The organism is Sulfurimonas hongkongensis (assembly GCF_000445475.1).
Lineage (GTDB): Bacteria > Campylobacterota > Campylobacteria > Campylobacterales > Sulfurimonadaceae > Sulfurimonas > Sulfurimonas hongkongensis.
In genome coordinates this window covers 172,372-275,431 of the sequence record NZ_AUPZ01000007.1, presented here as the reverse complement: position 1 = coordinate 275,431, position 103,060 = coordinate 172,372, and the positions used below count along the sequence as shown (strand labels likewise).

The following is a 103,060-nucleotide window of genomic DNA, read 5'->3' as shown; positions in this document are numbered from 1 at the left end:
GGGAATTATAGGAGGATGTTGCTTAATAGTTTCTTAAAATATAGGGAAGTTTTTTATTTGTTTTTGCTCTGTAGTTTTTTGCTTAACTCTAGTGATACTGGTTCACTAAAATTTGGTACCTCATCATAAGAAAAAACTGCATAATACTTGTCAATATTGATATCTCTAAAATTATCATAAGTATTATTGTCTATTCTCTCATAGAGTTTCTATCCATATATATGGCGAGCATGGAACCTTATAAGGTTTTTTTGTTTTTTAATATAGTTAATAACAAGAAAAAGTCTTTGTATCCATAAAAGTAACATCTTGATTTTTAAGAGTGTTTTTTGCTCAGCACTATAAGTTTAACCTTTTTCTCAACTCATGTTTTTCTCCATTAATTTCATATTATTTTAACGATTTTAGAAATTAACTTAACTGAATTTATGTCTTAATATTAAGGCCATTATAATCAACGCCAGTTTTATTTTTTGTAAAAGAGTTTATGTTTACTATTTTGCGTAGTGACCTAAATAGCTCATTGTACTACTAGTTTTTATGCTAAAGTAGAATGATTGTACTATATGTTTGCGTATAAAAAGAGTTGTAATATTTATAAGAAGATTTAAAAAGTGTGGGGACTTAGAAGATTATTTTCTTCTAAGTTCTTTAATGCGAGCTTTTTTACCAGCAAGATCACGAAGATAAAATAGTTTCGCACGACGGACACGACCGCGACGAATAACTGTTATCTCATTGATAGAGTCAGTATATAGTGGAAAGATTCTCTCTATACCAACACCGTTAGCTCCTATTTTACGGACTGTTACAGTTTGACCTGTTCCTTGTCCTCTTTTTGCAATACAGACGCCCTCGTAGTTTTGTATACGAGATTTATCACCCTCTTTAATCGTTACTGCCAAACGAACAGTATCACCAGCACGAAAGTCAGGAATATTTTTCTCTGCTACTTGTGCTTTTTCAAAGTTTTCTATGTACTTATTTCTCATAAGCTAATTCCTTAATTTTATTTCATAAAATGAAGGAAACCTTCATTTATTTAAAACGATGATAGAAATAATTCCATCATCTAAGCACTAGTGCGACTGCGTTCTGTGCTTTAAAAGCTGCTCTGGTCTAAAGAATTTGGTCTTGCATTCAGACAGGGCTAATTTTAGTGAGCGAATTTTACTGTGATTTCCCTTTAAATATTCTGATGAGACGAAAAAACCCCTAAAATTTTGTGGTTTAGAAAAAGATGGTGCTTCTAAAAGAGGAGTCTCAAAACTCTCAATATCTAAAGACTCACAATTGCCGAGTACTCCATCAACATTTCTACTTATCGCATCACACATCACAAGAGAGGCAAGCTCTCCACCTGTTAAGATATAGTCTCCTATGGAGAAGACTTCATCTGCAAATTCTTCTATAACTCTCTCATCAATCCCCTCATATCTTCCACTCACAAAGGCTATATGGGATTTTTTAGAGAGCCTTTTAGCATCATTTTGTACAAAAGGTTTAGCTACAGGAGTTAAAAAAACTATATGAACATTTTCATCCTGTTCTTTCAAATCTGATAGTGCATCAAAGAGTGGTTGAGGGTTCATAACCATTCCAGCCCCACCGCCAGCTGCACTGTCATCTACTTTATTGTGCTTGTTATCACTAAACTCTCTAGGATTTAGGTAGTTTATGTTAATGATGTTTTTTTCTATCGCTCGCTTTAGTATTGAGTCACTAAAGTAACCTTCTACTATGTTTTTAAAAAGCGTTACAAAAGTAAAGTTCATCTATGATGCTTCTAAAATATCCACCGCACCATCTACGACAATGATCTTTTTATCAATATCTGTACTTATAACAAATGGCTTGTGAAATGGAATCAAAAAACTCTTTACATGTCCAGCATCTAAAAGCTCCTTAGATGTTTTTACAAAGAGATAATTGCTTATTGTAATCCTCTGAACTTCATCGACAAGACCTAATAGTTTGCCATTCTCATAAACCCCACAACCCTCTAAATCGAACCAAAAATATTCTCCATCTTCTAAGCGGCAGTTTTTTCTTGTCTCTTCTCTAGTAGTATAGAGTTTTATATTTGTAAATTTCTTTGCATCCTCAACACTATTTACACCAGCTATTTTTATAAGCCCTTTTTCATGGTTTACTTCACTTAGAGTAAGAGAAGAGTTTTTATTTGTTAAAAAGGTAGTGTTTTTTTGAAATTGCTCAGGGAAGTCTGAGTGGTCATGAAACTTCATCTCGCCTTTTATACCGACAGTTTTGCCGATTGTAGCGATATGAAGTCTAGGTTCTTTAAACTGGTTCGACATTGATTTTATAGCTAACGCCATCTTTTGCTTTGCAGCCAGAGATGACTGTTTTTATAGCACCAATCATCTTACCTTCTTTGCCAATAAGTTTACCTACATCAGCTTGGTTGGCATAAAGAACTATCTCAGTTATTTCATCGCCTTGTTTTGTTTGTACTTTTATATCTTCTGGATAGGTAGCTATAAGTTTTGCAAACTCTGCGACAAAATCACAAATCATAATTAACGACCAGTTATCTTTTTAACACGGTCACTCATTTGAGCACCGACACTAATCCAATAGTCAAGTCTTTCATTGTCAACAACTAAAGTCTTTTCATCATTCATTGGGTTATAGTGTCCGATTAACTCGATCCAACCACCATCTCTTCTTTTGCGACTATCTGTTACCGCTATACGATAAAATGGTTGTTTTTTTCTTCCCATACGAGTAAGTCTAATTACTGTCATATTTTGTTCCTTATGTTATGTTTTAATTTTTTTGGAGGTTTTTGCAGAATAAAATATACAAAGAAGTAGTTTTATTGTGCCTCTTACCGCCGTTATTTGGCGTCTTATATCTTAAAATATTTTCAAGATACCTTCTAATCACAGAGGGATTATTTCAGAAGTTATTACGATGGCGAAATTATAGCGAGTCATAACTTAAATGTAAAGCTTTATCTAGGTAATCCTGCCATACCGCCAGGACCACCGCCCATCTGACCCATCATAGCTTGGAGATCTTTCATTCCGTTTTTACCAGAAAACTTCTTTGCCATTTTTCCAGCATTTTTAAACTGTTTTATCATACGGTTAATCTCTACTATCTCTAAACCACAACCTTTTGCGATTCTTCCCTTACGAGAGTTATTAAGCAAATCTGGATTTTCTCTCTCTTTTGGTGTCATAGATGAAACCATTGATTTAATATTTTTGAGTTCGCTTGAATTTTCCATGTCAAAGTCTTTTAGAGCTTTTGACATATTGCCCATACCTGGAATCATTCCCATAAGGGACTTCATGCTACCCATTTTCTTCATACTCTCCATCTGTTCTAAAAAGTCATTGAAGTTAAACTTGCCTTTTTGTATCTTCTTTGTAAGTTTTTTAGCCTGCTTTTCATCAATAGCACCAGCAGTTTTCTCAGCTAAGCCCTCGATATCTCCAAAACCCATCAGACGGTTTATAACACGTTCTGGCAAAAAGACTTCCAAGTCTTGCATCTTCTCACCACTTCCGATAAAACGAAGTGGAACCTTAACCTGAGATGAGAGTCCTAAAGCTACACCACCTTTTGAATCTCCATCATATTTTGAGAGTATGACACCATCGATACCGATTTTTTCTTTAAAGGTAGTTGCAGTCTTAACTGCATCTTGACCTGTCATTGAGTCTGCTACATAGAAAATTTCGCTTGGGTTTGCAGCGTCTTTTACACATTTAAGCTCATCCATCAGTTCTTCATCGATAGCTAAACGACCAGCTGTATCAATAAGAACTACATCATAGATGCCACTTTTTGCTTTTTTAAGTGCCCCACTTACAACTTCTACAGGATTTTTAGTAGTCTCATCTTCATACAACTCTACATCTATTTGAGTTGTGATTTGACGAAGTTGTTCAACAGCTGCAAGTCTTTGCAGGTCGGCTGCAACTATAAGAACTTTTTTTTGTTTTGATTTTAAGTAGTGAGCTAACTTACCAGTAGTAGTTGTTTTTCCTGAACCTTGAAGTCCTGTCATAAGTATTACAGTTGGTGGATTTGGTGCAAAAACAAAACCTTTGTTCCCGCCTACTTCTAAAAGTTTGTGTAGAGTAGTTCTTAGAGCTTCAAGAAATTGATCTTTTCCTATCTCGCCCTTTCTTGTTTCTATGCCAACTTCATCTATAAGTTGCTTTACAACTTTATGGTTTACATCTGCTTTTAAAAGTGATTTTTTTAGCTCAACTAAAGCTTTTGAGAGAGCTTTTTCATCATCAAATGTGCGTATCTTTTTTATCGCTGTAGTAAAAGAGTTAGTTAGTGTATCAAACATAAAATGCCTCATTGTTCTTTATATAATTTTGGCGATTATAGCGAATTAGGACTTTTGGTTTATTTAAGGATATCTCTAAATACCCTTAACTTTTCCTGCACCAGAGATTAGTTCCAATTTCTTACTACGAGTAAGTTGTTTTATAGCGTATTCTCTTTGCATCGCATGGACTTTATCATCACAACTCTCAAAGTAAACTAATTCTACTGGTCTTTTTGCTCTTGTATATTTTGCACCAAGACTTGAAGTGTTATGCTCTTTAAGCCTTCTTTTTAAATCTGTTGTAACTCCAGTGTAGAGCGTGCTATCTGAGCATTTCAAAATGTAGACCTTCCAAGAGAGATTTTTCCCAGTCATATCAGTCTTATTCAAAATCTATAAAAACCTTAGGCTCAGGGGCAATAAACTCCAGCCCTAAAAGTCTAACTTTATAAGCGTGAAGCATCACTCTTTTTGCTCGTCTTCCGCCGTACTGTTCATCTCCGATGATTGAGTGGTCGATATAGCGAAGATGCGTTCTTATCTGATGTGTTCTTCCATGATGGATAACACAGTTTATCTTTGTTTTATTTGCACTAACTAAGTCTGGAGTTATCTCCGTTCTTGCGGGTTTTCCTTTAGATGAGACATTTGAGTAGGCTTTATTATTTTTTTTCTGTGTCAAAATTGGTTTATCAACCTCAATAGGTTCGCTAATAATACCCTCAACCCATGCAATATACTCTTTATAAACATTGTCTTTTTTAAACTCTTTTATTGCTTTTTGTCTAAACTCTTCGTTTTTTACAAGCATCAAAACGCCACTTGTCTCGCGGTCAAGTCTGTGAAGCAAAACCGCTGGCCTAAACTGCCTCTCTATCTCATCTGAGTTTACAAATGCAGGTTTATCTATAACAATAATATCATCGTTTTCAAAAATAGGTTTAGCTTTTTCAACCTTTTGAACCCTAAAAATTGTTTTTTTATCTAACTCTCCACGAGCTATTACAACTTTACTATTTCCCACATAAACTAAACCACGGTCAATCATAGATTTCGCTTGAGAATTTGAGATACCCTCTTGCATTGCCAATATTTTATACGCTTTTTCTTTAGCCAAAATTTTATTCCTTAATTTATTTCATAAATGAAGGAGACCCTTCACTCTATTTTGTCACGGTATCGGAAGTAATCCCGCTACCTACGCTAATACCCCAAGGGTACTTAGTCGGGCGCGCTTGGTTTCCTTCGGCGGGAAGCCCTCGGCACTTGTGCCTCTTTAAATAGTTTCTTAAACATCTTGGAACCGCGAACTTGTTCGGGGCTTTAGGCTTAAAAGACACACCAGCCTCAAGCAAGTTTAGGCTTCCAAAAAAACCACTAACTAACAACCTATACTTCTAAAATTTTCTTTACTACAGGTTCTAAGTCTATTTTCTCTTCTACCATTGATGGTGGTAGATCTTTTGCTGCCATTAGTGCTTTGTGAATCTCATCACTCTCAACATACTGAACATGATGTACATACTTATAAAGCTCTTTTTGGTCATGAAAATGTTTACCTGTTATAATTTTACATCCAAAAAAAGCAGGTTCAAGCGGGTTGTGTCCACCTATATCTTCTCTAAAAGCACCGCCAACTATAGCTATGTCTGAGATATTGTAGATATTGTTTAACTCTCCCATTGCATCCATTAAGACAATCTCGGCATCAAAGTTTTTAGTCTCTGAAAACTGAGATAGAGTAAAAGAATTCTCTTTTGCGTATCTCTTTAACAGTTCATAAACACTAAGAAATCTCTCAGGATGTCTAGGAACTACTATAAGCTTTGCATCTACTTGTTTTTTATACTCAAGAAATGACTTTAAAACCGACTCTTCTTCGCCCGCATGAGTACTAGCTGCAACTATGGTCTCTTGAAGTGGTTTTTCATACTCTTTAGTTTTACTAATCTTGCCAGCTAGTTTTATGTTTCCAATCACCTCTATATTTTTAGCTCCTAGTGCTAAAAAACGGTTTTTATCAACTTCACTTTGTGCATATATAATCTCAACATTTGATAAAAGTCTTTTATAAAACCATGCAAATTGAAGATATTTTTTCACGCTCTTATCTGAGATGCGAGCATTTAACATCACAACTCTAGTTCCACTTCTTCTAGCTGCCACAAAAAGCATATACCAAAATTCAGCTTCTAGCACCACCAAAAGTTTTTGCTTTTTTATCCAAAATGGTAAAAACATCTCATAGGGTAAGAATCTTACCTCAGCCTTATATTTTTTTGCCTCATTTTGACCCGTTTGTGTGATAGTTGTTATCTTTATATCTTGTGCTTTGACAAGCTCTAAGATAGGTTTTAGTGCCTTTGCTTCACCTAGTGAACAGACATGAAACCAAATGCCATCTTCTTTTTCAAATCTTTTGTTATTAAAGAGAAAAAATCGTGCTGGAATTGACTTTTTGTATTTTCGCTTAAAAGAGAGATAGACTAAGAGTGGCAATGCTATGAGATATAGCACCACGCTTAGAACATAATAAAGAAGAGAAAAAGGGTTCAAGCCCTACTCGTTAGTTGATTCTTCTATGTGTAAGATTCGACCACAGTGAGGACAAGTAATAATCTCCTCAGCTTTGATAACATCAGCTAAAATCTTATCACTAAGTAGCATATTACAACCCATACAAGCGTTATCTTCTACTTTTACAACTGTAGAATTTTTAGCCCAACGACGGATTTTTTGATAAAATGCTAAACCTTTTTGGTTTGTGCTAGAGAGAAGTTTCTCTTTTTGAACAAACACCTCTTGTCTCTCTTTGTTGATTACTTTTAGTTTTTCATCAACCTCAGCTTTTACAGACTCTAAGTTTGAATCTATCTCTGCTAAAGATGCCTTTGCAGCTTCAACTTGCTCTTTTTTTGAACTGATAATTCTCTCAAGTCTTTCAATCTCTTCATTAGCAAATGATATTTGTTCTTTTGCTATCTCTTCTTCTAGTTGAAGAGATTTCATCTCTCTCTCAGTCTTTACTTCAGAACTTTTTTTAGTGTTTTCTTGAAGTTTAGCAGAGAGCTCTTTTAAGTGAAGTTCGTTTTTTTGTCTTTTTAACTCTTCTGCTTTTATTTCATTGCTTAAATTTTCAATATCGGTATCAATACTCTGTTTTTTTGCAAGTGCAGCTTCATATTTAGAGTTAGCCTCTTCTATCTGAGGTTCAAAAGCATCAATCTCTTTATCTATAAAAGATAGGTCTATTAGTTGTTTAAGATGCTGGTTCATTGGTCTCCTTTTGGATTAAATATATGTGAACGGGTTCTTAGATGATGAAATTATAGCTTCTAAACCTAAAATTTTCAAATGCTCGTGTAAAATTTGTGCAAAAAAGCGCTCGCTCTCAAAATGTCCTATGTCAATAAGCGAGAGGTTTATACTCATAGCCTCCATAGCATCGTGATATTTTACATCTCCAGTTAAAAAACAGTCAGCGTCTATGGACTTTAAAAGTGAGCATCCTGAACCTGTTGTAAGAGCTACTCTTTTTACCCTTTGTGAACTTTTTACACATTTTGCATGTGGAAGTCCAAAAGCAAGAGCTACTTTTTTTGCAAAACCATCAAAATCTTCATCAACATCAAGATAGGCGACAAAACCATCCTTTTGCGCTATTTCGTAACCTAAAATCTGGGTTGCTACATACTCATTTAGATGTGTTTGGTCAAAGTTTGTATGCATCGCGATATTTGAGATATTTTTTTGTATCATTTTTTGGATGAGATTTGCAGGATATTTACTAAACTCTAACTGCTTTAGTCCACCAAAGATAAGAGGATGATGAGTTATAAGAAGTGTGCCCTCTTGCATTGTGTCTATCAAGTCCTCATCAACATCAATACTTAGCATTATTGTTTTAACCTCTTGATTAAAATCTCCTAAAAGAAGCCCTGAGTTATCCCAAGGCTCTTGAAGTTCAAAAGGCGATAAGTTATCTAAAAAATCATATATTTGCGATATTTTCATCTAAAGCTTCTCCAATTCTTCTCTTGCCTCTGTAAAGTCTCCATCAAGCTCTAGTGCCTTTTTATACATCCCTTTTGCCTCATCAATATGTTTCATATCTACCAAGAGATTTCCAAAATTATAGTAAGTGATAGGGTTTGCATCATCAAGTGCTAGAGATGCTTCAAGATGCAGTTTGGCAGAGGCATATTCACCTCTTGCTCTGTATACAGATGCCATAGAATTGTGGATAAATTCATTGTTTTTATCTACCTCAAGAGCTTCTTTGTAGTAGTTTAGTGCCTCTTCATTATCATCTATTTGTTGAGAAATATAGCCGAGCTTAAAAAGAGTATCTGAGTTGTTTGGCTCTTTTGCATTGGCTTCTATAAGCAAAGCTAATGCTTTTTGATAATCTTTTTGCTCATAAGCTTCATCTGCTTTTTCTATCAAAGCCTCTGGGTCAAATGGTGAGAATGTTTTAGCAGTTTTTTGCTCGCCTTGGTTTGTGTTGCTTATGTTATCTCTCTTTTCTTCTGGCTCTTGAAGCGTTTGAACATGTTGAAATATTTTAAATGCGAAAAAGCCAGAAGCTAGTAACATTAAGAGTTGTAGTGTTGTCATAAGTATATTTTACCTTTTAAAATAGATTTTTGTTTAGTAGTTCTATAAGCTGTAGCGGGTCAACTTGCTCTGATGCCACTCTAGCACTAAAATGAAGATGTGGACCTGTCACTCTTCCACTCTTTCCTGATAAACCAATAGTCTCGCCTCTCTTTACTTCTTGACCTCTTTTCACATCAAATTTACTCATATGAAAATAACAAGTATAGATGCCATGTCCATGGTCGATGATAACGCTTCCTCCTGAGTAAAACCTATCCTTAACTAAAGCTACTACTCCATCATTACTAGCTACAATCGGAGTTCCAACACTTGCTCTATAGTCAGTTCCACTATGATAACCTTTTAAGGTATCATTATAGATTCTAGCCTTTCCAAACTCGCTAGTTATTTTACTTTGCATTGGGGCTATAAACTCAGAGGTGATGTAGCTTTTTGGGGTTGAAGTATTGTAAACTTTCATAGCCTCTACATACTCTTTTTCTGCTCTTTTTTTATCTTTTTGGCTTAATGTGACTTTTGATTGTTGTACTTTTAATGTCTCTTTTTTGTAAAACCCATCTTTTACTTCTAAGGCTACTGTCTTGCTCATCTCTTTTGCATCTTGCTTATAAAGTAGTTTAATAGTTTTTTTAGATGGCTTTTCATAGTAGCTGATGGGAATAAGGGCGTAATATTTTTTTGCATCTAATGGATGTTCATAAACTTTGTACTCTTTTTTATCTAATATAAGTTTTTCATACAAAATTCCATCTTTTTTTTCAAACTCTAAAAGTGCTGTTTTTCCATTTGCAACACTTTTTTGGGACATCTCTATATGTAAAGAGAAAAGCGTAGAAGCAAAGAGTATAAAAAATATCAGATATCTCATTTATACTCCTTAATGGCTCTTTGCACATCTCTTTTCATATCTTTTTGCTTTAAATCTTCTCTTTTGTCATGAAGCTGTTTACCTTTTGCAATGGCAATTTGAATCTTTACTATATTCCTTGCATTGAAGTAAAGCTGTAGAGGAACTATCGTATAGCCATCTCTCTCTACTGCTTTTCTCATCTTTTCTATCTCTTTTTTATGTAAAAGTAGTTTTCTATTTCCTCTCTCTTCATGAGTATAGTAGTGATGGGTAGTCTCTAGTCTTCCTATATGAGCGTTAAAGAGGTAAGCTTCACCCTTTACAAAACGAATAAAACTATCTTTTAGATTTACTCTATTTGCACGAATGCCTTTTACTTCACTTCCACTAAGAACCAAACCTGCTTCAAATTTCTCTTCTAAAAAGTAATCAAAATAGGCTTTTTTATTTTTTGCTATGGTTTCGCCCATAATTAACTTTCCTTATTCAAATTATTTTAATAACATCTTATCATTTCTTCTTAAAGCTTTAGATTAGGCTTTTTTCTTTTACCCTAAAAAAACTACTTCCACTCCCACTAAAATACCATCCTGCTCTATAATGCTCTTTTAACTCTTTATACTCTTGCATCGCTGGTTTAAAAAGGTCATTTGCCTCATCTATGCTCATACTCTCTAAGATTTCTAATGAACTTTTATTTTTTAGCTCATAAGTCTCAAATCCGTCTAGGGGTGAGTAAAAGTTTTCTCTGTAACTCTTGTAAACTATTGGGGTGCTAATCTCTACTTTTGGAGTATATATCTCAAACTCTAAGATATCTTCTTTAAACTCTTGCACAATTTCGCCAACACCGCTAACATTTGCACTATCATATCCATAAACAAAAAAAGCTACATCAGCACCAACATTAGCACCTATCTTTGCTAGTTCGTTATTGCTAAGTCCAAGATGCAACACTTCATTACACATCTTAAGATAAGTTGCAGCATCACTACTTCCACCGCCAAGTCCTGCAAAAGCTGGAATATTTTTCTCTACTTTTATAGCATAAGTTTGCATTAGTTTTTCTAGTGACTCTGAAGACGTTGCATCCAGTAGAGCTTTATAGGCTTTATATATGGTGTTTTGCTCTATAGTACAAGAAAAATCGCCTATTATTTCAAAAGTATCTTTAGTCTTAGGAGCAAATGAGAGTTCATCATAAAGAGTACCAACTCTCATAAAACGAGAGATAATCTCGTGATAGCTCTCTCTTTTTCCTGTTATTTTTAAAAAAATATTTACTTTTGCATATGCTTTGTAAATCTTCATCTTTTTACTTTTTTAAAATCTTACTAAGAGTGTCTAAGTCAGTTATGTTTTGCTCTTTTGAAGCTGCTATATTTGAGTCTTTTATATCTTCTATAAGTTCATTTCTGATGATATCTACATCTCGTGGAGCGTCAATACCAAGTTTTACCACACCCTTATCTATGGATATAATTTTTATACTTATATTGTCACCAATAATGATTGACTCATCGAGTTTTCTAGCTAATACTAACATGTGTATATCCTGCCTAGTTCATATTTAACACTTTTGTCTGCTACATTTATAACAGATATATTATCGCCATTGTCAAGCCAATAGTATCCATCATTTTGCATCTGTAAATCTTCTAAAGCAAGAACTCTTCCATATTTGAGATTATCACTATCTCCTAGGTAGAAATTTTGAGCAATATTGAGTGATTTTTTAATATCAAGAGGCTTTTCATCTTCATAAACAAACTGTCCCTCATTTAGTCTCTCTAGGGCACTAAGGCTTCCATCAGACACGCCTAATCTCTGGGCTATAATACGTCCAAGTGAGCGGATATACGTGCCCTCTGAGACTGTAGCTTCAAAAGTCACAAAGGGGTGACAATAACTTATAAGCTTTATTTCATAGATACTAGAGTTGATTTTATTAAGACTAAATTCTCTGCCAGCTCTAGCTAGGTCATAAGCTCTCTGCCCATTTATGCGTTTAGCGCTAAAAATAGGTGGCTCATACTCTAAGTCGCCTCTTAATGACTCCACAACTTCTTTAACTCTTGCCTCATCAATCTCATCTATCATGTCAACACTCTCTATCATTTCAGTGTCTAATGAAAGAGACGCAGCACCTAACCAAAGAGTAGCACGATAACTCTTTGGAGTTTTGTTTAAAAACCGAAAGAGTTTAGTATGTGAACCAAAACCGACAAGCAAAACACCTTTTGCAAAAGGGTCAAGTGTTCCTGCAAAACCTGCTTTTTTATTTTTGTATTTTCGTTTTAATTTTGAAAGAAAAAAGTTTGAGCTAGTCCCTGCAGGTTTGTAAGCTACAAAGAGTCTATTCATAGTCTCTCTACAAAAGATGCAAGTATGTCTCTTTTTGTACCTGCAAAATTTATATTTAACTTAAACTCTCGCCCACTTTTTGCCACACCAGCTACTCTGCCCGTTCCAAAGACTTTATGACGAACCAAGTCGCCCTTTTTAAAAACTGTATTTTTCTCTAGCTTTAGTGAACCCTCACAAAGTCCAGATTCATTGAAGAATCTACTCTTTTGTAAGTCACTTCTTCTTCCTTTGTAAAATCTACTTAGTGCATGGGAGAGTGTAAGGGTCTCTTTTGCTCTTGTAAAAGAGACATAACCTAAACGTCTCTCTTCTTCTAAGTCGCTTCCATCGCCCACAAGAGGCAAAAAGCCCTCTTCAAGCCCTATGATAAAGATATGGTCAAACTCTAAACCTTTTGAAGCGTGAATACTCATCATATAGATGCTCTCGCCCTCAACTTGATCTTGTTCACTTTGAAGAGTTAGCTCATTTAAAAACTCATCCAAACCTGATTCTGGAGACTTTTTAACAAAATCACGAAAGAGTCCATAAAACTCGTCCATATTTAAGACTCTCTCAGCCTCATCAACCATCCCTGTATAGATGTTTTTTAACTTAAATGTCTCTTCTAAAATATCTATAAACTCATAAGTTGAGTCTGTAGCGACTCTTGAGACTTCTTCGAGATTTTTTATAAACTCTTTTAGGGTTTTGGAATTTTTCTTTTTTACAAGTGCTTCAAGTTCTTCTATTGAGGCTGTTTTTATGTACTCATAGATGGATGAAGATGCCCTGTGAGCTGCAAGCTCTATCTTTTCTACACTAGCTTTTCCTAAGCCTCTCTTTGGTTTATTTACAACCCTTTTAAAAGAAAAATCATCATGAAAGTTTGTAATAATTCTGATGTAACTTATAAGGTCTTTTATCTCAGCTCTATCATAAAATCTCAATCCTCCAACGAGTTTGTAAGCTATTCTCGCACGGTTGAGTCCCTCTTCTATGGAGCGGCTTAAAACATTTACGCGGTAAAGTATCGCTATATCATTTGGCCTGACACCTGAGTCTAGAAGGTTTTTTATCTTCGCAGCTATCTTTCTTGCCTCTTCATTTTCATCATAAGAGTTAAGTATTGTCACATCCTCGCCACTGCCTCTTGTTGCTATAAGTTTTTTGCCAAGTCTTGAGCGGTTATGCTCTATAAGTGCATTAGCAACTTTGAGTATGGGCTCTTTTGAGCGGTAATTGTTTTCAAGTTTAAAGACAGAAGTACCAAGAAAATCCTCATGAAACTCCATAATATTTCGTATATTTGCACCACGCCAACCATAGATACTTTGATCATCATCTCCAACTACGCAGATATTGTTGTGAGCCGTACAAAGTTTTTGCAGCAGTTTTAATTGTAGCTCATTTGTATCTTGATACTCATCTATCATAATATAGCTATACTTTTGCGATGTAGTTTTCGCTAGATCTGGGTTTTCATCTAAAAGTCTATACGTTAAAGCTATAAGATCATCAAAATCAACTAAGTTATTCTCTTTTAGATAGGACTCATACTCTTCATAAACTTTTGCGATTTGTTGATAGTTGAAAAATTCAGCTTGTTTATAAGCATCATCTGGGGTAAGAAGTGAGTTTTTATACCTTGAAATCTCACTTGCTATTAGTGGAGTTGGTATCTCTGAGTTTATCTTTTTGATGATTCTTTTTTTATCATCTGTATCTATAACTACAAAGTTGTTTTGCCTATTTAACAGATGTATATGAAACTTTAAAAAGAGCAATCCAAACTTATGAAATGTGCAAAGAAGTGGAGGATATGATGCAGCATCGCCTATCATACTCAAAGCTCTCTCTCTCATCTCTTTTGCTGCTTTGTTTGTAAAGGTAAGCGTTAGAGTGTTTGATGCTGGGATGCCCAAGACCTGTATAAGATAAGCAAGGCGAGAAACTATAGTCGTGGTTTTGCCACTTCCTGCTCCTGCGAGTATTAGCACAGGACCCTCAGATTGTTTTACTGCTTGACTCTGAGAATCATTAAGTTTTTCAAATATTTTTTCCATCTGTTTTTGCTCTAATTTATTGTTAATTTAGTTTATTATAACTAAATACTCATAAATTATACAAAACTATTGCAATAATTATAATATTGAGTTATAATTTCAACTATTCATTAAACTTATAGGAATTATTATGTTAAAAGATTTTGCCAAGTTACAGACCTTTTTAATGGTCATAAAAGAGAAGAGTTTCTCTAAGGCATCAGCTAAATTAGGTATATCTCAACCAGCGGTTACTCAACAGATTAAGTTTATAGAAGACTATCTTGATACTAAAATTGTTGAGCGAAAAAAGAATGGCATCTTACTCACTAAAGAGGGTGAAGATCTATATAGGATTGCAACAAAACTTGACAAGGCCATTGTAAATGGTGAAAAAGAGCTTCTTAAGATTATAAATAAAGAGTTCACATTTATCATGGGTAGCTCAAATGCCATAGGCAACTATGTACTTCCAAACTATCTAGGCGAAATCAAAAAACGAATAGATAACGAAGTCTATATGCATGTAGACTTATCATCAAACATTATAGATCAACTTGAAGAGAAAAAGATAGACTTAGCCCTTATAGAATCACCTGTTTTTAGAGATGGCATAATATATAGAGAGTGGGTCCAAGATGAACTTGTTCTTTTTTCAAACCAACCTATCAAAAAACAAGTAAGTTCAGAGGAACTATTTGACTTTGACTGGATTTGTAGAAATGAAGACTCGCACACTAGAAGACTCACTTCTGAGGTTTTTGAAGAGCTGGGCGTTCAGTGTGCAAACTTCAATGTTTTAGCAGTACTTGCCTCTCCTACTTCTATAAAAGAGTCTATCTTAAACGCAGATAAAAATGCATCAAGACCACTTGTTTCCATAATGTCTCGCCATGTCATACAGTCTGAGCTAGATTCAGGAAGGCTTTTTGAAGCTAGGCTTAAAAATTACAAGATAGAGAGAAATTTCTATATAGCTTACTTAAAAGAGAGAAAGCACGATGCTTTTGTAGATAATGTTGTAAACTATCTTTTATCTTTAAACAAAATATAACTACTTTTTCACGAACCTAGAATTTTCTGGGTTTGAGAGAAATGTTGCCATCGAGTCCTCAACTCCTTTTTTATCCACTACTTTTTTAGGTTTTTGTTCTATTTTTTGATTTGACAGATTTATCATCACTGGAGTCTCATCTACTATGATTTGCATAATACTATAGAGTGGTACGCTCACAATGCTTCCAAAATTTTCAGCTCCAAAACCAGCTTCAAATGTCAAGTAATCATCTTTTATATGTGCAGTCTCAAATGTATATCCTGCTAAAAAAAAGAGCGTGAGTGGGCGAAACTCTGAGATTATATCTTGTGGGAGGGCTGGAGAAAACTCAACATCTTCTATCTTACACAGTATTCCAAAATTTTGCTCTTCTTTAAAGAAGTGGATGATGACTTCTTGTGTGTGTTTTTGCATCAGTTGTGCAAACTCTTTGTTGTTTGTAAGACTCTCTAACAAATAGTATCCTTTAAATTATCTAGCGTAATTATATCAAAATCTATCATAGCATTCATAAGTGCTAAACCTGAGTACAAACTTAGCTCATCTACTCTTATATTTTTTAGTATTATTTTTCCCTCATCAAGAAGTCTCTCTCTTGTAGTCCCGCAAAGAAGTGGTGTCTTAGGAGTATACCAAAGTCCATCTCTCAAAAAAGCAACATTTGCGATAGTTGTATCAGTTATAAACGAATTTTTTACTATCAAAACATCATCACATAATCCTCTTTGCGTAAAAAGCTTATCAAGATGCTCTCTTTGGCTTGACTTATAAGCATATGTAATCTCATCATCATAAACAAGTTTTAGACTCTTTATCTCTCTCTTTTTATATTTAAAGAACTCCACACCTAGCTCATTTTCGTCATAAACTATTCTACATCTATAAAGCCCTGAGCTAGGTGGTTTTATATACTCTTTTAAATTTTTAAACTCTTTTGCATCTAGTAAAGACAAAACACTCTCATATCGTTTTTGATGATAATCTAAATGTAAAATATTTCCATCAGCAACTCTGATGGTCTCAAAAAAAGTTTTTTTCATATCTTCACTTATGGTTAGTTTGAAATCTTATTAACTTAAAAATTATAAAATTATATCAAAAACAAAAGAGGCGAAAGATGGCTGATTATTTTAGTGATGGCAAAAAGCTCATAGGCATTGAGTATGACGATATTCCAACTATCAACGACACCATAGATGGCATGAGAGTTCTCTCTAGCGACAAAAGAGCAGAAGATGAAAACGCTATGTTTTTGCTAGAGCCAAACGGAAACATATCTTGCTTTGTTTTTGATGAAATCTTCATAGTTGGAAGAGTAAGCGGTTTTGAAAATCTCGTAGATGCTATAGAGGCATGGAAAAATCAAGAGATATAGAGCTAAGAGAGTATGTGTCTTAGCTGCATTGCGTACCATAAGACAATAAGGTTTAAAAAGAAAATCATCATAGAACTTGCGCGTGAGACTATCTTTTGGATTATAGAACGTTCGTTTTTATGCGTCTTTAGTGCAATCCTCATGTGCACAATCGTAAAAATTGTAATCGCACCAACATAAAAGAGTTTATTGCTCATCATATAACCAAGTTTTGACTCATCAACATCAAGCGTTAAAACTTCTATAAGATTAAAATTAAAAAAGAGGAATGTTCCTGTACTAAGTAAAACTACAAGCCAAAAAGTCTCAAAATATCCATATAGCGGTCCTAGATGCTCATATGTTTGCACTTGTGCCTCTTTTTCTTTTAGCAAGATACCTAAAGCAAAAAGTAGAAGTGCCCCACCTATCCATGCAGTTGCTGCTAATATATGTATATAAAGTACTACATCTACCACACTTTTTTCCTCTTAAATATTTTTATTTTTTAATTATAGTGTAATATATGATGAAAAAAGAGGTCAAAACACAAGCCCCGTTACTTCTCTTATCTTCTCTATCATTGGAAGTGCTACAGCTCTAGCTTTTGAAGCTCCTCTATCTAATATCTCTTTTACCTCATCTTGATGAGCTTCAAAATAAGCTCTTTGCTCTCTAAAGTCTCTAAAATACTCCCATATAACTTCATGCAAGTAGAGTTTAAAATGACCATGTCCCTCGCCACCTCTTTTATATCTCTCTTGAAGAGCCACTAACTCATCACCTTGTAAAAAGAGTTTTGCCATATTATAAACATTACAGCCCTCAAACTCTTTTGGTTCTTCTAGTGCTACATTCTCGGTCACTATCTTTTTTATGGTCTTCATCTGCTCTTTTTCTTGCCCAAAAATATTTACAACATTGTTATAACTCTTTGACATCTTTTGTCCATCAATGCCTGGGACTGTTTGTATCTCCTCTTGAATGCGAAACTCTGGTATGGTAAAGATATCTCCATAAGCGTTGTTAAATTTTATAGCTATATCTCTTGCTATCTCAACATGTTGGATCTGGTCCTTTCCAACCGGAACAACATCTGCCCCAAAGATTAAGATATCAGCAGCCATTAAAACAGGATAAGAAAAAAGAGAGTGATTTGCAGCTATGCCTTTTGCAGTTTTATCTTTATAACTATGTGCGCGCTCTAGTAGTCCCATAGGAGTAAAAGATGATAAAATCCAGTAAAGCTCTAGTACCTCTTTTACATCAGACTGTATCCAAAATGTTGATTTGTTTGGGTCAATGCCAAGAGCTAAAAAGTCAGTTGCACATTGCATAGTAAGTTTTGCCAGCCTATCTCCATCTCTAACACTAGTCATTGCATGATAGTTTGCTATAAAAGCAAAAGTTTCACTTGACGCTTGTGCATCTACCATCTGCTTTATGGAACCAAAATAGTTACCTATATGCAAATCTCCTGAGGGTTGAATTCCTGTAAATACTCTCATCTTCTAAAATCCTAAATTTTTTACATTATTATAGCAGTCTCAGCTTTATTTGGCTATTATTTTCACATATATAAGGTTGCCAATGGCTACAAAATAAAGGATATATGATGAATGTACAGATTCGTTCAAAAGATGTGAAACTAAATGAAAATAACAAAGCTCTTATTGAGTCAGCGATTGAGGGATTTTCTAAATATTCACTTGATATTACAAGTACAAATGTTATGGTTAAAACTGAAAAAAAAGGAATTTCTGTAGAGTTTGATATCCGCATAGCTCATAATGAACCAGTTATTATAAACCAGCGAGATGAGGATTTAGAGACAGCTATAGACTTGGCATCTGAGAGGGCTTCAAAAGCACTTCGCCGTCTCCACACGAAGATAGTAGATCACAGTAAAATGTCTATAAAAGACTTAGAACCACTAGATTCATAAACAGTAAAAGTGTTGAAGTATTTACTTTTACTTTTTTTAACTTTAAGTCTTGGTGCGGATAATAACTACTCCCTTAGAATAGCGCATGGTAAAGTTACAGATAGCGACTTTGGGCAGGCATTGTGTTTAGATATACAATCTTTTGAACACGATTTAAGAGTCACTTCTTTAGATGTTGGGTATCTTTTAAAAAAAGATGCTTTTGATCTGCCACTTGATTTTTATCTAAAGGGTGGTCTGGCTTATTTTGATGAGGCTTCCACGCAGAGTGATGTTTATGAGGGAACTATCTATATAAAAGTTTACTACAACATCGACTTTTGGCAAAACAGAGTTAGACTCGGTTTTGGAGATGGCATATCATACACAAGCTCTCTTCTTTACTTTGAAAAAGTAGAAGCAATAGAAAAAAATGATTACAATTCAAAATTTTTAAACTATATAGACTTTAGTGTGGATTTTGATATTGGAAAACTTTTTAGATATGAGGCACTAAGAGAGACCTATCTAGGTTTTGCCATAAAGCACCGCTCAGGTATTTTTGGTCTTATCAACAGTGTTAAACACGGTGGCTCAAACTACTATGTTTTAAGCTTAGAAAAAAACTTTTAAATCTAGCTCTAATTTCGTGCTTTACTACACTTTTTTTACATTCTTAGACTCTTTGTCTACCACAGTGAAAACACTGATGGAAAAAGTCTTTCATATGGCTTATGCCAAAGGCACTATTTTTCTCCTTTTTTCTTCGCTTTAAAAAGTAGTGGTGTTCCACTGAAGTTAAAAGCCTCTCTAAGTTTGTTTGTTAAGTATCTTCTATACGTAAAGTGGAGTCCACTTGGTTTGTTCATGATGATGGCAATCTTTGGTGGTCTTGTCTCATACTGAGTCGCATAGTAGATGCGGATAACCTGACCGCTTACGCTTGGCAAGGTATGGCGTCTTAGAGCTTTTTCTATAACTTCGTTTATCTTTGATGTTGGTATTCTTTGAGAGTAGTTTTCATTTATCTCTAAAATCATATCGTGAAGCTTATCTACCCTCTGGTGTGACTTTGCAGAGAGTGTGATAATGGGTGCGTAAGCTAAAAACTTAAATCTGTCTCTTACTTCTCTTATGATTTTATCATGCTCATCTCTTTTTGAAATATCCCACTTGTTTAAAACTATGATAGATGCAAGTCTATTGCTATCAACAAGTCCTGCAATTTTTTCATCTAAATCTAAAAAAGGTTCGCTTGCATCTAAGACTATAAGAGCCATATTTGCATTTTCTAGCATCTCAGTAGTTCTCATCAAAGCGTACTTCTCAATACCTAAAATCTTACCTCTTCTTCTAAGACCTGCAGTATCTACAAAAGTGAGTTGCTTGCCCTTGTAGTCTATAGTCTCATCAATTGGATCTATTGTAGTTCCAGCTACACTGCTTACAACTGAGCGCTCTTCACCTAAAAGTGCATTTAGCAGTGAGCTTTTTCCAACATTTGTTCGCCCAATAATGGCTATCTTGATATGATCTTCGTCATCCTCATCATGCTCTTTTATAAGGTCATTGTTTGCAAAAACAGAATCATCTTCTACCTCTTCTTCATCCCAGTAGATGTAGTCATCATCATCTTGATCAGAAAATGAGTGCTGTGAGAAAAACTCTTCATCATCAATGGCTTCCTCTTTAACAATCCTTACATCGTCCTCTGCATCTTCTTCTTTTACGATATCGCTATCAGGAACACAAGAAGCTATCCACTCTAAAAGCTCTACTGTTCCTCTATTGTGTGAAACTGAGATGCCAAAGATAGCATCGGTTCCAAACTCATAAAAGTCCCAAAGATTATCTTTCATCTTGTCATTGTCTATCTTATTTACAACTAGGGCTACATCTTTTCCTAAGTTTTGAAGTTCATAAAAGAGTTTTTTATCCTCTTCTTCTGGGATACTCTTTCCATCTACTACATAGAGAATGATATCAGCCATATAAGCTGCTTTTAGTGACATCTCTTTTATCTTGTCAAAAAGTTCGCATCCTTTGTCAAGTCCGCCTGTATCTAAAAGTTCTACTTGTTTGTTTATGATGATGGCATTTCTTCTTTTTATATCTCTGGTAGTTCCAGCAAGGTCAGAGGTAATAGCATCTCTTTTTTTTACTAAGCGATTAAAAAGTGAGCTTTTTCCAACATTTGGACGACCGATAATTGCGATTTTTTTCATGAGTTTTGTGCCTTATGGGTGAAGGAAGATAAATTTATGAAATTATATCCAAAATACGGTTTTTTCGTCATCCTGAACAAACAAACTGTCATCCTGAACAAACAAACTGTCATCCTGAACTTGATTCAGGATCTCTTTGAGACCTCTTTTGACAATCTAAACGAGATGCCACATCAAATGTAAAATGACGATGATGTTTGTTCAGGACCTCAAGAGCTAAAAAATTTTCATTAGTTAGTTGGAAACTCTTTTTCTAAACCCTCAAGAGCATTTTTAGCTTGAAATTGTTGCCACAAAGCTTCATCATTTTTAAAGCTAGTCTTAACTGCTTTTTTTACTTCATTATTTACTGCAGCTTCACCAACTGTTACTAACATATATATAGCACCTGATGGAGCAATCCACATGCCAGCTTGCTTCGAGCCTTGCAGATCAACTTTTGCAACTTGTTTTGATACAGCAGTGTTTACTTGGTCAACCACCTCGGCACTTCCCACACCTGTAGCACGAGTAAACGTCTCTACTTTGTCTTTAACCTGAACTTGTATCTGTTGAGCTAAGTCTGAACGACCATTTGCAAGAGCAACTCTTCTCATATGACCCATACCAGCTGCACTCTTCTCTGAGATACCAACACCAGCGTAAGCACCCTCAACTACAGGAACACATGCCCATGCTGGAGCTAGAGTATTTTCTATTATGCAACCCTCGTCTTCAAGAACCTTTGGCGAAGCACCACATCCTGTGATAGTTGCAGTGACTAAACCTGCTAGTACGATTGACGATAAAGTTTTGATCATACGATCTCCTTTTTAAAATATGAAAATATTATACTACTATTAATCTTAAACAATATTTATCAATTTTTATGTTTATTTTGTATAATGTTGACATGAAATACTACTCTTATGATAGCTTTAAAACAGATACAAACAGACTTCTCTTAGAGATAAAAGAGTTTGAGCCAGAGGCCTTAGTTGGGATTGCAAGGGGTGGTCTCACTCTCTCTCACGCCGTAGTAGAAGGTCTTAATGTTCGAAATATACAAACGCTAAGCACCCAGCTTTATGACAAAACACAAAAAAGAGAAGCACTTTGTATAAAAGGCTTTTGTGAATTTGAAAATATACAAAGGGTTTTAGTTATAGATGATATAGCAGATAGTGGAGATACACTCAAAGCCATTATAAAGATGCTTCGCACAAAGCATCCAAAAGTAGAGTTTAAAACAGCTACACTTTTTTACAAAAAAACCTCAGTTTACAAGCCTGACTTTTGGATAAATGAAGCGGATGATTGGATAGACTTTTTTTGGGAGAGAGACTTCAAGTCCAATTGAGCTCAAGAGAGAGCAGTCTGGGCTGTAAACTTTAATGTCCACTATGCTCTTTAGTAAAGTCTGTCTCATAGATATAAGCAGATATATCTCTTAGAGCATCTAGCTCATAACTAAGATTTGGCATAAGTTCATACTTTTGTATAGCATCAAGCATGATAGAAGTCTCCTCTTTTGGCTCTTTTACCCATGTTGACATATACTCTACAAAATCTTCTTTTTTAGAAAATGCACTAAGATATTTCTCTCTTATTTCTATTATCGAAGGTGCAGATATCGCCTTGGTTTCATGATGGCAAGTCACGCAGTTGCCATGAAATAAGAGCGAGCCATAGTCATTTGCATATAAACTTAGGCAAAAAACAGGAGCTAATAAGATTTTTTTGATGCTCTATCCTTTTAAGACTTTGCTTTTTTTATCATCTCATAAGCTTGGTTTATCTCTTGAGTTTTTGCAGTTGCTTCTTGCATATACTTCTCACTCTTTCCTTGAGACTTAATGATATCAGGATGATACTCACGAACAAGCTTTCTATATGCTTTTTTAATAGTAATCATATCATCGCTATCTTTTACGCCGAGTAATTTATAAGCATCAGAAATATTTACCTTTGGTTGGATGTTTTTCATCATCTTCTCAAACTGATCATATATAGCGTGATAAGCATCAGGATTAAATTCAAAGGCACTTGCAATCGTTTGAAGAACTAAGTCCTCACTAGCAGAGACTTCACCATCAACAAAGGCTAACTGAATTAAAAAACCCATAAATTGTTGCTGTTTTGACTTGTCTGTTTTGATGGCTTGACCTAATCTTTGAGCTATCTCAGAAGTGTTATGAGTTTGATCTTTTTCATCGTTAAATATCTCTTTTAAGATGCTCTTAGTCTTACTAGGTTCTGGAAAAACATTTGAGATATCATCAAACATATTGCCAACTAACTCAGCTTCAAGTGCGTCCACTCTTCCATCAGCCTTTGCAACCTTTGCAACAAGAGCTACAAAAAGCCCCAAGTCACTCTTTGCCAGGGCTTCTTTTGTGATGGAGAAATTTTTAAAAGCCTCTTGTGAATACGCAGTATATTGTGAATAACTCTTAAAAATCCAGTAGAAAAATCCGCCAATAAGTATTAGTAGTATTAAATTGCCCATAAATTTCCTTCTTTAATCTCGCAATTATACGAAATAGAAGTTAATAACTTACTTTGGCATAAAAACAGACTTGTTTGTTTTTGTAAAAAAATTTCGTTTTGTGCGTAAAATAAGTAAAGACATTGGTATAATGCGACCTATGAATAGAATTAAAAGTTTAAATAAGGGCGTAAAATATATGCTCATAGCATCCTTTAGTTTTGCTATTATGGGTGCTTTTGTAAAACTAGCATCAGAACATATGTCATCGCTTGAAGTTGTCTTTTTTAGAAATCTCTTTGGTGTAGCCCTCATCGGCTATACAGTCTATAAAAACCCCATGAAACAAATTGGCGGAAAGCCTTTTTTACTCTTTTTTCGTGGTTTTATGGGTTTTTCTGCACTTCTTGCTTACTTTTACAACATCGCAAACATTCCGCTAGGCGATGCTGTAACCTACTCTAAGACCGCACCTATCTTTACCGCCATCTTTGCTTGGGCATTTTTGAGTGAAAAACTCTCTTTGTCTGCTTGGATAGCTGTCTTTTTAGGTTTTTGTGGGATTGTACTCATCGCTCAGCCTGGTGCTATTGGCTTTACAAAGTATGACATATTAGGTATCTTTAGCGGAGTGGGAGCAGCTCTAGCATACACTTCTGTTAGAGAGCTTAGAAAGTACTACGACACAAGGGCTATAGTGCTCTCTTTTACACTAGTTGGAACTATCGGACCAATACTCCTTTTTGTTATCTCAGAGTTTATACATCTGCCATCGCTTGACTTTATGCTAGGTGAATTTGTGATGCCAAGTGGCGTAGTTTGGCTCTATGTTATCGGTCTTGGTGTTCTTGGAACTCTTTCACAATACTTTATGACAAAAGCGTATGGAGAAACAAAAGCTGGGATAGTTGGAGCTGTGAGCTACACAAATATAGTCTTTGCTATCTTTGTAGGAATGCTTCTAGGCGATGCTTTTCCATCTTTTTTAACATCAGCTGGCATCCTACTTGTTGTTATTGCTGGGATTATGGTGGCTAGAGATAAATAACTAATATGATATAATCCTCTCAAATTTTTAAACCCTGTTTTAAGGTAGATAGATGCTATTACTAAGTGGACCTTGTGTCATAGAGAGTGAAGAGAATATTTTTAAAATCGCTAAATCTTTGGAGAAATACCATAAAGATAAGGAGATAGAGTTCTTTTTTAAGGCGAGTTTTGACAAAGCCAATAGAACTTCACTAGAGAGTTTTCGTGGGCTTGGAATGGATGAGGGGCTTAGGATTTTGCAAAAGGTCAAAGAGGATTTTGGTTATAAAATAGTGACCGATGTACATGAGTCAGTTCAAGTTCCAATAGTTGCCGAAGTGGTAGATATGTTACAGATTCCTGCATTTTTGTGCAGACAGACAGATTTACTGGTAGCTTGTGCAAAAACTAATGCTAAGATAAACATCAAAAAAGGTCAATTTTTAAGTGGAGATGCGATGATATATCCGCTTCTAAAAGTCCTACAAACTAGACTCTGCAAAGATGCTAGTTATGAAAATGCTAAAAAACATGGTGTCTATCTTTGTGAGAGAGGAAACTCTTTTGGATATGGAAATATGGTGGTTGATATGCGAAACTTAGTCACCATGAGAGAGTTTGCACCAGTTATCTTTGATGCTACTCACTCAGTTCAGATGCCAACAGCAGTAGGCGGAAAAACAGGCGGAGATAGCTCCTTTGTTCCATACTTAGCAAAAGCAGCTGCGGCTGTTGGAGTTGATGGCTTTTTTATGGAGACACACTTTGACCCTAGCATCGCTCTTAGTGATGGGCCAAATATGATAAAATTAGACGAGTTAGAAAATCTAATAAAAACAATCAAGAAAATTAGAGAGATTTAAAACTTCTCGTTCCTAGCATCCTGAGATTGTGAAATAACTCGGAAGCGAGGCTAAAGCCTCGCTTCCGGAAGGCGTGACAAACTGCTCTCATTCCACACTCTCAGCAGAGGTACAACGAGGGAACTCTTTCTTGAAACCCCGAATTTATTCGGGGCTTTAGGCTGTTAAGATGCACTGTCCTCGAAACATCGTGGAGAATGCCATTGGTTAGCATTCCTAAAATTAGAAGTTCCAAAATAATAGTAAATATAAATATAAGGAAAAACAGATGAAGTTGATCGAAGGTAAATTAAAAGTAGTAAACGATAAAAAAATTGCCATAGTTAGTACAAGATGGAACCACTTTATAGTTGATAGGCTAGTTGAGGGTGCAAAAGATGCATTTGCTCGTCATGGCGGAGATGATAGCGACCTTACTCATGTATTAGTCCCAGGTGCATTTGAGCTTCCTATGATAGTTGATCAACTTTTAGCATCGGGCAAATACGATGCAGTTTGTGCTTTGGGTGCAGTTATCCGTGGAGCAACTCCGCACTTTGATTATGTCTCAGCTGAGGCTACAAAAGGCATCGCAACTATGAGTTTAAAGTACCAAAAACCAGTATCTTTTGGACTTTTAACTACTGACACAATAGAGCAAGCGATTGAACGCGCTGGAACAAAAGCAGGAAACAAAGGCTTTGAGGCTATGACTACGGTTATCGAGATGATTGACCTTTACGAGTCACTATAATGGCTACTCGTCATCACGCTAGAATGGCAGTTGTAAGTCTACTCTATGCTTACGATCTAGGAAATGGAAGCATTGCTGAGCACTCAGATGAGATACTTGAAGAAAAAAAGATTCGTAACAAACAAAGGGACTTTGCATTAGGTCTTTTTGATGGAGTTATGCAAAATCTTGGGGCTTGTGATGCGGCCATTATCAAGCACTTAAAAGATTGGGATTTTGAGAGATTAGGATCCATTGAGAGGGCTACTCTTAGACTTGCAACTTATGAGATTTTATTTGGTGAGCTTGATTCTGCTGTAGTCATCAACGAAGCTGTTGAGATTACAAAAGCATTTGGAACTGAGCAATCTCCTAAGTTTATAAATGGTGTCTTAGATGCCATCTCAAAAGATAAAGAAGTTGCATAGACTATGAAAAGACTAAGCAAAGAAGAAGCACTAGACTTAATCAAAAACGCTGACTTAAAAGAGCTCGGTATCATGGCATCAAAAAGAAAAAAAGAGTTGCATCCAAAAGGTGTGACAACTTTTGTAGTCGATAGAAATATAAACTATACAAATATTTGTTGGGTTGATTGCAAATTTTGTGCTTTTTATAGACATGAAAAAGACGGAGATGCTTATGTTTTAACATTTGATGAGATAGATGAAAAGATAGATGAACTACAAGAGATTGGTGGGACTCAAATCCTCTTTCAAGGCGGTGTACATCCAAAACTAAAGATAGAGTGGTATGAAGATTTAGTTGAACACATCCATACTAAATATCCACAAATCACTATTCATGGTTTTTCATCCATCGAGATAGATTTTATAGCAAAGGTCTCTCGCATAAGCGTTGAAGAAGTGTTACAAAGACTAAAAGACAAGGGTTTGGCATCTATTCCTGGAGCTGGAGCTGAGATACTCAGTGACAAGGTTCGTGATATCATCGCACCAAAGAAGATAGACTCAGAGGTTTGGATAGATATCCATAGAAAAGCTCACAAACTTGGTATCATGAGTACAGCTACTATGATGTATGGAACTGTTGAGAGTGATGAGGATATCATTGAGCATTTTGATATGATAAGACGACTTCAAGATGAGACGGGTGGATTCCGTGCTTTTATCATGTGGAGTTTTCAAGGACAAAACACTGAACTACTGCGACTCATTCCAGATATGGACAAACCATCTTCAAACAGATATTTAAGACTCTTAGCAGTTGCAAGACTATACTTAGATAATGTACCAAACATCCAGAGTTCTTGGGTAACTCAAGGTGCATATATCGGTCAAATGGCACTTCGATATGGAGCAAATGACTTAGGCTCAACTATGATGGAAGAAAACGTTGTAAGCAGTGCAGGAGCGGCTTACTCGATGGCAAAAGGGCAGATGGTAGATCTTATAAGAGATATAGGTGAGATTCCAGCTATAAGAAATACAGCTTATGAAACGCTAGAGAGGTTTGCTTAAGCAATATCTCGCCCTTGCTCTAAAGCTTTGGAATATTTACTGGGTTCTACCCAGAAAATAGGAGAATATAATAAAATGATAAAAAAGATTTTTTTTACTTTACTAATGATGGGACAAATAATAATGGCAGCGACAATACAATATATAGAGACACAAGACTTTAAAGTCCCAATAATTTTTGAAGAGGATAGAAGGCTTCCTTTAGTTAGCATGCAGTTTATCTTCGAAAATAGTGGAAGCATAACAGACACTAAAAAGGCAGGTCTTGCAAAGTTTAGTGCAAAAATACTTGGAGAGGGCACAAAAGAGCTTGGTTCATCTGCTTTTGCAGAGTCACTAGAGAGCAAGGCTATACATATCTCATCACATGCTGGAACTGAGACTTTTGTGATGGAGCTTGGTTGTTTAAAAGAGGAGTTTGATACTGGGCTTAAAAAGCTTCAAGCACTTTTAAGTGATCCAAACATAAGCGAAGATGCACTTAAAAAGGTCAAAACCACAACTCTAGGTTCACTAAGCTCTAAGCAAAACAACTTTGACTATGTAGCTTCAAATGAACTAAAGAGACTTTTGTTTAAAGATACTCCACTTGCAAATCCATCATCTGGAACCTTAGAGAGTGTAGAGAGCATTGAGCTTGAAGATGTAAAGAGTTTTATCAAAGAGCATCTAGTTAGCTCAAGACTTATAGTTGCAATTGGTGGCGATGTAGATATAGAAAAAGCAAAAAAAGAGATACAAAAGATAATAGCTTCAATGCCAAAGGGAGAGTTAAAAAAACTTGCTCACTATGAGGTAAATAAAAAAGTAGAAGAGAGTATCCTAAAAAGAGAGACTGAGCAGGCTTATATGTATTTTGGCTCGCCTTATAATATAGACTATGATTCTGCGGATTATTACAAAGCTAAAGTAGCTACTTTTATACTTGGGACTGGTGGTTTTGGATCACGTCTGATGGAAGAGATAAGAGTAAAGCAAGGCTTGGCTTATTCTGCTTATGCAAGACTGAGTGTTAGCAAATCAAGTAGCTATATGAGCGGTTATTTACAAACAAAACTAGATTCACTAGAAGTTGCACAAAATAGTGTTAAAGAAGTTATTGCAGAGTTTGTAAAAAATGGTGTAACAGAAGATGAGCTAGAACAGACTAAAAAGTTTTTACTAGGAAGTGAACCCCTTAGAGCTGAGACAATGAGCCAAAGACTAAACCGTACATTTATGGAGTTTTATAAAGGTCAAGAACTCGGACATTCACAAAAAGAGCTAGAGCTTATAAAAAAGCTAAAACTCAAAGATTTAAATGAGTTTATCAAAAACCACAAAGAGATTTTAAACCTGAGTTTTGCCATAGTTACCAAATGATGCTAAATTTTCATTAGCATTATATGACACTATGCAATATTTTTGCGTGAGATTTATAAAACAAGGTAGCATTAGGTACTTAAGGATATAAGATGAATCTCACAAAAGATATAGAAGTAAAGTTTAAAAAGCTCGGTGTCAACTCTTGGTGCGAACTCGCTTTAAATATTCCTCACTCTTATGAAGATTTAACACTACACTCTCAGATAGAGATAGCAAAACCACAACTTATAGATGCCACAGTTGAGTCAGTTTTTCGCTCTGCAAACTCCATCCAGATAACTTTTTTTGCACACAACTTTGGTCACACAATAGGCGGTGTTTTATTTCGTCCAAAACCATATATGCTACATCAGTTTAAAGTAGGAGAAAGAGACTACTTTTATGGAGTTATAAACTGTAATGCTGGACTTTGCAGTATGGCAATGCCAAGAAAAACTGCAAATATTGGTGCCATAACTCCAAAGTATAAATCAGCCTTAAGAAGTGATGTGATGCTTCGCCTCATTCAAAATAACCTCACATTAGAGACTCTTGTAAATGAGGGCTTAAAAGAAGCAATCGCAAAAGAAATTTTATCTTTGCACTTTCCTAAAACCCTTTTAAACCTAAAAGAGCTAGATATAAAAACTCTAGATGCACTAAAGTATTTAGAACTTTTTTGCTATATGAAGAGACTCTCTAAAAAGAGAAGATACTTTAAGCCTTTAGTGAGTGTAGAGTCTGAGTTTAAGTCGTGGGCTTCAACGCTTCCCTTTACTCTAACAAATGAGCAGACACAAACAATAGAAGATATTCAAAAAGACTTTGCAAAAGATGTAGCTTCAAAGCGAATGATAGTTGGAGATGTTGGAAGTGGTAAGACTATGGTTATCCTTGCATCTGCTTTTATGATGTTACCTCATCGCTCAATTTTGATGGCACCAACTACTATTTTGGCAAACCAACTCTATGAAGAAGCACAAAAATATCTTCCAAAGGTAAAGTCTACTTTAGTTACAAACAAATCTAAAAAACTAGATTTATCTAAGTATGATTTTATCATAGGAACCCATGCCCTACTACACAGAGAACTCCCAGATGCTGCTTTAGTTATGGTTGATGAACAACATCGTTTTGGAACTGCTCAAAGAAACTTGCTAGAGAAAGTCATAAGCGAGGGAGAGTTAAAACCTCATTTTTTACAATTTAGCGCTACCCCCATTCCTAGAACTCAAGCCATGATAGAGACAGCTCACATAGATGTAAGTCTCATCACAACTACTCCATTTACAAAAAATATCTCAAGCAGAGTTATACATAAGAGTGACTTTAAAGAGTTACTTGCCCATATAAAAGAGGAGATAAGCAAAAACAATCAAGTGCTCTTAGTCTATCCTCTAGTTGAGCAAAGTGAGGTTTTAGAGTATCAAAGTATAGAAGAAGCAAGAGGCTATTGGGAGAAAAATTTCAAAAATGTCTATGTAACCCATGGCAAAGACAAACAAAAAGAGGAAGTTTTACTAGACTTTAGAGCCAGAGGCGACATCCTTATAGCTACAACTGTTGTAGAGGTTGGCATCTCTCTTCCACGACTAAGCACTGTGGTTATTGTTGGTGCTGAGAGATTGGGGCTTTCAACTCTGCATCAGCTAAGAGGAAGAGTGAGTAGAACTGGACTTCAAGGTTATTGCTATCTCTATACGAACCAAAAGAGCTCTGATAGATTAGAGAGATTTGTAGAGACTACTAGTGGTTTTGATATTGCAAATCTTGATTTGAAGTTTAGAAAAGGTGGAGATTTGCTAAAGGGTGCAACTCAGAGTGGAAGTCAGTTTAAGTGGATTGATTTGGCAGAAGATGAAGAGATAGTTAAGTGTGTAAAAGAGGATTTAAAATAAAACTTCGGAAGCGATGCTTTTAGGAATGCTAACCAATGGCATTATCCACGATGAGCTTCGCCCTGTGTGGCTTTAAAAGCCTATCTGCGAGGTTAAAACCTCGCTTCCAAGCAGATGAAAAGGGCTTAATACAAGCCGAATTTACCGTCATTTCTTTTATATAGAACACGAGTTTTATCTTCATTGTCTAAAAATATTTCAAACATTTTACCACTGTCTTTTAGGTCGTTTAAAACATCTTCAACTTCACGAGGTTTGTAGAGGTCTAATTCTACTGGAATAATCTCATCTTCATTAGCTACTGCTTGAGCCTTTACATCTACATTCTCTGATTTCATTTCGTTAATGCCAGTCTGACGATGAGTCACCTCTTTGTCGTGGATACGACGAAGAGCTTTTTGTGCTCTTGCTATTGCGAGGTCAACAGCAGCGTAGAGATCACCATCGCTTTGTTTGATAACAACAGAGTTTTTGTGTGCAAGATTTATAACAAACTCAACTACAGAGTGTTCTTTACCCTTTTTGGTTTGGGTAGATACTACAACGTTTACAGCGATAATATCCATCTTGTACTTAGACAATGTCTCAATAGAAGTGTTTATATGAGCTTTGATAGGCTCAGTTAGTTCTAAATGTCTTCCCGTAAGAGAAATATTCATTTATAGTCCTTTAAAAATTAATTTTGGAATTATAGCATTAAAACTTTATTATACCTATAATTTTTGAATGCTTCTTCTGAAATAACGGATGGGTTCAGTTCCCTCATTGGTTGTTACTGTTATATCCATTAGTACTGAGCCGTTTTGTTCGTCTGTCTGTATGGTTGTAAAATAATCATTGTCTCCACCACAAGTAAGCCCTTTATAAACATATTTTAGAGTAACATTAATATCATATATTCCATCTAAAGTGTATGGCGCAATCGTTGTACATGAGCCATTTTGCGCAATCTCTAAAAGTGCCAACTCTGCTGCACTCTTGGAATACAAAACAGCTTGTTCATAGAGATAAATATCAGTTGTTCTTTTAGCAGTTTGTGTAGTTAAAGATAGAGAGAGAGCCATAATAGTTGAGATGATAACTATTACAATAATGGCCATCATCATAGCAAAACCAGAACGATACTGTACTTTTTTTCTATTTAAAATATAGTTTTTTCTTTGCATATAGAGTAACCTCCATCTGTAATATTACCATCTACACATACTTGTATCTTAACAACAGAGCCGATGGCTTTAAATCTAAATGTGCTTACATTTTGCATAATCAACGCTCTTTTAGTATTGGCACCAATATAACTCTCTCCTTGCCATGGCTGATAGTCATAATGCAGGGTTAAGTTACCATCAGCTGAGTGAACCACAGCATAAGCTGTCCAGGCTAGTTGATAGTACTCATATACATCAATCCCCACAAAATCGTTAGCATTTCCATTATCTCCACGAACAGGAACAAACTCATCAATACTACCAGCTCTAATGGGATGCATTACAGAATTTTGATCTGTTATAGCTCCACCCCAACCATATCCATTTATATCACTATCAGAGCCTACGAAATACAAAGCCGCATCATTAATAGTAGAATCATTATAAGAGAGTGATTCAATCTGTGCATTTAGTGCTGTTGTGTTTGTCTCTGGAGACTTCAAAAGAGTAGCTGTTGAAGCATTTAAGTCTATAATACCGCTCCATAGTGGCCATTTGTTACCACGAAAACCCTCTATATCACTCGCTACCCACTCTAAAACTCTAGCGTTATCTCCATAAGTAGAGCTTGGGAGTGCTTGAAAGTTTAGAGCATTTTCTCTGGCAATTATAGAGTCTTTAATGCGATACTGTAACCTTGAAGCGATAGTCTCTACTGCCGCAGCGCTTTGGGATTGTAGGGCATTGTTGGTTTTTGAGAGTATAAAATTATTATAAGCTTGTGCTAAAAACTCTACACCAAACTTAGCCAAAATTCCCATTATCACTATCACAAAGATGAGTTCTATCATTGTAAATGCAAAACGATTTTTCACTAAAAGGTCCTCTTATAGTAGTCTATTTCGCCGATGTTAGCACTCTGCATTCTAAGTCTAGTTACTAAGTTTCCAGCCGTATCTGTTACATTGATTTCAATAAATTTAATATTGTCTGCTTGTACGATATCTAGAGAGCTATTATAATCGTTTTTATATCCACTTGTTTGCGGATTAGGGTTAAGAAATATTGGCTTACTTATATGCTCAGCATTATTTAGATTTGGATAGGTGTTGCTTAAAGTATTTGCTGGAGAAACAACTGTAATTAAATCATCTACACATCTTCTATGCAGAGGCTGGGCTATATGTCCAGGTCTAAGCCTGTTTGTTGGACTACTGCTATTGTTTTCGCAAGTAGAGCCAATGTCGATAACTCTTGAGAGATTACTTACAGCATTATCAGCCATGGAGTTTGCATCCCAGTACCCCGCAGACGCACCCATAAGTTCAGCAGAAGCTGCAAAGATAGCTTCTTGAACCATACTATCTTCCATGCTTTTATTGTTGACTTGAATCATCATCGGCAGAGAGACGACAGATATAGAAATAATTACAATAGCAAAAATTAATTCTATTAGTGTAAAAGCTCCTCTATTTGGTTGCTTTGTTCTCTTTACCACATGCTTCTCCTATTCGTATTGGTCGCATTATGATCATTTGTAGTTGTGTCTGTTTCATGCTTACCACTCCACTCGCTACTTGCTTTGGAAAATTCTACAGGGAATTGATTCGTTGTAGCACCTGCATCATGTTCATTATGTATTAACCAGCTTGAAGCATTATTTTCCATTGTTGTTTTGTATGGATAACCTTGGTCTTCAGTATAGGTCATATCAACTGTAGTAACTGAATTTATACCTGTTTGCCCTGTAGGATTAACTCTTCCTAAAGCATTTTTTTCTACAACATTACCTATAACACCGTGATTAGTATCATGTTGTGAATTTACAAACCATCTTAGATCATTTGTGTTTCTGGAGTTTAAACCATTTGGAAGAAGTAATTTATCGCAACTTACACCATTTGCATCTGTACCAAAACAATAGGCTTCAAAGTATATTAAAGCACTACCACTATTATCTGTATATCTCTGTCTTGGTGCGTGAGTGCGGCCATATATAAATGTGGCTTTATTTGCTGCTGTATTTGTACCAGTAATATCTTTTGTGGTACCTGAAGCACTATATTGTGAGATAGCAGTTAAGTTGGTGTCTCCCCCTTCTATAACAAATGGATTTATGGTTTTATTTACTTCTCTATTAAAATTAAAAGATAGGTTTGAATCATTGCTTAAAATATTTTTGACACCATTGACAAAATCAAGATTTAGTCCTAAATCAAGTTCATTTTTATTTGGAGTCATTCCTATCACTGTAGGTAGTGTTATACTGACATTCACAGGATTTTCCCAAGAATCTTTGTCGAAATTTTGTGTTGTAGCGTTTAGTGCATTTTGCGCAGTAAGAACAACAGAATAAGGAGCTGATATATTAAGATCATCAGATATATATGTAAATGTAGAGCCACTATTATTGTGCAACTCCACTCCACTTAAAGCAAAATGACTCGGTATAAAAGTAGCATTTATATCTCCGCAAACCCAAGCACCTTGTGAATCACAACTCTCTATGGTATCTCCATTGTCTATATCATACTTTGCCCATGTTTTATCTATCATCTTAATGTTTACCCTTCCAACATCTGTAAAGTTTATACCAACGACATTATTAGCACTTCCATCTACTATGTTAAAGGAAGTGCTTGTATAGTTAAGTGACCCATTTAGCACTGCTGTTCCATCGCTTCCATCTGGCATATATAGTATTTTTTTCAAAGCTATAGAGCTACTATCCACATTTGCAACATTGTACTCACTACTTGGCATATTATTTCCATACTGAGCAGCAATAAGAGAGAAATTATAGTTTTTAGCAGAGGTTAAAAGTTCTATGTGCTCACCTGCAGGAGCACTAAGCTCAAACCTATCTGGACGGATAGCAAATCCATCTATCGAACAAGCAAATTTAGGGTCATTGGCAGTGCCATAGTTGACTCTAAATAGAGCTGATTTTGTAGCTTTTATGTAGTTAAATTGCTCTACTACATAACTCCCGTTAAATGTTATATCTTTAGTAGCAGAGATAGGCACAGCATTTTCACATTTTGCTTGCTTGCAAATTTCACTATTTCCACAAGAACCATCATAAGGATTTTCTATAAGAGAGACACTGACATTTCCTGTAAAAGGTTTCAGGGCAGTTCCATTCTCATTTAAAGATAATATTTTTACATTAAAGGGTCTATTTACTACTTGTGTGTTTAAGTATGTTTCTGGGCTAGATGGATCATTAAAAGAACCATTTCCTCCATTTTCATTTACAACGTTAAACTTTCCTAACACTCCACCTATGGCTAAAGCAGTGTCAATATCAGCACAAACACCAATATTGATGGGTGATTCGTCTCCAAAACGAACACCGAGTTGAGGGTTTTCATAAGATACTTTATATATATTATTAATATGTATATCACCCTCTTGAAGAAGTTTTACTTGAAACTCTACAAATGCTTTATTATCATTTGAAGCGGTGATATTAGGAGTGAGTTCTCCACCATTTGTTGAGTTTGCACCAGTTCCGACTCTCCATTTTGTTGTATTTGTATCAAATAAGAAATCAGCTATGTCATCTTTTATAGCATCTGTTTTATTTGAAAAGTCAAGTTCATATACATTTTTTATTTTTATGGTATTAGGAATATATTCAAAATTTTCATTATCTAACTCTACAGTAATTTCAACTTTATCTGCAGTTTCAAGATTTACATCTAATGAATCTTTCTTCATATTGGATATCCATGTATGCACGGTAATTGTATCGCCAACCTTAATATCTTCTACTATAGGATCTCCTAGCTCGTTAAAAAACTCTTGCTTATAACACACTCTAGGCTCATATAGCTCAGTTGAAAATATTGCCAAACTTGGATAGTAATGATCACCAGTTGATGAAAACTTAATCCTAGCATTATAATCACTGTTTTTTATCAAATTTAGGCCGTTTGTTCCTACGTCAAAAGTTTGAATATCGATACCTTGATTATTAGAATAGCTAGGGTTTCTAACTATATCACTTGTTATATGTGAATAAAAAGCGTTACCTTTGTTGCCTATTTGTGTATCGTTTAAGTAAAGCTTATCTCCAACAATATTTTTGTCTCCCTCCCCTGCAAAGATTGAGACTCTAGATACAATATTGCCACTTGTTGGAGTAATAAAGCCATCTATGTTTATAGCAATATCATTAAAACCTGTTTCATCTTTTATAATTCTATATCCATCAAAAACGGATATATTTTTCAAACTAATATTATCACTTTCATATATCACCACTAAAGTCCAAGCACCGTAGTTACCTAGCCCACTATCCTCTTTACCCTCATATGCTTTAACATTCGCCACTGTGACCATTCCATTTATAGCAGAGCCTTCTAAACCAACAAGTTCTGGAATATCACTATAGGTAGAATATGTATATCCATTACTTCCACTCCTTGGATATAAATCTATCTGTTTTGGAATAGAACTTATTGTCCCAGAGATGCTCGGTACAGTAATTTTCATAGGGTCTTTTAAGATAGCCACTGTCTGACTTTGATTTTTATTTAAAATATGCCCTTGGGCATATATGGCTGCCCATTTAACCTTAGCAGATGGAGGAATGCTTAACTTAGCTTGGGATGAGTTGTTAAATGTATTGTTTGTGTTATCAACATCTATAAATTTTAAATCTAAATTATGGTTTGCTGAACTCTTTGTATAGTCATAACAAGAACCATCTTTTTTAACACATAAGACAGTATTTCCTATAACTTGATAATCACCAAGAATATTCCTACTATTTGCAGGATTTCTTAAGGTGAAATTTCTTTGGCTTGTTGTAATAGTTCCATCATCAATGCTTATATTTAAGTTATATGTCATTGTTGTTGCGTATCTTCTTTCAATACGGATATGAATTGTTGTTCCAGCAGTTACTGAAAACGCAGGAGCAATTTTTGTGTTACTGTTAGTAATATCACTATAGTAATTAGAGCCTTCACAACTAGAGCCCACGATGATAGAATTGTTAGTTTTGTTAGTAGTTAGTGATATATTTACATTCCCGGAAATGCCAGCTGTAAACTTATAATAATCATATGTATCACTATTTTTTTGTACGGATCCACTTTCTGCATGAGATACAGATATAGTTTTGTTATGTAGTTCAGAGATTATTTCTTCTTTAGCACAACTATTATTTGGCTCTATATCTGCGTAAAGAAGTGTTACTAGAAAAAATAGTAAAATTGGAAAAATTTTTTTAAAAAGACCTAATAATGGACTTAAAACCTTCATAACGGACTCCTAGAATATAAATTTTACACAAAACTATTAACTAATGCATAATTTTAAATCGTTAGGATTTATTATACTATAACTTTTAAAAAATAAAGATTAACATTTTTTATGCTCTAAACTATAGGCTTAGAATCCTGAGAATTTAAGTAAAATGGGAATGATTATTTCTTTAAAAATGAGGATATTTTCTCAGCCACTCCGTATTTAGTCGATTCTCCTAAGATGATCTGTGCTACTTTTTTGTTATCTGTGTTAAAGATAAGTGGTCCTATGAAGTTTACTACTGAACTCTCTATTGGGGTTTGAATGAGGACGATATTTAAGATAAGAAGATTTGAGTTTTTGTCAATTTCAAGCTTTTCTTTAACGCCACGTGGCACTTCAAAGTCATACTCTCTAAGAACAAAAGGATCTATAAGAGTAAAAGAAATTCTCTCATCTTCGCATGAAGTCATCTTCATAAAAACATCATCAATCTTCTCTAGCTCAACCTCTTTGACATTTTCAAAACCCAAAAAAGGCACACATATATTAAATTTCATAAAAAACCCTCTGTAAAATTGTATATCATTATAGCACTTTAAGCATAAAACGTGCCAAGGTTATAAGAAAGATTAAACCTATGTTATATATCTTTTAGATAGAATATCAACTTATTTATTTATAGGATATTATTTGATGAAACTAAAACATACTTTTCTTTTTATGGCATTTGCCTCTATACTTTTTTTAGGTGGATGCTCTAAAGAGCTAGAAGAGTACAATAAACCTGCTATATATTGGTATGGAAAGATTGTAAAATACATCTCTCAAGGAGACTTAGAGAGAGCTGACAACTACTATAGTTCACTTCAAGGCGAGCATATCGGTTCGCCTCTTCTTCCTGAAGCTACAATGATTTTAGCCATAGCTCATATGCACTATGAAGAGTATCTACTTAGTGAGCATTTTTTAAATGAGTATATAAAGAGGTATGCAACTATAAATGAGAAAGAAGATGCAGAGTTTTTAAAGATAAAAGCAAAATACTTGGCTCTTCCAAATCCAAGAAGAGACCAAGCTCTCATTGAAGATGCGATAAAAGAGGCTAAAAAGTTTAAACTACGCTATCCAAACTCTATGTATTACGCCCTTGTAAATACGATGCAGACTCGTCTTTTGATGGCTGAAGCTGCTCTAAATGAGACCATTGCAGACCTATATGAGAGACTTGACAAACCAAAGGGAGCCGAGTATTATAGAGCCTTAAAACCTCAACCTTGGGTGAATTGGGATGAGATAGACAGAGCACAGGCTCCATGGTATCGTGCGTGGTTTGAGGGAGATGGAACCCAGAGTTGGTATGGTTTTATGGTCCCTGACACCAAGAGCGTTGTGTCAAGAAACTCTGTTGTTGATGATAAACAGCAAGCTACTAAAGAACCAGTAAAGCAAGAAAAATCACAAGAGAAAAAAAAGAGCCTAAGTCAATATCAAAAAGATGAACTTCAAAAGGCACAAAATTTAAGAGACAAAGGCATCATAAGTGAAGATGAGTTTGAGTCTCTAAGAGAAAAAATATTAAAACTTTAATAAAGACATAGGAAATAATATGAAACTAAGCAACTATGGAGAATTTCCAGCAGATATACCAGTTATAGCAGAAGATGAACTTTTTTTATACCCTTTTATGATATCACCACTTTTTTTAAGCGATGAAAACAACATAGATGCAGCAACCCTTGCTATGGAAGATAGCTCTTTAGTTATCGTGTGCCCTACAAAGCCCGGCGAAGAGGGTAAAAGGGACTTTAGCTCACTTTATAGTGCTGGGGTTGTTGGCTCTATTATGAGAAAAGTAGCTCTCCCTGATGGTAGAGTAAAAGTTCTGTTTCAAGGTTTAGCTCGTGCACAAATGCTCTACGAAGTACAAGCATCTCCTCTTATAGCAAAAGTAGATGTATTAGAAGCTACAAATATAAGCTCACTAAAGATAGATGCCATTCTTGAAATTGTTCGAGAAAAAGTAAGAACACTTGCAGGTGTAAGTAACTATTTTCCACCAGATCTACTTAGAACCATAGAAGAAAATCACGACCACAACAGAATAATAGATTTGATTTGCAGTACAGTTAAGCTAAAAAAAGAGCAGGCTTATAAACTCTTTGTTGAGATAGATACAGAGAAGAGGTTTTTACTCCTAATAGACTACCTTATAGAAGAGATAGAGGCAAATAAGCTCCAAAAAGAGATAAGAAGCAAAGTTCACACCCATATAGAAAAAGTAAACAAAGAGTACTTTTTAAAAGAGCAGTTAAAGCAGATTCAAAAAGAGTTAGGGACTGATACTGCAAGGGATGAAGAGATAGAAGAGTATCGCAAAAAACTTGAAGCCAAAAAGGACAAGATGAGCGAAGACTCTTATAAAGAAGTCTCAAAGCAGATAGATAGATTTTCAAGAATGCACCCTGACTCTTCTGATGCTTCTATGACTCAAACGTATTTGGACTGGACTCTTGATATTCCTTTTGGGGAGTTTGCAAAAAAAGCTCTTAAGATAAAAGATGTAGAGGACCAGCTAGATAAAGATCACTTCTCGCTTGAAAAACCAAAAAAGAGAATAATTGAATACTTTGCAGTAAAAGAACTCTTAGAACTAAGGGGAGCATCAAGCGATAGTGCAGGTGCAATTCTTTGTTTTTCTGGACCTCCTGGTGTTGGTAAAACATCTTTAGCAAACTCCATAGCTGTAGCTCTTAAGCGTCCACTTGTAAGGATTGCACTAGGCGGGCTTGAAGATGTAAATGAGCTTAGGGGCCATAGAAGAACCTATGTAGGAGCGATGCCAGGACGTATAACTCAAGGGCTTATAGATGCTAAGAAGATGAACCCTGTTGTTGTTTTAGATGAGATAGACAAAGTATCAAGATCTCAAAGAGGCGATCCAACTGCTGCACTTTTAGAGATACTAGATCCTGAACAAAACAAAGAGTTTAGAGATTACTATCTTAACTTTGATATAGATTTAAGCAAGGTTATTTTTATAGCTACTGCAAATGATTTGGCTCGCATACCAGCACCTCTAAGAGATAGAATGGAGTTTATAAGCATAAGCTCATACACTCCTCAAGAGAAGCTTGAAATTGCAACAAGATACTTAATACCACAAGAGCTTAAAAAACACGGGCTTAAAAAGAGTGAGGTAAATATCTCAAAACCAGCTCTAAAAGAGATAATACATAGCTATACAAGAGAAGCAGGAGTAAGAAACCTTCGCCGCCGTCTAGCTGACATCTCAAGAAAAGTGGCTCTAGAGATGCTACAAGACTCTAACATCAACAGAGTCTCTGTAACTGTAAAAAATCTTAAAAAGTTTTTTGACAAAAGTGTTTTTGAGATTGAAAAAACAACGAAAATCCCTGTAGTTGGTGTTGTAAATGGACTTGCTTGGACAGCAGTTGGTGGAGATATCTTAAAAATAGAGAGCATTAAGATAAAAGGCAAAGGCAACTTACAGCTAACAGGTAGCTTAGGCGAAGTTATGAAAGAGAGTGCAAGGATTGCTCTGAGTGTAGTTAAAACACTTATAGATGATAAAAAACTAAAAATAAACTTAGAAAAAATTCCTCTAACTTTTAAGGAAAAAGAGGACAAGATTGTGATAGATGCAAGTGAGATATACAAACGCTATGATCTACATATCCATGTCCCAGATGGTGCTACTCCAAAAGATGGTCCTAGTGCTGGGATAGCTTTAGTTAGCGCTATTGCATCGATACTAAGCGATCAAAAAGTTCGTTCAGAAATTGCTATGACTGGAGAGGTCTCACTTAGTGGAGATGTACTTGCTATAGGAGGACTAAAAGAGAAGCTTATCGCTGCGCACAAAGCTGCTATAACTAAAGTTCTTATCCCAGCTAAAAACTATGAAAGAGACTTAGAAGATATTCCACAAGAAGTAAGAGACTCTTTAGAGATTGTTGGAGTTAGTAGGATTGAAGAGGTTTTAAAAGAGATTTTAATTAAAGAGGAGTCTTAAGAAGACTCCTCTTTATTGGTAACATCATATTAACACGGCTGATATTTTTTTGATAAGGTCGTTATTTCGAATAGGTTTCATTAAAAAATCATTTGCTCCGCACTCTAAAGCTTCACTTTTTTTCGTCTCATCAGTTGTTAAGACAATAATTGGCAGTTGATTAAGATTATCATCTGCACGAACAACTTTTAACATCTCTATGCCACCCATAACTGGCATAATAATATCTAAGAGTATTAGGTTGATATCATCTCTTGATTTTAAAGTATCTATTGCCTCAGCACCATTTCTAACCTCAACAACCTCTTTTACACTTCCGCTTTTCATTAGCATTGATTTGAGTAGTTTGAGATTTATCAAATCATCATCTACTATCAACACTACTAAGTCTTGTTCTGGCATACACTATATCCTTAAATAAATTTTTCTAAAACAAGACGCAAGAGGTCTTTGTTTACTAAATTTTTGATCAACTCATCAACATATCTACTATCATCTGACTCATCTCTTTGTGATGGATCATTAATAAGTACTAAGTATGTTGCAAGATCTCTCTCTTTACTCAGTGCTTTTGTATCGATAGAGAGTTTTTCTAGATTTAAATCATCTAACTCTTTATCAAAAAGTATCACTCTGTAACTGTTGGCATCTGCTAATTCTTGAAGTTTACTGTAAGAGTCTACGCTCTCATATGTATAACCTAGCGAATTTAGAAGCTGAGCATATAGTTTTGCTTCAAAAGGACTTTTTTTAGCCAATAATATATCAGCCTTATATTGTGCTTTGATTTCATCGATTTGAATAAAACTTTCATCCTCTTTAACATCTTCTATAGTATTTGTATCTTGATTTTGTTCTTTATACCCAGTTACAATTTTTTCATCATGGTCTTCTTCGCTATCTTCATCTATACCTACTATTTTATCCGCTAAAAATTGGGTTAATAGATTAACTATCTCAGAGCGAACTAGAGGCTTAGTTGTATACTCATCAAGTCCAGCTTCTAAGAATCTCTCTCTATCTCCCTTTAGAGCATTTGCGGTTAGTGCTAAAATTGGTATATGAGGTTTACCAAAATCTTCTTCATAGTTTAGTATCTCAGCTGTAGCTTCAACCCCATCTAAGATTGGCATCTGTATATCCATAAAAATAATATCAAAATCTCCATCTTTTCTTTTAGAAAAAGCTTCAAGACCATTGTTTGCTAAAGTCACGCTCAATCCTAAATCCTCAAGAGTCCTTTTGATAAGTTTTTGATTTATAATGTTATCCTCTGCAACTAAAGCTTTTGCTTTAAATTTTGTAGCATCAGGATCAAACTCTTTTGGTTTTTCTTCTTTAACCTTGCTCGCACTAAAATTTTTGTTTGAGTAGTTTTCTAGTGTAGCTTTAATCTTAGAAATATTTAAAGGTTCATAGATAGTTTTAAATATATCTATATGTAGAGAGTCTATTTTTTTCATATAGTAAGATTTAGTTAAAAGCACTAGAGCCTGAGCAAGTTCAGAATAACGAGGTAACTCATCGTCCTGAGTATAAGCATAATCAACAAATACTAAGTCATAATCAGAGGATTTACTAAGAGCTAATAACTCATCAAACTTCGTAAAACTTGCATAGTTTACACCATAAAATTCTAAATACTCTTTAAGATACTTCCCTTGAGTTTTTGTTTTATGAGTATCGTCGAGCAAAAGTGCATTAATGTTTGAAAATTTTCCTCTTAAGCTAACGCTTAATGGCTCCGCTTCTTCAAAATCAATAGTAAAGAAAAAGGTTGTTCCTGAGCCAACTTCGCTATGAATGTCAAGATGACCGCCCATAAGTTCAATAAATCTACTTGAGATTGTAAGCCCTAATCCTGTACCACCATACTTACGAGTAATCGAGGTGTCAGCTTGTGAAAATGCTTCAAAAATTCTTGATTTTTGTTCACTAGTTACACCAATACCGTTATCTTGAACTTCAAATTTAACTCTTGTTACACCCTCTACATTGCTCTCTTGCTTTCTAATATTAACATTTATAAAACCTCCGCTACTAGTGAACTTAATTGCATTTGAGAGAAGGTTTATAATAACCTCTTTTAGTTTTGTTGGATCTCCATTTAAAGGTTGTTCAAGAGAAGGGTCTATAAAACAACCCAAATCTATATGTTTTTCACTTGCACGAACACCATAAACTTCAACCGCACTCTCAAACTCAACAATAGGGTCAAAAGCTATATCTTCAATTTCAAGCTTATTGCTCTCAATTTTTGATAAGTCTAGGATGTTGTTGATAATTTGCAGAAGATTTTCAGATGATTTTTCTATGATTTCTACAAACTCACTCTGCTCTTCTTCTAAGCCTGTATCTTTTAAAAGCTCTGTAAAGCCAACTATTCCGTTTAGAGGTGTACGAATCTCGTGCGACATATTAGCCAAGAACATAGACTTAGCTTCACTCGCTTCTTGCGCTGCTTCTTTATCTCTTTTTGTCTGCTCAATTATTCTCTCAAGTAGATCATACGCTTGAGCTGTACCATCTGCAGTTTGTAAGTTTATCTCCGCTGTATCTCTTTGATCACCTGTATCATCTGCGACTCTTTTAAGAACCTCTTCTAGATTTTTAATATTTCTAGTAATCTCTTCTGAGAGGAAGTAACCAAGTGTCGCTAAGATAAGTGTAATCACCCATATTGTTAGGACAATTACAAGAAGCCAAAGAGACTCTTCTTGGACCTTTAAGGCTCTCTCAACCATCTGAGTTAAAAGTAAATCTTCTGCACTTGTAATTATGTTGATTTTTTCAGAGTGCATTGTAAACCAAATACCTGAGCTTATATCATAGTTTCCTTTTTGACTATCAGATATGATGGCGGTTCTTTCTGTATTTATATCTTCAAAGAGTTCAACTGCATCTTCATTTTCAAAGAGAGCGCTTAGTTCCTTTAAGAGTTTTTTATTACGAAGTGATTTGTAGGCCATAGAGTCTGCTTTACCGATAATGGATATCCAGATATTTAAGTCTCTCTCTTTGAGTTTTTCTGAACGAGAGATGATATATGACATATACCCTCTCTCTATCCCACTATGCTCTTTTGCATTAACCATTGACATATAGACTGAATAAAGTTCATTTATATCTTTGTCTATTTGATACTCCGTGATCTGTTTTAACTCAGCGATAAGTACTTTTTGAGCCTTTGCATAAATATTTGTAAAAACATCATTAAAAGTTATTTTATTGTTATCTACAAGATTCCTTGCTGTTTGAATCTGCCCTAAAGTTCCTTGTATAGTTTTAGTGCTTTGGCAGGTAGGACAGTTATCTTCTCCATCTGAGTGTTTATGTGACTTATTTTGGATCTGGTTAAAGTAATCTTTAAATTTTTCATCTACTATTTTTCTCTGCTCGTTTAAAGATTGCAAGATATTTTGCGATGGATTTCCAAGATACATCGCAGTCATACCTCTCTCTCGTGCTATATTGCCAATTATCTCGTTTAAGTACCTATTTTCAATAATCTTATCATGAAGATTTTTTGCACTGCTATAATCTTTATATGAGTTATACAGGTAGTAACTCGTTAAGAAAAAAAGAATCGTTATAGGAAATAAACTGATTAGTTTAAGTCTGTTTTTTAAACCTAATTGCATTTAATCCTCCATACTTGATATAAGATGCAGTTTTGTCTTTATATCTGCTATATTTTGCTCTATCGTATTTTTATCTTCTGTTTTTACTATAGAGTCTAGCTCTTTATCAAAACTATCTATTCTCATAGTCTCACACATTCTTTTGAGCTTAATAGAGCTACTTTTAGATGTTTCAAAATCACTACGCTCTATAGCTTTTTGTATCTGCAGAGCGTACTCTTTTGCTTCACGAATAAAATCATCAAAAAGTTCATTAAAGTCTTGAACATCTATCCCTATCTCATTAGCAGCCTTAACTCTATCATAATAAACTTGAGTATCTTTTTGAATCTCTATTTTTTCTTGTTCTTGTTGAGTTTCTTTAGCCTCTTTAAAAATATCTTCATCCAACTCAAGACTTATAAAGTCATCGTCTGCTAATTCTGGCATCTCTATTTTTTTAGGAATATCTGAGTCTTTGATAATCTTTTCATCTTTAAAGCTTAAAATCATCTCATCTTCACTATCTTCATCAGCTTCTCTTTGCAAGTTTTCTTGTGTTGGCATCTTCTCTTTTGAGTATTTTTTCTTGTCTAGTTTATCTACCATTTCATAGAACATATTTAAATTTTGTTCGATCTCTAAGAGATCCTCAGAGCTATTTACTGTAGTTAAAACCTCAAAAGCATCTTCTATACGAAGATTTGCGGCTACTCCTTTTAATTTATGAGAGAGTATCTTTACATTATCTATATTTTGATCACTTAGTGAGTTATACAAGTCTACTTTGAAGTCATTTGCTTGAGCTATAAAGTCTTGAACAAACTCCTCTATAAGTTCTAGTGGGAGTCCAAGTTCATCACTTGCTAATTGTGGGTCGTAAACATAATCACTTCCAACTTCTAAAACTTGACCATAAAGTGGAGCTAGAGGCTTCTTTTTTATCTCTTTTGGAACTTGTCTGTTTTCATATTCTAAATCTGGCGGCTCTTCTTCATAAACATCTTTTATTGGATCTTCAAATGTATCAAAATCATCTATAGATATAGTACCATCTACCTCAAACTCATCCTGCTTTGCCTTAATATACTCTTTTTTAATCTCTTTTTGCTCTTGTTGTTCTTCTTCATCTGATGGAGCAATAGGCTTAACAGCTGGCTTTTGTTCTATACCTTTTTTTGCCAACTCTTGTTCTGTTTGACTCAAAACTCTAAGATTCACAAGATTTACAGCATATCCCATATTACTAGGATCATCTTTTAAGTAGATTCCTCTAATATCTAAGTTGCATCTAAAATTTTTACCATTTACATTGATGATGACTTTTGATTCTTGATTTGATTCTGCACATGTAACAAAATCTATCCAATGTACATGTTTAAAGTTGTGAATATAGCCAGGCGTTTTTACAAATAGGTCTGCAAAATCTTCTGCTTCTTTTATTAGCTCAGACAAGGTAGAAAAACCTAAAGTTTTGAGGTTGGACTCATCAATCCCTACAAACTCTTTTTGGTGGTTATATATTAGCATTCATATCCCTTAACTTTCAAGCATTTTTTCATAAAGTTCTTCTGCCTCTTGAATATTTTTTCTTGAAGCAACTCTTTTAGCACTCATATAGCCTTTTACTCTATTATTTTCATCATATATTGGCATTATCTCTGTTTCAGTCCAATAATAATGTCCATCTTTACGAATATTTTTTACTATCGCATTCCATGTTTGAGAGTCCCTTAAGGCTTGCCACATCTTTGTAAATATCGCTTCTGGCATATCAGGATGCCTAGTTATGGAGTGATTTTTTTCAACAAGCTCATTAAGCCCATAAGCAGAGACTTCACAAAATTTTCTGTTTGCAAAAGTTATGATACCTTCTAGGTCCATTTCACATATCATCACACTCCCCTCAGGAGTATACTCTTTATCAACTGGCACTACTCTATTCATTGACTCAGCCTTTGTTATATAAATATTATAAGCACAAATATATCATAATAGATAAAAAACTTCACTTAGAAGTAAATGTTTTTAATTATTCTTGCATCTTTTTCGTTTAAAATTAATCTTATTTCATCAAAACTTGTGCCCTTTAGAGCCTCATATGTACCAAAGTGATTTAAAAGTTTTACAACTTTTGCTTGTGATATTCCCTTTAAATTTAAGAGTTTACTCTCTTTATCAAGCTTAACTTTTGTTTTTTTGTGAAAGTTTATGGCACTTCTATGTGCTTCATCTCTTAGATTTTGTACCCATTGGAGTCTTTTATCTGAATGTTTTAGCTTAAAGACCTCATCTTTTGTATGAACAATATCAGCAGCCTTTCCTTTAGCTCTATGAGACTTTGTATCTATCTTCTCTTTTGAAATGGCTATAACATCTATAAAAACTCCAGCGCTCTCAACTATCTCTAAGGCTAGCTTTAAAAGAGTTGAGCCTCCATCTATTATCCACAAATCTGGCGGAGAGTTTTTGTAAAAACTCTCTACTCTTCTTGTTAGAGTCTCTCGCATCTGAGCATATTCATCTTTTGCCACAAGGTGGTAAGTTCTATAGCTCTTTTTATCATATGCCCCATCTTCATAAACTACCATAGCCCCAACAGTAGCGACTCCGGACATATGAGAGTTATCAAAAGCTTCTACTCTGTTTGGGAGTCTTTGCAGGTCAAACAACTCTTTTATATCAAAAAGTATCTTTTTATCATTGGTATTTTTATCTTTTTTTAGAAGCTCGTTAGCATTTAAGATAGCAAGCTCAATAAGCTGCTTTCTCTTACCCTGTTTTGGTTTTTTTATAGATGCTTTTTTTTCAAACACACGACTCAAATGCTCCTCCATCAGCTCTAAGCCCTCAAACTCAGATGCTACTAAGATGGGAGCGATGATAGGTGGTTTTTCATCTTTGTAGAAGTTTATGAGAACTCTTTGGTAGAGCTCATCTTCATCAAAACCTTCATTTAGCGCGATAAAATCATGCGTAGATGAGATAATTTTGCCATCTCTCATAAAGAGTCTTACTACAACAGCTCTTGAGTCTGAGTGCGAAATAGCGAAGATATCATAGTTCTCATTTGTAGCAAAATCTATCTCACTCCTAATCTCAGAGCGAGTAATCTTCTCTATCCTCTCACGAAGTTCTAGCGCTTCTTCAAACCTAAGATTCTCAGAGTAAAAGAGCATTCTCTCTTGCAGTTTTTTAACTAGGAGTTTTTTATTTTTTATAAGCTCATAGGCTAAATCTACCTCTTTTTTGTAAAGAGCCTCAGATACATCAAGTTCACATGGTCCTAAACACTTATCTATCTGATGGTAAAGACAGAGTTTTTTAGACTTTAGTGAACCCTTTTTTTGCACAAGCTTACACATCTCATAGATAGAGTCTAAAATATCTCTAGCTCCCACAGAGTAAGGACCAAAATAGACTATATCTCTATCTTTTATGATTTTTCTAGTTATCTCAAATCTTGGATATTTTTGCGAGGTGTCTATATATATGTAAGGATATGTTTTATCATCGCGAAGTAAGATATTGTACTTAGGGTTTAGTTGCTTAATAAGTGAGTTTTCAAGTATGAGTGCGTCATGTTCTGAATTTACTAAGATATAGTTCATGCTCTTTGTTTGCTCTATCATTTTTGTGATTCTAACAGAGAGTTTAGGATTTGCTCTTAGAGTTGGCATAAAGCTAAAGTAACTCTTTACTCTTTTTTGCAGACTCTTTGCTTTTCCTACATATAAAAGATTTCCACTCTTATCAAAATACTCGTATATACCAGCAGAATCGGGGAGTTGTTTTATCGTCTCATGAAGTGTCATTTTCTTTTATATCCGTTACAGTTATCTTAGTAGATTATTTAGCATAGGCCAAGTTAAAGGCCTTTTAATATTTACTATATTATTATCAAGTTCTTGTTTAGTTTCAAGATTTTTAGCCAAAAATTAAGGAAAATTATTGAGAAAAAACCTAAAAACTATCTTTTATTTTTTAATTATATCAAGCTTTACATTAAGTCTAAATGGTTGTGGATATAAAAAGGGTCCATACCACCTAGAAGAGACACCGCAAGGCGATGAAAATGTTGAGTTTATCATAAAAGAGCCAAGTAAATGATGCAGTATGATGTCATAATCATAGGAGCTGGGGTGGCTGGACTCTACGCTGCTTCACTACTACCAAAAGAGAAAAAAGTACTTATCATAAATAAAAGAGAGACTTTTAAATGTAACAGTTTTTATGCACAAGGTGGCATCGCCCTTGCAAAAGATAGAGATGATATCCCACTTCACATTAAAGATACACAAGAAGCTGGAGCTGGGCTTTGTGATGAGGAGGCTGTAAAGATATTAAGCCATAATTCAAGAAGTGTGATAGATGACCTTATTGCCCGTGGATTTGAGTTTGACTGTGATGAAGCTGGAAATTTACTCTATACAAAAGAAGCCGCACACTCCACAAGCAGAATTATCCACGCAGGTGGAGATGCAACAGGCAGATATGTTCACTACTTTTTACTAAAAAACAACCAACACTCTATGCTAAGTGATGCTAGAGTTGTAGATCTACTTATAAAAGATGGCGAGTGTTATGGCGTAACTGTTCTTGATAACAGACAAAGCACAAATATCTATGCAAAAGATATCATTATAGCTAGTGGCGGAGTTGGTTCACTCTTTGAATATCACACAAACGCACCATGCATTAGTGCAGATATGCAAGGTTTGTGTCTTATGAAAGACATAAAACTTGAACATATGGAGATGATGCAGTTTCATCCTACTGTTTTTGTAAATAGTGACAATGCTCAAAAACTTCTTCTCACAGAGGCTCTAAGAGGAGAAGGCGCTACTATAGAAGATGAAAATGGCAAAAGATTTCTTTACGAGTATGATGAGAGAGGTGAATTAGCATCTCGTGACATTGTAAGCAAATCCATCTATGACTACACTAAAAAAACAGGTCTCAAAACATATCTAAATCTTAAAAATTTTGACTATCACTACTTTGTACAAAGATTTCCAAATATCTATAAAAATCTAAGAGATATAGGCTTTAATGTACCAGATCAAAGAGTTCCTATATCACCAGCTTTTCACTACGCTATAGGTGGCATCAAGACTGATTTAAAAGCTAGAATCCCAAATGTTAAGAGACTTTACGCTATTGGCGAAGTGGCATCTGTTAGAGTTCATGGTGCTAATAGACTTGCATCTAACTCTCTTTTGGAGGGTCTTGTTTTTGCAAAAGAGGCGGTAAATGATATACTCTCAAACACAAAACCAAAAAAGACACTAGAGTTTGAGGTAAGCGATGAGATTATGAGCCTCAAAGAAGACAAGTCAAAAAAGAATGAATTACGCCAAATAATGTGGCAAAATGTCTCTATAGTGAGAACAAAAAGTGGCTTAAATGACGCATTAGATAGAATTAATGCTCTTTTAAAAGAAAATATTGGTAAACTTTTGAAGTTTCGATTACTTACAGCAAAAGAGATAGTCCTCTCTGCATTAGCTAGAGAAAAATCTATTGGTGTACACACAATTTCACAGGAGAAAGAATGACAAGAGTAGAAGATAGCGTTCAAGCAATCGACCTCGCCGTTGAGCCATTTGGTTGGCTATTACTAGTAATTTTTATAATAGGTTACTATTTTATAGCTGCAGAAGAAAAGTACCACATAAACAAGGCTAAGCCAGCACTATTTACAGGAACATTTATGTTTATGTTGCTTGGTGGCTATTATGCGGCAAATGGCTTAGATTTTTCAGCATTTGACGTGGAAATAGCTCATCTTATACTAGAGATAGCAGAGATTTTCTTCTTCTTATTTGTTGCTATGACATTTATTGAAGCACTCATTGAAAGAAATGTTTTTGATGCGCTAAAAGAGAGACTCTTAAGTAGTGGTTATGACTATAAAAAACTTTTTTGGATAACAGGTTTTATAGCATTTTTCTTATCCCCAGTTGCTGATAACTTAACAACGGCACTTATTCTTTCTACTGTGCTTATCACTATAGAGAAAAATAACAAAGTATTCTTAGTGCCTGGCGCTATAAATATAGTCGTAGCTGCAAATGCTGGCGGTGCTTGGTCTCCATTTGGTGATATTACAACACTTATGGCTTGGTCTGCGGGAAAAGGTGCCTTTACTGACTTTTTATTCTTGTTTCCTGCTTCTATTGTTGGTTGGCTTATTACTGCATATCTGCTGTCTCGTTTTATCCCTGAGGGCGCACCTGCTAAGATAGAAAATACAGAACCGGTTAAGATCCATCGTGGTGGTAAGGTTATCATCTTTTTAGGAATCTTTACCATTGCTTCAGCGGTTATTGGTAAACAAGTAATGCACTTGCCTCCGATGTGGGGAATGTTATTTGGTCTCTCAATCCTTAAGCTTTATGCTTATTCACTTAAAAGGTACCATAATAGCGATATACAGATATACAAATCTGTCTCAAAAGTTGAAAACGATACGCTTCTCTTTTTCTTTGGTATATTAGCAGCTGTTGGAGCGTTGCACTTTGCAGGCTTTCTTGCTCATGCTGTAAACTTATACACTATATTTAGTCCAACTGTTGTAAATATTGGTGTAGGTTTTTTATCTGCTATTGTGGACAATGTTCCTGTTATGTCAGCAGTTCTAAAAGCAAATCCAGCACTTGGATTGGATCAGTGGATGCTAGTTACTCTAACTGCTGGTGTTGGTGGTAGTATGATTAGTTTTGGTTCAGCTGCTGGTGTTGGTGTTATGGGTAAACTAAAAGGTGTTTATACTTTTGGTGCACACATGAGAATGTCTTGGACAATCGTGATAGGCTACTTTGCATCTATAGCAATTTGGTATGTCCAGTATGAAATGTTAGGGCTTTATATAAAACCTTAATCTCTTTGCCTTTGACGTTAAACTGCACCTCACTTGGGTGTAGTTTCTTTTAAACTTTTTTATAGTATCCTTTCGTAATTATTTTACACCACATTCTTTTAAAGGTCTCCCACATGACAAATGTTAGCATCATTGTTTTAGATTTTGGCTCTCAATACACACAACTTATAGCTCGTCGTTTGCGTGAAGACAAGATATATTGTGAGATTCTTCCATATCACGCAAGTATAGAAGATATCAAAGCAAAAAATCCAAAAGGTATCATCTTAAGTGGTGGTCCCTCTTCTGTTTATAGCCCAAACGCTTATGAAGTTGATAAGGCTATTTATAAACTCGGCTTACCGATCCTTGGTATCTGTTATGGTATGCAAAGAATCGCAGTCGATTTTGGCGGAAGCGTTATTCGCTCTGACCATCATGAATATGGTAAGTCTGAACTTCATATCATAGATGTAGGCGAGAACTGCTCGCCTCTTTTAAAAGATTGTGATGATAACGCTATAGTTTGGATGAGTCATAGTGACAAAGTAGATAGACTTCCTGAAGGTTTTACACCGATTGCTACATCCGCAAATTCTCCATATGCAGCTATTGCAGATGAGAGTAGAAAAATCTACGCTCTACAGTACCACCCAGAAGTTCAACACACCGAAGAAGGTTACTTGATGCTTAGAAACTTTGCAAAAAATATTTGTTTAGTTGATGAAAAGTGGAAGATGGAACACTTCTTAAAAGAGCAAATCAAACTCATAAGAGAAAAGGTAGGTACTGGTAAAGTTCTTTGTGGACTTAGCGGTGGGGTTGATAGCTCAGTGGTTGCTGCTATGCTTTATGAGGCTATTGGTGACCAACTTATTCCTGTTTTTGTTGACAACGGTCTTTTGCGAAAAGGTGAGAGAGAACAAGTTGAGCAAGTCTTTAAACTAAACTTAAAAGCACCACTAGTCACAGTAGATGCAGTAGATAACTTTTTAGGTAAACTAGCAGGCGTATCTGATCCTGAACAAAAAAGGAAAATCATTGGCCACACCTTTATAGAAGAGTTCGAACGTGAGGCTAAAAAGCACGATGGCATTAAGTTTTTAGCTCAAGGTACACTCTATCCAGATGTTATAGAGTCCATCTCAGTAAATGGTCCATCAGAGGTTATAAAGTCTCATCATAATGTTGGTGGATTACCTGATTGGATGGATTTTGAACTCATAGAGCCTCTTCGTGAACTTTTTAAGGATGAAGTGCGAAAAATCGGACTTGAACTCGGACTTCCAGAGTCTATGATAAACCGCCATCCATTTCCTGGACCGGGACTTGCCATTAGAATAATGGGAGATGTAAATGTTCCTGATCTGACTATCCTACGCGAGGCTGATGTTATTTTACTAGATGAACTAAAAGCAAGCGGATACTATGCTAAAACATGGCAAGCTTTTGCAGTACTTTTAAATGTAAAATCAGTTGGAGTAATGGGCGATAACCGTACCTATGATAACACTATCTGCGTAAGAGTTGTTGAGGCAGTTGATGGCATGACAGCAACCTTTGCTCATCTTCCACATGATCTATTAGAGAGAATAAGTAGAAGAATTATCAACGAAGTTGATGGTATAAACCGTGTTGTTTATGATATAAGCTCAAAGCCACCAGCAACAATAGAGTGGGAATAAAATTAAGAAAAATTTCAATGCACTTTGAAATGATTAAGGTTCCAGCATAGATTACCTATGCTTACACCTTAAAACATTCCAAATTACACTAAACTTTTTATAATTTAGGTTTTTAATAGTTTTAGTTATATTTTTAAGATTTAAAAACTTTAGGAGACTCTATGTCAAAACAAATTTATCTCTTTGCCACTTCAAAACATCCAGATGCTATAAGTGCTCAGTCTCTACAGGTTCGCCTCTTAAAGCCTGAGATAGATTTTAGTAGTTATGACCATCTTATTATCACATCTAAGCAGACTATAAAGGCTCTTAAGCAGTACAACAAAGAGGATTTTATAGATATTTCTGCACTTTGTGTTTCTAAAAAAACTGCAAATTCTTACAAAGATTTTGGTGGTAAGGTTTTAGATTTTGGAGATGGCTATGGAGACAATCTTGTTAAATTTATAGAAAAAAAGCCTAAAGATACAAAGTGGCTCTACCTAAGAGCACAGACGATTGCATCTGACTTTGTCGCAAGATGCAAGGCTGATGGATACTCGATAGATGAAGAGATCTTATATGTAAGTGAGTGTGCAAAAGAAGCTCTTGAAGTAGAAGTTCTTAAAAACTCAATACTTATCTTTACATCTCCATCCTCAATAGAGTGCTTTTTAAAAACTCACACTATAGATGCTAATGCTAAGATTATCGTCATAGGAACAACAACTGCAAAGGCTCTTCCAAAGGGTATAAGTTATGAAATTTCCCAAAACACTTCTATAGATAGTTGCATGGAGCTAGCACTCTCATTAAGATAATATATTTTAGTTATATCTCTTTAAGTTGTGCGATGATAAACTACTTCAAATTAATCTCAAGGATGTAAAATGAAATTCACTAAGTTACTCGTTATAGGTTCACTATTTGTGTCGTCTCTATTTGCGGCATCATACAATGTTGACAAGGCTCATACAAATATAGGGTTTAAAGTAAAGCATATGATGATCTCAAATGTTAAAGGCTCATTTAGTGATTTTAAGGGCACATTTAAGTATGATGAAAAAAATAAAAAATTAACAGCTCTTAATGGTGAAATTCAAGTTGCTTCAATAGACACAGCAAACGAGAAAAGAGACAAACACCTAAGAGAAGAAGAGATATTTGATGTTCCAAAATATCCGACTATTACATTTAAGATGACAAAGATGGATGGAGATGATGTTTATGGAGATTTTACTCTAAAAGGTGTAACAAAAAACATCAAACTAGAGTTTGAAAATGGTGGAACTATCACTGATCCATGGGGCAATGAAAGAGCTGGTTTTTCACTAGAAGGCAAAATCAAAAGAGCTGATTTTGGTCTAACTTATAACTCTGTTTTAGAAGCTGGTGGTTTTGCTATTGGTGAAGATGTTAAGTTAGAGATTGAGATAGAGGGTATAAAAGTTAAGTAAGTCCTAGGAAAAAGGATTTTATTAAATAAAATCAAGAAATCTTTTAGTATAATAAACTTCTAGTCTGAGTAGTTCGAGATATCGTAAATATGAGGGTTCTACATTTTCAACTAGTGAACAAGTAGGGTTTTTGTGTGTGGCGTCATCATTTGAGATATGTTAACTCTGTCGAGATGATACCACCGTTATAAAACACTCTCTTCACCCAAATACGGCTTTTAGAACCAAGCCAAATGCGAGACGGCTACTTCGGGCTTTTGTTAAGGTTTTCACCAAGGCAAATCCGACTATAACTTTTACAGGAAACACAATCAATGAAAATATTAATTTTAGGCTCGGGTGCGAGAGAGTACTCAATAGCTAGAGCCATTTTAAATGAAAAAGAAGATCATGAACTATTTTTTATGCCAGGAAATGGCGCTACAAACAACTTAGGTACAAATATAAATATTAAAGATTATAATGAACTAGCTGCTTTTGCACAGCAAAATAATATAGACTTAACTATTGTAGGCCCGGAAGCACCGCTTGTTGATGGGGTTGTTGATATTTTCAAATCTCTTAACTTAACTATTTTTGGTCCAACAAAACAGGCTGCAAAACTAGAGGGTTCAAAAGTATATATGAAAAACTTCCTCGCAAAGTACAACATCCCAACCGCTCGCTACATTGAGACTTCATCTCTTGAAGATGCCTTTAAATTTACAAACTCTTTAAAAACTCCAATAGTAGTAAAAGCTGATGGGCTTTGTGGTGGAAAAGGTGTAATTATTGCACAAACTCATGATGAGGCAAAGGTGGCAATTTCAGAGATGCTAAGTGGAAAAAGCTTCGGAAATGCTGGGCTGAAAGTCATAGTTGAAGAGTTTTTAGATGGTTATGAGCTTTCAATGTTTGCTGTTTGTGATGGAGATGACTTTATTCTGCTTCCAGCTGCGCAAGACCATAAAAGGCTCCAAGATGGTGATAAGGGTCCAAATACTGGGGGGATGGGAGCTTACGCTCCAACTCCTTTAGTTGATGAGGAGCTCTACCAAAAAGTAAAAGACAGAATCATCCGCCCTACTCTAGATGGAATGAAAAAAGAAAAAGCTCCTTTTGAAGGGGTTTTATTCATTGGCATCATGGTAGTAAAAGGCGAACCAATTACACTAGAGTTTAATGTTCGTTTTGGAGATCCTGAGTGTGAGATACTCATGCCACTTATGACTTCAAGTGTTAGCGATATGTTTTATAAAGCTGCAACAAATAGACTTAGTGAGATAAATGTAGAGTTTTCAAAACAATTCGCAGTTGGTGTTGTGATGGCAAGTGAGAACTACCCTTATGGAAGTTCAACTCCAGCTGAGATAATTGTTGATGATGTAAACCATGAGATAATAGAAAAATATACTCATATATCATATGCAGGTGTAAGCCTAGAAGATGGTGTGCTTTATGCAGATGGTGGAAGAGTTTTAGTCTGTATTGGCTTAGGAGACTCTATAAAAGAGGCAAGAGATAGAGCTTACATGAGATGCGGTCAAGTTCATTTTGCTGGTAAAAAGCTTAGAACCGATATAGCATATCAAGCCCTGCAAAAATAAATCTTTGCTCGTCAAATAAATTTTTACCATATAAGGAATTAGTAGTTGAATGATGAGATACAAAACAGACTTCACAATGAGGGAATAACTCTAGCGAGTAACAGAAAGAGAGCTATGGCCTTTTTTATAGATGAGATGTTGCTCTCTTTTTTGCTTATCATCTCTATCTGGGATTCTTTTGCTAATGCCGCTACTACTGAGGAGATTATTAACCTTACAAATGAGTTTGCTCTAGAATTTATGCTTATGAAGATTATCTATCAAGCTTTTTTTGTAATGCAATATGGTGCTAGTATTGGAAAATTAATTATGAAAATACGCGTAATTAACACAAAGACTATGCAAACTCCAAATGTCTTAGTTGCACTAAACCGCGGGATATTTAGAGTTATCTCTGAACTATTTTTATATCTAGGTTTTTTGTGGGGCCTTTTAAATCCAGAAAGACAGACTTGGCATGATAAAACCGCAAGCACTTTGGTTGTAGATGCTTAGAGTAGGTTTTGTTATCTTGATGATGGCATCGTTTATATTTGCTAATGATGCAGAAGATAAAGTAGAAATCTACTCTACACATATGAATTCTAAAGACAATATCATAAAAGCTACAGGTGAGGTTACAGTAGTCTATAAAGACTACTTTTTGAGTGCGGATGAGGCTGTTTATGATAAAAACACATCTGACTTAGAACTCTTTGGAAATATCCGTGCAAATCAAGCAAATGATTACAAGCTTTTAGGAGATTACGCAAAACTTAATATTGCTAAAAAAGAGAGAGTCTTTAGACCCTTTTATATGCTTGAGAATAGTTCACAAGTTTGGATTAGTGCAGATGAGGGTTGCACTTTTGATAAAGACTTTGAGATATATTCTGGGGTAATGAGCGGATGTAACCCTAATGATCCACTTTGGAAGTTACACTTCTCATCATCAACATATAACTCTGATGATATGTGGTTAAATGTTTTTAATGCTAGAATCTTTATCTATGATATACCTGTTTTTTATACTCCTTACTTTGGTTATTCTCTTGATACAAAAAGAAGGACCGGTCTTTTAGTTCCTACATTTGGTATATCTGAGGCAGAAGGATTTTATTATGAACAGCCTATCTACATTGCTGAGCAAAACTGGTGGGATTTAGAGCTTAGACCACAAGTTAGGACTTCTCGTGGTTATGGAGCCTACTCTACTTTTAGATTTGTGGACTCTGCTATATCAAAAGGAGAACTTACAACTGGATATTTTAAAGAGCAAGAAGGTTATTTTCAGAGTAATAAACTAGCAAATGATACACACTATGGATATAACTTTTTATATGATAATAGCGATTTTATAAACCAATGGTTTGACACAAAACTTAAAGGACAGTCTGGGCTATATGTTGATATAAACCATATGAACGATGTTGATTATATAAACTTATCTACAAATGATACAATTGAAAATGTAACCTCAACCCAAGTTCTCTCAAAAATCAATCTTTTTTACAACAATGACACAGACTATTTTGGTGCATATTTTAAATACTATCAAGACTTAACAAAAGTTAGTAACAAAGAGACTCTTCAAAAAATCCCAACACTACAGTATCATAGATATCTAGATACTCTCCTTGATGATCACCTTATCTATAACCTAGATATGCAGAGTAATAATATCTATAGAGAAGTTGGAAAACATGTAACTCAAACAGATATCAATGTTCCAATAACTCTACAAGCTACTTTTTTTGATGAGTATCTAAATGCTTCTTATAAAACTTTTTTATATGCCCAGCACTCAAAATTTAGTGGAAAAGAAGAGGTTAAAAGCGCTGAGTGGGAAGATGGGTACTATGCAAGAAATCATCATATATTTTCTCTCTCAACTCAACTAAGTCGTGCTTATGAAGATTTTACTCATGTTGTAGGATTTGGTTCTAGCTACAAAATAGCTGGAGGTGAAACCAAAACTGGTTTTTATAAAGACTATCAAGATTTTTGTTCTGATCCAAATAACAAAGATACTACTCAATGTGAATTTTATAACATATCAGATGTAGAAGAAGAGCTTCAACTCGACTTTTCGCAGTATATTTATGATACTACGGGGAAACAAATACTCTATCACAGGTTATCTCAAAAAGTGACTTATGAAAATGTACAAAATCGCCTAGGAGAACTAGAAAACGAGCTTGACTATCAAATCACCTCTAACATAAAATTATATAATAATTTTTTATATAATTATGATGAAAATAAGTTTTCAAAACTTTATAATGTGCTCTCCTACAACACATCTAGTTTTAACATCTCTTTATCGCATCTATATAAAGATACATTTTTACAGCAAACCTCAACTTACTCTCCTTATACAAGCTATCTCACATCAAGTGCTAGTTATACTTACAACAAGCATTATTCTTATCATGTAAGGTACAACTATGATATAGAAAGAAGCATTAAAAAGAGCGCTGAGATAGGTTTTTTATATCAAAAAAAATGTTGGAACTTTGGTCTGAAATATCTTGAGAATAACAGACCAATCTTAACAGACAATGGTTCAACTTCTATATATGATAGATATATCTATCTAACAATTGCTTTAAAACCAATGATGAGTCCAGATAGTGGACCTCTTTATGAACATAAGTTGCCAGAGTAACTAAAGGACTCTAAAATATGAAAAAGTACAAACATATACTAAAAAACAGACAAGATGCAGCGACTAGGCTTATGGATGTTATACCTATGCAAAGGCTTAAAGATGAGTCTTGGAAAATCGTGGCAATCTCTAGAGGTGGTTTAGAGTTAGCTTACTTTCTTAGAAAAAAACTCCCAAATGCACTTGATTTTCTCTTCTCAGAAGCCATCTTAGCCCCAAATAATGATGATTGTGAGATAGCAAGAGTAAGTGAGAGAGAAGAGATCGTGATAAACGAGCAGTTAGTAAAAACATTTGGCATACAGTATGACTATATCTATGGAGAGGCTCAAAGAAAGCATGAAGAGCAGATACTCAGCTATGTTTATCAGTATAGAAAAGGAAGACCTTTTGCATCTATGAAAGGTCAAGTGGTTTTACTTATCGATGAGGGAAGTGAGACGGGACTTAGGCTAATGACTGCAATAAAAACAATTTTGGCGATGAAACCAAAGGCCGTTTATATTGCAGTGCCTGTTTTACCTAGTGATACACTAGAACTATTAGAACCTTTTGCAGATGATGTATATTTTTTATATGAGATAGATGACTATGTTGAAACTGCACTCTACTATGAAGATCTAGAAAAAGTTGAAGAAGAAAAAATAGAAAAATACTTAGGAGAAAAGAATGAAATATGATGTAAACATAGAGTTACAAAACAAAACAGAGAGCTACTCATTTGGTGAAGTAGCAAGACAAGCAAATGGTTCAGCGTGGCTAAAATCGGGCGACAGTGTAATCCTTGCTACTGTAGTAATAGATGAGACAGAGATAGTAAAAGATGACTTTTTACCTCTTACGGTTCAGTATATTGAAAAAACATACGCAGCAGGTAAGATTCCAGGTGGTTTTTTCAAGCGTGAGACAAAACCAAGTGACTTTGAAACTCTAACTTCTCGCATCATTGACCGCTCACTTCGCCCTCTTTTTCCTAAAGGTTTTGGACATCCTACTCAGATAACTATTATGACTTTTAGTGCAGACTCCGATGCAGACTTACAAGCTTTGGCGTTAAAAGCAGCTTCAGCTGCACTCTATACTTCTGACATAGATATAAACACATCCATAAGTGCAATAAGGGCAGCTCGTGTTGATGGAGAGTTAGTTTTAAATCCAACTCTAAGCGAGTTGAAAAACTCAACTCTAGACTTATACTTATCTGGTACAAAAGAAGATCTTTTGATGATAGAGATGCGCTCTATTGGTACAAATGAACAGGAGATGCAAGAGAGTTTTATCATAGATCCTATGATAGACCCAACTCTTAGCACTCCCAATATCTCTATCCACAAATCAAATGCGATATCTGAAGATGAACTTATAAAAGTTTTACAACTATCACAAGAGACTCTTTTTGAGACTAATAAAAAATATGAAAATGCTTTTGAAGCATTTAAAAAACCAACAAAACCCATAGAGTGTAAAGCTCACGCCATCAACGAAGAGATGGTGTCCTATGTAAGGGACAATCACCTAAAAGACATTGCATTAGCGATGAACCAGATGGCAAAATCTGAACGTTCAACTGCACTACGAACGCTTAGAAAAAACATTATAAAAATAAAAGAAGAGTGGGCAGAAGTTCAAGAAGAGGTCTCTTTAAAAGATGCTATAGAGAGTGTGAAAAAAGAGCAAGTGAGATCACAAATACTACAAACAAAACTTCGTGCAGATGGTAGAGGTTTAAAAGAAGTTAGACCTATCTCTATCTCTACAAATATTCTTCCAAAAGCTCATGCTTCTTGTCTTTTTACAAGAGGACAGACCCAAGCCTTAGTAACTTTAACTATGGGTGGAGCTAAAGATGGACAGATGTTTGAAAGCCTAACTGATGAGGGCATACAAAATGAAAACTTTATGGTTCACTACAACTTCCCAGGCTTTAGTGTAGGTGAAGCAAGTCCTGTTATGGGAACAAAAAGAAGAGAACTCGGTCATGGAAATTTAGCAAAAAGAGCGTTAGAGCCTGTTGTTAATCTTAATGGAGAAACGATAAGACTAGTCTCAGAAATACTTGAGTCAAACGGTTCATCTTCAATGGCTACTGTTTGTGGTGGCTATATGGCGCTAAGAGCTGCCGATATAGATACAAGCGATGTTATAGCTGGTATCGCTATGGGAATGGTCTCAGAAGGTGACAACTACGCTATTCTCTCAGATATAATGGGTTTAGAAGACCACGATGGAGATATGGACTTTAAAGTAACAGGCTCAAAAGATGGTATAACAGCTATGCAGATGGATATAAAACTTGGCGGTATCTCATTAGATGTGCTAAAAGAAGCACTCTACCAAGCAAAAGAAGGAAGAAGTCATATCATAGATATCATGATAGATGCTGAGAAAAATATAGAGTTTAACGATGGAGTCCTTCCAAGCACAGACTTTTTTCACATCGACCCAAGCGTAATTGGCGATGTTATAGGACAAGCTGGTAAAGTTATCCGTGAGATTATTGAGAAGTTTGAAGTGGCTATTGACATCGATAAAAAAGATGGAAAAGTAAAGGTTACAGGTAAAAATAAAACTGGAGTTATGGGAGCAAAGGAGCATATACAAGATATTGCAAACACTCCAAAGCAAGAAAAGATCAAATATCAAGTAGGCGACAAATGCGAGGGAACTGTTAAAAAGATAGTTGATTTTGGTGCATTTATAGAGCTCAGTGATGGTACAGATGGACTACTTCATATCTCTAAAATATCTGACAAAAGAGTAGATAAAGTCTCTGATGTCTTAAGTGAGGGTGACAAAATAATGGTTGAGATTTTAGAGTTTAAAGGTAACAAAATCTCTCTAGGTCGCGTTGATAGTTTATAATCTTATCTAGTTCTTAAACTTTCTTTTAAGACTTTTTTTGTATAATCCACCATCATTTTCTAGTAGGGAAATCATAGCATTTATGTTATGGTTGCTTCATTTTACATGAGGTTACGCTATCCGAGGGAATCTGTAATAATTATATTTGGAGAAACTATGAAAAAAGTTCTATTTTTAATGTTAGCTCTTGCTACTGCTGCTCTTGCTGCTGATGGCGATGTTGCTAACCAAACTCTAAAAGCATACTCAATGATCGCTGCTGGTCTTGGTCTTGGTCTTGCCGCTCTTGGTGGAGCTATAGGTATGGGACACACTGCAGCTGCTACAATCGCGGGTACAGCTAGAAACCCTGGTTTAGGTGCTAAACTAATGACAACTATGTTTATCGCTCTAGCGATGATCGAAGCACAAGTTATCTACGCACTAGTAATTGCACTAATCGCACTTTACGCTAACCCATATTTAGGTTAATCAACCTAAATATCCCTCAGTCTAACTCTTTTACGAGTTAGACTTTTTTCTCTTTTTTATGCGATTGTGGTGGAACGGTAGACACGCAGGCTTGAGGGGCTTGTGCCGAAAGGTGTGAGGGTTCAAATCCCTCCAATCGCACCATAAACAAACTATTAACCCCTAAAATAGCCACTTTTACAACACTTTAAAAAATAAGGTAAAAACTCTCTACACCGCTTAATACAAATTTATATTAAAATTAAAATCAAATTTACCGTCATTTATATATTTTGAGTAAACTTGATGCACCATTTGAGAATTTGCATGTCCGAGAATTTGAGCTAAATTTTGAGGAGTAGTAAAACCATTTGATAGCATCATAGTTGCAAAGGTGTGTCTGGTGTTATATAATCTTCTGTATTTAATATCTAGCTCTTGAAACATTGGTATCCAATGTCTATTAGAAAATGTCTCATTATGATTATAAGGTTTTTTATATTGAGTAATTAATAAATACTCATTATCATGAGAGTTGTATAACTCTTTTAAATGAGGATATAAAATATCTAGTATAGGAACAGAGCGGACACCGCTTTGAGTTTTAGGACTACTTTCGCCATATCTACCTTTAGAGCGTTTAACTTTTATAATTTTTTTATCAAAATCTATATCTTGTTTTTTAAGTCCTACAATTTCGCCCCCTCTCATACCAGTATAAAAAGCTATGTAAAGATAAGATTTAAAGTTTTTATTTTTAGCATGAGATAAAATTAAATTAACTTCTTTTGGTGTAAAAGGTAAAATTTCTTTTTTAATTATTTTAAGTTTTCTTAAATATTTACAAGGGTTTTGTGATATTTCTTCATCATAGATTGCTTCTTCAAATATACCTCTTAAAATTGAAATATAATGCAATAATGTTTTATTTGACATGTTCCAATTAAGTAACCACATTCTAAGCTCACTTGCTTTTATAGTTGATATTTCACGATTTATAAAAAATGGAATAATTTTATTTAATACTGTACCCTCGTATCTATAATAAGTAGAGGGTTTTAGTTCTGATTTTTTTAATTTTAAATATATATCAGCGTAATGTTCAAATGTCATTTAAAACTCTTTAAAATCTTGTAATTCTCTTAAATCTAGTAACGGAGTATCTAAAAGTAAACCACGATTTATAAGTAAGTTTCTTGTGATAGCGTAGTGCATAGGCTCTACAATTTCAAAATCTAAATTTTCAAAATATGTATAAAGCTCGTAATCTTGCATATGATAAGGCGATTTAGTCTTTTTAATCATAATATCATTTAGATTTTTTAAAGGCTCTTTTTTAAGATTATCAAGTGCAAAATGATGTATGATATACTCATCATCATCTATAACAACTTCAAGAGGTTTTTTAAAAACTTCTTTATCTTTGTATATAGGCTCAAAATCAGCCTCTAAATAAGTATAATCAGTATCTATTAGTTTGTCATACCAATTAACAGGTTTTGGTGTATATATAGTTCCAAACTCGTTTTCTATTAAAACCACTTTTTTAGTAGTAGTGTCCCTATAAATTGAGATATTGTCGTTCCAATAGTTCTTTGTTAAATCTGTAAGCGTATACATGCCGTTAAGCTTCCTATACACTTCAAGAGATACAAAAGTACGTGAAGTATAAAAGCGAGATATACCGTGATACAAGTACCAAAGAGTAAGATTTGTTATTTTTTCATTATCGTCTCTTAAGTCATCTAAAGTTTTTAAGATATATTTCATAAGATAAGATACTGAACTTTTAACATTTGTTTCAATTTTACCAAGTGGTGCAGGATATAGTCTAGTTAAAGAATTAACTATGCTTTCTACTTTGTCAGCTGGAACAAATAAAGATATATGTATGTGTGGAGTTCCGTCCTTGTGAGGCTCTGTTACTCTGAAATAACATCTATCATCTTTACTGATATTTCTATAACTTCTCTCATTGAAAAGTTGTTTAAGCATTTTAGAGAGTTCTTTAGAAGCGTTACGAGGTTTAAACTTGTCTATAGTGTTAGTAAAATCTAAAGTAGGCTCTAAATATGGTATATTTTGAACTACAGTAGCGTTAATAAAGCTATATTTTAATTTAGTTTTTTTAGTAATAACTTTAATATATTTACGCCCACCAAAATTTTTATTAAAAATCATAGTTTTATCATATTTAGATTTTTGTTTCATTTCGTGCCAATGGCTCGGTAGCGTGAGAGTAAAAAAAATATTTTCTAAATCTCTCTCTTTTGCATAATCAAAGATTGACCATGCTCGATGTTGTAGCTCTGCAATGTATCTATCACTATTCATGTAACTATTGCTTACAAAGTCAGCAAAAGGTACTAGCTTATTGTCTAACTGTATGCCATTACTTTGCATAAACTCTTTATTGAAATTTAGTTTATCTAAAGCCTTTTGTGTCTGGTAAGTTGATAGTCCGTAATTTTTCATCTTTAACCTTAAATTATATTTTAGTTGTAGTATTTAACAACTTTTTTAATATTTTTGATTGTTTCATTTTATCACTCCATTGTTATAATAAAAATATTCTAATTTTTCCAATCTATTCATTTGATGATAATAGAGAGAATATTTAAGACCTAAATAAACATATTTATTAATCAAAATTGACTTAATAACTAAAAGTCCTTGTAGTTTTTTATTTTCATTCATGTTGTCACTTCCTTCTTTGTTTTTAAATCGTTGTACGATAACTTTTTATAGATAGCCAAGAGAACATAAACAATGTTGCTCTTTTGTTCGGCTAACGCCTCACAAAAGTAGCAAATTATTCATGTTCTAAAACTCCATTATTTGGTTTTAATACTTCTATAGAAATAGCAATATTTAGCAGCGTTTCACTATTAGATTTATATTTGAATATTTCGCCTAAATATGGGATGTTAGATATAAAAGGAATTGAATAATCACTAATTTCTTTTTTACTTCTTTTAAGACCACTTAAGAGTAAAACATCACCATAATTAACATTAGAGAGACTCTTAAGCTCTCGTTTATAAGTAGAGGGCACATTATCAACGGATTTGATTAAATCTTCTACAATTAACAATAAATCTAACGAAACATAATCATCGTAAATGTAAGCGACTCCACTAACTACCAAACCTACATCTTTATACTCTATTGACTCACTTTGAGTTGATGTAGTATTCTCTACAGTTGTGGAAGAAGTTTTATATGGTATGTTTTCCACAGCTTTAAAGTTAAATTTGTCATTATCCCTTGCAAGAATAAAAGGGGATTGTTTGACATCTATTAAAAAGTCACTATCTAAAAGAGATAATGCAAAATTAAAATCCTTACTTTTATATATAAGAGTAGAACTATTAACAGGGGCTATAATAGTATCTATAAGACTTTTAATAAATTCGCCTTGAGTATTGTCTCCAGTTTGAATAACATCAGAGTCTTTTTTAGAGATAGAAGAGAGTCCACGCTCTTTTAATTCGTTTTCGTTATATTCAAATATAGTTATTTTTAAAGTAACTTGATTTTTCTTTTTGTCAGTTTGTTCTAAAAGTGATTTTATAAGACTATAATCATTTTCTGTAGTAGATATCAAAAAAGTACTCGTATCTTCTAAATAAGAATATTTTACATTATAAAAATCTAAAAGTTTCTTACAGTCTTTTGATGTGTTATATTTTAAATTATATATATAATCTCTATTTTTATAAGCAACTTTTTTTGATATATAGAGATTATTATTAAATTTTTTAAGGTTATAACCTTGTTTATTTAATGTAATTTCAAAATATTTTAAAATATCTTTAGGAGATATTCTATCTGGTATGGTATAAGAAATTGAAGCGTTAATATCTTCATCTATGTAAATATTTAGATTATTGTATTGTGAAACTTCTTGTGAGAACTGCTTTAAAGTTAAATCTACAGCACTAAGATTTAAAAAAATTAGTGTTAAGATTATTAATATCTTTTTCATCTTTTGTTACTCCCTTTAGAAAATTTAAAAAATCTTTTGATATCTCAAAAAATATAACTTGAATTGTAAAACTAGGGTAATAGCTATAAATCTCTTTTATATGTTCTTTTTGAGTAGTTTTATAGTGAAATAAAACTTTTTTATAAAGTGTTAAATCTTTAGAAGTACATAAAGTATTAGAACATTTAAATTCTAATAAAACCAAATCTTTAAAATCATATAATGGCTCTTCATCAACTATATTTTTAATTATAGGTTTTGAATAGGTTTGTATAGGTTTTTGAGATTGTTGAAGTTTATCATCATCGCCACCAAATATATAATAACCTATTATAAAAAAAGCAAAAATAGCAAAGATTGAAAAAACATAAAATTTTATTAAAACATTAGAAGCTTTAACGCTATCCCCACTATGATATAAATCAAATACTTCTTGATTTTTAGCTATTTTTTCCGTATGGCTTTTTGCATTCATGCTCATACGCGAATTAATATATACATCATATTTAAAAGTATTTCTATTAAGTGATACAGTTGTAGGTTTTGCTTTATAAAAATATTCTGAAAAGCTTTTATACTTAGTAAAAATTAAAGATAAATTTTGAGTAATGAGAAAAATATCATGGTATAAATGTCTATGATAAGATAGCCACCAAATTAAAACTTTATCGTTTACATCAAAAATATTATGAGCTTCATCTATTACAAATAAAGAGCGATAAATGTTTAAATCTTTGCATTTTTCGATTAAGATATCATCTGTAACTTTATCTTTATAAAGCTTATGCAAGATAGTTAATTTTTCTTTTAAATCATCTACATCAAGAGGATAAGTGTTATTTAAATCTTTATATTTTAATTCATTTATATTTGTATAACAATTTTCATAATCTTTTTTTAAATCTGGTTTAGCATTTTTAGAGCTTGAAAAATTATTATAGATACTAACTACGGCTTTGTAAGTTTTGCCACTTCCTGGTACTCCAGTTAAAAAAGTAATCATTATGCACTACTTAACTAAAGGCTTAACAGCTTGAATAATTAAATAATAAACTCTTAAAAATTGTGCGAATACTATACGCCACAAAAGAAAAAGAACAGCACTTATAAAAATAGACTTAACAGAGTTAAAAGCTTGTATAAAACCGATACAAGACATTAGACCGAACATTTTACTAACAAAATCACCATTTGATGAAGAACTTAAGTGAGCTATAAAAGTATTTATCAAATTGTAAAATACAAAGAAAGCAGTTACAAAAGAGCCCATTAAAGCAGTAATTAAAGTTAAAAAGAAAACAATAGCCAAAGCATAAGCATATTTTCTTGCATATTTTAGTATTAATTCGACTACATAAGGAAGATTAATAGTAGGCATACTTACCTCATTTTAAAAGCGGTATAAAATACTCGTAAACTTGCGAGTAAAAATACGCTTACAAAGATATAATAAAAAATACTTTGAAAAGATGAAAAACTATCACAAAGATTTATACATATTTGTTTGTTAAAAACATAAGCACAAAAAACAGGAGAAGAACCACTATTTAAAGCAATAGGAGCTAAGCCATTATCTAAAGTTTGTTTTATATTTTGATAATCTCCTTTTATACCAATTAAAGCATTATAAAAATCTTTTAAAATCTCATCAATAGCTTTACGATTGGCTACTTGTCCCTCATCCTCACTATATTCAAAATCAGATGAAGAGTTATTATCATTATTATCAGAACCACCGCCACCAGTTTCTCCACCGTCACCAGCTCCGCCACCGTCACCAGTTTCTTCACCGTCACCAGTTTCTTCACCGTCACCAGTTTCTTCACCGTCACCAGTTTCTTCACCGTCACCAGTTTCTTCACCGTCACCAGTTTCTTCACCGTCACCAGTTTCTTCACCGTCACCAGTTTCGCCACCAGGAGGAGTTGTTGAGTTATTGTCATCAGGCATTACTGGACGCTCATCGCATGAAACTACACCATTAAAAACTTCTTCACCATCACAAAAACAAGTTTTGAAACATTCCTCAGAACCTGAAACACCAAAACCCATAATATTACACTCTAAGTTACCGCTACATTTTAGATAATCTTCAGGCTTTTCACATTTATTATTAAATGCTAGTTGACCAGTCGGACAGCTATCTACTTCCGCCCAACAAGAATCGTGACACAATGACCAAAAAATATGCTCTATATAATTAGGTGCGCCATCATCAGGAAAAATAGAGATAATATGCTCAAAATTACACTCTTCTTGTGTATATGCAATTTCTTGACTGTTTGGGATGGGTTCACATTCAGGTTCACATTTTTCTGTGTCTATATTCCACACAGTCCCAGCTTCACAAGCATCTTCAAAAGCACAATAATATTTTATTTCTTTAATATAACTAAATTGCCATCTTGAACCAGAGTAATAACATTGATTATCTATAAGAGTGTTTGTTACTATTTCATAAGACTCATAAGCGACATAAGAACCTAATCCAGGTGTATTTTCATATTGAGTACAGGAAGTTGAATTTTGCCCATACCTTATAGACTCTTTCTCTAAATTGGTAATATAATCATTACAAACAGACTCATAACGATCATTTACTAAAACAGTATTTGAACCGCTTGAAAAAGAACTTTTTTTAAAATTATAAGCAAATAAAGAAGAATAAAATAATAAAAATAATATTGATAATTTTAATTTCATCTCTTAATGCCTTAAAAGTGCTAAAGCACCGAAAAGGGGAGCTATAAGAGCAGTTAAATTTATAAAGATACTTGCGAAGTAGTTAATTAATGCAAAATCTGTTATTTCTATTAAAATCATCTGCGACCGCCTACATTAATAAATATTTGTGTTGTAAAAAACATGAAAACACCGCCAAAAATTACACCGATTAGAGCTAATAAAAAATTAAATTGTTCTAATTGCAAACCCATTTTTAATGACAAATCAGGCTCACATCTATTAGTAGATGAATTATATTTATAACTATGTATTACAGATTTTAAAATATTTTTATCCCTCGTAGACTCCCAAAGCATAGTTGAAGACGGAAGAAAATATAAGCGTTTATTTTGTATATAATAGTCTTCTATACAAATGTTATAACTATCTAATAGCATAGAAGCATTTAATAAATTTGTTATGAATAATAAACTTAATAAATGTTTCAATTTTTATCCTTAATATGTCCTCAATAGCCTATAAAAAGGCTAGTGAGATTTAGCGACTATTATCGCTTTGTTAATACCCCAAACAACCGCTAAAGAAGTTAAAACCATAGTAAAAAGGGCAGTTACAACTCCAGCGTTTATAATAGGTAAATCCATTTTTTAAGCTCTGTTTGCTAAACCAATAGCTTTAACAACACCCCATATAACCGCAGTAGCTGCGAGAATAAGAGAACCAATAGCCATAACATCAGTAGTGTTAAAAGTTACACCTGATAAATCCATTTTATCAACCTTTTTTTTTAAGCTAGAGTTCGTAATAACTCTGCTTTAAATCATATTACGACGACTTAGAGCAAAATTATTAAAGACTAAACTAACGCACTTTCGTTTGTTGTCCCTAGCGTTCGTGCCTCACTATGACGGGATTTTAAGGAAGAGAAATCAAGCTATTAAGCTCAAAATCTCTAAACTAAACTAACTTGACTTTTTAACCTTACTTCTGTCGAACTTTGAATAATCAAGAGGGTTATTTGCTAGTTCTAAAACTGGCATAGCTTTATCATAGTAATACTTTTGACCCCATTGGTTAACGCTTAGATTGTAAGGTATTGCAACATAAGAACCTTTCTTATCTTTAAAAACATCATAGTCTTCTTCATCTGCATAGATACTCTCAACACTCGGCTTTAAATAACCATCTTCTGTGATACCCTCAAACATAACTGTTAGTTCTGTACTATATTTGATTTTGTCCGTTTTGTTGTCTTTAGTCTCTACTGGCCTGACTTCTAAAAGTCTCCCTATAAAATGTGCTGTCATGTTGTCACTCCTCAGTGAATAAATTTGTCCTTAATCAACTGTCAGTATAATTAAGTGTGTAGAATATAAGAAGAGAGTTTTTTGGAAAAAATAAACCCTATATCTCTCAGTTCTTATACTCTACATACCTAACTATTCACTTCTATTTTGTTGACCCTCTAAGAAGTGACTGATAGAGGGGGACAAGCTTTGTTAACGGAGTTCTCGCCATTGCTCCGTGATATCAATCGACTTACATCAAACTTGACTAGACATTATGTGACTGCGACTTATGAGAGTTAACTCTCTTATTTAAATTTTTAATAAATCTAATCATGTTTTTTGTTTTTACACTCATAGCTAAAATTTGTATATTGGCACGATTAAGAGATTTTTTGATATTATGAGTCGTAGACTTTGCAGTTTTGCAGAGACTAGAAGTGACACTATTGATAGAAGTTTGAATATATGTTAAATATTCATTACTCCAAATTAACTCTAAACCGAAAAAGTCAGAGAAGAGAGTAGGACTTTGAATGTTGTTTGTTTTTACTTGCATTTTGTCACTCCTAATGTAATAGTTACACTTTATTTATACTTATATTGTAACAGTTACAAACTTAAACTATAATAAAATTGTGCTTATTATTGTAATAATTACATAAAATAAGAGGTCATTATGAAAGATTTACAAAATGAATAAAAATGAATTAGCAAAAACACTAGGAATATCACTAAAAACACTATACAACTGGGAAAAAGAAAAACCCGACTTAGTTAGATTGATAAATCAAGGCTTAGCATTAGACCAAAGTATAGAAGAAACAAGAAAGCATTTAGAAAGATTAGAACAAATCAAAGATAATGCAAGTAATGGAAAATTTAACTTAAAATAGAGTAATAAAATGGAAACTATTATATTAATATTTTTAACAGCTGTAATAATAAATATATTTTTAAAACCAAAAAAGAAAAAGAAATTTAATCCATATAAATACACAAATAAAAAACAAAACAATACATACAACTATAAAAACTTCCAAGACAATATAAAAAGAAAACAATATAAAAAAATACTAAGTAGAGCTGAAAAAAAAGCTAAAGGCGATATGTATGAAAAACATGTATCGCAATACTTTAAAAATTTAGGTTATATAACTTGGGAGCATGGACTTGAAAAAGGATACAAAGACCAAGGCATAGATTTATTTGTAAAGAAAGATAAAGAGTTTTTATTTATACAATGTAAAAATTGGGATAATTGGAAAATAAATGAAAATAAAGTAATAGAATATAGAGAAAAAGCAAGAAATTATATGATAAATAATCCTCAAATATCAAAGATATTATTAAACTATAAATATGAAATAAAACTAATAATGATTACACCTAAAGACTGTTATACAAGAAGTGCTAAAAAATATATAAATGAGAACAAAGAAATAATAAACTACCAAATAATACCAATATAAAAGCATTTATAGGGGTGTAGTTTTTCAAATCCCTCCAATCGCACCATATTTACACAATTCATTTAAAACCTAGCAATAGCCTGAAAAAAGAATCGATTAAGGCTTGTATCGTCATTTTCACTTGTAGGTGTTTTATCTTTTCCAAATCCATGAGCAAAAGTTGCTCCAAGTGAAAGATTCTTGTAGTTTACATTATATCCGATTCCAACAGAGCTTAAAACTCTATCATTTAATGATGTTGTTTGATCTTCATCAAACCATACCTTACCATGATCTATAAATGCAGATATATTGTGGGTAAGAGCTGTATAACTAGGAAGATGATAAAAAACTTCTAAAGATGTTAAATAGCCATTATCTCCGCTTGCTTCACTACTAGTGTAAGATCTTGCTCCTAAAGATCCGCCTATAAAAATATCTTCTACTCCATCTAAATTCTTTCCTAAAGACTTTTGAGCTTTTATGCGTGCTACTGCAGAAACATTATGTACTAAAAACTGAGTTTGAGAGATAGAAAAATTCACCTTTTCATAATGACCTTGGGATTGTAAAACACTATCGTTAGCTTTTGCATCATCACTATCTAAAGAGAGGTACCCTTTGCTTAGAGATAATGTAGTATTTAGCAAGCCCTCTTTGTTAAAAAATGATGTTTTTATAGTATCCTCTAAAGATAAACTAAATGTGTTTAGGGATTTTTCTTCATGTTGTGCTATATCATTATCTGTTATGTCATAATAAGTATAGTTAAGTGAAGCAGTTAAGTTATGTGCTCTTTGTTTAATAATAGGATATGAGATTCCTGTATTAAAACTTAATGAGTCCCCGTGTATATCTTGAGACTCAAACTCTTTTCCTACTTTATAGTATGTTTTAGAAAATGAAAAGTTTAAGGCTAAACCATCATATCCTACAGGTGTATCGTAACTCAATCTTATGTTTTTAAGGTCTGCTGTATTTGAGACAAGAGCATTTATACCCAAAACATCTCCTCTTTTATTTAAAGAGTTTACAAATCCTATTGCGTTTATTCTATATCTGCCTGTATATATACTCCCGTAATTATCTGCTATTACATAGCTGTTATATCTTGCTTCGTCTTTTAAAGTCACAGTAAAATCGCTCTTTCCAACTTCACTCCCGGGAAGTATCCGAGTGGTTGTAACGACTGCACCTTTTAGTTCATCTAGCAAAAGTAACTCTCTCTCTAAACTAGGTATTGATATCACTTGTGAACTAAGTTTATCCATATAGCCTTGTACTACAGCATCATCTACCAAAGAGCTGTTGTCTATTGAAAACTTTCCGTACAATCCCTCAATAACAACTATTTGTACTACTGCATTTGTTTTTTGTAGCTCTTGAGCCGGAATATATGCTCTTGCCACAAAATATCCATGGTCTCTATAGTATTTAGTGATTACACCTGCAGCTTCTTGAAGTTGACTTATGGTGAGTTTCTTATTTTTATATTTATCTAACAAAGAGAGTAGAATGTCACTACTATATACACTGTTTCCCTCAATAGTAAAATCTTTTACCTCTATTTTTACACCTTTATCATCTGCTATAGGTGCTTTAAACTTCTCTACCTTTATACTTGGTACAGCTTTTAAATCTCTAGGTAATTTTCTAGGTTCTACTTCTCTTAGTATCTCACCGCTTCTAGGTGGAGTTGCTGCTAAGGCTATTGTACTTGTTATAATTGTTGCTACGATTGTTTTATTTATACTCATTTTACTTTTCCTCTTCTAGCATATAAAAGTCAGAACTTAAGCCATCAGGAAGATGCAATCCACCATTAATCAACTCAATAAAGCGATTAGGAAACAAAGCTAGTCTTATATCATTTCTATCTGCTAAAGTATCTTCTTTAGATACAACTCTTAGATTATTCTCTTTTATAAATACCTCTCTTATCTCTTTATTATTATTGCCTGCTTCTCTTATTATATTATTTAAGATATTTTCATATATTGGTGCTAATGGTACGTCAGTATTAAAATCAAAATCACTCAATGCTCTTAAGTCTAAGTATCCATCATTTTGCACGTTGTTAGTATCTCTTGCCCAAACAGTGTCTAAATTCCAACCGGCTTCATAAAAGGTTTTTGTATCTTTCATTTGGGCTGTTGTTAAGCCAGTTCCGCCACCTGATGATGTTGTTTGTCCTGTTGTCTCTTTATCCCAGAAACTGTTGGAAATGTTTAAACTATACTTAAATCCTATCAAACCTCCTACATTATCAGTCCCACTAACCGCTCCTGTAGCATAAACATTAGTGATAATTGAATCATCAGTCCCTCCCAATAACCCTCCTACTTCACGAGTCCCACTAACATCTCCTCTAGCATAAGAGTCGGAGATGCTTGAATCAGTAGCGACTCCTACTAACCCTCCTACATCATCCCCTCCACTAACCGCTCCTGTAGCATAAACATTAGTGATAGTTGAATCTTGATCTCGTCCTATTAAACCTCCTATGATATAACCATCCCCACTAACTGTTCCTGTAGCATAAGCGTTAGAGATGTTTAAACCAATAGTGATCCCTATTAAGCCTCCTAGATTATGACTCCCACTAACTGCTCCTGTTGCATAAACGTTGGAGATGCCTGAAGAACTACCAGCATGTCCTATTAAACCTCCTACATAACTAGTTCCACTAACCGCTCCTGTTGCATAGGCGTCGGAAATGCTTGAATTACTAGCACGTCCAATTAAACCTCCTGCATCATAATCACCTGCACTAACTGTTCCTGTAGCATAAGACTTGGAAATAGTTGAACTTTCACTCAATCCTACTAAACCTCCGATGAAACCATGAGTTCCACTAATTCTTCCTGTAGTGTAAGCGTTGAAGATGCTTGAACCAATATCGTATCCTATTAAGCCTCCTATAGCAGCACTCCCACTAATATCAACATCAAGCAAGCCTACATTTTGAATAATTGCTTGTTTCGTATACCCAAATAAACCTATCTTCTCTCCTCTATCAATAAAAAGATTAGAGATAGTATGTCCCAAGCCATCAAAATCTCCTGTAAACTTTGTAGTGTCATCCCCTAAAGGATCCCATCCTGTTCCACCACTCCAAGTTGTTGTAGCTAAAGCGTCTATATCTGCACCCAAGACATAGTTATCAGCTAAACCTCCTTTTATTCCTTGTAAATCAGTTGTAGTAGTAGAACCCTCTGCTCCTAAAGTAGTGATGATAGTATAGTTTTTTATAGCATCTGTTCCCTTTTTAGTTGAGAAACTTCCAGTTGTTGCTAAATTGATAGGAGCTTTTACATTATATGTTCCAGTTGCTGTAGTTTGTGCATATTGGAGTTCTAGACCTGCTGTTGCGCTCGCATTGAGTGCTGCATTTATATTTATATCTTTATCTGCACGAAGAGTTAATTTATTTGCACTCCAACTAATAGAAGAATCTACATTGATATTTCCTTCATCGGTTCCTGCAGCTGCTGTTGTAACTGTAGCATCACCACTTACAAGCTGTCCTGTTAGTGTAGATGCTAGGCTTGAATCTATAGTTATATTTATTGGGTCTAGCAACCAATGTCCCGTCTGAACATTTGTATTTTCTGCTATACTAAACTCTTTGCCACTCGTTTCTATAAAACCATCTTTAGCTTCTAGCGTTCCACCTATATTTGCAGTTCCACCATGCGCAAAGAGTATTATCTTCCCATCTTTTTGCTCTATAGAATTAGCTTCTATAACTCCTGTGTTATTTACAACTCCATTTAGCACTTCATCTAAGGCTTTTGTGGTTAGGTAAACTATTCCACCATCTACTTGGATCAGTCCTTTGTTTTGTATTAAAGAATCTAGTGTCCCTTTATTTATTGTAAGTTTTACTAAAGAATTTCCATTTATATCTAGGGTTATCTTCTCTCCTGAAGCTAACTCTACATTTCCTAGTCTTGCTTGTATGACACCTTCGTTTATAACTTCTTTTGCTAAGAGAGCCGTATAGGCATTATCTGTAGTTATAGCTCCTAAGTTTAGTATAGAAGCTTTGCTCTTTCCTTCAAAGATATAGTTAGAGTTTAGGAAGTTCTCATTTGTAATATCCAGAGTTGAGGCAGTAAATCCTGCTGTGTTTATTTTAGAATTCTCTGAAAAGTATATGCCATTTTGGTTGACTAAAAATACCTGTCCGTTTGAGTTTATCTGTCCATATATTTTAGTGGGACTACTACTAAGAACTCTATTTAAGGTTGAAGAGGTAGTGTCTGGCATATTAAAGTTTACTCTTTCGTTAGTCTTTACATCAAAGCTTTGCCAGTTAATGATACCTCTATTGGAAGATTGATTTATATTGGTTGTGTTTGCTATATCTCTATCAACAACAATACCACCACTTACAACACTCTCTCCATTTGGTGCTGCAAATGAAAGAGTAACAACCCCCACTAGTGTTGAAATCACTAAAGAGATTTTTCCGCCTTTTAGTATTTTAAATCTTGATTTATAATCTTGGTTGAGTTTCATTTTGCTTCCCCCTATTGTATACACGTAGGAGTCATGTATATTCTATGAAAACACATAGCTCATGTTTAAATTATATCATAAATTCAAAGCAAGATATAAGAGCGAGAGTGATAACAAAATTAAAAAAAGTGTCTAATTAAAAATGAGTTTTTATCTATTGTTTTAACTTTAAACTCTTAGAATTTATAAAAAACTTTTTAGACCAGATTGCCTCTTTTAGCTTGAGTATGGAGTGAACTTCATCATTTACTAGACGATAATAAACTTTAACTTCAACACTCGTTGTATCTGCTTCTTTTTTTACTTTTAACACTTTTTTTCCATTTGCTGGTATGCTTATATCTTCTGACATCTCTTGGGCTAAGTGTGGGATTGTTGGTTTACCTTTTCTTCTTGTATAGTGTCTAGTTAAAGAGATAGATTTTGTATTAACTATATTACCAGGTTTCATATATTCTATATCTATTATTAACTCTCTTGAGCCAAAACCACTTGGAATATTATGTGGTTGGGGATTTTTTAGAGCTATTAAAATCTCATCCTTTTCCTGCCAAACGTCAAGTTCTAGTGCATTTATCCACAAATTTTCAGTATGAGCACCAAAAAAAGAGTGCTCTCTAACTTCCCTTTTTTTTGTATGACCATCTTGTGTTCTAAGCGTAGAGGCCACTCCTACAGTTTTTGTCCCCATATGACAATCAACACAAGCTTTATCTTGCTTTTTATACTCATCTTGCATGTTTGTAAAGACTAAACCTTTTATAGATCTATCATTTGCATGGCAAACAAAGCAGAGTTCATCTGACTTTTCGTCCATAAAATCTCTGTGCTCAGTTTCATGATAAGGCGAGGTACTATGTTCAAGTGGTCCTACCATTAGACCTGATTTTGTCCAACTAACACGATCCATACCGCGAAATGTGTCATCTCTATCGTGATGTATTTTGTCTATATTATGACAGACTACACAGTTTATTCCTTCATTTATAGCACTACTCTCTATAGCCTTGTTTACTTTTGAGTTTTTGTCTAACTCCATTAAAACCTGTATCTCATAGTCTATTCCAGTATCAGTTACTGCGATGCGTGGATTATGACAAGTTGCACATTGTACTTTTACGCTGTTTGAGCTTTTTCTACTCTTTCTAGCTACATACTCTATACTTTTAGAAAAATACTCATCTTTATCGTAGTGACTTTTAGCATGCCAAGACCCTTCCCAATCTTTTACTATCTCTAAGTGACAAGCTTTACATTTTTGTGATTTTTGATACTCTTGTGAAACTTCTACAACTTTTGCACCATATAAAGCAGACACCAGTAAAACCAACACTAAAAAAAATTTCATTATGCACCTCTTTTTCTATCTAGCCAAACCATAAGACCTTTTTGAGCATGAAGTCTATTTTGAGCTTCATTAAAAACTATTTCAGAGTGTCTCTCTAAAACACCCTCACTCACTTCTAAACCTCTATATGCTGGGAGGCAGTGTAAAAACTTAGCTTCTTGTGCAGCTAAAAGCATCAGTTTTTCATCTACTATATACCCTTTAAAAGTTTTGATCCTTTGCTCTTTTTCTTCTTCTTGCCCCATAGAAGTCCAAGTATCTGTTGTGATAACATTAGCGCCTTTTGCAGCTTCATTTGGGTCATTCATAGTCTTTATAGTTGCCCCGCTCTCTTTAGCTAAGAGCAAAACCTCTTGTAAGATAGCTTCATCTACTTCATAGCCTTTTGGAGTAGCAATGCGAAGCTCAAAACCTAACTTTGCAGCTAAAATCATCCAAGAGTGAGTCATGTTGTTGCCATCGCCAATATATGCACAAACTATGTTTTCATGTGCCTCGTACTCTACTAAGGTCATGTAGTCTGCTAAGAGCTGTACTGGATGATACGAGTCTGTCAGTCCATTTATCACAGGAACTTTTGAATAGCGTGCAAACTCTTCTATCATAGACTGCTCAAACGTTCTTATCATTACCATATCACACATGCTTGAAATCACTCTAGCTGTATCTTTGATAGGCTCGCCTCTTCCTAAGTGGATATCACGGTTTGAGAGAAAAAGTGCGTGACCACCAAGCTGAAACATCCCAGTCTCAAAACTTACCCTAGTTCTAGTTGAGCTTTTTTCAAAAATCATCGCTAGTGTCTGGTTCTCAAGCTCTTTTTTGTATATCTTTTTTTTGAGATTTCTTTTTATCTCTAAACCTATATCAACTATCTCAAGTATCTCTTCTTTTGTAAAATCTTTTAGTGTTAAAAAATGTCTCAACTTATTCCCCAGTATTTTATTGATGCCTATTTTATACTATTTCTAGCATCTTTGCAACTTCTTTAGCATGGTATGAGATGATTATATCCGCTCCAGCTCTTTTAAAGCCAATCATAGTCTCCATCACAACTCTATCATAGTCTATAAGCTCTCTCTCACCAGCCGCTTTTAGCATCGCATACTCGCCGCTTACATTGTAAACAGCCAGTGGAAGTGAAGTATTATCTCTTATCTCTCTAACTATATCTAAGTACGCAAGAGCTGGTTTTACCATCAGTATGTCAGCACCTTGCATCTCATCTGCTATGGACTCGTTTATTGCTTCTCGCCTATTTGCAGGATCCATCTGATAGCTAGAGCGGTCTCCAAAAGATGGAGTTGACTCTGCTACATCACGAAATGGACCATAGTACCCAGATGCAAACTTAGTTGAGTATGCCATGATAGGAAGATTTTCATATCCTGCAATATCAAGTGCCTCGCGCAGTGTTACTATGATGCCATCCATCATGCCTGATGGCGCTATCATATCAGCTCCAGCTTTTGCATGTATGATGGCTTGCTCTGCAGAGATCTCAAGTGTAGCGTCATTGATTACAGTCTCATTAACTTCATCGATAATGCCACAATGTCCATGGTCTGTATATTCGCAAAAACATAGATCTGTTACAACAAACATCTCTGGATGCTCTTTTTTTATAGCACGGATGGCCGTTGCAATGATACCATGCTCACAAAGTGAGTCAGAACCTATAGAATCTTTTACCTCAGGGATACCAAAGAGGATGATAGAATAAAGTCCCAGTTTCTTAAGTTCAACGCACTCTTTTAAAATCTCATCTACACTCATTTGAAACACGCCTGGCATAGAAGAGACCTCTGTCTTTATCCCCTCACCTGAGCGAACAAAAAGAGGATAGATAAAGTCATCTTTAGCGAGCGTTGTCTCTCTTACTAATGAGCGAAGTTGCCCCTTTAAACGAGTTCTACGAAATCTTTGAAACATAATAAACCTTTTTTAGCTATAATTTTGTAAAAATTTATTTTATCGTTTTAAAGTTTAAACTAGGGTACATGTATTGAATATAAAGATTTCAGAGGTCGCAAACCTACCTTCTAGGTTTGGAGACTTCAAAGTAAAAGCCTTTAAAGAGGGTCAAAAAGAGCATCTTGTTATATATAAAGATGACTTAGCAGAAGTTCCAATAGTAAGAGTTCACTCAGAGTGTTTAACGGGTGATGCTATAGGAAGCCTAAAGTGTGACTGCCGTGATCAACTAGAGTTTGCACTTAAATTAGCCCAAAGCACAAATGGTATGGTTATATATCTAAGACAAGAGGGTCGAAATATTGGTCTCTTAAACAAGATAAACGCTTATGCCCTACAAGACAAGGGTTTAAATACTATAGAGGCTAACCATCAACTGGGCTTTCGTGCGGATGAGAGGACTTATGAGATAGTAACTAGAATTCTCCATCACTTTGGCATACAAAAGATAAAACTATTAACAAACAATCCAGACAAAATAAACTCTATAAGCAACATAGAGATAGTTGAGAGAATCCCAATTATCATGGACTCAAACAAGCATAATAAAGATTATTTAAATGTTAAAAAAAGCGAGATGGGGCATTTGATTTAAAACCTATTTAAACTTATGCTAAAATCTGCTTTTAAAAGGATTTTTGTGGATTTAAAAGCTACACTCTCTCAAGAAAACATTACGCTACCAGATAACTTTTTTTACAATGTACAAAAGTACAAAGAGCATCTCTTTAAGTGGAACAAGGTTCATAACTTAACTGGTGCAAAAGATGAAAAAACTATAGATGAGTTTATCTATGATGCAGTTTTTCCTATCTCGTTTTTGCCACCTGCAAAGACTCTCCTTGACATTGGAACAGGGGCTGGTTTTCCTGGTATGATTTTGGCTTTTGCTTTACCAGAAACCGAGATAACTCTAGTTGAACCTATAGCAAAAAGAGCTAGTTTTTTACAGTTTATCAAGGCTGATTTAAAGCTTGATAATGTTAGAGTCGTTAAAAAAAGGGTTGAGCAGATGGATAGTGAAATCTTTGATATTGTGACTTCAAGAGCGGTTACAGATACTCAAGTTCTGCTAGATTTGAGCAAAAATTTTAGAGATGCAGACTCAAAACTGCTCTTTTATAAAGGCCAGAGAGTCTATGATGAAGTAGATGCAAGCCTCAAACACAGAGTCATAAAGACTAAAAATAGACACTATTTACTCATAGGAGAAGACTGATGCAATGGATTTTAGTTATTGTACTTATCGCAGTTGTGTACTTTATATTTATCAAAAAAAAGCCACAAGTAAAGCATAATAAAAAAGATACTCAAGCAAACGATATGGTGGGTTGCCAGCAGTGTGGCATATACTGCGAAGTAGATGATATGATACTTAGTAACAATAAATACTACTGCTCACAAGAGTGCCTAAAGAGGTCATAATGTTTATATTTGGTCATAGATTTATTGATAGTGTGAACTTTTATCATACACAAAATATAGATGCCATCGACAACACTCCATCAAACTCTACTATCTACCTAGACTTTAGTGAAGATAACTTAGACATTATAAAGTATTGCAGAGCAAACGAGATAAGCCTAGCAGTCGGCGTAGAGGATATAAGAGAGCTTATCTATGCTTCTTCACTTGGAGCCTCTTTTATTTTAGTACAAAAAGAGCTAGCATCTACTGCTATGCGTATTGCAAACAATTATCTCTTTGATGCAAAAATTCTTGTTCACATAGAGGATGAAGATGAGATTGAAGAGTTGGCAATTTTAGGCGTAGATGGAGTAATATTTTCAACTGCCATCATCAAAACAAACTCCTAATGCTATGGCAAAGTGTCTACTCTTTGTAGTTTTATCTATTTTCCTACTTAGCGGGTGCTCTGCGAAACAACTCTATAAAGCCCCAAAAACCTCAAAATCTCTAAATTTAACAATCGTAAAAAAAGTAATCCCAGAGTATAAACCAAGCCAAAAAAACTGGATAACCACAGCTCTATATGAAGAGTATAAGAAGTGGTATAGAACTCCTTATGAGTATGGAGGTTTTGATAGTAGTGGACTTGATTGCTCCTCACTTGTACAAAACATATACAAAGGTGCCTTTAACATTGACTTGCCACGAACTACAAAAGATCAAGCCAAAAAAGGTTATCTTGTAGGTAGAGCTTCTGTAAGGGAGGGGGATTTGGTATTTTTTAAGACTGGATTTAAAGATAGACACGCTGGAATTATTATAGAAAAAGATAAATTTATCCACACTTCAACCAAAAGAGGAGTTAGCATCTCAAGCCTAAACAATCCTTACTGGAGGGACAAATATTGGCAAACAAGAAGGATTTTACCCTAAAAATCGCCGCTCGGAACCTCGAACTTTCTCTGGCTCCCACGTGGAGCATTGGAACTAGAGCGAAGTAGCTCTAGTGAAGATTTACCTAAACTATCTCTCTTTTTATATAGCTCTTTAGAGATGTAAGTACTTCATAGCTAATAGTATCAGCCTGTTTTGCAACAACTCTAGCATCTTTAAAGATTAAAATCTCACCTGCTTGTGCTATAAATGAGCTGTTATCCATAGAGATAGTTCCAACTTGTCTCTCGCCGTTTGGAGCTATATATCTGTTAGATGCACATCTTAAAAAACCATCACCATAACCAAAGTCATAGTTTGAGACTATACTATCTTTCTCTGCTATAAATTTTCCACCATAACCTACTCTTTGGGATTTTTTAAGCTCTCTTGTTGAGATTTTTTTGGCATATAGACTTAGTACTGGTTTTAACTCGTCATTTCCTTCTAAACAGCCATAAGATGCGATGCCAACTCTTGCCATATCCTCATCAAAATTCTCACATCTAAAAAGAGATGCTGAGTTTGCAGAATGAAATCTAAGTTCACTTAGCCCAAACTCATCTGCTAAGGCTTTTGCTTCTTCTTTTACTCTTTTAAAGTTCTCATTTTGCCAAAACCACTCACTTGTTAACTCATCGGCAGCTCTGTGATGGGTAAAGACACCTTCTAAGATAAGTCCAGCTTTTTTTATTCTAACGAAGGCTTCACGAAGCTCGCTCTCTAAGACTCCATTTCTATGCATTCCACTATCTACTTTTAACTCAACCAAGGTTCTTTTTGGAAAATTACCGATGGATTCAAGGGAGTTGATGGTGTATCTTACTTTTTTACTAGCAGAGCTTGGAATTTCGCCTAGAACTAAGATATAGTCAAAAAAATCTTCTATCTTTTTTGCATCATCACAACTTCGCACAACTGCTTTTTTGATACCATACTCTTTTGACATCTCTGCCATCTCAAAGAGCCCATGTCCATAAGCGTTATCTTTTAAAACTATTGCTATTTTATCTTTGCTTTTGGTTTGCTTTGAGATAATGTCAAGATTGTTAAAAAAATTATCTCTATTTAAAATTATATAAGCCATAAGGGAATTATACACTATGAAAAGCCTAATAGCAGAGTTTAAGGAGCAAAGTTTTACACAAATAATATTTCCACATAAAAACAGCGACTGGTCACCCTACCTAGAAGAAGCCGAGGTATGTTTTATAAACATCATAAACGCCATTAGAGAGTACCAAAGTGTTCTTATAGTTTGTCACAATATACAAGAGGTTAAAAAACATTTCATAGATCACTCAAGACTCTTTTTTGTTGAGTATGAGACCAACGACACTTGGGCTAGAGACTGCTCGGCTCTAACTGTAGTTGATAACAAAGAGATTAAACTTCTAGACTTTACATTTAATGCTTGGGGTGGTAAGTTTGACTCACAAAAAGACAACCTTATGAGTAAAAGTATTTCTAAGGTTTATGATACAAAACTTGAGACTATAGACTTTGTTCTTGAGGGTGGTGCAGTTGAGAGCAGTGGTGATGGCACTATCCTTACTACCTCAGCTTGTATGCTAAACAAAAATCGCAATCCACATCTAAGTAAAGAGCAAATCACACAAAAACTAAATGAGTTTTTTGGCACATCTCTGATTTTATACCTAAATCATGGCTACTTAGCAGGCGATGATACGGACTCTCACATAGATACATTAGCTCGTTTTATAAGCAGAGATAGCATTATGTACGTAAAGTGTGAAGATATAAACGATGAACATTTTAGCGAGCTAAAACTTATGGAAGATGAGTTAAAAAATTTTGCAAAACTTTATAACTTTAAACTTATAGCACTTCCTATGAGTGAGGCTGTATATTTTAACAAAGAGAGACTTCCTGCTACTTATGCAAATTTTTTATTTGCAAATGGGGCTGTTATAGTTCCTACTTATGGGGTTAAACAAGACAGAGAGGCGTTAGAGATTTTTAGAAACACGTTTGAAGATAGAGAGGTTGTCGGAGTTGACTGCCGAGCTCTTATAAAGCAACACGGCTCACTTCACTGCGTCACCATGAACTTCGCTCGTGGAGTTGGTATCAACGGCTAAAGAGGCTTTTTCTGCTTGCTCTAGCATCGCCATCCCACTCATAATGAGGTAGGTTGCCAAGGCAAATCCTAAAGCTATTAAAACTACTCTTTTTACTTTTTCAATTTTACTCATGGCGAAATTTTAACAACAAATTATTAACAACTTAACACTATATTAACACTATTTTTATATTATCAACTAACTTTAATATTTAAGGAAAATTATATGAAAAAGATTATCCCTCTATCTCTCATAACCATAGCATCTCTTATGGCAAACGAGGTTCAACTAGAACCCATCAGTGTAGAGTCAACTCTTATCACAGAAGTTAGTCAAAATGCTCAAGTCTCAGCAGATTTAGCTGAGGCATTGAGTGAGAGTGTACCAAGTATAGATATGAGCCGCCGTAGCGGTATCGCAAATGATGTTTTTATCCGCGGACAAAAAAGAGATAATATCTCTGTAGATGTTGATGGGACAAAAGTTTTCGGTGCATGTCCAAACAGAATGGACCCACCAATCTCACACATTATCACGAGTCAAATAGACTCTGTAGAAGTTATAGAAGGACCTTATGATGTTGAGAACTTTGGGACACTAAGTGGTGGTATAAAGATAAAAACAAAAAAACCAACAAAAGATCTTCATGGCTCAGTTGACTTTGGCTATGGCAGCTGGAACTACAGAAAGATTGGAGCTACTGTAAGCGGTGGTAATGACATAGTCCGCGTTTTAGTTAGCGGGAGCAGTGAACAAAGTGACCAATACAAAGATGGAAATGGTGATACTATAGCTGGACAAATTGAAAAAAATGCACCAACTGATAATCAGTTTCAACCAACATATGAAGATATGCCAGCATACAAGAAAAAAAGCATTATGGCTAAAGCATTTGTAACTGTAACAGATAATCAAGAACTTCGCTTAAGTGCTACAAAAAACAAAAGTGATGATGTTCTTTATGGAAACTCAAAAATGGATGCTGCATATGATTATTCAAACATATATAGTGTAGCTTATGATATTAAAAATATCACAGATATATATAAAAATGTAAATTTACAATACTACTACTCAGATGTTGACCATCCCATGGATACAAAGTACAGAAACAATGGTGCTATGATGTATATGACAAATCAGCTTAAAACGACTATGCAAGGTATAAAGCTCAAAAACGACTTTGATATAAACTCTTTTAAACTCTTGATTGGACTAGATGGAAGCAAAAGAACCTGGGAGGGTGAAAAATTTGGAACAGATACTGCAACTGGTGTTGAAGGAGCACACTCAGTAAGCTTAACTCATACAGAGACGAAAAATAGTGCTATTTTTGCAAAATTAGATAAAAATTATGGATCTTTTGGATTTAGTCTTGGGGCTAGATTTGATTCTACGGATATTGACCCAGATGATGTTACTATGAAATCAAATGATTATACTTCTTTTGGTGCTAACTTGATGACAACATACAATCTTAACAAAGAGAACAAGATATTCTTAGGTGTTGGTCAAGCTTCCCGTGTTCCAGATGCTAGAGAGCTTTATATAGCTGGAAGCGGAAATCAAGATCTAGATCAAACTACAAACACAGAAGTTGATTTAGGATATGAGATTGACAATAGTTCTTTTAGACTAAAAATCAAAGGCTTTTACTCAATGTTAGAAGACTATATCTACTTTCAAAAAGATCTACCATCTAGCAACTTTCAAAACATAGATGCAACAGTTTATGGAGGTGAGCTTAGTGCTTCTTACTACGCTACTGATGATATTACTATAGATATGGGAGCTTCATATAAAAGGGGTAAAAAAGATGATGCTCTTGCAGGGCAGACTGACAAAGACTTAGCAGATATGGCACCCCTTAGAGGAAGCCTTGCACTTAATTATGAGTATATGAGCAATAGTATAGCTAAAATTGAGGTACAAGCTTCTGATAAGTGGAGTGACTATGATGAAGAAAATGGCGAACAAGAGCTAGGTTCTTGGGCAGTATTAAATCTAAAAATAAAACACGCTGTAAACAAGAACTTTAACTTTACTTTAGGAGTAAATAACTTACTAGATAAAGCTTATGCAAAAAGTAATACATACACAGACTTGACACTTCTTACTGCCGGCGTAGATACTATGCTTTTAAATGAGCCAGGAAGATATATTTATACAAACTTAAATTTCAAGTTCTAAAACCTTTTTTCTAATTTCTCCTACCTTGCATCTTCATGGAGATGCAAGGTTTCTCACACCTCTTTAGATTGTTTTTATGCCAAAGAAGATAAAATCATTTTATGATAAATAGAGTAAAAACTAAACAGATTTTCGTAGGAAATGTAGCAGTAGGCGCAGATGCACCAATATCTACTCAATCTATGACATATTCAAAAACTTCAGATGTAGCAAGCACAGTAGAGCAGATAAAAAGGCTTCATTTTGCAGGTTGCGATATTGTTCGTTGTGCAGTCCCAGATATGGAAGATGCCCTAGCTCTAAAATCCATCAAAGAGCAGATTGAATTGCCTCTTGTTGCAGATATTCACTTTAACTATAAACTAGCACTTATTGCCGCAGAAGTTGTAGACTGCATTCGTATAAATCCCGGCAACATTGGTTCAAAGGCGAGAGTTGCCGAAGTTGTAAAAGCTTGTCAGGCTAGAGGTATTCCTATTCGCATAGGCGTAAATGCAGGCTCACTAGAAAAAGAGTTTTTAAACAAGTATGGACAGACTTCTGAGGGAATGGTGGCATCAGCACAATACAACATAAAATACTTAGAAGATTTGGGCTTCTCTGATATAAAAGTTTCCCTAAAAGCGAGTGATGTCCAAAGAACCGTGGCAGCTTACAGAATGCTTCGCCCAAAAAATAACTATCCTTTTCATCTAGGAGTTACAGAGGCGGGAACTCTCTTTCACGCTACTGTAAAAAGCTCTATTGGTCTAGGTGCGCTTTTGCTTGATGGCATAGGTGATACTATGCGAGTCTCCATCACAGGCGAGCTAGAAGAAGAGATTAATGTAGCTCGTGCCATCTTAAAAGACAGCGGAGCAATGCCAGATGGACTAAATATCATCTCATGTCCAACATGCGGACGCATAGAAGCAGACTTAGTATCAGCAGTATCTGAGATAGAAAAGAGAACCGCACATATAAAAGCTGCACTAAATGTCTCAGTTATGGGTTGTGTGGTAAACGCCATAGGAGAAGCCGCTCATGCAGATGTAGCTATCGCTTATGGAAAAGGAAAAGGACTTATCATGGTAAAAGGTGAAGTTGTTGCAAACTTAAATGAGTGTGAACTTGTAGATAGATTTGTAAGTGAAGTTGAGAAGATGGCAGAGGAGTCAAAGTAGTGCAAGACAACCTATACAACTTAGCCTTTGAACGCTCTATACTTAGCTCTATCGTTTTTGAGCCACAACAGTTTGATGATCTAAGCGTTGCACTTAAAAAAGAGGATTTTTACCTTCCTGCTCACCAAGATATCTTCTCATCAATGTTAAACTTGCTTCAAAAAGATCAGCCTATAGATGAGGAGTTTATCAAAAAAGAGCTCATTAAAATCAAAAAGTTTGATGAGCAAGTTATGCTTGAAATTCTTTCAGCCAACCCTATCTCAAATACAAAAGCCTATGTAGATGAGATAAAGGACAAATCGCTAAAACGCCATCTATTAACTCTTACTACTGAGATAAAAAGAGTCACAGTAGAAGAGGAATTGCCGTCTGCTGAAGTTGTAGATATAGTAGAGAAAAAGCTATATGATATAACCCAAGACAACCAAACAAGTGACTTTAAAGACTCTCCACAGATGACACATGACACCATGGAGTACATAAACGAGATGAAAGCTCGCGGAGACAATGTACTCGTTGGCGTTGATACTGGTTTTCATGAACTTAACAAAATGACTACAGGTTTTGGAAAAGGTGACTTAGTTATCATTGCAGCAAGACCTGCGATGGGAAAAACTTCTTTTATACTAAACACAGTAAATTCGCTTATCATACAGTCAAAAGGTGTAGCTTTTTTCTCGCTTGAGATGCCAGCTGAGCAGTTGATGCTAAGACTACTCTCTATTCAGACCTCTATTCCTCTTCAAAAGCTTCGCGTTGGGGATGTAACTGATGATCAAAACAGATCTTTGCTCAGTGCCATTGACAAAATGAACTCGGCTAAACTCTTTGTTGATGATCAAGGCAGTATCAACATAAATCAACTTCGCTCAAAGCTTAGAAAACTCAAAAATCAACATCCTGAGATTGAGATAGCTGTTATTGACTATCTTCAAATTATGCAAGGAGTAGGCAATCAAGATAGACACCTACAAGTCTCCGAAATCTCTCGTGGACTAAAGATGCTAGCTCGTGAGTTAAATATGCCCATAGTCGCACTCTCACAACTAAACCGTGGACTTGAAGCCAGAAATGACAAGCGACCGATGCTAAGTGATATCCGTGAGTCTGGTTCGATTGAGCAAGATGCTGACATTATTCTCTTTGTTTATCGTGATGATGTTTATCTCTACAAAGAAGAAAAAGAGAGAGAAAAAGCCGCAAAGGCTGATGGTAAAGAGTTTACTTCACAGTACGTTGAAAAAGAGGAAGAAGATGCCGAGATTATCATCGGCAAACAAAGAAATGGTCCAACTGGGCATGTAAAGCTTGTTTTTCAAAAAAAGCTCACTCGTTTTATAGATGCACAACCAAAAGCCATCATCACGACTTATGAACATATAGATACAAAGTCTGCCAATATAAATGTTGGTGATAATATAGAGATGCCAACACTCTAAGATGGTACTAGAGAGAGTTGAGCTTTTTAAACATAAAGAGCCTCTCTTTTTTTTAACTTTGGCTCTATTTGTTCTTAGTTACTCTCTTCTTATAGAGTATCAAAACTATAAAAAACTTACTCGCTTTGACTCTTTTATCGTAGATGCGACCGTTTTAAAACAGTATGAAAAGACCAAAAATTCTAGAACATATCAAGTACTCAAACTTAAAACAGCTGACTCTCTTGTTTTTTATACAGGAGCAAAAAAGAGTTTTGAGGATGTTTTGCACCAGAGGCTCACACTTGAGATTTATCCAAAAAAGGTATCTTTTTATGACTATCTTACTACTTTTTATGCCTACTCAAAAGTTAGAACCATCTACAAAGAAGAGACACAAAAGCAAAAACTTAATACTAGTGTTGCATCAGAGCATCAAAATCCTGACATTGCAAATATCTATCAAGCCCTCTTTAGTGCAACTCCACTCAATTACTCGCTAGTAAAGATTTTTTCAAACCTTGGTGTCTCGCATCTCTTGGCCATCAGTGGTTTTCACTTAGGTGTTCTTAGTGCCATACTCTTTTTTTTAGTAAAACCCATATATAACTTTGCTCATAATAGATACTTTCCTTATAGAAACTCTAAGACAGATATCTTTATCTTTGTAGCTTTTGTGCTTTTACTTTATCTAAATTTTTTAGACTCTCCAGCATCTCTGCTTCGCGCCTTTGTTATGCTAGTTGTTGGTTTTGTTCTTTATGACAGAGGCATAAAAATCATCTCCATGCAGACACTTCTACTTACCATCATACTTATATTGGCACTATTTCCTAGACTCTTTTTCTCGCTTGGGTTTTGGCTCTCTATATCTGGAGTTTTTTATATATTTCTCTTTCTTATCCACTTTAAACATATACACAAAGTTTGGCAATTTCTCTTAGTGCCTATCTTTGTCTATATCACGATGCTACCCCTCTCTTTAGTCATCTTTTCAAACTTTAGCATCTACCATCCACTCTCTATAGTATGGACTTCACTCTTTACTATCTTCTATCCGCTTAGTATTGTTTTGCATCTTGTGGGGTTCGGGGGTCTTTTTGATACAGTTTTAGAGAGTTTAATCTCTCTAGGAGAGCATGGGCAAAGTGTAGAGATCGGCTATATTTGGCTAATTATCTATGCTTTTATCTCTCTTGTTAGCATCTATAGTAAGAGATTTGTTTGGCTTACTCTCTTTGTTAGCCTCTCTTTTTTTATATACGCGATCTATCATATAACATAGTTTAAGTCCGTAGATAAAGATTATCCATGAGATATAGATCCATAAAAACAGAAACATCATAATAGCAAAAGAGCCATACATCGTAGTGTAGGCTTTGTTATAAAAAACATACTCTATAAAGATATTTTTAGAGATGTTAAAAACCATAGCTATAATAAAAGAGCTAATAAGTGAAGCCTTGGGGTTTATCTTAGTGTTTGCACCTATTTGAAAGATAAGAAAAAACAGAGCCCAGATGATAATATATGGGATAAAGGGTAAGATGTTTATGCCTGAAGTATAAGTGTTTGAGTCTATCATGATAGCAAGTTGTGCAGTGATATAAAAAGATGCGCCTAGAGCTATGGGTGTGAGAGTAAGCATTGTCCAGTAGGTCGTGACCGACTCCCAAAGAGTTCTAGGTTTTGCATGAAAGATTTTGTTTGCAATGTACTCAAAGTTTTTAAAAAAAAGCAGTGATGCAACTAAAACCATAATAAGCCCTATGACTCCCATCTTTGCAGAATTTTTTAAAAAACCATCGATATGCCCCATAACAGCTTCAGAATTAACTGGCATTAGGTTTGAAAATATAAAAACTTTTATAGTCTCATAATACTCCTCAAAACTAGGCAATGATGTCAAAAGAGTGAGCATTATAAGTAGAAGCGGGATAATAGTAAAAATAGTATAGTAGCTAAGAGATGCAGCAAAAAGAGTTAACTCCTTATCTACAAAAGTGCTTATAAAAAATTTTATATGTACGTAGATATATTTAAGAGTTATTTTGCCATCAAACATCAAAGATCTTTAATTTAGACCCATCTTAGCAGGGTTTAAAATATTGTTAGGATCAAATGCCTTTTTTATAGACTTAAAGAGATTCATCTCCTCATCGCTAAAAGCCATCTTCATGTAAGGTGCTTTTGCAAGTCCGATGCCATGCTCCCCACTTAGAGTTCCTCCTAAGTCAATAGTCGCAGCAAAGACTTCTTCGATAGCTTTGTAAGCAATTTCAACTTGCTTAGGATCACTTCCATCAACCATTACATTTGTGTGTACATTTCCATCTCCAGTATGACCAAAACAAGGTATATTTACTTGGTATTTGTCAGCTATGGCATAAAACCTCTCAAGAAGTTCAGGCAGAGCTGAACGAGGAACAGTCACATCTTCGTTTAGTTTTTTACTTCCATAGACACTAAGTGATGGAGAGGCGTTTCTTCGTGCAAACCAGATATCAGCAGCTTCTGTCTTATCTTTTGCAACTCTAAACTCACTACAACCATTTTCACGAAAAACTTTCTCAACTTGTGCAAGTTGATAGTTTAAATCCTCTTCTAAATTTCCATCAACATCACTCACCAAGAGTGCACCAGCATCAACAGGAAGTCCTTTTTTAAAAGTCTGCTCCACAGCTCTAATAGTTAAGTTATCTAAAAACTCCATCGCAACAGGGGTAATCCCACTTGCCATTGTTTTATAAACAGCTTCCATTGCATCTCTTACAGTTGGAAATATTCCCATCGCAGTCTTAGTTAACTTTGGTTTTGGGATAAGTCTAAGAGTTATCTCACTAAGCACAGCAAGTGTTCCCTCAGATGCAATTAAAATCCCACTTATGTTGTAACCTGCTACATCTTTGATGGTCCTCTTTCCAGCTTTAATAATATCGCCATTTGGCAAAACTGCACGAGTTGCCATCACATAGTCTTTTGTAATACCATACTTTGCAGCTCTCATACCACCAGCATTTTCACTTACATTTCCTCCGATACTAGAGTAATCTTGGCTTGCTGGATCTGGCGGATAAAAAAGACCCACCTCTTCCACTGCTTTTTGCAAGTCCATATTTATAACGCCGGGTTGAACAATGGCAACCATATTTTTCATATCTATCTCTAAGATTTTATTCATATGTTTTTCCATAGCCAACACGATACCACCACTACTTGGAAGTGCTCCACCAGTAAAACCACTACCCGCTCCACGAGGAACTATAATGATTTTATGCTCATTGCAGTATTTTAAAATAGCACTTATATCATTTTCATCTCTTGGAAATATAACAGCATCAGGCTCAAAATGTTCTCTCGTGGCATCATAAGAGTATGCTATAAGGTGTGCTTTATCACTATAGATATTTTCATCTGTGACAATACCAGTAAGGTATTCTAAGTGTTTTTTATCAATCATTTTAAGACCTTTGCTTTATAGTTTTTTATCAAGTTTGCTAGCTCTTTGTTATCTGGGTTTGCTTTGTTTAAAAGCTCGTAATAATGAGGTTCATAAGAGTTTAGTTTATTACTCCCCTCTCCCCACCATGCTGCATCTATCTCTTGTATTCTTGTATAAAAAGGAAGCTGTGTCTCTTCTTGCTTAAGAGCTGCATCTGTAATGTTTAGGATTTTAAAGCTCCTTGCATCTACAGTAAAGAGTTTTTCATCTAAATATATAAAAACCAACCCTACAGAAGTTGCTATAGAGAATTTTTTAAAATCTTCTCTTAGTGGTGTTGGATGCCCAATAAAAGAGAGAGTAGTTGCAAAAAGGTCAGAATGAACCCATTGTAAATCTTTTACACTTCTAGTTATCCTATGATATATCTCTTCATTAGGTGCTATAAGAAGTCCTCTTGTATAACCAAAGGCCAAAATAGCTTCATCTCCAACACTTACACTCCACTTTCCATTTGGAAGTGCATTGTTTCTTAGAGCATCAAAAGGAGACATCTCTAAAGTAGCTATCTTTGAGTCTTTATCATAGGAGCTAACCACAATACTTTTGAGTATAATCTCTTGCTCATCTGAAAGCTTGTGAGATATAAATCCACTTATCCCTACATCTATCTTATCTATCTCTATTGTTGCTTGTGAATTTTTCTCATCAACACTCACTATCGGCGACTTTACAACTCCCGCAAAAGTTTGTAAAACTAACAACATAGCTAAAAATATATACTTCATAAACTCTCTTTTTTTCAAATAATAATAGAGTGATTATATCTTAACTAAGCCAATTTTTGATAAGGTTACAAAATATTTTTTATAGGTTATAACTTTATGATACGATTTTTTTTACTTCTCCTACTAACATCTACACTCTTTAGTGCTCAAGTAGAGCGCTTTAGGTGGGTAAAAGATGAAACTTACTTGATTTTTCTACAAAAGCATAACCTTCCAACCTATAAGCTCTATTACGCACTTGACAAGGACGATCAAGAGCTAACAGAGGAGATGAGAGCGGGCGTTCATTGCCAAATACTAAGAGATGATAGAGGAGAAATAGAACAAGTCCTGCTTCCTTTAAATGATGAGCTACAAGTCCACATATATAGACACAATGGCGAGTACAATTTTGAAGCCATTCCTGTTATAAGCCAGACAAGAACAGAGTCTTTTACACTCACTATAAACAACTCTCCATACTATGATATCATCAAAGAAACAGGCTCAAAAAAATTAGCTCAAATCTTTGTATCAAACTTCAAAAACTCACTAAACTTTAAACGAGACCTAAGAAAAGGTGATACTTTAGTAATGATTTATGATCAAAAATATCGCTTAGGTCGCCCTTTTTCTATGCCAATACTAAAGTCTGCAATGATAGAGATGCGAAAAAAAAAGAACTTTATCTATCTTAATGACGATGAGAGATATTATGATGCAAAAGGTCATGAGGTTGAGGGCTTTTTACTCGCTCGTCCAGTAAAAGGTGCTCGAATCTCTTCTTACTTTACAAAGAGGAGATTTCATCCTATTTTAAAAAAGTGGAAAGCTCATTTAGGAATAGACTATGCGGCAAGGCGTGGCACTCCCATAATCGCTGCTGGAAGTGGAACTATAGTCCATGCATCTAGACTTGGAAGCTATGGAAATCTTATAAAAATCCGCCATAGCGATGGATATGAGACTAGATATGCACATCTAAAATCATTTCGCAGAGGTATATATAGAGGTAAGTATGTAAAAAAAGGACATACTATAGGATATGTGGGAACTACTGGTCGCTCAACAGGTCCTCATCTTCACTTTGAACTTAGAAAATATGGTCGTGCTATAAACCCTCTAAATGTAGTTCAAGTGACAACTAAAAAGCTAAAAGGCAAAGAGTATAATGCTTTTGTTAAGCTCAAAGAGAATTATGATCAAAGTATAAATTTACACCTTAATAACCGAACTAAGTATGAAAAACCTGCAAAAAAAGAGAGCGTTTGCTACTTTAACAATGGTGGCTCTTGTGTTTAAAAGATGCCAAAGTAGCTTAAGAAAACTCTATGGGATCCATATCAACCTCAGCTAAAGCTACTCTGCACGACTTTATAGCTCTTATGATGTTTGTGCTTTTATCCGAACGAAGAAGTATCTCAAACCTATACTTATCCGCCACTCTCTTAGTAGCACACTCTCCAAAACCTACCACCTCTATATCTCTTATCCTTGAGAGAGGCTCTAACATTTTATGCATCTCATCTTGTGCTCTAGTTGAGTTTTTATGTGAGAACAAGATGCGACAAAGTTTTTTATATGGCGGATAGAGCCCTTCTCTAAAGCCTATCTCCTCTTGTAAAAATGCATCATAATCATCTATAAACTTACTAAAAAACTCTTCATTAAATGTTTGAACTAAAACTAAAGCATCTTTAGCTCGTCCACTTCGTCCTGAAACTTGTATAAGTGAGGCAAGAGCATTTTGTCTGGCTCTATAATCACTCATATTTAACATATTGTCAAGCCCTAAAACCACAGCTAGTGTAACTCCGTGATAGTCATGTCCTTTACTTAGCATCTGAGTTCCAACAAGGATACTAGTCTCTTGTGTGTTAAACCTCTCTAATGCATCTCTTAGTTTTTTAGCACTTGTTATTGCATCTCTATCAAAAAGCTCAACCTCAGCGTTACTAAACTTCTCTTGTATCACTTTTAGTGCCTCTGCAGTTCCTAGTCTTGAGCTCACCAGAGAGCCACTTCCGCACTTTTGACAAACTTTTGGGATGGCTTGCGCATAGTTACAATAGTGACACCTTAGAGCGTTTGATTTTTCATGTATACTCATCCCAACACTACAATATGCACACTCCACACTAGCCCCACAACTCTCACATACCAAATACTTAAAGTTTGCTCTAGTCGGCAGAAAAACTATAACCTGCTCTTTTGCTTCTAGTGTCTTTTTAATATGTTCAAAGATTAGGGGCGATAACTCCTCTTTTGATTTTTCATATATAAACTCTTTTTTTGCACTAAAGTGAGTACCTCTGAGTCTTGTGTGAGGAAATTTCACATAAGAGCCTAGAGATGGAGTAGCACTTCCTAAAACCACACCAGCCTCATATAGTTTTCCCATATAGATGCTCAAGTCTCTTGCATGATAGCGAGGTCTTGAAGATGACTTGTAACTATCATCATGCTCTTCATCTACAACAATAAGACCTAAATCTTTTATGGGCAAAAAGAGAGCTGAGCGAGGACCTGCAACTATTTTAGCACTTCCATCATAAATTTTTGCAAGTGCTTTTTTCTTTTGAAGTGGTGTAAGTTTGGAGTGCCACATAACTACTTCTTCGCCAAAGTGAGCTTGGAGTCTTTTGTTCATTTGAGGGGTTAGTGAGATCTCTGGCATCAAAAATATGGAACGCTTCTTCTGTGCTATCATCTTTTGAAAATACTTCATATATATCTCAGTTTTTCCACTTCCTGTATCTCCAAAGAGGAGTGAAGTTTGATGCTCTTTTAAAAACTCTAGAGCTTCTTCTTGTTTTTGCGAGAGTTTTATTGTAGAGGTGGAGCTAAAAACACCATTTTGCTTTAACTCTGGAGAGTTGCAACTAAATGGTATCATAATCCCCAAAGCCTCACCTAAAGAGCAGACATAGTAAGTAGAGATAAACCGAGCAAGGTCTAACTGTTTTTTTGAATAGAAAAACTCACTTACACTCAAAACCTCATTTGTTTTAAATTCTGGTTTTTTCACCTTTTCTATAACTACGCCATTAGTAGTTCTATTTCTTACATTTACACTTACTTTAGTGCCTGTGCTTATGGTTTGAGATGAGTGGTATGTAAATGGCTCAAGAGGAGAGCCAAGTAGTGAGATATTATAGTAGTGCAAGATTTTCTAATCAACTAAAGCGTTACAGTTACCTGTATTTGTTTCACAACTAAAAATCCCACTAGTGGAATTATAGTCAAAAGTTGTAGTAGTATCGCCAACTTTGTAAGTATATCTTTTTCTACCTGAGTCAGCTACTACTGCCCAATCCCCAGAGTTAGTTCCAGCTTTTATGCCGTACATCAAAAGTGTTCTATCTCCATCACCTGTAAAAAGTGTTGTATCATTTTCGCTTAGGGTTGGTATCCAACTGTTTTCGCCTTTTACAAGTTGAGTCTGTCTCTCATTTACAATAGCAGAGCGGATAGTTGCAATATCTGCACGACCAGATGCAATATCAGCCTGTTCTTTTGTGCTTGCAAACTTAGGAAGTGCAACAGCTGCTAAAATCCCTAAGACTACTATAACAAAGATTAACTCTATCACAGTAAACGCATTTTTTGATCTTTGCATAAACACATCCTTTAAAAAATATTAATTGTTAACAGATAATATTACCATTTTTTAGTTTAAAATTTGGTTTTGTGGAGGCTTGGAGTTAGATGAGTATCATATACATATGCATTCCACCTCGGGAGAGATGGAACGAGGGAAGTCTTTTTCTATATATACATTTCATCTCGGAAGTGATTAAATGAGACAACAATCAAATGTTTTCGTTTAACATCCATTTTGATCCATTCCATATATCACATCTTGCTGCTGAAGTTGAATTTCCATCATTACAAAAAATGGAATATGTAACACCATTATATGTTTTACTACCTATTGCAGTACCTGCTGTTGCATTACTATCAAAATCTTCTGCTTGTCCATTCATATTAGTAAATGTCATTACAATATTATCTGGTGCTGCTAAGTCATTTTTAATTTTATCTTCATAATCAGTACTATCAATAGAACCATTATTTCCATTCAATATAGAATCACTCCAGTATGGCGGCAGAACTGTTCTATTTAATGTACCCACATATCCTTGCAGTTTTCCTACTTTTGCTTGCTCTGAGACACCTATAAACTTAGGAAGTGCAACTGCAGCTAAAATACCTAAGATAACTATAACAAAAATCAACTCTATCATTGTAAAACCAGCTCTTTTCATAAAGAACTCCTTAGTGTAAAAAATGGGCTACTCTAGTAACCGTGATGGACATTATGTTATAATTTGTATTAAATAGTACTTAAAAATAACAGTGACAATCTGTGTATTTTTATGTTATTTAGCATTCACATTAAAGGGACTTTTTTTGGAACTCTTTTTGCTTAGTCTAGACTATATTTAAAAGCCCTAAAGAGCTAAGGAGTAAAAATGAGTATCGAAGTATCTCGCGCACACGACATTGTAGATAAAGCACTTGACTACAGAGCCATTAGACAAGATATGATAGCTTCAAACATTGCAAATGCGGATACTCCTTTTTACAGACCAAGAGACATAAGTTTTCAAGAGACACTGATGGCAAAAAAGGCAGAAATTTTTAACGATGCTAAAGACAAACTAGAGTTAGCCCAAACTGACAGCTCACACATTCCACTCCAGCATGAGAAAGATTCTAGTCGTGCTACAACATTTTATAGAGATGGTCACATGGCTAGAAACGATGGAAATAGTGTTGATTTGGACGTTGAGACTACTGAGATGAGTAAAAACTCAGTCATGTTTAACGCTCTTGTAATGGCTAGAAAAAAGAGCTCTAGCATCTTTAAGAGTGTCCTAGAAGCATCAAGTAAAACAAGTTAATTTAGTGACTGAAAACTAACTTGGACTTGTTCAAGTTAGTTGAGAAAAAGGAGAATATATGTCATTTTTAAATAGTTTTGATATAAGCGGTTATGGACTAAGTGCTCAAAGAGTCCGAGTAAATACTATCTCGCAAAACATAGCAAATGCACAAACAACAAGAACCGAAGAGGGTGGACCTTACAGAAGAAAGGAAGTTGTCTTTAAAGCTATAGACTTTAATGAGCAGTTTAACAAAGCCTTAGGCGAGTCAACAAATAGTGCAAAGTATGAAGACCCCTTAGATGAGGGGCATTTTGGCAAAAAAGTAAATCCTGCTATAATGAGCGTAGTAGTTGACAAAATCTCAAGAGATGACAGAGATCCAAAGATGAAATTTGACCCAGCACATCCAGATGCAGATGCAAGTGGTTATGTTGCGTACCCAAATATTAATCCTGTTATCGAAATGGCCGATTTAGTAGAAGCGACTAGAAGCTACCAAGCAAATGTAGCTGCATTTGAGAGTTCAAAAGATATAGCAAACTCTGCGATATCCCTTTTACAGTAGGCTTTTGGATGAATAGCGTGATTAAGGATGTAAAATGAGTGAATTTGGCAAAATAGAAGGACTATCAGGAACATCTACTGCTGAGCTTTTAAAACAAAAAAGTAAAGTAGGTGGTGCTGATGGTGAAGCCTTTGCATCTCACTTAAAATCTGCTCTAAATGAAGTAAACGAGTATCAAGAAAAAGGTGAAGTAGCTCTAAGTGAGATGGCAACAGGTCAGGTAAAAGACCTACATCAGGCGGCCCTTGCTATTGGAAAAGCTGAAACTAGTATGAAACTTATGCTTGAGATTAGAAACAAAGCTCTAAACGCTTACAAAGAGTTAGGTAGAACGCAACTATAATCACTCCAATCGTCCACTCTCTACTCTAAAATGCTATAATCTCTTAAAAATAAACTCAAGTGTAATTTATGAACTATAAAACAAAAAGTAAAAAAATCTTTCTTCTTTATACACTTATTGCCATGGCTTTTTTAATCTTTTTAAGCGTGATGCTACTTACTGTTTTAAAATCTCGTCACCTTCCATCTCTATATACAAAAGAGACCTCAAAAGCACAAAGAGGTTCCATCATCAGTGCTGATGGTTTTCACATAGCAACTACCCAAAAACTCTACAAAGCCGTAGTAAACACTCTTTATATCGACCCGCAAAAGATGAACCTTTTTATACAACTCTTTAGTATCTACTCAGGTATAGACTCTAAAGAGATTGAGAAAAAATTAAAAAAGGCAAAAGGTTCAGTGGTTTTAAGCTACAACATCACAGAAAAAATGGCTCAGTATCTAAAAAGACTCTCTTATGAGCTTAGAAGATATGATGTTTTTGTTGAGAGAAAAAACCCAAAAACTGGATATACAACACTTCATGGGCTAAATATCATCGAGAGTGGGGAGAGTAGAGAGTATCCATATGGAGATCTTTTAACTCCCATCATAGGCTATCCACACAAACAAGAAGAGCAAGGATATACTTACATAAAAGGGGTAAAAGGTCTTGAGAAGAGATTTGAAAGAGCTCTTGCACCAAGACAAGATGAGCTAAGACAAGGAAAAAGAGATGTAAATGGCTACATCATTTTAAACAAAGAGAGCTTTTCAAAACCACATATCAATGGACTTAACATTAAGCTAAATATCCCTGTAGGACTTCAAATCAGAGTTGAGAGGATGCTAGATAGCATGAAAAAAGAGCTTGAAGCAAAAGAGATTATCTGTGCGGTGATGGATACAAAGAGCGCAAAAGTTATCACACTAGCGAGTTCAAATAGGTACTTACCTAAAAATATAAAAAGAAGTGATTATCCATCTCTAAATAGCGCTATGACTGAGTATAGTTTTGAGCCTGGAAGTGTTATAAAACCCATAACTTTTGCCCTACTTCTTGATAAGGGCTTAGTAAATCCTTATGACCTAGTAAATGGTCACAATGGTCGCTTCAAAATGGGCAGAAAAGTTATAACTGATGAACATGACTTTGACTGGCTTAGTGCTGAGAATGTTATAGTTCACTCATCAAACATCGGTATAGCTCAACTTGCACAAAAACTAAGTGGCGGCGAGTTTTATGATGGGCTTCTTGATTTTGGATTTTCTAAAAAATCTACGCCTGATTTAGTCTATGAAAGACAAGGCTCTATACCAAGTGCGACTCGTCTAAACAACGAGATTTATAAAGCAACCTGCTCTTATGGTTATGGAATGAATGCAAACTTGATGCAACTCATCCGTGCATATAGTGCTTTTAACAACAACGGAAGGATTGTAACTCCAAAAATAGTAGATAGTTTTGTAGATGCAAGAGGTCAGATAAAAGAGATTCCAAATGAAGAGCAGATTCAAGTTATAAAAAGCTCAACCGCCGATAGAGTCAAAAAAATCCTTATAAAAACCGTAAATGAAGGAACTGGTAAGAAAACAAAGAGTGATGGACTTACTGTTGGTGGAAAAACAGGAACTGCCCACATAGTTGAGGCTGGCAAGTATGTTAACAGATACAACACCGCTTTTTTAGGATTTGTAAATGATAGAGAAAAAAAATACACTATGGGCGTTATAGTCATAGAACCAAAAAGTAGCCAGTTTGCCTCACAAACCGCTGTTTTGGTCTTTAAAGACATCATAGATATAATGGTCGAAGAGGCTTATCTAACTCCAGTTCTTTAACTTTTTCATAAAATCTTTACCATCATCACACCACCAAATCTAACTCTTGAAGTATACCAATCCCCCCATCTTCTCTTAGGTAGATGGAACTCTCTCTTAAGTGAGCTGTTGTCTTTGCATCTGCTCCTATGAATTCGAAATCTGTTTTAACACTGCCAAGATATAAGGCTCCAATATTTTTTTCTTTTAACGAGTAAAGTGACTCAACTCCATTTTCATCTTTACTCCAGATAAGGAGTTTAGAGAAGGCTTCATCACTTTCATCTATCCAACCATTTCTATCACTGTCATATGCTCTTAGCTCATTAAAACCATTTCCGCTCTTAGGACCAAAAAGCTCACTACCATCATTTATAATGCCATCACTATTTTTATCTAATGCTAAAAATCCACTCCCAGAACCCACAAAAGAAAACTCATCGCTTTTGCCATCAAGGTCTAAATCAAAATTATGTTTAATATCGCTAATACTTACCACATCTGTACCAAAGTTTATAACAAGTGGGTCGATAACTGCATCTCCTGCTTTAAAGCTTAGAGACTCATGCAGACTTATCTCACTCTTAATGTTAAAAGCAAGTGAGAAGTCTATACTCTTTCCATCAGCACTCTTTACGCTCCCAGATACACTAAAGGCTAGTTGCTCTTTTTTTATCTCTGTTTTTTGGTATTGATAATCTATGCCCCATCCTAAAAGCTCTCTCTCACCTTCTTGTACACCATCTTTGTTTGATGAGGGTTCTTGTGGCTTTATACTCTTTGCAAAAGAGAGATCAATCTCTCTCCCTGTTAAAATCTCTAAAGCTCGCACTATTGTCATAAGTTTTGGAGGAAGTTGAATCTCGTCTGGTTCTTCCCTGATACTTAGCTCTTTTGGTGTTAAGTTTTTAAAATCCCCCGTTAGCTCCAATCTATCTTGTGTCTTAAATCTCTCTGGAGCATCTTCTTTTTTATCCCACATCTCAAGCCTTTTGCTCTCGTATATTTCGTGACTCTTCTTATGTTCGCTTGAAAGGGATACATCTGAATTTAATATTTTCACAACTCATCCTTTAGTTTATGATACCTATATATATATCGACTATATTAAGTAAAAACATAAATGAGTAAGATCATCTATCTCTAGCATTTATGCTGTTATTTATGCACATATGAGATATAATCTCACAATTAAATTGCCCTTTAGGAATTCTTATGCCATCAAGTAGTATCAAGCCCACCAATCACCGTGTTTATCCCTGTCCCAATGATAAAAAACTGTTGCTTCTAAACCAAATCATCTCTCAAAATATAGATAGTAAAATCATAATCGTAAGCTCGCAAGATATATCTAGCATAAAAGAGTCTTTAGTAGATATAACTAGTGTAGAGGTTCTAAGTGATGATGAGCTTCTTAAAGATGAGTCTCTAAAGTGCGACTTGCTTATAAGCCTAGATTTACCTCAAAAGGCAATTCTCTATATCCAAAGACTCTCTCACACAACTTCAAAAGCACTTCTTCTTTTAAATGAGAGTGAGCAAAAACTACTCTACCCAATAGAGACTCTTTTGGGTCGTGTTATAAAACAAGAGATAGTAGAAGGTTTTGAGTATGAAAAAAAAGAGACAAAACCAAAACAAAAACAGATGTCAAAACAAGATATAAAAGATGTGGCTAAAAAAAGATACGATGAGAGTACGAGAGACCAAAATGAGCCAAAAAAAGAGTTTAAAAAACCAAAAAGAGATGATGGTAAAGCTAAAGAGTGGGAAAAAAAGAAAAAAGCACCAAACAAGTTTTTAGGTAAAGATGAAAAGGGAAAAGCTATCTTCTCAGGTAAGAGCGGAGAGAGAAATCACCGCCATGATGGAAGTCCAAAAGAGAGCTACGATGCTCCTAAAAAAGTAGGAAAAAAGATAAACATCAAATCACTCAAAAAGCCAAAAGATAAAAAGGCTGATTAGAAGATAAGTTCTTCATTAGCATCTGCTTCGTTATTTGCTCGTGGTGGTCTAGAGATATCACTAAAATACTCTTTTTTACCACCAATATTAACCTCTACAATCCCCTCTGGAGTTATAAACTCTCTTTGGATTTGTGGATATAGCTCTAGCACACTTCTGTAAAACTGGGCAAATGCAGGTCCTGCAATTTTTCCACCTGTCTCCCATCTATGCATAGCAGAGTTATCATCATTTCCAAACCATACAACAGTCTCTATGGTTGGCGAATAACCTGCAAACCAACCATCTACATTATTGTTAGTAGTCCCTGTTTTTCCAGCGAGCTCTATACCTTTTACTTTTGCTCTTCTACCAGTTCCCCTCTGCACTACATCTCTTAAAATAGTAGTCATGATAAAGGCTTGCGTGGGTTCTGTTATGAACTTACTTTTTTGCTTTTTTTCATATATGGTGTTTGATTTTTGCTCTATAAAATTTATAAGATGAGGCTCCATTTGCATACCACTGTTTGCAAAAGATGATAAATATTTTGCAAGTTCAAGTGGTGAGAGGGAGATTGTTCCTAATGAGATAGATAGGTTCCTTGGAAGATTCTCAATGCCAAATTTGTCTAACTCGTCTAAAAGCTGAGTTAGCCCTATATCATTTACAAGATTTATAGTCGCGAGATTATTTGAGTGAACAAGTGCATCTCTTAAAGAGA

105 protein-coding genes, 1 tRNA gene and 1 pseudogene (1 of these 107 cut by a window edge) are annotated in these 103,060 nt (G+C 34.8%); 45 read left to right on the top strand and 62 right to left on the bottom strand.

Going from position 1 to position 103,060, the window contains the following annotated elements; translation table 11 throughout:
- Positions 1-632: 632 nt before the first annotated feature.
- From rplS to M947_RS18510, 19 genes and pseudogenes are all read right to left on the bottom strand, one after another.
- Positions 633-992 (bottom strand): 50S ribosomal protein L19, encoded by a 360-nt coding sequence (rplS, locus tag M947_RS18595; RefSeq protein ID WP_021287622.1) that lies wholly within the window; start codon positions 990-992, stop codon positions 633-635.
- An 87-nt stretch (positions 993-1,079) separates the two neighbouring features.
- Positions 1,080-1,775 (bottom strand): tRNA (guanosine(37)-N1)-methyltransferase TrmD, encoded by a 696-nt coding sequence (gene trmD / locus M947_RS18590; RefSeq protein WP_021287621.1) that lies wholly within the window; start codon positions 1,773-1,775, stop codon positions 1,080-1,082.
- On the bottom strand, positions 1,776-2,339 hold the full coding sequence (gene rimM / locus M947_RS18585; protein WP_245541252.1) for a ribosome maturation factor RimM: 564 nt from the start codon (positions 2,337-2,339) through the stop codon (positions 1,776-1,778). It lies immediately after the preceding gene.
- Positions 2,302-2,538, bottom strand: a complete 237-nt coding sequence (locus M947_RS18580) for a KH domain-containing protein (protein WP_021287619.1) — start codon at positions 2,536-2,538, stop codon at positions 2,302-2,304. Before M947_RS18580 ends, rimM begins: the two co-directional genes overlap by 38 nt.
- Before the next feature lie 2 nt (positions 2,539-2,540).
- Complete coding sequence (rpsP, locus tag M947_RS18575; RefSeq protein ID WP_021287618.1) at positions 2,541-2,768, bottom strand: 30S ribosomal protein S16; 228 nt, start codon at positions 2,766-2,768, stop codon at positions 2,541-2,543.
- 209 nt (positions 2,769-2,977) lie between these two features.
- A complete protein-coding gene (gene ffh / locus M947_RS18570) occupies positions 2,978-4,336 on the bottom strand; it encodes a signal recognition particle protein (protein ID WP_021287617.1) in 1,359 nt (452 codons plus the stop codon).
- 75 nt (positions 4,337-4,411) lie between these two features.
- The gene (locus tag M947_RS18565) at positions 4,412-4,693 is read right to left on the bottom strand and encodes a GIY-YIG nuclease family protein (protein ID WP_031347991.1); all 282 of its coding nucleotides are present in this window, start codon (positions 4,691-4,693) and stop codon (positions 4,412-4,414) included.
- A gap of 7 nt (positions 4,694-4,700) precedes the next feature.
- On the bottom strand, positions 4,701-5,435 hold the full coding sequence (locus M947_RS18560; RefSeq protein WP_021287615.1) for a pseudouridine synthase family protein: 735 nt from the start codon (positions 5,433-5,435) through the stop codon (positions 4,701-4,703).
- Positions 5,436-5,539: 104 nt separating this feature from the next.
- Positions 5,540-5,626, bottom strand: a pseudogene (tilS, locus tag M947_RS23855) (tRNA lysidine(34) synthetase TilS); the annotation flags it as partial.
- An 81-nt stretch (positions 5,627-5,707) separates the two neighbouring features.
- On the bottom strand, positions 5,708-6,874 hold the full coding sequence (waaA, locus tag M947_RS18555; RefSeq protein ID WP_021287614.1) for a lipid IV(A) 3-deoxy-D-manno-octulosonic acid transferase: 1,167 nt from the start codon (positions 6,872-6,874) through the stop codon (positions 5,708-5,710).
- 3 nt (positions 6,875-6,877) lie between these two features.
- Positions 6,878-7,594: a zinc ribbon domain-containing protein gene (locus M947_RS18550; RefSeq protein WP_021287613.1), complete on the bottom strand. Its 717-nt coding sequence runs from the start codon at positions 7,592-7,594 to the stop codon at positions 6,878-6,880.
- Positions 7,595-7,609: 15 nt separating this feature from the next.
- On the bottom strand, positions 7,610-8,332 hold the full coding sequence (locus M947_RS18545; protein ID WP_021287612.1) for a Nif3-like dinuclear metal center hexameric protein: 723 nt from the start codon (positions 8,330-8,332) through the stop codon (positions 7,610-7,612).
- Positions 8,333-8,935, bottom strand: a complete 603-nt coding sequence (locus tag M947_RS18540) for a tetratricopeptide repeat protein (protein ID WP_021287611.1) — start codon at positions 8,933-8,935, stop codon at positions 8,333-8,335.
- Positions 8,936-8,951: 16 nt separating this feature from the next.
- Positions 8,952-9,806 carry a peptidoglycan metallopeptidase Pgp3 gene (gene pgp3, locus M947_RS18535; protein WP_021287610.1) on the bottom strand — a complete coding sequence of 285 codons (855 nt, stop codon included), beginning with the start codon at positions 9,804-9,806 and terminating at the stop codon, positions 8,952-8,954.
- Positions 9,803-10,258, bottom strand: coding sequence for an SsrA-binding protein SmpB (gene smpB / locus M947_RS18530; RefSeq protein WP_021287609.1), 456 nt, complete (start codon positions 10,256-10,258; stop codon positions 9,803-9,805). Before smpB ends, pgp3 begins: the two co-directional genes overlap by 4 nt.
- A gap of 58 nt (positions 10,259-10,316) precedes the next feature.
- Entirely contained in the window at positions 10,317-11,099 is a 783-nt protein-coding gene (locus M947_RS18525) for a 4-(cytidine 5'-diphospho)-2-C-methyl-D-erythritol kinase (protein ID WP_021287608.1), read from the bottom strand.
- 4 nt (positions 11,100-11,103) lie between these two features.
- Positions 11,104-11,334, bottom strand: coding sequence for a carbon storage regulator CsrA (gene csrA, locus M947_RS18520; RefSeq protein ID WP_021287607.1), 231 nt, complete (start codon positions 11,332-11,334; stop codon positions 11,104-11,106).
- A complete protein-coding gene (gene truB / locus M947_RS18515) occupies positions 11,328-12,152 on the bottom strand; it encodes a tRNA pseudouridine(55) synthase TruB (protein ID WP_021287606.1) in 825 nt (274 codons plus the stop codon). The genes csrA and truB overlap by 7 nt, the downstream gene beginning before the upstream one ends.
- Positions 12,149-14,200: an ATP-dependent helicase gene (locus tag M947_RS18510; RefSeq protein WP_021287605.1), complete on the bottom strand. Its 2,052-nt coding sequence runs from the start codon at positions 14,198-14,200 to the stop codon at positions 12,149-12,151. Before M947_RS18510 ends, truB begins: the two co-directional genes overlap by 4 nt.
- 130 nt (positions 14,201-14,330) lie before the next feature.
- On the opposite strand from M947_RS18510, the gene M947_RS18505 reads away from it, so the two are divergent.
- Positions 14,331-15,233 (top strand): LysR family transcriptional regulator, encoded by a 903-nt coding sequence (locus M947_RS18505; protein WP_021287604.1) that lies wholly within the window; start codon positions 14,331-14,333, stop codon positions 15,231-15,233.
- Here M947_RS18505 and M947_RS18500 read toward each other — a convergent pair whose 3' ends face one another.
- Together M947_RS18500 and M947_RS18495 are read right to left on the bottom strand one after the other, a co-directional pair.
- Positions 15,234-15,692, bottom strand: coding sequence for a hypothetical protein (locus M947_RS18500; protein WP_021287603.1), 459 nt, complete (start codon positions 15,690-15,692; stop codon positions 15,234-15,236).
- Positions 15,686-16,276 carry an aminotransferase class IV family protein gene (locus M947_RS18495; protein WP_021287602.1) on the bottom strand — a complete coding sequence of 197 codons (591 nt, stop codon included), beginning with the start codon at positions 16,274-16,276 and terminating at the stop codon, positions 15,686-15,688. Before M947_RS18495 ends, M947_RS18500 begins: the two co-directional genes overlap by 7 nt.
- Before the next feature lie 77 nt (positions 16,277-16,353).
- Here M947_RS18495 and M947_RS18490 point away from each other — a divergent pair, with 77 nt between their 5' ends.
- Positions 16,354-16,611, top strand: a complete 258-nt coding sequence (locus tag M947_RS18490; RefSeq protein WP_021287601.1) for a hypothetical protein — start codon at positions 16,354-16,356, stop codon at positions 16,609-16,611.
- A gap of 2 nt (positions 16,612-16,613) precedes the next feature.
- On the opposite strand, the gene M947_RS18485 is transcribed toward M947_RS18490, so the two are convergent.
- Together M947_RS18485 and trpS are read right to left on the bottom strand one after the other, a co-directional pair.
- Entirely contained in the window at positions 16,614-17,069 is a 456-nt protein-coding gene (locus tag M947_RS18485; protein ID WP_021287600.1) for a hypothetical protein, read from the bottom strand.
- A gap of 63 nt (positions 17,070-17,132) precedes the next feature.
- A complete protein-coding gene (gene trpS, locus M947_RS18480) occupies positions 17,133-18,098 on the bottom strand; it encodes a tryptophan--tRNA ligase (RefSeq protein ID WP_021287599.1) in 966 nt (321 codons plus the stop codon).
- A gap of 107 nt (positions 18,099-18,205) precedes the next feature.
- On the opposite strand from trpS, the gene hpf (M947_RS18475) reads away from it, so the two are divergent.
- Both hpf (M947_RS18475) and M947_RS18470 read left to right on the top strand, forming a co-directional pair.
- The gene (hpf, locus tag M947_RS18475; RefSeq protein WP_021287598.1) at positions 18,206-18,535 is read left to right on the top strand and encodes a ribosome hibernation-promoting factor, HPF/YfiA family; all 330 of its coding nucleotides are present in this window, start codon (positions 18,206-18,208) and stop codon (positions 18,533-18,535) included.
- A gap of 12 nt (positions 18,536-18,547) precedes the next feature.
- Entirely contained in the window at positions 18,548-19,147 is a 600-nt protein-coding gene (locus M947_RS18470; RefSeq protein ID WP_021287597.1) for a hypothetical protein, read from the top strand.
- A gap of 113 nt (positions 19,148-19,260) precedes the next feature.
- On the opposite strand, the gene der is transcribed toward M947_RS18470, so the two are convergent.
- Positions 19,261-20,739, bottom strand: coding sequence for a ribosome biogenesis GTPase Der (gene der, locus M947_RS18465; RefSeq protein WP_021287596.1), 1,479 nt, complete (start codon positions 20,737-20,739; stop codon positions 19,261-19,263).
- A 230-nt stretch (positions 20,740-20,969) separates the two neighbouring features.
- Entirely contained in the window at positions 20,970-21,539 is a 570-nt protein-coding gene (locus M947_RS18460) for an LPP20 family lipoprotein (RefSeq protein WP_021287594.1), read from the bottom strand.
- A gap of 68 nt (positions 21,540-21,607) precedes the next feature.
- On the opposite strand from M947_RS18460, the gene M947_RS18455 reads away from it, so the two are divergent.
- The gene (locus M947_RS18455) at positions 21,608-22,078 is read left to right on the top strand and encodes a phosphoribosyltransferase (protein WP_245541251.1); all 471 of its coding nucleotides are present in this window, start codon (positions 21,608-21,610) and stop codon (positions 22,076-22,078) included.
- Between the two features lie 31 nt (positions 22,079-22,109).
- Here M947_RS18455 and M947_RS18450 read toward each other — a convergent pair whose 3' ends face one another.
- Both M947_RS18450 and M947_RS18445 read right to left on the bottom strand, forming a co-directional pair.
- Entirely contained in the window at positions 22,110-22,379 is a 270-nt protein-coding gene (locus M947_RS18450) for a hypothetical protein (RefSeq protein ID WP_021287592.1), read from the bottom strand.
- A gap of 95 nt (positions 22,380-22,474) precedes the next feature.
- Positions 22,475-23,227, bottom strand: a complete 753-nt coding sequence (locus tag M947_RS18445; RefSeq protein ID WP_021287591.1) for a TerB family tellurite resistance protein — start codon at positions 23,225-23,227, stop codon at positions 22,475-22,477.
- 139 nt (positions 23,228-23,366) lie between these two features.
- On the opposite strand from M947_RS18445, the gene M947_RS18440 reads away from it, so the two are divergent.
- The 7 genes from M947_RS18440 (at position 23,367) to recG (ending at position 30,533) form a co-directional block, all read left to right on the top strand.
- Entirely contained in the window at positions 23,367-24,254 is an 888-nt protein-coding gene (locus M947_RS18440) for a DMT family transporter (protein ID WP_031347990.1), read from the top strand.
- 52 nt (positions 24,255-24,306) lie between these two features.
- Complete coding sequence (gene kdsA / locus M947_RS18435) at positions 24,307-25,098, top strand: 3-deoxy-8-phosphooctulonate synthase (protein ID WP_021287589.1); 792 nt, start codon at positions 24,307-24,309, stop codon at positions 25,096-25,098.
- 268 nt (positions 25,099-25,366) lie between these two features.
- The gene (ribH, locus tag M947_RS18430) at positions 25,367-25,831 is read left to right on the top strand and encodes a 6,7-dimethyl-8-ribityllumazine synthase (RefSeq protein WP_021287588.1); all 465 of its coding nucleotides are present in this window, start codon (positions 25,367-25,369) and stop codon (positions 25,829-25,831) included.
- Complete coding sequence (gene nusB / locus M947_RS18425) at positions 25,831-26,238, top strand: transcription antitermination factor NusB (RefSeq protein ID WP_021287587.1); 408 nt, start codon at positions 25,831-25,833, stop codon at positions 26,236-26,238. Before ribH ends, nusB begins: the two co-directional genes overlap by 1 nt.
- A gap of 3 nt (positions 26,239-26,241) precedes the next feature.
- Positions 26,242-27,291: a dehypoxanthine futalosine cyclase gene (locus M947_RS18420; RefSeq protein WP_021287586.1), complete on the top strand. Its 1,050-nt coding sequence runs from the start codon at positions 26,242-26,244 to the stop codon at positions 27,289-27,291.
- Between the two features lie 75 nt (positions 27,292-27,366).
- Entirely contained in the window at positions 27,367-28,653 is a 1,287-nt protein-coding gene (locus M947_RS18415; protein WP_021287585.1) for a M16 family metallopeptidase, read from the top strand.
- Positions 28,654-28,745: 92 nt separating this feature from the next.
- Positions 28,746-30,533: an ATP-dependent DNA helicase RecG gene (recG, locus tag M947_RS18410; RefSeq protein WP_021287584.1), complete on the top strand. Its 1,788-nt coding sequence runs from the start codon at positions 28,746-28,748 to the stop codon at positions 30,531-30,533.
- A gap of 125 nt (positions 30,534-30,658) precedes the next feature.
- On the opposite strand, the gene hpf (M947_RS18405) is transcribed toward recG, so the two are convergent.
- The 6 genes from hpf (M947_RS18405) to fliW form a co-directional block, all read right to left on the bottom strand.
- Positions 30,659-31,192, bottom strand: a complete 534-nt coding sequence (gene hpf / locus M947_RS18405) for a ribosome hibernation-promoting factor, HPF/YfiA family (protein WP_021287583.1) — start codon at positions 31,190-31,192, stop codon at positions 30,659-30,661.
- 54 nt (positions 31,193-31,246) lie between these two features.
- Positions 31,247-31,699, bottom strand: a complete 453-nt coding sequence (locus M947_RS18400; RefSeq protein WP_021287582.1) for a hypothetical protein — start codon at positions 31,697-31,699, stop codon at positions 31,247-31,249.
- A complete protein-coding gene (locus tag M947_RS18395) occupies positions 31,675-32,556 on the bottom strand; it encodes a prepilin-type N-terminal cleavage/methylation domain-containing protein (RefSeq protein ID WP_021287581.1) in 882 nt (293 codons plus the stop codon). The genes M947_RS18400 and M947_RS18395 overlap by 25 nt, the downstream gene beginning before the upstream one ends.
- Complete coding sequence (locus tag M947_RS18390) at positions 32,556-33,179, bottom strand: prepilin-type N-terminal cleavage/methylation domain-containing protein (RefSeq protein WP_021287580.1); 624 nt, start codon at positions 33,177-33,179, stop codon at positions 32,556-32,558. The genes M947_RS18395 and M947_RS18390 overlap by 1 nt, the downstream gene beginning before the upstream one ends.
- Positions 33,173-36,955, bottom strand: a complete 3,783-nt coding sequence (locus M947_RS18385) for a hypothetical protein (RefSeq protein WP_021287579.1) — start codon at positions 36,953-36,955, stop codon at positions 33,173-33,175. Before M947_RS18385 ends, M947_RS18390 begins: the two co-directional genes overlap by 7 nt.
- A 164-nt stretch (positions 36,956-37,119) precedes the next feature.
- The gene (gene fliW, locus M947_RS18380) at positions 37,120-37,500 is read right to left on the bottom strand and encodes a flagellar assembly protein FliW (protein ID WP_021287578.1); all 381 of its coding nucleotides are present in this window, start codon (positions 37,498-37,500) and stop codon (positions 37,120-37,122) included.
- Between the two features lie 136 nt (positions 37,501-37,636).
- Here fliW and bamD point away from each other — a divergent pair, with 136 nt between their 5' ends.
- Together bamD and lon are read left to right on the top strand one after the other, a co-directional pair.
- The gene (gene bamD / locus M947_RS18375) at positions 37,637-38,530 is read left to right on the top strand and encodes an outer membrane protein assembly factor BamD (RefSeq protein WP_021287577.1); all 894 of its coding nucleotides are present in this window, start codon (positions 37,637-37,639) and stop codon (positions 38,528-38,530) included.
- A 19-nt stretch (positions 38,531-38,549) separates the two neighbouring features.
- Entirely contained in the window at positions 38,550-40,976 is a 2,427-nt protein-coding gene (lon, locus tag M947_RS18370) for an endopeptidase La (RefSeq protein ID WP_021287576.1), read from the top strand.
- A 24-nt stretch (positions 40,977-41,000) separates the two neighbouring features.
- Here lon and M947_RS18365 read toward each other — a convergent pair whose 3' ends face one another.
- The 5 genes from M947_RS18365 to uvrC form a co-directional block, all read right to left on the bottom strand.
- On the bottom strand, positions 41,001-41,378 hold the full coding sequence (locus M947_RS18365; RefSeq protein ID WP_021287575.1) for a response regulator: 378 nt from the start codon (positions 41,376-41,378) through the stop codon (positions 41,001-41,003).
- 11 nt (positions 41,379-41,389) lie between these two features.
- On the bottom strand, positions 41,390-44,617 hold the full coding sequence (locus M947_RS18360; protein ID WP_021287574.1) for a hybrid sensor histidine kinase/response regulator: 3,228 nt from the start codon (positions 44,615-44,617) through the stop codon (positions 41,390-41,392).
- Complete coding sequence (locus M947_RS18355) at positions 44,618-46,126, bottom strand: Hpt domain-containing protein (RefSeq protein ID WP_021287573.1); 1,509 nt, start codon at positions 46,124-46,126, stop codon at positions 44,618-44,620.
- Positions 46,127-46,135: 9 nt separating this feature from the next.
- Positions 46,136-46,543: a PAS domain-containing protein gene (locus M947_RS18350; RefSeq protein ID WP_021287572.1), complete on the bottom strand. Its 408-nt coding sequence runs from the start codon at positions 46,541-46,543 to the stop codon at positions 46,136-46,138.
- A 65-nt stretch (positions 46,544-46,608) separates the two neighbouring features.
- A complete protein-coding gene (uvrC, locus tag M947_RS18345) occupies positions 46,609-48,411 on the bottom strand; it encodes an excinuclease ABC subunit UvrC (RefSeq protein ID WP_021287571.1) in 1,803 nt (600 codons plus the stop codon).
- Between the two features lie 136 nt (positions 48,412-48,547).
- On the opposite strand from uvrC, the gene M947_RS23510 reads away from it, so the two are divergent.
- The 13 genes from M947_RS23510 to M947_RS18285 all read left to right on the top strand — a co-directional run bounded on the left by M947_RS23510 (position 48,548) and on the right by M947_RS18285 (position 62,289).
- Complete coding sequence (locus M947_RS23510) at positions 48,548-48,706, top strand: hypothetical protein (protein ID WP_021287570.1); 159 nt, start codon at positions 48,548-48,550, stop codon at positions 48,704-48,706.
- Positions 48,706-50,154, top strand: a complete 1,449-nt coding sequence (locus tag M947_RS18340; RefSeq protein ID WP_031347988.1) for an L-aspartate oxidase — start codon at positions 48,706-48,708, stop codon at positions 50,152-50,154. The genes M947_RS23510 and M947_RS18340 overlap by 1 nt, the downstream gene beginning before the upstream one ends.
- The gene (nhaD, locus tag M947_RS18335; protein ID WP_021287568.1) at positions 50,151-51,479 is read left to right on the top strand and encodes a sodium:proton antiporter NhaD; all 1,329 of its coding nucleotides are present in this window, start codon (positions 50,151-50,153) and stop codon (positions 51,477-51,479) included. Before M947_RS18340 ends, nhaD begins: the two co-directional genes overlap by 4 nt.
- Before the next feature lie 113 nt (positions 51,480-51,592).
- Positions 51,593-53,143 carry a glutamine-hydrolyzing GMP synthase gene (gene guaA / locus M947_RS18330; RefSeq protein WP_021287567.1) on the top strand — a complete coding sequence of 517 codons (1,551 nt, stop codon included), beginning with the start codon at positions 51,593-51,595 and terminating at the stop codon, positions 53,141-53,143.
- 161 nt (positions 53,144-53,304) lie between these two features.
- Positions 53,305-53,943: a uroporphyrinogen-III synthase gene (locus M947_RS18325; RefSeq protein WP_021287566.1), complete on the top strand. Its 639-nt coding sequence runs from the start codon at positions 53,305-53,307 to the stop codon at positions 53,941-53,943.
- Between the two features lie 69 nt (positions 53,944-54,012).
- The gene (locus M947_RS18320) at positions 54,013-54,579 is read left to right on the top strand and encodes a YceI family protein (RefSeq protein ID WP_021287565.1); all 567 of its coding nucleotides are present in this window, start codon (positions 54,013-54,015) and stop codon (positions 54,577-54,579) included.
- Between the two features lie 314 nt (positions 54,580-54,893).
- A complete protein-coding gene (purD, locus tag M947_RS18315) occupies positions 54,894-56,165 on the top strand; it encodes a phosphoribosylamine--glycine ligase (RefSeq protein WP_021287564.1) in 1,272 nt (423 codons plus the stop codon).
- A gap of 45 nt (positions 56,166-56,210) precedes the next feature.
- The gene (locus tag M947_RS18310) at positions 56,211-56,660 is read left to right on the top strand and encodes an RDD family protein (RefSeq protein ID WP_021287563.1); all 450 of its coding nucleotides are present in this window, start codon (positions 56,211-56,213) and stop codon (positions 56,658-56,660) included.
- On the top strand, positions 56,653-58,812 hold the full coding sequence (locus M947_RS18305) for an LPS-assembly protein LptD (RefSeq protein ID WP_021287562.1): 2,160 nt from the start codon (positions 56,653-56,655) through the stop codon (positions 58,810-58,812). The genes M947_RS18310 and M947_RS18305 overlap by 8 nt, the downstream gene beginning before the upstream one ends.
- 17 nt (positions 58,813-58,829) lie before the next feature.
- Positions 58,830-59,492 (top strand): phosphoribosyltransferase, encoded by a 663-nt coding sequence (locus tag M947_RS18300; RefSeq protein ID WP_021287561.1) that lies wholly within the window; start codon positions 58,830-58,832, stop codon positions 59,490-59,492.
- A complete protein-coding gene (locus tag M947_RS18295) occupies positions 59,482-61,674 on the top strand; it encodes a polyribonucleotide nucleotidyltransferase (RefSeq protein ID WP_021287560.1) in 2,193 nt (730 codons plus the stop codon). Before M947_RS18300 ends, M947_RS18295 begins: the two co-directional genes overlap by 11 nt.
- A 156-nt stretch (positions 61,675-61,830) precedes the next feature.
- Complete coding sequence (locus M947_RS18290; RefSeq protein ID WP_021287559.1) at positions 61,831-62,145, top strand: F0F1 ATP synthase subunit C; 315 nt, start codon at positions 61,831-61,833, stop codon at positions 62,143-62,145.
- Positions 62,146-62,205: 60 nt separating this feature from the next.
- A tRNA-Leu gene (locus tag M947_RS18285) sits at positions 62,206-62,289 on the top strand.
- 75 nt (positions 62,290-62,364) lie between these two features.
- Here the strand turns inward: M947_RS18285 and M947_RS18280 are convergent.
- From M947_RS18280 to M947_RS18245, 10 genes are all read right to left on the bottom strand, one after another.
- The gene (locus M947_RS18280) at positions 62,365-63,237 is read right to left on the bottom strand and encodes a tyrosine-type recombinase/integrase (protein WP_021287558.1); all 873 of its coding nucleotides are present in this window, start codon (positions 63,235-63,237) and stop codon (positions 62,365-62,367) included.
- The gene (locus M947_RS18275; RefSeq protein ID WP_021287557.1) at positions 63,238-64,599 is read right to left on the bottom strand and encodes a rolling circle replication-associated protein; all 1,362 of its coding nucleotides are present in this window, start codon (positions 64,597-64,599) and stop codon (positions 63,238-63,240) included.
- Between the two features lie 337 nt (positions 64,600-64,936).
- Positions 64,937-66,112 (bottom strand): type II secretion system protein GspD, encoded by a 1,176-nt coding sequence (locus M947_RS18270; RefSeq protein ID WP_021287555.1) that lies wholly within the window; start codon positions 66,110-66,112, stop codon positions 64,937-64,939.
- Complete coding sequence (locus M947_RS23250; protein ID WP_021287554.1) at positions 66,066-67,115, bottom strand: zonular occludens toxin domain-containing protein; 1,050 nt, start codon at positions 67,113-67,115, stop codon at positions 66,066-66,068. Before M947_RS23250 ends, M947_RS18270 begins: the two co-directional genes overlap by 47 nt.
- Before the next feature lie 6 nt (positions 67,116-67,121).
- Positions 67,122-67,490 (bottom strand): hypothetical protein, encoded by a 369-nt coding sequence (locus M947_RS18265; protein WP_021287553.1) that lies wholly within the window; start codon positions 67,488-67,490, stop codon positions 67,122-67,124.
- A gap of 2 nt (positions 67,491-67,492) precedes the next feature.
- Positions 67,493-68,815, bottom strand: coding sequence for a hypothetical protein (locus M947_RS18260; RefSeq protein WP_021287552.1), 1,323 nt, complete (start codon positions 68,813-68,815; stop codon positions 67,493-67,495).
- 116 nt (positions 68,816-68,931) lie between these two features.
- Positions 68,932-69,285, bottom strand: a complete 354-nt coding sequence (locus M947_RS18255) for a hypothetical protein (protein ID WP_021287550.1) — start codon at positions 69,283-69,285, stop codon at positions 68,932-68,934.
- 159 nt (positions 69,286-69,444) lie between these two features.
- A complete protein-coding gene (locus tag M947_RS23770) occupies positions 69,445-69,567 on the bottom strand; it encodes a hypothetical protein (RefSeq protein ID WP_021287549.1) in 123 nt (40 codons plus the stop codon).
- A 192-nt stretch (positions 69,568-69,759) separates the two neighbouring features.
- Entirely contained in the window at positions 69,760-70,104 is a 345-nt protein-coding gene (locus M947_RS18250; protein WP_021287548.1) for a hypothetical protein, read from the bottom strand.
- A gap of 247 nt (positions 70,105-70,351) precedes the next feature.
- A complete protein-coding gene (locus M947_RS18245; protein ID WP_021287547.1) occupies positions 70,352-70,642 on the bottom strand; it encodes a hypothetical protein in 291 nt (96 codons plus the stop codon).
- A 136-nt stretch (positions 70,643-70,778) separates the two neighbouring features.
- On the opposite strand from M947_RS18245, the gene M947_RS18240 reads away from it, so the two are divergent.
- Positions 70,779-70,979, top strand: coding sequence for a MerR family transcriptional regulator (locus M947_RS18240; RefSeq protein WP_021287546.1), 201 nt, complete (start codon positions 70,779-70,781; stop codon positions 70,977-70,979).
- Positions 70,980-70,988: 9 nt separating this feature from the next.
- Complete coding sequence (locus M947_RS23245; protein WP_021287545.1) at positions 70,989-71,555, top strand: restriction endonuclease; 567 nt, start codon at positions 70,989-70,991, stop codon at positions 71,553-71,555.
- Between the two features lie 62 nt (positions 71,556-71,617).
- Here the strand turns inward: M947_RS23245 and M947_RS18230 are convergent, their stop codons facing one another.
- From M947_RS18230 to hemB, 5 genes are all read right to left on the bottom strand, one after another.
- Positions 71,618-73,291, bottom strand: a complete 1,674-nt coding sequence (locus M947_RS18230; protein ID WP_021287544.1) for a ShlB/FhaC/HecB family hemolysin secretion/activation protein — start codon at positions 73,289-73,291, stop codon at positions 71,618-71,620.
- A gap of 1 nt (position 73,292) precedes the next feature.
- A complete protein-coding gene (locus M947_RS18225; RefSeq protein WP_021287543.1) occupies positions 73,293-76,058 on the bottom strand; it encodes a two-partner secretion domain-containing protein in 2,766 nt (921 codons plus the stop codon).
- A 154-nt stretch (positions 76,059-76,212) separates the two neighbouring features.
- The gene (locus M947_RS18220) at positions 76,213-77,406 is read right to left on the bottom strand and encodes a multiheme c-type cytochrome (protein WP_021287542.1); all 1,194 of its coding nucleotides are present in this window, start codon (positions 77,404-77,406) and stop codon (positions 76,213-76,215) included.
- Positions 77,406-78,332 carry an ornithine carbamoyltransferase gene (argF, locus tag M947_RS18215; RefSeq protein WP_021287541.1) on the bottom strand — a complete coding sequence of 309 codons (927 nt, stop codon included), beginning with the start codon at positions 78,330-78,332 and terminating at the stop codon, positions 77,406-77,408. Before argF ends, M947_RS18220 begins: the two co-directional genes overlap by 1 nt.
- A 31-nt stretch (positions 78,333-78,363) precedes the next feature.
- Positions 78,364-79,338, bottom strand: a complete 975-nt coding sequence (gene hemB / locus M947_RS18210; protein WP_021287540.1) for a porphobilinogen synthase — start codon at positions 79,336-79,338, stop codon at positions 78,364-78,366.
- A 73-nt stretch (positions 79,339-79,411) separates the two neighbouring features.
- On the opposite strand from hemB, the gene ribA reads away from it, so the two are divergent.
- Genes ribA through M947_RS18185 form a run of 5 tightly spaced genes read left to right on the top strand, consistent with a single transcriptional unit; the run spans position 79,412 to position 81,723 of the window.
- Positions 79,412-79,975 (top strand): GTP cyclohydrolase II, encoded by a 564-nt coding sequence (ribA, locus tag M947_RS18205; protein WP_021287539.1) that lies wholly within the window; start codon positions 79,412-79,414, stop codon positions 79,973-79,975.
- 45 nt (positions 79,976-80,020) lie between these two features.
- Positions 80,021-80,599, top strand: a complete 579-nt coding sequence (rsmG, locus tag M947_RS18200) for a 16S rRNA (guanine(527)-N(7))-methyltransferase RsmG (RefSeq protein ID WP_021287538.1) — start codon at positions 80,021-80,023, stop codon at positions 80,597-80,599.
- Complete coding sequence (locus M947_RS18195; protein WP_021287537.1) at positions 80,599-80,805, top strand: PP0621 family protein; 207 nt, start codon at positions 80,599-80,601, stop codon at positions 80,803-80,805. Before rsmG ends, M947_RS18195 begins: the two co-directional genes overlap by 1 nt.
- The gene (locus M947_RS18190) at positions 80,805-81,197 is read left to right on the top strand and encodes a hypothetical protein (protein ID WP_021287536.1); all 393 of its coding nucleotides are present in this window, start codon (positions 80,805-80,807) and stop codon (positions 81,195-81,197) included. Before M947_RS18195 ends, M947_RS18190 begins: the two co-directional genes overlap by 1 nt.
- A gap of 4 nt (positions 81,198-81,201) precedes the next feature.
- The gene (locus M947_RS18185; protein WP_021287535.1) at positions 81,202-81,723 is read left to right on the top strand and encodes an NlpC/P60 family protein; all 522 of its coding nucleotides are present in this window, start codon (positions 81,202-81,204) and stop codon (positions 81,721-81,723) included.
- Positions 81,724-81,808: 85 nt separating this feature from the next.
- Here the strand turns inward: M947_RS18185 and M947_RS18180 are convergent, their stop codons facing one another.
- On the bottom strand, positions 81,809-82,810 hold the full coding sequence (locus tag M947_RS18180) for an alanine racemase (protein WP_021287534.1): 1,002 nt from the start codon (positions 82,808-82,810) through the stop codon (positions 81,809-81,811).
- A gap of 16 nt (positions 82,811-82,826) precedes the next feature.
- On the opposite strand from M947_RS18180, the gene M947_RS18175 reads away from it, so the two are divergent.
- The 5 genes from M947_RS18175 (at position 82,827) to M947_RS18155 (ending at position 89,866) form a co-directional block, all read left to right on the top strand.
- Positions 82,827-83,825, top strand: a complete 999-nt coding sequence (locus M947_RS18175; RefSeq protein WP_021287533.1) for an agmatine deiminase family protein — start codon at positions 82,827-82,829, stop codon at positions 83,823-83,825.
- Positions 83,826-84,032: 207 nt separating this feature from the next.
- On the top strand, positions 84,033-85,997 hold the full coding sequence (locus M947_RS18170) for a TonB-dependent receptor (protein WP_021287532.1): 1,965 nt from the start codon (positions 84,033-84,035) through the stop codon (positions 85,995-85,997).
- Positions 85,998-86,098: 101 nt separating this feature from the next.
- The gene (gene ispG / locus M947_RS18165) at positions 86,099-87,160 is read left to right on the top strand and encodes a flavodoxin-dependent (E)-4-hydroxy-3-methylbut-2-enyl-diphosphate synthase (protein ID WP_021287531.1); all 1,062 of its coding nucleotides are present in this window, start codon (positions 86,099-86,101) and stop codon (positions 87,158-87,160) included.
- Complete coding sequence (locus tag M947_RS18160; RefSeq protein WP_021287530.1) at positions 87,160-88,602, top strand: replicative DNA helicase; 1,443 nt, start codon at positions 87,160-87,162, stop codon at positions 88,600-88,602. The genes ispG and M947_RS18160 overlap by 1 nt, the downstream gene beginning before the upstream one ends.
- A 1-nt stretch (position 88,603) precedes the next feature.
- On the top strand, positions 88,604-89,866 hold the full coding sequence (locus M947_RS18155) for a ComEC/Rec2 family competence protein (protein WP_021287529.1): 1,263 nt from the start codon (positions 88,604-88,606) through the stop codon (positions 89,864-89,866).
- On the opposite strand, the gene M947_RS23240 is transcribed toward M947_RS18155, so the two are convergent.
- Genes M947_RS23240 through M947_RS18145 form a run of 3 tightly spaced genes read right to left on the bottom strand, consistent with a single transcriptional unit; the run spans position 89,753 to position 92,811 of the window.
- Positions 89,753-90,646, bottom strand: coding sequence for a YihY family inner membrane protein (locus tag M947_RS23240; RefSeq protein WP_021287528.1), 894 nt, complete (start codon positions 90,644-90,646; stop codon positions 89,753-89,755). The genes M947_RS18155 and M947_RS23240 overlap by 114 nt on opposite strands.
- 9 nt (positions 90,647-90,655) lie before the next feature.
- Positions 90,656-92,041: an FAD-linked oxidase C-terminal domain-containing protein gene (locus M947_RS18150; RefSeq protein ID WP_021287527.1), complete on the bottom strand. Its 1,386-nt coding sequence runs from the start codon at positions 92,039-92,041 to the stop codon at positions 90,656-90,658.
- Positions 92,038-92,811, bottom strand: a complete 774-nt coding sequence (locus M947_RS18145; RefSeq protein WP_021287526.1) for a plasminogen-binding N-terminal domain-containing protein — start codon at positions 92,809-92,811, stop codon at positions 92,038-92,040. The genes M947_RS18150 and M947_RS18145 overlap by 4 nt, the downstream gene beginning before the upstream one ends.
- Before the next feature lie 96 nt (positions 92,812-92,907).
- On the opposite strand from M947_RS18145, the gene M947_RS18140 reads away from it, so the two are divergent.
- Positions 92,908-94,092, top strand: a complete 1,185-nt coding sequence (locus M947_RS18140; protein ID WP_021287525.1) for a peptidoglycan DD-metalloendopeptidase family protein — start codon at positions 92,908-92,910, stop codon at positions 94,090-94,092.
- A 16-nt stretch (positions 94,093-94,108) separates the two neighbouring features.
- Here the strand turns inward: M947_RS18140 and M947_RS18135 are convergent, their stop codons facing one another.
- From M947_RS18135 to M947_RS23700, 3 genes are all read right to left on the bottom strand, one after another.
- Positions 94,109-95,956 carry a primosomal protein N' gene (locus M947_RS18135; RefSeq protein ID WP_021287524.1) on the bottom strand — a complete coding sequence of 616 codons (1,848 nt, stop codon included), beginning with the start codon at positions 95,954-95,956 and terminating at the stop codon, positions 94,109-94,111.
- 6 nt (positions 95,957-95,962) lie between these two features.
- Positions 95,963-96,409, bottom strand: coding sequence for a type II secretion system protein (locus M947_RS18130; RefSeq protein ID WP_021287523.1), 447 nt, complete (start codon positions 96,407-96,409; stop codon positions 95,963-95,965).
- Positions 96,410-96,602: 193 nt separating this feature from the next.
- Positions 96,603-97,058 (bottom strand): type II secretion system protein, encoded by a 456-nt coding sequence (locus M947_RS23700; protein ID WP_021287522.1) that lies wholly within the window; start codon positions 97,056-97,058, stop codon positions 96,603-96,605.
- A 207-nt stretch (positions 97,059-97,265) separates the two neighbouring features.
- Here M947_RS23700 and flgB point away from each other — a divergent pair, with 207 nt between their 5' ends.
- From flgB to M947_RS18110, 4 genes are all read left to right on the top strand, one after another.
- Positions 97,266-97,697, top strand: coding sequence for a flagellar basal body rod protein FlgB (gene flgB / locus M947_RS18125; RefSeq protein ID WP_021287521.1), 432 nt, complete (start codon positions 97,266-97,268; stop codon positions 97,695-97,697).
- 58 nt (positions 97,698-97,755) lie between these two features.
- A complete protein-coding gene (flgC, locus tag M947_RS18120) occupies positions 97,756-98,247 on the top strand; it encodes a flagellar basal body rod protein FlgC (RefSeq protein WP_021287520.1) in 492 nt (163 codons plus the stop codon).
- A gap of 34 nt (positions 98,248-98,281) precedes the next feature.
- Positions 98,282-98,590, top strand: a complete 309-nt coding sequence (gene fliE / locus M947_RS18115) for a flagellar hook-basal body complex protein FliE (RefSeq protein ID WP_021287519.1) — start codon at positions 98,282-98,284, stop codon at positions 98,588-98,590.
- 68 nt (positions 98,591-98,658) lie between these two features.
- On the top strand, positions 98,659-100,413 hold the full coding sequence (locus tag M947_RS18110; protein ID WP_021287518.1) for a peptidoglycan D,D-transpeptidase FtsI family protein: 1,755 nt from the start codon (positions 98,659-98,661) through the stop codon (positions 100,411-100,413).
- A 25-nt stretch (positions 100,414-100,438) separates the two neighbouring features.
- Here M947_RS18110 and M947_RS18105 read toward each other — a convergent pair whose 3' ends face one another.
- On the bottom strand, positions 100,439-101,455 hold the full coding sequence (locus M947_RS18105) for a hypothetical protein (protein WP_031347977.1): 1,017 nt from the start codon (positions 101,453-101,455) through the stop codon (positions 100,439-100,441).
- Between the two features lie 152 nt (positions 101,456-101,607).
- Here M947_RS18105 and M947_RS18100 point away from each other — a divergent pair, with 152 nt between their 5' ends.
- Positions 101,608-102,357, top strand: a complete 750-nt coding sequence (locus tag M947_RS18100) for a hypothetical protein (RefSeq protein WP_021287516.1) — start codon at positions 101,608-101,610, stop codon at positions 102,355-102,357.
- On the opposite strand, the gene M947_RS18095 is transcribed toward M947_RS18100, so the two are convergent.
- Positions 102,354-103,060, bottom strand: the 3' end of a protein-coding gene (locus M947_RS18095) for a penicillin-binding protein 1A (protein WP_021287515.1). 1,294 nt of this gene lie beyond the right edge of the window; 707 of the gene's 2,001 nt are visible here — the last part of the coding sequence; its start codon lies off the right edge, out of view; the stop codon is at positions 102,354-102,356. The genes M947_RS18100 and M947_RS18095 overlap by 4 nt on opposite strands.

Coding starts and splice junctions, on each gene's coding strand:
- M947_RS18565 (WP_031347991.1), bottom strand. CDS start 4,693: ATGACTGGGAAAAATCTCTCTTGGAAGGTCTACATTTTGAAATGCTCA.
- M947_RS18540 (WP_021287611.1), bottom strand. CDS start 8,935: ATGACAACACTACAACTCTTAATGTTACTAGCTTCTGGCTTTTTCGCA.
- trmD (WP_021287621.1), bottom strand. CDS start 1,775: ATGAACTTTACTTTTGTAACGCTTTTTAAAAACATAGTAGAAGGTTAC.
- M947_RS18225 (WP_021287543.1), bottom strand. CDS start 76,058: ATGAAACTCAACCAAGATTATAAATCAAGATTTAAAATACTAAAAGGC.
- M947_RS18495 (WP_021287602.1), bottom strand. CDS start 16,276: ATGAAAAAAACTTTTTTTGAGACCATCAGAGTTGCTGATGGAAATATT.
- M947_RS18490 (WP_021287601.1), top strand. CDS start 16,354: ATGGCTGATTATTTTAGTGATGGCAAAAAGCTCATAGGCATTGAGTAT.
- truB (WP_021287606.1), bottom strand. CDS start 12,152: ATGAATAGACTCTTTGTAGCTTACAAACCTGCAGGGACTAGCTCAAAC.
- M947_RS18415 (WP_021287585.1), top strand. CDS start 27,367: ATGATAAAAAAGATTTTTTTTACTTTACTAATGATGGGACAAATAATA.
- M947_RS18240 (WP_021287546.1), top strand. CDS start 70,779: ATGAATAAAAATGAATTAGCAAAAACACTAGGAATATCACTAAAAACA.
- M947_RS18320 (WP_021287565.1), top strand. CDS start 54,013: ATGAAATTCACTAAGTTACTCGTTATAGGTTCACTATTTGTGTCGTCT.
- M947_RS18130 (WP_021287523.1), bottom strand. CDS start 96,409: ATGCAAAGATCAAAAAATGCGTTTACTGTGATAGAGTTAATCTTTGTT.
- flgB (WP_021287521.1), top strand. CDS start 97,266: ATGAGTATCGAAGTATCTCGCGCACACGACATTGTAGATAAAGCACTT.
- M947_RS18325 (WP_021287566.1), top strand. CDS start 53,305: ATGTCAAAACAAATTTATCTCTTTGCCACTTCAAAACATCCAGATGCT.
- M947_RS23700 (WP_021287522.1), bottom strand. CDS start 97,058: ATGAAAAGAGCTGGTTTTACAATGATAGAGTTGATTTTTGTTATAGTT.
- hemB (WP_021287540.1), bottom strand. CDS start 79,338: ATGTTTCAAAGATTTCGTAGAACTCGTTTAAAGGGGCAACTTCGCTCA.
- M947_RS18340 (WP_031347988.1), top strand. CDS start 48,706: ATGCAGTATGATGTCATAATCATAGGAGCTGGGGTGGCTGGACTCTAC.
- M947_RS18305 (WP_021287562.1), top strand. CDS start 56,653: ATGCTTAGAGTAGGTTTTGTTATCTTGATGATGGCATCGTTTATATTT.
- nhaD (WP_021287568.1), top strand. CDS start 50,151: ATGACAAGAGTAGAAGATAGCGTTCAAGCAATCGACCTCGCCGTTGAG.
- M947_RS18180 (WP_021287534.1), bottom strand. CDS start 82,810: ATGGCTTATATAATTTTAAATAGAGATAATTTTTTTAACAATCTTGAC.
- M947_RS23770 (WP_021287549.1), bottom strand. CDS start 69,567: ATGGATTTATCAGGTGTAACTTTTAACACTACTGATGTTATGGCTATT.
- M947_RS18545 (WP_021287612.1), bottom strand. CDS start 8,332: ATGAAAATATCGCAAATATATGATTTTTTAGATAACTTATCGCCTTTT.
- M947_RS18220 (WP_021287542.1), bottom strand. CDS start 77,406: ATGAAATTTTTTTTAGTGTTGGTTTTACTGGTGTCTGCTTTATATGGT.
- M947_RS18280 (WP_021287558.1), bottom strand. CDS start 63,237: ATGACATTTGAACATTACGCTGATATATATTTAAAATTAAAAAAATCA.
- recG (WP_021287584.1), top strand. CDS start 28,746: ATGAATCTCACAAAAGATATAGAAGTAAAGTTTAAAAAGCTCGGTGTC.
- M947_RS18265 (WP_021287553.1), bottom strand. CDS start 67,490: ATGCCTACTATTAATCTTCCTTATGTAGTCGAATTAATACTAAAATAT.
- hpf (WP_021287583.1), bottom strand. CDS start 31,192: ATGAATATTTCTCTTACGGGAAGACATTTAGAACTAACTGAGCCTATC.
- M947_RS18445 (WP_021287591.1), bottom strand. CDS start 23,227: ATGGGCAATTTAATACTACTAATACTTATTGGCGGATTTTTCTACTGG.
- M947_RS18100 (WP_021287516.1), top strand. CDS start 101,608: ATGCCATCAAGTAGTATCAAGCCCACCAATCACCGTGTTTATCCCTGT.
- M947_RS18355 (WP_021287573.1), bottom strand. CDS start 46,126: ATGCTAATATATAACCACCAAAAAGAGTTTGTAGGGATTGATGAGTCC.
- bamD (WP_021287577.1), top strand. CDS start 37,637: ATGAAACTAAAACATACTTTTCTTTTTATGGCATTTGCCTCTATACTT.
- M947_RS18270 (WP_021287555.1), bottom strand. CDS start 66,112: ATGAAAAAGATATTAATAATCTTAACACTAATTTTTTTAAATCTTAGT.
- nusB (WP_021287587.1), top strand. CDS start 25,831: ATGGCTACTCGTCATCACGCTAGAATGGCAGTTGTAAGTCTACTCTAT.
- csrA (WP_021287607.1), bottom strand. CDS start 11,334: ATGTTAGTATTAGCTAGAAAACTCGATGAGTCAATCATTATTGGTGAC.
- M947_RS18275 (WP_021287557.1), bottom strand. CDS start 64,599: ATGAAAAATTACGGACTATCAACTTACCAGACACAAAAGGCTTTAGAT.
- hpf (WP_021287598.1), top strand. CDS start 18,206: ATGAATGTACAGATTCGTTCAAAAGATGTGAAACTAAATGAAAATAAC.
- rpsP (WP_021287618.1), bottom strand. CDS start 2,768: ATGACAGTAATTAGACTTACTCGTATGGGAAGAAAAAAACAACCATTT.
- M947_RS23250 (WP_021287554.1), bottom strand. CDS start 67,115: ATGATTACTTTTTTAACTGGAGTACCAGGAAGTGGCAAAACTTACAAA.
- M947_RS18145 (WP_021287526.1), bottom strand. CDS start 92,811: ATGAAGTATATATTTTTAGCTATGTTGTTAGTTTTACAAACTTTTGCG.
- M947_RS18550 (WP_021287613.1), bottom strand. CDS start 7,594: ATGAACCAGCATCTTAAACAACTAATAGACCTATCTTTTATAGATAAA.
- M947_RS18455 (WP_245541251.1), top strand. CDS start 21,608: ATGTTTATTTTGTATAATGTTGACATGAAATACTACTCTTATGATAGC.
- M947_RS18440 (WP_031347990.1), top strand. CDS start 23,367: ATGAATAGAATTAAAAGTTTAAATAAGGGCGTAAAATATATGCTCATA.
- M947_RS18400 (WP_021287582.1), bottom strand. CDS start 31,699: ATGCAAAGAAAAAACTATATTTTAAATAGAAAAAAAGTACAGTATCGT.
- M947_RS23240 (WP_021287528.1), bottom strand. CDS start 90,646: ATGTTTGATGGCAAAATAACTCTTAAATATATCTACGTACATATAAAA.
- M947_RS18150 (WP_021287527.1), bottom strand. CDS start 92,041: ATGATTGATAAAAAACACTTAGAATACCTTACTGGTATTGTCACAGAT.
- M947_RS18110 (WP_021287518.1), top strand. CDS start 98,659: ATGAACTATAAAACAAAAAGTAAAAAAATCTTTCTTCTTTATACACTT.
- M947_RS18185 (WP_021287535.1), top strand. CDS start 81,202: ATGGCAAAGTGTCTACTCTTTGTAGTTTTATCTATTTTCCTACTTAGC.
- purD (WP_021287564.1), top strand. CDS start 54,894: ATGAAAATATTAATTTTAGGCTCGGGTGCGAGAGAGTACTCAATAGCT.
- M947_RS18170 (WP_021287532.1), top strand. CDS start 84,033: ATGAAAAAGATTATCCCTCTATCTCTCATAACCATAGCATCTCTTATG.
- M947_RS18300 (WP_021287561.1), top strand. CDS start 58,830: ATGAAAAAGTACAAACATATACTAAAAAACAGACAAGATGCAGCGACT.
- M947_RS18365 (WP_021287575.1), bottom strand. CDS start 41,378: ATGCCAGAACAAGACTTAGTAGTGTTGATAGTAGATGATGATTTGATA.
- M947_RS23245 (WP_021287545.1), top strand. CDS start 70,989: ATGGAAACTATTATATTAATATTTTTAACAGCTGTAATAATAAATATA.
- M947_RS18155 (WP_021287529.1), top strand. CDS start 88,604: ATGGTACTAGAGAGAGTTGAGCTTTTTAAACATAAAGAGCCTCTCTTT.
- M947_RS18510 (WP_021287605.1), bottom strand. CDS start 14,200: ATGGAAAAAATATTTGAAAAACTTAATGATTCTCAGAGTCAAGCAGTA.
- M947_RS18580 (WP_021287619.1), bottom strand. CDS start 2,538: ATGATTTGTGATTTTGTCGCAGAGTTTGCAAAACTTATAGCTACCTAT.
- guaA (WP_021287567.1), top strand. CDS start 51,593: ATGACAAATGTTAGCATCATTGTTTTAGATTTTGGCTCTCAATACACA.
- M947_RS18245 (WP_021287547.1), bottom strand. CDS start 70,642: ATGCAAGTAAAAACAAACAACATTCAAAGTCCTACTCTCTTCTCTGAC.
- kdsA (WP_021287589.1), top strand. CDS start 24,307: ATGCTATTACTAAGTGGACCTTGTGTCATAGAGAGTGAAGAGAATATT.
- ribH (WP_021287588.1), top strand. CDS start 25,367: ATGAAGTTGATCGAAGGTAAATTAAAAGTAGTAAACGATAAAAAAATT.
- ispG (WP_021287531.1), top strand. CDS start 86,099: ATGATAAATAGAGTAAAAACTAAACAGATTTTCGTAGGAAATGTAGCA.
- M947_RS18525 (WP_021287608.1), bottom strand. CDS start 11,099: ATGAAGATTTACAAAGCATATGCAAAAGTAAATATTTTTTTAAAAATA.
- M947_RS18190 (WP_021287536.1), top strand. CDS start 80,805: ATGTTTATATTTGGTCATAGATTTATTGATAGTGTGAACTTTTATCAT.
- rplS (WP_021287622.1), bottom strand. CDS start 992: ATGAGAAATAAGTACATAGAAAACTTTGAAAAAGCACAAGTAGCAGAG.
- M947_RS18385 (WP_021287579.1), bottom strand. CDS start 36,955: ATGAAGGTTTTAAGTCCATTATTAGGTCTTTTTAAAAAAATTTTTCCA.
- lon (WP_021287576.1), top strand. CDS start 38,550: ATGAAACTAAGCAACTATGGAGAATTTCCAGCAGATATACCAGTTATA.
- M947_RS18295 (WP_021287560.1), top strand. CDS start 59,482: ATGAAATATGATGTAAACATAGAGTTACAAAACAAAACAGAGAGCTAC.
- uvrC (WP_021287571.1), bottom strand. CDS start 48,411: ATGACACTTCATGAGACGATAAAACAACTCCCCGATTCTGCTGGTATA.
- M947_RS18505 (WP_021287604.1), top strand. CDS start 14,331: ATGTTAAAAGATTTTGCCAAGTTACAGACCTTTTTAATGGTCATAAAA.
- ffh (WP_021287617.1), bottom strand. CDS start 4,336: ATGTTTGATACACTAACTAACTCTTTTACTACAGCGATAAAAAAGATA.
- M947_RS18195 (WP_021287537.1), top strand. CDS start 80,599: ATGCAATGGATTTTAGTTATTGTACTTATCGCAGTTGTGTACTTTATA.
- pgp3 (WP_021287610.1), bottom strand. CDS start 9,806: ATGAGATATCTGATATTTTTTATACTCTTTGCTTCTACGCTTTTCTCT.
- M947_RS18260 (WP_021287552.1), bottom strand. CDS start 68,815: ATGAAATTAAAATTATCAATATTATTTTTATTATTTTATTCTTCTTTA.
- fliE (WP_021287519.1), top strand. CDS start 98,282: ATGAGTGAATTTGGCAAAATAGAAGGACTATCAGGAACATCTACTGCT.
- smpB (WP_021287609.1), bottom strand. CDS start 10,258: ATGGGCGAAACCATAGCAAAAAATAAAAAAGCCTATTTTGATTACTTT.
- M947_RS18250 (WP_021287548.1), bottom strand. CDS start 70,104: ATGACAGCACATTTTATAGGGAGACTTTTAGAAGTCAGGCCAGTAGAG.
- M947_RS18350 (WP_021287572.1), bottom strand. CDS start 46,543: ATGAATAGAGTAGTGCCAGTTGATAAAGAGTATACTCCTGAGGGGAGT.
- M947_RS18290 (WP_021287559.1), top strand. CDS start 61,831: ATGAAAAAAGTTCTATTTTTAATGTTAGCTCTTGCTACTGCTGCTCTT.
- M947_RS18420 (WP_021287586.1), top strand. CDS start 26,242: ATGAAAAGACTAAGCAAAGAAGAAGCACTAGACTTAATCAAAAACGCT.
- trpS (WP_021287599.1), bottom strand. CDS start 18,098: ATGAGAGTATTTACAGGAATTCAACCCTCAGGAGATTTGCATATAGGT.
- flgC (WP_021287520.1), top strand. CDS start 97,756: ATGTCATTTTTAAATAGTTTTGATATAAGCGGTTATGGACTAAGTGCT.
- M947_RS18230 (WP_021287544.1), bottom strand. CDS start 73,291: ATGAGTATAAATAAAACAATCGTAGCAACAATTATAACAAGTACAATA.
- M947_RS18140 (WP_021287525.1), top strand. CDS start 92,908: ATGATACGATTTTTTTTACTTCTCCTACTAACATCTACACTCTTTAGT.
- rimM (WP_245541252.1), bottom strand. CDS start 2,339: ATGGCGTTAGCTATAAAATCAATGTCGAACCAGTTTAAAGAACCTAGA.
- M947_RS18175 (WP_021287533.1), top strand. CDS start 82,827: ATGAAAAGCCTAATAGCAGAGTTTAAGGAGCAAAGTTTTACACAAATA.
- fliW (WP_021287578.1), bottom strand. CDS start 37,500: ATGAAATTTAATATATGTGTGCCTTTTTTGGGTTTTGAAAATGTCAAA.
- M947_RS18460 (WP_021287594.1), bottom strand. CDS start 21,539: ATGATCAAAACTTTATCGTCAATCGTACTAGCAGGTTTAGTCACTGCA.
- der (WP_021287596.1), bottom strand. CDS start 20,739: ATGAAAAAAATCGCAATTATCGGTCGTCCAAATGTTGGAAAAAGCTCA.
- M947_RS18360 (WP_021287574.1), bottom strand. CDS start 44,617: ATGCAATTAGGTTTAAAAAACAGACTTAAACTAATCAGTTTATTTCCT.